90 protein-coding genes, 6 tRNA genes and 1 pseudogene are annotated in these 103244 nt (G+C 43.0%); 58 read left to right on the top strand and 39 right to left on the bottom strand.

Annotated features, from left to right (window positions below):
- Positions 1 to 392: 392 nt before the first annotated feature.
- From cpoB to sdhC, 19 genes are all read right to left on the bottom strand, one after another.
- The gene (gene cpoB, locus PR766_RS15525; protein WP_036960238.1) at positions 393 to 1175 is read right to left on the bottom strand and encodes a cell division protein CpoB; all 783 of its coding nucleotides are present in this window, start codon (positions 1173 to 1175) and stop codon (positions 393 to 395) included.
- A 22-nt stretch (positions 1176 to 1197) separates the two neighbouring features.
- Complete coding sequence (gene pal / locus PR766_RS15520; RefSeq protein WP_006660438.1) at positions 1198 to 1695, bottom strand: peptidoglycan-associated lipoprotein Pal; 498 nt, start codon at positions 1693 to 1695, stop codon at positions 1198 to 1200.
- Positions 1696 to 1738: 43 nt separating this feature from the next.
- Positions 1739 to 3031: a Tol-Pal system beta propeller repeat protein TolB gene (tolB, locus tag PR766_RS15515; RefSeq protein ID WP_006660439.1), complete on the bottom strand. Its 1293-nt coding sequence runs from the start codon at positions 3029 to 3031 to the stop codon at positions 1739 to 1741.
- Between the two features lie 144 nt (positions 3032 to 3175).
- Positions 3176 to 4318, bottom strand: coding sequence for a cell envelope integrity protein TolA (tolA, locus tag PR766_RS15510; RefSeq protein WP_006662302.1), 1143 nt, complete (start codon positions 4316 to 4318; stop codon positions 3176 to 3178).
- A 70-nt stretch (positions 4319 to 4388) separates the two neighbouring features.
- Positions 4389 to 4811, bottom strand: coding sequence for a colicin uptake protein TolR (gene tolR, locus PR766_RS15505; protein ID WP_006662303.1), 423 nt, complete (start codon positions 4809 to 4811; stop codon positions 4389 to 4391).
- 17 nt (positions 4812 to 4828) lie between these two features.
- Positions 4829 to 5512, bottom strand: a complete 684-nt coding sequence (gene tolQ / locus PR766_RS15500) for a Tol-Pal system protein TolQ (RefSeq protein WP_006660442.1) — start codon at positions 5510 to 5512, stop codon at positions 4829 to 4831.
- Positions 5509 to 5904, bottom strand: a complete 396-nt coding sequence (gene ybgC / locus PR766_RS15495; RefSeq protein ID WP_006660443.1) for a tol-pal system-associated acyl-CoA thioesterase — start codon at positions 5902 to 5904, stop codon at positions 5509 to 5511. Before ybgC ends, tolQ begins: the two co-directional genes overlap by 4 nt.
- A gap of 134 nt (positions 5905 to 6038) precedes the next feature.
- The gene (gene ybgE / locus PR766_RS15490; protein WP_006660444.1) at positions 6039 to 6326 is read right to left on the bottom strand and encodes a cyd operon protein YbgE; all 288 of its coding nucleotides are present in this window, start codon (positions 6324 to 6326) and stop codon (positions 6039 to 6041) included.
- Between the two features lie 5 nt (positions 6327 to 6331).
- Positions 6332 to 6454: a cytochrome bd-I oxidase subunit CydX gene (cydX, locus tag PR766_RS15485; RefSeq protein WP_006660445.1), complete on the bottom strand. Its 123-nt coding sequence runs from the start codon at positions 6452 to 6454 to the stop codon at positions 6332 to 6334.
- A gap of 12 nt (positions 6455 to 6466) precedes the next feature.
- Positions 6467 to 7606, bottom strand: coding sequence for a cytochrome d ubiquinol oxidase subunit II (gene cydB, locus PR766_RS15480; RefSeq protein WP_006660446.1), 1140 nt, complete (start codon positions 7604 to 7606; stop codon positions 6467 to 6469).
- Positions 7607 to 7620: 14 nt separating this feature from the next.
- Positions 7621 to 9189 (bottom strand): cytochrome ubiquinol oxidase subunit I, encoded by a 1569-nt coding sequence (cydA, locus tag PR766_RS15475; RefSeq protein WP_006660447.1) that lies wholly within the window; start codon positions 9187 to 9189, stop codon positions 7621 to 7623.
- Positions 9190 to 10014: 825 nt separating this feature from the next.
- Positions 10015 to 10887, bottom strand: coding sequence for a succinate--CoA ligase subunit alpha (gene sucD, locus PR766_RS15470; RefSeq protein ID WP_006660448.1), 873 nt, complete (start codon positions 10885 to 10887; stop codon positions 10015 to 10017).
- Complete coding sequence (gene sucC / locus PR766_RS15465) at positions 10887 to 12053, bottom strand: ADP-forming succinate--CoA ligase subunit beta (protein WP_006660449.1); 1167 nt, start codon at positions 12051 to 12053, stop codon at positions 10887 to 10889. Before sucC ends, sucD begins: the two co-directional genes overlap by 1 nt.
- A 132-nt stretch (positions 12054 to 12185) precedes the next feature.
- Complete coding sequence (gene odhB, locus PR766_RS15460; RefSeq protein ID WP_036960232.1) at positions 12186 to 13394, bottom strand: 2-oxoglutarate dehydrogenase complex dihydrolipoyllysine-residue succinyltransferase; 1209 nt, start codon at positions 13392 to 13394, stop codon at positions 12186 to 12188.
- Positions 13395 to 13408: 14 nt separating this feature from the next.
- Positions 13409 to 16216, bottom strand: a complete 2808-nt coding sequence (gene sucA / locus PR766_RS15455; RefSeq protein WP_006660451.1) for a 2-oxoglutarate dehydrogenase E1 component — start codon at positions 16214 to 16216, stop codon at positions 13409 to 13411.
- Positions 16217 to 16594: 378 nt separating this feature from the next.
- On the bottom strand, positions 16595 to 17311 hold the full coding sequence (locus PR766_RS15450; RefSeq protein WP_006660452.1) for a succinate dehydrogenase iron-sulfur subunit: 717 nt from the start codon (positions 17309 to 17311) through the stop codon (positions 16595 to 16597).
- 35 nt (positions 17312 to 17346) lie between these two features.
- On the bottom strand, positions 17347 to 19113 hold the full coding sequence (gene sdhA / locus PR766_RS15445) for a succinate dehydrogenase flavoprotein subunit (RefSeq protein WP_006660453.1): 1767 nt from the start codon (positions 19111 to 19113) through the stop codon (positions 17347 to 17349).
- A gap of 1 nt (position 19114) precedes the next feature.
- Positions 19115 to 19459 (bottom strand): succinate dehydrogenase membrane anchor subunit, encoded by a 345-nt coding sequence (gene sdhD, locus PR766_RS15440; protein ID WP_006660454.1) that lies wholly within the window; start codon positions 19457 to 19459, stop codon positions 19115 to 19117.
- A complete protein-coding gene (sdhC, locus tag PR766_RS15435) occupies positions 19453 to 19842 on the bottom strand; it encodes a succinate dehydrogenase cytochrome b556 subunit (RefSeq protein WP_004909059.1) in 390 nt (129 codons plus the stop codon). The genes sdhD and sdhC overlap by 7 nt, the downstream gene beginning before the upstream one ends.
- A gap of 640 nt (positions 19843 to 20482) precedes the next feature.
- Between sdhC and PR766_RS15430 the strand changes: the two genes are divergently transcribed.
- The gene (locus PR766_RS15430; RefSeq protein ID WP_006660455.1) at positions 20483 to 21769 is read left to right on the top strand and encodes a citrate synthase; all 1287 of its coding nucleotides are present in this window, start codon (positions 20483 to 20485) and stop codon (positions 21767 to 21769) included.
- A gap of 54 nt (positions 21770 to 21823) precedes the next feature.
- Here PR766_RS15430 and PR766_RS15425 read toward each other — a convergent pair whose 3' ends face one another.
- Positions 21824 to 22612: an AraC family transcriptional regulator gene (locus PR766_RS15425; RefSeq protein ID WP_036967948.1), complete on the bottom strand. Its 789-nt coding sequence runs from the start codon at positions 22610 to 22612 to the stop codon at positions 21824 to 21826.
- 110 nt (positions 22613 to 22722) lie between these two features.
- Here PR766_RS15425 and PR766_RS15420 point away from each other — a divergent pair, with 110 nt between their 5' ends.
- Together PR766_RS15420 and PR766_RS15415 are read left to right on the top strand one after the other, a co-directional pair.
- Positions 22723 to 23847, top strand: coding sequence for a multidrug effflux MFS transporter (locus PR766_RS15420; protein ID WP_154635951.1), 1125 nt, complete (start codon positions 22723 to 22725; stop codon positions 23845 to 23847).
- Positions 23848 to 23981: 134 nt separating this feature from the next.
- Positions 23982 to 24131, top strand: a complete 150-nt coding sequence (locus PR766_RS15415; protein ID WP_154635950.1) for a hypothetical protein — start codon at positions 23982 to 23984, stop codon at positions 24129 to 24131.
- A 36-nt stretch (positions 24132 to 24167) separates the two neighbouring features.
- Here PR766_RS15415 and PR766_RS15410 read toward each other — a convergent pair whose 3' ends face one another.
- From PR766_RS15410 to PR766_RS15400, 3 genes are all read right to left on the bottom strand, one after another.
- Positions 24168 to 24911, bottom strand: a complete 744-nt coding sequence (locus PR766_RS15410; RefSeq protein ID WP_154635949.1) for a type 2 GTP cyclohydrolase I — start codon at positions 24909 to 24911, stop codon at positions 24168 to 24170.
- A 196-nt stretch (positions 24912 to 25107) separates the two neighbouring features.
- Entirely contained in the window at positions 25108 to 26604 is a 1497-nt protein-coding gene (locus PR766_RS15405) for a C69 family dipeptidase (RefSeq protein WP_154635948.1), read from the bottom strand.
- 280 nt (positions 26605 to 26884) lie between these two features.
- Positions 26885 to 27091, bottom strand: coding sequence for a YbfA family protein (locus PR766_RS15400; RefSeq protein ID WP_006660462.1), 207 nt, complete (start codon positions 27089 to 27091; stop codon positions 26885 to 26887).
- A gap of 428 nt (positions 27092 to 27519) precedes the next feature.
- Between PR766_RS15400 and kdpF the strand changes: the two genes are divergently transcribed.
- The 9 genes from kdpF to PR766_RS15355 all read left to right on the top strand — a co-directional run bounded on the left by kdpF (position 27520) and on the right by PR766_RS15355 (position 40346).
- Entirely contained in the window at positions 27520 to 27609 is a 90-nt protein-coding gene (gene kdpF / locus PR766_RS15395) for a K(+)-transporting ATPase subunit F (protein WP_071524944.1), read from the top strand.
- A 1-nt stretch (position 27610) separates the two neighbouring features.
- Complete coding sequence (kdpA, locus tag PR766_RS15390) at positions 27611 to 29314, top strand: potassium-transporting ATPase subunit KdpA (protein WP_006660463.1); 1704 nt, start codon at positions 27611 to 27613, stop codon at positions 29312 to 29314.
- A gap of 13 nt (positions 29315 to 29327) precedes the next feature.
- On the top strand, positions 29328 to 31391 hold the full coding sequence (kdpB, locus tag PR766_RS15385; protein ID WP_006660464.1) for a potassium-transporting ATPase subunit KdpB: 2064 nt from the start codon (positions 29328 to 29330) through the stop codon (positions 31389 to 31391).
- A 10-nt stretch (positions 31392 to 31401) separates the two neighbouring features.
- On the top strand, positions 31402 to 31995 hold the full coding sequence (kdpC, locus tag PR766_RS15380; RefSeq protein WP_006662310.1) for a potassium-transporting ATPase subunit KdpC: 594 nt from the start codon (positions 31402 to 31404) through the stop codon (positions 31993 to 31995).
- A gap of 8 nt (positions 31996 to 32003) precedes the next feature.
- Positions 32004 to 34703, top strand: a complete 2700-nt coding sequence (gene kdpD, locus PR766_RS15375; protein ID WP_154635947.1) for a two-component system sensor histidine kinase KdpD — start codon at positions 32004 to 32006, stop codon at positions 34701 to 34703.
- A 16-nt stretch (positions 34704 to 34719) separates the two neighbouring features.
- The gene (gene kdpE, locus PR766_RS15370; RefSeq protein WP_006660467.1) at positions 34720 to 35403 is read left to right on the top strand and encodes a two-component system response regulator KdpE; all 684 of its coding nucleotides are present in this window, start codon (positions 34720 to 34722) and stop codon (positions 35401 to 35403) included.
- A 115-nt stretch (positions 35404 to 35518) separates the two neighbouring features.
- Complete coding sequence (locus PR766_RS15365) at positions 35519 to 35914, top strand: DUF5329 family protein (protein ID WP_230086750.1); 396 nt, start codon at positions 35519 to 35521, stop codon at positions 35912 to 35914.
- A 661-nt stretch (positions 35915 to 36575) separates the two neighbouring features.
- Positions 36576 to 38693, top strand: coding sequence for a TonB-dependent siderophore receptor (locus PR766_RS15360; protein WP_154635946.1), 2118 nt, complete (start codon positions 36576 to 36578; stop codon positions 38691 to 38693).
- Positions 38694 to 38783: 90 nt separating this feature from the next.
- Positions 38784 to 40346, top strand: a complete 1563-nt coding sequence (locus tag PR766_RS15355) for an esterase family protein (protein WP_154635945.1) — start codon at positions 38784 to 38786, stop codon at positions 40344 to 40346.
- Between the two features lie 212 nt (positions 40347 to 40558).
- Here PR766_RS15355 and glnS read toward each other — a convergent pair whose 3' ends face one another.
- The 5 genes from glnS to nagE form a co-directional block, all read right to left on the bottom strand.
- Positions 40559 to 42226, bottom strand: a complete 1668-nt coding sequence (gene glnS, locus PR766_RS15350; RefSeq protein ID WP_006662315.1) for a glutamine--tRNA ligase — start codon at positions 42224 to 42226, stop codon at positions 40559 to 40561.
- Between the two features lie 147 nt (positions 42227 to 42373).
- Positions 42374 to 43189 carry a sulfite exporter TauE/SafE family protein gene (locus PR766_RS15345; RefSeq protein ID WP_006662316.1) on the bottom strand — a complete coding sequence of 272 codons (816 nt, stop codon included), beginning with the start codon at positions 43187 to 43189 and terminating at the stop codon, positions 42374 to 42376.
- 157 nt (positions 43190 to 43346) lie between these two features.
- Positions 43347 to 43721 carry a hypothetical protein gene (locus PR766_RS15340; RefSeq protein ID WP_006660473.1) on the bottom strand — a complete coding sequence of 125 codons (375 nt, stop codon included), beginning with the start codon at positions 43719 to 43721 and terminating at the stop codon, positions 43347 to 43349.
- 8 nt (positions 43722 to 43729) lie between these two features.
- Positions 43730 to 44086 (bottom strand): hypothetical protein, encoded by a 357-nt coding sequence (locus PR766_RS15335; protein ID WP_154635944.1) that lies wholly within the window; start codon positions 44084 to 44086, stop codon positions 43730 to 43732.
- Between the two features lie 219 nt (positions 44087 to 44305).
- A complete protein-coding gene (gene nagE / locus PR766_RS15330) occupies positions 44306 to 46336 on the bottom strand; it encodes an N-acetylglucosamine-specific PTS transporter subunit IIBC (protein WP_230086749.1) in 2031 nt (676 codons plus the stop codon).
- Between the two features lie 353 nt (positions 46337 to 46689).
- Here nagE and nagB point away from each other — a divergent pair, with 353 nt between their 5' ends.
- From nagB to PR766_RS15280, 10 genes are all read left to right on the top strand, one after another.
- Positions 46690 to 47493 (top strand): glucosamine-6-phosphate deaminase, encoded by an 804-nt coding sequence (gene nagB, locus PR766_RS15325; protein ID WP_006660476.1) that lies wholly within the window; start codon positions 46690 to 46692, stop codon positions 47491 to 47493.
- A 121-nt stretch (positions 47494 to 47614) separates the two neighbouring features.
- Positions 47615 to 48781: an N-acetylglucosamine-6-phosphate deacetylase gene (nagA, locus tag PR766_RS15320; RefSeq protein WP_036978272.1), complete on the top strand. Its 1167-nt coding sequence runs from the start codon at positions 47615 to 47617 to the stop codon at positions 48779 to 48781.
- Between the two features lie 7 nt (positions 48782 to 48788).
- Positions 48789 to 50012 (top strand): DNA-binding transcriptional regulator NagC, encoded by a 1224-nt coding sequence (gene nagC, locus PR766_RS15315; protein ID WP_154635943.1) that lies wholly within the window; start codon positions 48789 to 48791, stop codon positions 50010 to 50012.
- Between the two features lie 254 nt (positions 50013 to 50266).
- Positions 50267 to 50343: transfer RNA gene (locus PR766_RS15310), tRNA-Met, on the top strand.
- Between the two features lie 7 nt (positions 50344 to 50350).
- Positions 50351 to 50435, top strand: a tRNA-Leu gene (locus tag PR766_RS15305).
- Positions 50436 to 50467: 32 nt separating this feature from the next.
- Positions 50468 to 50542, top strand: a tRNA-Gln gene (locus PR766_RS15300).
- Positions 50543 to 50594: 52 nt separating this feature from the next.
- A tRNA-Gln gene (locus PR766_RS15295) sits at positions 50595 to 50669 on the top strand.
- Between the two features lie 48 nt (positions 50670 to 50717).
- Positions 50718 to 50794 (top strand) — tRNA-Met (locus PR766_RS15290).
- A gap of 11 nt (positions 50795 to 50805) precedes the next feature.
- Positions 50806 to 50880: transfer RNA gene (locus PR766_RS15285), tRNA-Gln, on the top strand.
- 355 nt (positions 50881 to 51235) lie between these two features.
- On the top strand, positions 51236 to 52579 hold the full coding sequence (locus tag PR766_RS15280) for a dicarboxylate/amino acid:cation symporter (protein WP_006660967.1): 1344 nt from the start codon (positions 51236 to 51238) through the stop codon (positions 52577 to 52579).
- Between the two features lie 57 nt (positions 52580 to 52636).
- Here PR766_RS15280 and nfsB read toward each other — a convergent pair whose 3' ends face one another.
- Positions 52637 to 53290, bottom strand: coding sequence for an oxygen-insensitive NAD(P)H nitroreductase (nfsB, locus tag PR766_RS15275; RefSeq protein ID WP_154635942.1), 654 nt, complete (start codon positions 53288 to 53290; stop codon positions 52637 to 52639).
- 100 nt (positions 53291 to 53390) lie between these two features.
- Between nfsB and PR766_RS15270 the strand changes: the two genes are divergently transcribed.
- Complete coding sequence (locus PR766_RS15270; RefSeq protein WP_036960246.1) at positions 53391 to 53774, top strand: winged helix-turn-helix transcriptional regulator; 384 nt, start codon at positions 53391 to 53393, stop codon at positions 53772 to 53774.
- Between the two features lie 77 nt (positions 53775 to 53851).
- Here PR766_RS15270 and ubiF read toward each other — a convergent pair whose 3' ends face one another.
- Positions 53852 to 55039: a 3-demethoxyubiquinol 3-hydroxylase gene (gene ubiF / locus PR766_RS15265; protein WP_154635952.1), complete on the bottom strand. Its 1188-nt coding sequence runs from the start codon at positions 55037 to 55039 to the stop codon at positions 53852 to 53854.
- Positions 55040 to 55376: 337 nt separating this feature from the next.
- Here ubiF and miaB point away from each other — a divergent pair, with 337 nt between their 5' ends.
- From miaB to lnt, 5 genes are all read left to right on the top strand, one after another.
- On the top strand, positions 55377 to 56807 hold the full coding sequence (gene miaB / locus PR766_RS15260; protein WP_006660963.1) for a tRNA (N6-isopentenyl adenosine(37)-C2)-methylthiotransferase MiaB: 1431 nt from the start codon (positions 55377 to 55379) through the stop codon (positions 56805 to 56807).
- A gap of 32 nt (positions 56808 to 56839) precedes the next feature.
- On the top strand, positions 56840 to 57892 hold the full coding sequence (locus PR766_RS15255) for a PhoH family protein (RefSeq protein WP_006662324.1): 1053 nt from the start codon (positions 56840 to 56842) through the stop codon (positions 57890 to 57892).
- The gene (ybeY, locus tag PR766_RS15250) at positions 57893 to 58360 is read left to right on the top strand and encodes an rRNA maturation RNase YbeY (protein ID WP_006660961.1); all 468 of its coding nucleotides are present in this window, start codon (positions 57893 to 57895) and stop codon (positions 58358 to 58360) included. It abuts the gene before it with no gap.
- A gap of 171 nt (positions 58361 to 58531) precedes the next feature.
- Complete coding sequence (gene corC / locus PR766_RS15245) at positions 58532 to 59416, top strand: CNNM family magnesium/cobalt transport protein CorC (protein WP_006660960.1); 885 nt, start codon at positions 58532 to 58534, stop codon at positions 59414 to 59416.
- Positions 59416 to 60951, top strand: coding sequence for an apolipoprotein N-acyltransferase (gene lnt, locus PR766_RS15240; protein WP_006660959.1), 1536 nt, complete (start codon positions 59416 to 59418; stop codon positions 60949 to 60951). Before corC ends, lnt begins: the two co-directional genes overlap by 1 nt.
- A 64-nt stretch (positions 60952 to 61015) precedes the next feature.
- Here the strand turns inward: lnt and PR766_RS15235 are convergent, their stop codons facing one another.
- The gene (locus tag PR766_RS15235; RefSeq protein ID WP_006660958.1) at positions 61016 to 61939 is read right to left on the bottom strand and encodes a hypothetical protein; all 924 of its coding nucleotides are present in this window, start codon (positions 61937 to 61939) and stop codon (positions 61016 to 61018) included.
- Positions 61939 to 62958, bottom strand: coding sequence for an SPFH domain-containing protein (locus PR766_RS15230; protein WP_006660957.1), 1020 nt, complete (start codon positions 62956 to 62958; stop codon positions 61939 to 61941). Before PR766_RS15230 ends, PR766_RS15235 begins: the two co-directional genes overlap by 1 nt.
- Positions 62959 to 63128: 170 nt before the next feature.
- Between PR766_RS15230 and PR766_RS15225 the strand changes: the two genes are divergently transcribed.
- Entirely contained in the window at positions 63129 to 63842 is a 714-nt protein-coding gene (locus PR766_RS15225) for an NUDIX hydrolase (RefSeq protein WP_006660956.1), read from the top strand.
- Positions 63843 to 63908: 66 nt separating this feature from the next.
- Here the strand turns inward: PR766_RS15225 and PR766_RS15220 are convergent, their stop codons facing one another.
- Genes PR766_RS15220 through PR766_RS15205 form a run of 4 tightly spaced genes read right to left on the bottom strand, consistent with a single transcriptional unit; the run spans position 63909 to position 67684 of the window.
- Entirely contained in the window at positions 63909 to 64412 is a 504-nt protein-coding gene (locus tag PR766_RS15220; RefSeq protein WP_080675922.1) for a protein disulfide oxidoreductase, read from the bottom strand.
- Between the two features lie 4 nt (positions 64413 to 64416).
- Positions 64417 to 65145 carry a DsbA family protein gene (locus tag PR766_RS15215; RefSeq protein ID WP_006662328.1) on the bottom strand — a complete coding sequence of 243 codons (729 nt, stop codon included), beginning with the start codon at positions 65143 to 65145 and terminating at the stop codon, positions 64417 to 64419.
- Entirely contained in the window at positions 65142 to 67220 is a 2079-nt protein-coding gene (locus PR766_RS15210; RefSeq protein WP_036978281.1) for a protein-disulfide reductase DsbD family protein, read from the bottom strand. Before PR766_RS15210 ends, PR766_RS15215 begins: the two co-directional genes overlap by 4 nt.
- 47 nt (positions 67221 to 67267) lie before the next feature.
- Positions 67268 to 67684, bottom strand: coding sequence for a hypothetical protein (locus PR766_RS15205; RefSeq protein ID WP_036978283.1), 417 nt, complete (start codon positions 67682 to 67684; stop codon positions 67268 to 67270).
- 520 nt (positions 67685 to 68204) lie between these two features.
- Here PR766_RS15205 and PR766_RS15200 point away from each other — a divergent pair.
- The 17 genes and pseudogenes from PR766_RS15200 to lipA all read left to right on the top strand — a co-directional run bounded on the left by PR766_RS15200 (position 68205) and on the right by lipA (position 85596).
- The gene (locus PR766_RS15200; RefSeq protein ID WP_006660952.1) at positions 68205 to 69098 is read left to right on the top strand and encodes an amino acid ABC transporter substrate-binding protein; all 894 of its coding nucleotides are present in this window, start codon (positions 68205 to 68207) and stop codon (positions 69096 to 69098) included.
- 114 nt (positions 69099 to 69212) lie between these two features.
- Positions 69213 to 69982, top strand: a pseudogene (locus tag PR766_RS15195) (amino acid ABC transporter permease).
- A 1-nt stretch (position 69983) separates the two neighbouring features.
- Entirely contained in the window at positions 69984 to 70664 is a 681-nt protein-coding gene (gene gltK / locus PR766_RS15190; RefSeq protein WP_006660949.1) for a glutamate/aspartate ABC transporter permease GltK, read from the top strand.
- Positions 70661 to 71386 carry an amino acid ABC transporter ATP-binding protein gene (locus PR766_RS15185; protein WP_006660948.1) on the top strand — a complete coding sequence of 242 codons (726 nt, stop codon included), beginning with the start codon at positions 70661 to 70663 and terminating at the stop codon, positions 71384 to 71386. The genes gltK and PR766_RS15185 overlap by 4 nt, the downstream gene beginning before the upstream one ends.
- A gap of 514 nt (positions 71387 to 71900) precedes the next feature.
- The gene (gene leuS / locus PR766_RS15180) at positions 71901 to 74483 is read left to right on the top strand and encodes a leucine--tRNA ligase (RefSeq protein WP_036967912.1); all 2583 of its coding nucleotides are present in this window, start codon (positions 71901 to 71903) and stop codon (positions 74481 to 74483) included.
- Between the two features lie 12 nt (positions 74484 to 74495).
- On the top strand, positions 74496 to 75035 hold the full coding sequence (lptE, locus tag PR766_RS15175) for an LPS assembly lipoprotein LptE (RefSeq protein WP_036960188.1): 540 nt from the start codon (positions 74496 to 74498) through the stop codon (positions 75033 to 75035).
- Positions 75035 to 76069, top strand: coding sequence for a DNA polymerase III subunit delta (holA, locus tag PR766_RS15170; RefSeq protein ID WP_006660945.1), 1035 nt, complete (start codon positions 75035 to 75037; stop codon positions 76067 to 76069). Before lptE ends, holA begins: the two co-directional genes overlap by 1 nt.
- A gap of 46 nt (positions 76070 to 76115) precedes the next feature.
- Positions 76116 to 76772, top strand: coding sequence for a nicotinate-nucleotide adenylyltransferase (gene nadD, locus PR766_RS15165; protein ID WP_006662332.1), 657 nt, complete (start codon positions 76116 to 76118; stop codon positions 76770 to 76772).
- 335 nt (positions 76773 to 77107) lie between these two features.
- Complete coding sequence (rsfS, locus tag PR766_RS15160) at positions 77108 to 77434, top strand: ribosome silencing factor (protein ID WP_006660943.1); 327 nt, start codon at positions 77108 to 77110, stop codon at positions 77432 to 77434.
- A gap of 2 nt (positions 77435 to 77436) precedes the next feature.
- Positions 77437 to 77907, top strand: coding sequence for a 23S rRNA (pseudouridine(1915)-N(3))-methyltransferase RlmH (gene rlmH, locus PR766_RS15155; RefSeq protein WP_006660942.1), 471 nt, complete (start codon positions 77437 to 77439; stop codon positions 77905 to 77907).
- Between the two features lie 32 nt (positions 77908 to 77939).
- Positions 77940 to 79829 (top strand): peptidoglycan DD-transpeptidase MrdA, encoded by a 1890-nt coding sequence (mrdA, locus tag PR766_RS15150; RefSeq protein ID WP_006660941.1) that lies wholly within the window; start codon positions 77940 to 77942, stop codon positions 79827 to 79829.
- Positions 79830 to 79831: 2 nt separating this feature from the next.
- Complete coding sequence (gene mrdB / locus PR766_RS15145; RefSeq protein ID WP_006660940.1) at positions 79832 to 80944, top strand: peptidoglycan glycosyltransferase MrdB; 1113 nt, start codon at positions 79832 to 79834, stop codon at positions 80942 to 80944.
- A 13-nt stretch (positions 80945 to 80957) separates the two neighbouring features.
- Entirely contained in the window at positions 80958 to 81935 is a 978-nt protein-coding gene (rlpA, locus tag PR766_RS15140) for an endolytic peptidoglycan transglycosylase RlpA (RefSeq protein WP_006662334.1), read from the top strand.
- Positions 81936 to 82126: 191 nt separating this feature from the next.
- Positions 82127 to 83356: a D-alanyl-D-alanine carboxypeptidase DacA gene (gene dacA, locus PR766_RS15135; RefSeq protein WP_006660938.1), complete on the top strand. Its 1230-nt coding sequence runs from the start codon at positions 82127 to 82129 to the stop codon at positions 83354 to 83356.
- Between the two features lie 153 nt (positions 83357 to 83509).
- The gene (gene ybeD, locus PR766_RS15130) at positions 83510 to 83773 is read left to right on the top strand and encodes a DUF493 family protein YbeD (protein WP_006662335.1); all 264 of its coding nucleotides are present in this window, start codon (positions 83510 to 83512) and stop codon (positions 83771 to 83773) included.
- 157 nt (positions 83774 to 83930) lie between these two features.
- Positions 83931 to 84560 (top strand): lipoyl(octanoyl) transferase LipB, encoded by a 630-nt coding sequence (gene lipB, locus PR766_RS15125; protein ID WP_179897764.1) that lies wholly within the window; start codon positions 83931 to 83933, stop codon positions 84558 to 84560.
- 70 nt (positions 84561 to 84630) lie between these two features.
- Positions 84631 to 85596 (top strand): lipoyl synthase, encoded by a 966-nt coding sequence (gene lipA / locus PR766_RS15120; RefSeq protein ID WP_036960179.1) that lies wholly within the window; start codon positions 84631 to 84633, stop codon positions 85594 to 85596.
- A 186-nt stretch (positions 85597 to 85782) separates the two neighbouring features.
- Here the strand turns inward: lipA and cspE are convergent, their stop codons facing one another.
- On the bottom strand, positions 85783 to 85992 hold the full coding sequence (cspE, locus tag PR766_RS15115; protein ID WP_006662336.1) for a transcription antiterminator/RNA stability regulator CspE: 210 nt from the start codon (positions 85990 to 85992) through the stop codon (positions 85783 to 85785).
- Positions 85993 to 86209: 217 nt separating this feature from the next.
- Complete coding sequence (locus PR766_RS15110; protein WP_006660933.1) at positions 86210 to 86668, bottom strand: methylated-DNA--[protein]-cysteine S-methyltransferase; 459 nt, start codon at positions 86666 to 86668, stop codon at positions 86210 to 86212.
- Between the two features lie 297 nt (positions 86669 to 86965).
- On the opposite strand from PR766_RS15110, the gene nrdH reads away from it, so the two are divergent.
- The 8 genes from nrdH to emrB all read left to right on the top strand — a co-directional run bounded on the left by nrdH (position 86966) and on the right by emrB (position 96228).
- Entirely contained in the window at positions 86966 to 87193 is a 228-nt protein-coding gene (nrdH, locus tag PR766_RS15105; RefSeq protein WP_036978286.1) for a glutaredoxin-like protein NrdH, read from the top strand.
- 11 nt (positions 87194 to 87204) lie between these two features.
- Positions 87205 to 87639, top strand: a complete 435-nt coding sequence (gene nrdI, locus PR766_RS15100) for a class Ib ribonucleoside-diphosphate reductase assembly flavoprotein NrdI (protein WP_036960176.1) — start codon at positions 87205 to 87207, stop codon at positions 87637 to 87639.
- On the top strand, positions 87632 to 89764 hold the full coding sequence (nrdE, locus tag PR766_RS15095; protein WP_154635941.1) for a class 1b ribonucleoside-diphosphate reductase subunit alpha: 2133 nt from the start codon (positions 87632 to 87634) through the stop codon (positions 89762 to 89764). The genes nrdI and nrdE overlap by 8 nt, the downstream gene beginning before the upstream one ends.
- Positions 89765 to 89777: 13 nt before the next feature.
- Positions 89778 to 90749: a class 1b ribonucleoside-diphosphate reductase subunit beta gene (nrdF, locus tag PR766_RS15090; protein WP_006660929.1), complete on the top strand. Its 972-nt coding sequence runs from the start codon at positions 89778 to 89780 to the stop codon at positions 90747 to 90749.
- Between the two features lie 144 nt (positions 90750 to 90893).
- The gene (locus PR766_RS15085) at positions 90894 to 92093 is read left to right on the top strand and encodes an MFS transporter (RefSeq protein ID WP_036974530.1); all 1200 of its coding nucleotides are present in this window, start codon (positions 90894 to 90896) and stop codon (positions 92091 to 92093) included.
- A 658-nt stretch (positions 92094 to 92751) separates the two neighbouring features.
- Positions 92752 to 93267 carry a transcriptional repressor MprA gene (gene mprA / locus PR766_RS15080; RefSeq protein ID WP_006660925.1) on the top strand — a complete coding sequence of 172 codons (516 nt, stop codon included), beginning with the start codon at positions 92752 to 92754 and terminating at the stop codon, positions 93265 to 93267.
- A 223-nt stretch (positions 93268 to 93490) separates the two neighbouring features.
- On the top strand, positions 93491 to 94672 hold the full coding sequence (gene emrA, locus PR766_RS15075) for a multidrug efflux MFS transporter periplasmic adaptor subunit EmrA (RefSeq protein WP_006662342.1): 1182 nt from the start codon (positions 93491 to 93493) through the stop codon (positions 94670 to 94672).
- 14 nt (positions 94673 to 94686) lie between these two features.
- Positions 94687 to 96228, top strand: coding sequence for a multidrug efflux MFS transporter permease subunit EmrB (gene emrB / locus PR766_RS15070; RefSeq protein ID WP_036967908.1), 1542 nt, complete (start codon positions 94687 to 94689; stop codon positions 96226 to 96228).
- Between the two features lie 88 nt (positions 96229 to 96316).
- Here emrB and PR766_RS15065 read toward each other — a convergent pair whose 3' ends face one another.
- Positions 96317 to 97438, bottom strand: a complete 1122-nt coding sequence (locus PR766_RS15065) for a tRNA/rRNA methyltransferase (RefSeq protein WP_036960171.1) — start codon at positions 97436 to 97438, stop codon at positions 96317 to 96319.
- Between the two features lie 172 nt (positions 97439 to 97610).
- Here PR766_RS15065 and PR766_RS15060 point away from each other — a divergent pair, with 172 nt between their 5' ends.
- The 4 genes from PR766_RS15060 (at position 97611) to PR766_RS15045 (ending at position 103120) form a co-directional block, all read left to right on the top strand.
- Entirely contained in the window at positions 97611 to 98312 is a 702-nt protein-coding gene (locus tag PR766_RS15060; protein WP_006662345.1) for a tRNA-uridine aminocarboxypropyltransferase, read from the top strand.
- A gap of 216 nt (positions 98313 to 98528) precedes the next feature.
- Complete coding sequence (locus PR766_RS15055; RefSeq protein WP_006660920.1) at positions 98529 to 101174, top strand: bifunctional acetate--CoA ligase family protein/GNAT family N-acetyltransferase; 2646 nt, start codon at positions 98529 to 98531, stop codon at positions 101172 to 101174.
- 159 nt (positions 101175 to 101333) lie between these two features.
- A complete protein-coding gene (gene pssA, locus PR766_RS15050; RefSeq protein WP_036960169.1) occupies positions 101334 to 102689 on the top strand; it encodes a CDP-diacylglycerol--serine O-phosphatidyltransferase in 1356 nt (451 codons plus the stop codon).
- A gap of 86 nt (positions 102690 to 102775) precedes the next feature.
- A complete protein-coding gene (locus PR766_RS15045) occupies positions 102776 to 103120 on the top strand; it encodes a YfiM family lipoprotein (RefSeq protein WP_006660918.1) in 345 nt (114 codons plus the stop codon).
- The last annotated feature ends 124 nt before the right edge of the window (positions 103121 to 103244 follow it).

Raw genomic sequence — 103244 nt, 5'->3', positions numbered from 1 at the left:
TTAAAACATTATTTTTGGTTCTTTACCCTTCGGGTCGAACCTGCAACCATCTTATTAATAGTTAACGATTCTACCTACTGAGCTAACGACCCATCTTAAAACATCATTTTTGGTTCTTTGCCCTTCGGGTCGAACCTGCAACCATCTTATTAACAGTTAACGATTCTACCTACTGAGCTAACGATCCATCTAAATGTTTTTAGAATCAATGTGTAATTGATTCTTGCTGATATAACTAGGATTTTTCAATCCGCGCTTTCTCGTATCAACGGCGGCTTATATTACTGATTTCTGACGAGGGTGCAACGATTTTTTTTAAAAAAAAGATTAAGTGCACACTAAACATACGGATAACCCCGAAATATTCGGCTACATCGCTTCGGGGTTATCAATTACAGTGTACTGAGCTTCTTCTCTGCAAGTTTCGCACCAGCACTATTTGGGTATTGTTGTAATACCTGTTGGTAAACAGCTTTCGCTTTATCTTTCTGTCCCTTATCTTGCATGATCAGACCCACTTTAAATAGGGCTTCACTGCTTTTTTGAGACTTAGGATATTGCTTAACTACAGTCGCAAAGTAGAATGCGGCGTCATCCTTGCTACCTTTGTTGTAGTTTAACTGCCCCAACCAATAGTTGGCGTTAGATTGATATCCTGACTTCGGATATGTTTTGATAAACCCTTGCAATGCACCGATCGCTTCGTCAATCTGTGCTTTGGATTTACTTTCCATCGCCAGCTTAACCGCTGCGTTATAATCATCTTTTTCATTACCGCCAGAACTTGCTGCGGGTGTATCTGAAGAAGATGATTGCGCATTTGATGCACTGGTATCAGTTGCATCTGAAGAGTTTGAAGAATCACCACCACTCGCTTTGTCTAACTGCATATACAAATCTTTTTGGCGCTCAACAACTTGATTCAATTTGTATTCACTTTCTTGAATCTGCCCGCGTAACATATCGATATCACGCTGGTTATCGGCTAATTGCTGCTGGATTTGATAAATAATTTGACCTTGAGAGCTAACAGCGGTCTCAAGTTGAGTGAGGCGGTCTGCGGAAGAACCCGATCCGACATTGTTGATTGGCGCTTGGGCAATAGCGGTCCAAGGGACCGCTACGCCAACCAATAACGACAGACCAACTAGTAATTGTCTGAAGTTACTGTTCATAATAGATAATTTCGCTTATCTATTAGTATGCAATGACTGCACGACGGTTTTTCGCGTAGTCTGCTTCAGTGTGACCTAACACAGCTGGTTTTTCTTTACCGTAAGAAACCAGTGAAACTTGGTCACCTGAAACACCTTTGCTTTGCAGATACATTTTAACTGCATTAGCACGACGCTCGCCCAGTGCGATGTTGTATTCTGGAGTACCACGCTCATCCGCATGACCTTCAACAACAACACGTACAGATGGGTTGCTACGCAGGAATGCTGCGTGTGCATCTAACATTTCAGCGTACTCTGGGGATACATTGTATTTATCGAAACCAAAGTAAACTGTGTTGTTTTGTTGCAGTTGTTCCATTTGCTGACGTGCCAGCTCTTCCGCAGACAGACCAGTGTTAGTTTGATTCATAGAAGAATCGTCACCAGTTTGGTCGTTGTTTTTGTTAGAGCTACAAGCTGCGACTGCCATGATTGGTAATGCGATCATCAGCCCTTTAAGCACTTTGTTCAGTTGCATCGTTTTGATCCTTAATATTTTTGCCACACATTATTATTATGCATCACAGATACGGCGACCAGGCAGGGAATTTTACCTGTCCATCGGTTGCCGGAAGACGCGCTTTGAAACGCCCGTCGGTCGAAACTAGCTGCAATATAGTCCCCAAGCCTTGAGAGGAGCTATAAATTACCATAGTGCCGTTAGGTGCGATACTCGGCGTTTCATCTAGAAACGTTGACGTTAAATATTCAACGTTACCCGTTGCCAGATCCTGTTTGGCGATATGTTGCTGACCGCCCCCGGAGCTGACCATCGCTAAGAAAGTTCCATCCGGGCTTACATCAGCATCCTGATTTTGTGATCCTTCATAGGACACTCGAACAGGACTACCACCATTAATATTCATTTTATAAATTTGCGGACGTCCTGCCTGATCCGAGGTATAAACTAAAGTTTGGCTATCCGGCATCCAGCTTGGCTCAGTATTATTACTGCGACCATCTGTTACTTGACGAATCTGACCACTACCTAAGTCCATCACATATAAATTCAGGCTGCCTGTCTTCGACAGAGCAAATGCCAGTTTAGTCCCATCTGGTGAGAAAGCAGGTGCCCCATTATGACGTGGGAAAGATGCCACCTGACGAACCGCTCCACTAGATAAAGTCTGAATAACTAGCGCAGAACTACCACTTTCAAACGTTACGTACGCAATCTTTTGGCCATCTGGTGACCAAGCTGGCGACATCAAAGGTTCTGGCGAACGGTGAACCGTAAATTGGTTAAAACCGTCATAGTCAGAAACTCGTAATTCATATGGATATTGACCACCGTTGGTTTTCACAACGTAAGCTATACGCGTACGGAAAGCGCCGCGGATACCTGTCAATTTCTCAAAAACTTCATCACTTGCAGTATGTGCTGCATAGCGTAACCAATCTTTAGTTACTTTAAATTGGTTTTGAGCTAAAACCGCACCAGGGTTAGCGGCAACATCCACTAACTGATAGCTAACAACATAGCTACCATCTGCTGCTGGCTGAACTTGTCCAACAACCACTGCGTTAATACCTAGCGCAGTCCAAGCATCAGGAGTAACTTCTGAAGCCGTACCCGGTTGCTGAGGCATGCGGTTTGGATCAATAGGGTTAAATTTACCACTATTGCGTAAATCAGCACCAACAATTCCCCCCACTTCTTGTGGAGGAGCACCTGCGCCAGCCCATTTAAATGGGACAACACCAATTGGCTGAGCTGAGTTAACACCTTCAGTAATCTCAATACGGATCTCTGCCTGAGCAACAGTAGCCCATAGCATTAAGAACCCGAGAACTATTTTAAACGCCTGCTTCATCCTGATCTCCCTTACTGCGATATTCACCACCGCAATAATTCGCTGAATTTTAACAAAGGTATACTAACAAAACTAGATAGCACACAAACTATTTATTACATTGCCTAAAGATTTACAATACAGACTGCTCTGAGTTATTGAAAATCAAGGCTTAAATACCAATGTGCTACCCGATTTATTAAATGTATCATAGACCTCTCTGCTAGGTGGTTTCGGCATAGTTGCAAGCTTCGCTGCTCTTATTGCCGCTTCACATAGCGCGGGATCATTTGCTGAACCACTTTTCGGTGTAATGCTAACCAATAATCCATCTGGTGCCAGTTTCAATTGCAGCTCACAAGTGCGTCCACGATAACTTTCTGAATCATAGAACTTACTTTGGATTGCAGCTTTAATTTTCCCCGCATAGCTATCAACATCAGCATTTGATGCGCCTGACTTTTTACCGCCACCGCTACCCGCTGCTGTTTGTCCACCCTGCTTACTCGGACCCGAAGCAGTCAAATCACCCAGTAAATCATCAACGGATGATGCACTCTTCGCAGCCTCAGCTTTTGCTTTAGCCGCTTTTGCTTTTGCTTCTTTATCTGCTTTTTCTTTGGCTTCTTTATCAGCCTTAGCTTTAGCTTCTTTTTCAGCTTTAGCTTTAGCATCTGCATCCGCTTTGGCTTTCGCTTCTTTATCTGCTTTAGCTTTAGCGTCAGCTTCTGCTTTTTCTTTAGCTTCTTTTTCAGCTTTAGCTTTAGCAGCCTCAGCTTCTTTTTTAGCTTGAGCCTCTGCTTTCTCTTTCGCTACAGCTTGCTCTTTGATTAATTTCTCTTTCTCAGCTTTGGCTTGTGCCGCGGCTTCTTCCGCTATTTTTTGCTCTTCCTTCGCTTTTTTCGCGGCGTCTAAGGCTTGTTTCTGCTGTTCCTCAGCCTGTTTTTTCTGCTGTTCAGTTTCTCTCTGAGTCTGAATACGCTCTTCTTCAAGCTTTTGCAGGCGCTTTTGTTCCTGCTCTTGCTTTTCTCTTAGCTCAGCATCTTGTTTTTGTTGCTGTTCTTTACGCTCTTTAGCCACCTGCTGGGAACTTTTTTGCTGCTGTTGAGCTTGATTATATTGCTCCACGACTGCACCAGGATCGACCATTACTGCATCAATGACCGTTCCCTCTTCCCCGCCGCCGCCAAGTTGGACGACAGTCACTAAAGAACCTATAACAATTAAAGCGACCAATAAGATGTGCAATCCAATCGACATCATTAATGAGCGCTTTAAGTCATCTTGTTTCTCTTTTGTCTTTCCCACTCTGGTTTCCAAAAAAAGAATCGATTCTTTTCAACTATATCTGCGCCACTTTCAACATGGCGTCAGCACATTAAATTGGTTGAGTCATCAAACCAACAGATTTGATTCCTGCACTATGCAACATGTTCAGCGCCTTAATGACTTCATCATAAGGAACTTCTTTCGCACCACCAATTAGGAAAATGGTTTTAGGATTTTTCTCTAACTGTTCTTTTGCGACGGCTGAAATTTGTTCAGGAGGCAGTAACTCCATACGCTCACCATCGACCAATAAATTATACTGATCAACACCTGCCACTTCTAAAATGACGGGTGGATTATCATTGGATGAGACCGTTTGAGTATCTGTTGCATCCGGTAAGTCAACTTCCACACTTTGAGAAATAATGGGAGCCGTTGCCATAAAGATCAGCAAAAGCACCAACAGTACGTCCAGTAATGGAACAATATTGATTTCGGATTTTAGCTCACGTTTGCGACTATTGCGCGCCATTCGCTGTTCTCCCCGTCTTATTTCTTATCAGCAGAGAATGCTTGGCGATGCAAGATAGCTAGGAATTCTTCCATAAAGTTATCATAGCTTTGCTCAAGTTTATTCACACGCAAGTTTAAGCGGTTGTACGCCATAACAGCTGGAATTGCAGCAAATAGACCGATTGCCGTTGCAATCAGCGCCTCTGCGATACCCGGAGCAACCATCTGCAATGTTGCTTGTTTTACCGCACCTAACGCGATAAAGGCATGCATAATCCCCCAAACGGTACCAAATAAACCAATATAAGGGCTAATTGACCCTACTGTACCTAAAAATGGGATATGTGATTCAACCGATTCCAACTCACGGTTCATGGAAATACGCATAGCACGTGATGCGCCTGTAACCACGGCATCAGGTGCATGAATATTAGCTTGATGTAAGCGGACAAATTCTTTGAAGCCAGAGTAAAAAATTTGCTCTGCGCCACCTAATGCATCACGGCGAGCTTGGCTCTCTTTATATAAGCGGGACAGTTCGATACCTGACCAGAATTTATCTTCAAATGCTTCAGCTTCACGCGTTGCGGCATTTAAAATTTTGGTTCTCTGAATAATAATCGCCCAAGATGCAATAGAAAAACCGATCAAAACGAACATAATGATCTGAACCAATAGGCTCGCTTTTAGGAATAAATCCAAGATATTCATGTCAGTCACTGTTTAAACTCCGCGACAATAGACTTAGGAAGCGCTTTCGGCTTCATTTTAGATGTGTCCACACAAGCAATTAGGGCCGTTGCCCCACAAAGCAAGTTACCTTGCGAATCAACTAACCTTTGCTGAAAGAGTAAAGAAGCACGTTTTATTTCAACGATTTCTGTTTCAACTTCCAGCAGGTCGTCTAACCGAGCCCCTTTAACAAAATCGATTGTCATATTACGGACAACAAATCCAAGGTTCTCAGCGAGTAAACTTTGTTGGTTGATACCTTTATTCCGCAACATTTCCGTTCTTGCGCGCTCAAAAAAAGCCAGATAACGTGCATGATATACAACTCCGCCCGCATCAGTATCTTCATAATACACACGAACGGGCCAGCGAAATAACATAAAAAACCACTCCGTCTTAGGTTAAATTAATTAACGGTGCCACTATACGCAAGACAGTGCCGCTTTGGAATCACTTTGCAGGTAAAGATATCAAAAATAATTGCGGGTCGCATGACCCACAATCTGAATTTAGATTAACTAAAGACTTTTACAAGTCCCCAGATAAGAATGATGGCTGCAGGTAATGGGTGGAACAGGAGTCGCCACGTCAATTTATTTGGGAGGAAACCCACCCCAAAAATGATGGCGCTGCAAGTTGCCCATATCATGAGAAGACCTTGCCAGATTGGAAATGTACTGGTATTTGCTGCAAACAGGGAAGGATCCCACATCACTGCGCCAGCGGTTACTAAAGCTAATATAAGGATAAGGGCCCTTATCGGGCCCTTTCCTAATAGCTGATAGGATTTATCCATCAGCATGTTATTTACTCACCATCTTTAGCTGTTTTAGCTTCTTTTGCGCTCTCAGAGTGCTCAAGTGCTAATGCTGCAATCACTGCAAAACTACAAGCTAACAGAGTGCCGAGGATCCAGGCGAAATACCACATATGTTATGCTCCTTAATACAGTGAATGCTTGTTGCTTTCGATGAAATTTTTGTCCAAACGACCAAACATTTTGTAGTAACACCAGATGGTGTAAGCCAGAACGATTGGAACAAAAATGATAGCAACAACAGTCATAACTTGCAGAGTGAACAGGCTAGATGTTGCATCCCACATGGTCAAGCTTGCATTTGGCATAATGCTTGATGGCATGATGAATGGGAACATCGCAACCCCACATGTCAGAATGATACATGCGATAGTCAATGATGAGAACAAGAATGCCCAACCATTTTTATCCGCTTTTGTTGCAATCATCGTTAACAGTGGTAACCCAACACCCAGAGCAGGAAGAGCCCACAGGATTGGATACGTGTTAAAGTTAGTTAACCATGCACCTGAAACAACTTCGACAGTTTTGTTCAGTGGGTTAGACGGGCTTAATGTATCAATAGTTGAAGTCACTACATAACCATCAATACCCATCACTAACCATACACCAGCGCCAGCAAAAGCAGCTAGAGTGAGGAATGCACAGATATACGTTGCTTTACGAACACGTAAGTGCAGTTCACCCGTTGTACGCATTTGCAGATAAGTTGCACCTTGGGTAACAATCATCATCAAACCGACAACACCCGCTAACAAACCATATGGGTTCAGCAGACCAAACAGATTACCTGTGTAAGTCAGATACTGTTGGTTATCAATTTGCAGAGGGACACCCAGTAACAGGTTACCAAACGCAACACCGATTACTAATGGTGGAACGAAACCACCAATGAACAGACCCCAATCCCACATGCTACGCCATTTCGGGTTCTCCAGTTTAGAACGGTAGTCGAAACCAACCGGACGGAAGAACAATGCAGCTAATACCAAAATCATAGCAACATAGAAACCAGAGAATGCAGCAGCATAAACTTGTGGCCATGCAGCGAACATTGCACCACCCGCAGTGATTAACCAAACTTGGTTACCATCCCAGTGCGGTGCAACAGCATTAATCATAACTCGGCGTTCAGTATCCGTTTTACCTAAGATAGGTAATAAGAAGCCTACGCCCATGTCAAAGCCATCCGTGACGGCAAACCCGATCAGCAGTACGCCGATAAGGATCCACCACACAAATCGAAGAACTTCATAATCAAACATAAGTGGACTCCTGTTTACTGAACGTCGTGTGCTGAACTGTTTTTCTGTTCAAAATGATAACGACCGGTTTTCAGGCTGCTAGGCCCTTTACGAGCGAATTTGAACATTAAGAACATTTCGGCAATCAAGAACAGTGTGTACAGACCACAGATCAGAGCCATAGAGAAGATCAAGTCTTGTGGGGTTAAGTTAGAGTGTGCAACCGAAACCGGTAACACTTCACCAATTGCCCACGGTTGACGACCATACTCAGCCACAAACCAGCCTGATTCAATTGCAATCCACGGTAATGGAATACCAAACAGCGCCAGACGAAGCAGCAGTTTGTTTTTACCAATACGGTTACGAACGACTGACAGGAATGACCAACCGATGATTAACAGTAACGCAAAGCCAACTGCAACCATGATACGGAATGCCCAGAACAGAGGCGCAACATTAGGAATGCTGTCTTTAACCGCTTTCTGAATCTGTTCTTCTGTCGCATCAACAACATTTGGTGTGTATTGTTTTAGCAGAAGACCATAACCGAGGTCTTTTTTACTTGCTTCGAATGCAGCACGTAATTCTGGACTCTTATCACCAGCTAACAGCTGTTGTAATTGACCATATGAAACCATACCGTTACGGATACGGACTTCGTGTTGCTTCATCAGATCTTTCAGACCTAACACTGGAGTGTCGATCGAACGTGTTGCAATGATACCCATCGCCCATGGAATAGAGATTGAGAACGTGTTCTCTTGTTTCTCATTACTTGGGAATGCGATTAGGTTAAATGCAGCTGGAGGCGCATGGGTTTCCCACTCTGCTTCAACTGCGGCCAGCTTCGTTTTCTGTACGTCGCCCATTTCGTAGCCTGATTCATCACCAAGAACGATAACAGACAGAACAGAAGCCATACCAAAGCTTGCAGCAATTGCAAAAGAACGCTTAGCAAATGCCAAGTCACGACCTTTAAGCATATAGTAAGCGCTGATACCCAGAACGAACATAGCACCAGTACAATAGCCAGCAGCAACTGTATGAACGAATTTAACTTGCGCAACAGGGTTCAGGACTAGCTCAGAGAAGCTAACCATTTCCATACGCATTGTTTCGTAGTTGAAGTCAGCAGCGATAGGGTTTTGCATCCAACCGTTCGCAACCAGAATCCACAGTGCAGAGAAGTTTGAACCTAAAGCAACTAACCAAGTCACCGCAAGGTGCTGAGTTTTGCTTAAACGATCCCAACCGAAGAAGAATAAACCAACAAAGGTAGATTCTAAGAAGAATGCCATCAAACCTTCGATTGCCAGAGGCGCACCGAAGATATCTCCAACATAGTGGGCGTAGTATGACCAGTTAGTCCCGAATTGGAACTCCATAGTCAAACCAGTCGCAACACCTAGGGCGAAGTTAATACCAAATAACTTACCCCAGAACTTAGTCATATCTTTATAAATTTGTTTACCAGACAGCACATATACCGTCTCCATAATCGCAAGCAAAAACGCCATACCAAGCGTTAATGGAACGAATAGGAAGTGATACATCGCAGTTAAGGCAAACTGTAATCGTGACAGTTCGACAATATCAAACATCTTGACTCCTTGCTCCTAGCAGGAAGACACCGACTTGCGGCAACCCGGCTTCCAGTATTAAATGAAAAAGCCTCTTAACTACCAGCAAAAAATGCCTCAAAACAACAAATAATTAACAAAAGTAAAAGAAAAAACCTACCATAATAATAGTACGCCTATCTTCACATACAATAAACTTCTTTTACGTGATTCAGATTTGAATTCTGAAGTTATATCAATAATTATACCCTTTAATAGAAAAATGAGTATTTGATCGAGAACCAATTTAAGCAATTTGAACAAATAAAGCTAGTGGTAATAAATTGATTTATGTCAATTTTTTCCGGTTTGTTAATTGATTGAGTCCCTATTCCAATAATAGTTACCCAGTTGTTAATTACCTGTTATTTTCATTGATAAAGACTTTTTTACTTTTTTAATAAGATTAAAACAATATGGTAACTTTTGTTTTTTCAATCTAAAAAAGAATATACATTTATAATAGTAGACTATTTCTAAATTATTCCTTCATTTATTAATAAAGATAATTACCGTAGAAAATCCCTTATATTCCATTAATCAAAATAATTTAAAAATAAAAAAATTGATCTAATATCAAATTATCTAAATGTTCATTTTGTGCTATTTCTTTCACAATAAGACACTTATCTAAAACTTACTAATTATGCTAATTTATTCCTCTTTTACTTACCAAAAACCCTAGGTCATACGTTTTTTCCAGTATTAAATTAAGTGCAGGTATCAATAAGCATAAAAAAACCCGTGCTTCCTAGAAAGCACGGGCTTCGTCTCTTACGTTATGCGAGCTATAAACTCATATTGCGCTTACTTGTTTAGCAGGGACTTCACGGCATCGCCGATATCAGCCAAGCTACGAACCGTCTTCACGCCTGCCGCTTCTAAAGCAGCGAATTTCTCGTCAGCAGTCCCTTTACCGCCAGCGATAATGGCACCAGCATGACCCATACGCTTACCTTTAGGTGCAGTTACACCCGCGATATAGCCAACAACAGGCTTAGTAACGTGCTCTTTGATGTATGCAGCCGCTTCTTCTTCCGCGTTACCACCGATTTCACCGATCATCACGATCGCTTCAGTTTGTGGGTCTTCTTGGAATAATTTCAGGATATCGATAAAGTTTGAACCAGGGATTGGGTCCCCACCGATACCAACGCAAGTTGACTGACCTAAACCTGCATCCGTGGTTTGTTTTACCGCTTCATAAGTCAGTGTACCTGAACGTGAAACGATACCAACTTTACCTGGCATATGAATATGACCAGGTTGGATGCCGATTTTGCATTCACCCGGAGTGATAACACCCGGGCAGTTAGGACCAATCATACGAACGCCAGCTTCGTCTAATTTCACTTTAACAGTCAGCATATCCAGCGTTGGAATACCTTCTGTGATAGTGATGATCAGTTTGATACCTGCATCAATTGCTTCAAGGATTGAATCCTTACAAAATGGTGCTGGAACATAAATAACAGAGGCAGTCGCACCGGTTGCTTCAACCGCTTCACGCACAGTGTTAAATACTGGCAAACCAAGGTGGATTGTTCCCCCTTTACCTGGCGTTACACCGCCAACCATTTTTGTACCGTAAGCAATAGCTTGTTCGGAGTGGAAAGTACCTTGACCGCCAGTGAATCCTTGGCAAATTACTTTGGTGTTTTTATCGATTAAAATAGACATTATTTAGCCTCCGCCGCTGCTACTGCTTTCTTAGCTGCATCTGTCAGGCTGTTTGCAGCGATAATATTCAAGCCGCTGTCTGCCAGTTTTTTCGCACCTAACTCTGCATTGTTACCTTCTAAACGTACAACTACTGGTACATTCACACCAACTTCTTCTACTGCACCAATGATGCCGTCTGCAATCAGGTCACAGCGAACGATACCACCAAAAATGTTTACAAATACGGCTTTAACGCTCTTATCAGAAAGAATGATTTTAAACGCTTCAGTCACGCGCTCTTTGGTCGCACCACCACCAACATCGAGGAAGTTAGCTGGAGCACCGCCGTGCAGTTTAACGATATCCATGGTGCCCATTGCAAGACCCGCACCATTAACCATACAGCCGATGTTACCATCCAGAGCAACGTAGTTAAGTTCCCACTTAGCCGCTTGAGCTTCACGCGCATCTTCTTGAGATGGGTCGTGCATTTCACGCATTTCAGCTTGGCGATACAGAGCGTTGCTATCAACGCCTAATTTACCGTCTAAGCAAACTAAATCACCTTCAGTATTGATAACTAATGGGTTAACTTCGATCAGCGCTAAATCGCGCTCTAAGAACATGGTCGCTAATCCCATGAAGATTTTAGCGAATTGGCTAACTTGTTTGCCAGTTAAGCCTAATTTGAATGCCAATTCACGACCTTGATATGGCATTGGACCAGTCAGTGGATCGATAACAGCTTTGTGGATCAGTTCTGGTGTTTCTTCAGCAACTTTTTCAATTTCAACGCCGCCTTCAGTTGAAGCCATGAATACAACACGACGTGTACCACGGTCAACGACTGCACCTAAATACAGTTCTTTAGCGATGTCTGTCGCGCTTTCAACTAAAATTTGGTTAACCGGCTGACCATTTGCATCAGTTTGGTAAGTAACCAGATTCTTACCTAACCATTTTTCAGCAAATTCACGGATATCATTGATATCTTTTGTAACTTTTACGCCGCCAGCTTTACCACGTCCACCTGCGTGAACTTGGCATTTGATAACCCATGGACCATTACCGATTTTTTTCGCCGCAGCTACTGCTTCTTCTACTGATGAACAGGCATAACCAGTTGGTGCTGGTAAACCATAGCGTGTAAAAAGCTGTTTTGCCTGATACTCGTGTAAATTCATGATGTTCTATCCATAATTGAGTCTGGAGGAGCGTTTATCGCCCCTTGCAATTGTTACAGATTTAGCAGCCAGCGAACTGGCTGCATCGGTTACCTCAGACCGGACAGGTTGTCCCCCTGCCCTGTTATGTTTCTATACGTCTAGCAGTAAACGAGTTGGATCTTCCAACATATCTTTGATAGCCACTAAGAAGCCAACTGATTCACGACCATCGATTAAACGGTGGTCATAAGACAGCGCTAAATACATCATTGGAAGAATTTCTACCTTACCATTAACTGCCATTGGGCGGTCTTTGATGGCATGCATACCTAAGATTGCGCTTTGTGGTGGGTTAATGATTGGAGTAGACATCAGAGAACCGAATACACCACCGTTAGTGATAGTGAAGTTACCGCCACTTAAATCTTCAACAGTTAATTTACCGTCGCGACCTTTGACAGCCAGCTCTTTAATATTTTTCTCAATATCAGCCATGCTCATTGCATCCACATCACGCAGAACTGGCGTTACCAGACCACGCGGTGTTGATACCGCAATACTGATGTCAAAATAGTTATGGTAAACCACATCAGAACCATCGATAGAAGCGTTCACTTCTGGATAGCGTTTCAGTGCCTCAACCGCCGCCTTGATGTAGAAAGACATAAAGCCTAAACGTACACCATGACGTTTTTCGAATGCTTCACCGTACTGTGCACGCAGATCTTTGATAGGCTGCATGTTAATTTCGTTGAAGGTCGTTAACATCGCAGTGCTGTTTTTCGCTTCCAACAGACGCTCTGCGATACGTTTACGCAAACGAGTCATAGGAACACGTTTTTCACTACGGTGAGCTAATGGTGCTGGAGCTGCTGCAGGAGCTTGAGCTGCTGGCGCTGCTGCTGGTTTAGCTGCTAAGTGTTTTTCAACATCTTCACGAGTCAGACGACCACCAACACCTGTGCCTTTGATGTCTGCTGGATTCAAGTTGTGTTCAGCAACCAGACGACGAATCGCTGGGCTCAGCGCATCGTTGCTTTCATCTTCTAAACTTGCGGTTTGGCGTGCTGCTGGCGCTGGCTCTGCTTCTTTAACTTCAGCAGGGATGCCTGTGCTATCGCCTAAACGAATGCGACCCAGTAACTGTTTAGATAAAACAGTTGCGCCTTCTTCTTCAATAATGGCTTCCAGAACACCTGCTTCACTTGCAGGAACTTCAAGAACAACTTTGTCTGTTTCGATCTCAACCAGAACTTCGTCACGCTGAACACTGTCACCTGGTTTTTTATGCCATGTGGCAACCGCTGCGTCAGCGACGGATTCAGGAAGATCGGGAACAAGAATTTCTACGCTACTCATTTTCTATCCTTTAATTATGCAATGTTCAAAGCGTCATTAACCAGGGCCGCTTGTTGTTCCTGGTGAACGGAGGTATAACCAACTGCTGGAGAAGAAGAAGCTGCTCGACCCGCATAGCGTAAAGTTGCGCCTGCTGGGATGGCTTCATGGAAATTGTGCTGGCTGCAATACCAAGCACCTTGGTTCAGTGGCTCTTCTTGGCACCAAACAAAATCTTTCACATGAGCGTACTGAGCCAATACTTTTTGGATATCTTCGCGAGGGAACGGATACAACTGTTCAATACGTACGATAGCCACATCTTTTTGTTCTTTCTTACGACGTTGTTCTAATAAATCGTAATAAACTTTACCGGAACACATAACGACGCGTTTCACATCTTTCGGATTAATTTCGTCAATTTCACCGATAACTGGTTGGAATGAACCATTCGCCAGCTCATCCATGCTAGAAACTGCTAATGGATGACGTAACAGTGACTTAGGTGACATCACAATCAGAGGACGACGCATATCGCGCAGTGCTTGGCGGCGTAACATGTGATAAACCTGAGCGGGTGTTGATGGCACACACACTTGCATGTTTTGATCAGCACACAGTTGCAGGTAACGTTCTAAACGTGCAGATGAGTGTTCTGGACCCTGACCTTCATAACCATGAGGCAGTAACATCACCAAACCACACATACGACCCCATTTTTGCTCACCAGAGCTGATGAATTGGTCGATAACAACTTGCGCACAGTTAGCAAAGTCACCGAACTGCGCTTCCCAAATTGTTAATGCGCGAGGTTCTGTTGTTGCATAGCCATATTCAAATGCCAATACTGCGTTTTCAGTCAGAACAGAGTCCCAAACGTTGAACACGCCTTGACCGCTATGAACATTTTGTAATGGGACATAAACTGAACCATTCGTTTGGTTATGTACCACCGCGTGACGGTGGAAGAACGTACCACGACCCGCATCTTCACCAGATAAACGGATAGGGACACCTTCGTCAACTAACGTACCGTAAGCCAGAGTCTCTGCCGCACCCCAGTCGAGTAATTTTGTCCCTTTCGCCATTTCTGCGCGGTCAGCATAAATTTTCTCAACACGAGACTGTGCAACGATACCTTCAGGGATCGTGCTCAGCTTGGTTGCCAGCTCAGTTAAACGCTTAATATCGTAGCCAGATTTGTATTGCTCATTCCATTCATGGTTTAAGTACGGTTCCCATGTATAAGAATGCAGACCCATTTCACGATATTCTTCAACAACACAGTCACCACGGTCTAACGCGTCACGATACAAGTTAACCATTTCAGTAACTTCATTCGCAGAAACTACGCCAGCTTCGATTAAACGGTCTGCGTAGATTTTACGTGGCGTTGGATGCTGTTTAATTTTTTGGTACATGATTGGCTGAGTTGCACTTGGCTCATCAGCTTCGTTATGACCATGACGGCGGTAACACACTAAGTCGATCATAACATCGCGCTTAAAGGTGTTACGGAAATCTAAGGCTAAGCGAGTCACAAATGCGACAGCTTCAGGATCATCTGCGTTAACGTGGAAAATTGGTGCCTGAACCATTTTCACGATATCAGTACAGTATTCTGTTGAACGCGTGTCTTTCGGGTTGGAGGTTGTGAAACCAACTTGGTTGTTGATAACGATACGCATAGTACCGCCGACTTCATAACCACGAGCCTGAGACATGTTCAGGGTTTCTTGTACCACACCTTGACCAGTTACTGCTGAATCACCGTGAATGGTGATTGGCAGAACCATGTTGCTACGACCTTCGTCCAAACGGTCACGGCGAGCACGTACAGAACCAATAACTACTGGGCTTACAATTTCTAAGTGTGATGGGTTAAATGCCAGCGCTAAGTGAACACGAGAACCCGCAGTTTCAAAATCAGAAGAGAAACCTTGGTGATATTTAACGTCACCTGCACTTGAATGGTCTTTATGCTTGCCTGCAAACTCATCAAATAGTTCAGCAGGTTTTTTACCCAGAATGTTGATCAGAACGTTTAAGCGCCCACGGTGCGCCATACCAAGAACCACTTCACGGGTATCTTGTTTGCCTGCATGATGGATAAGATCCTTCAGCATTGGGATCAGTGCATCACCACCTTCCAAAGAGAAACGTTTTGCACCTGGGAATTTAGCACCAAGATAACGCTCAAGACCTTCCGCAGCCGTTAATTCGGCTAAGAAGCGACGTTTTTCTTCTTTAGAAAATTGTTCAGCAACATTGACTGATTCAAGACGTTGTTGAATCCAGCGTTTTTCTTCAGTGTTAGTGATATGCATATATTCTGCACCAATTGAACCGCAATAAATACGCTTCAGATGCTCATATAACTCACTGAGTTTCATGGTTTCTTTGCCGATTGCAAAAGAACCCACATTGAAAGTTTCGTCGAAATCTTCTTTCGTTAGATTATGGAATGTAGGGTCCAGATCTGGAACGGCTTCGCGTTTCCAAAGTCCTAACGGGTCGAGATTTGCATTTTGGTGTCCGCGGAAGCGGAAGGCATTGATGAGCTGCAAAACTTTGACTTGTTTTGCGTCGATCGTAGGATCGCTAACAGAGGTGTGGTAACGGGTGGACTCCTTTGCTAAGCGACGGAAGTAGTCTCGTGCTTGCGAATGTAATTGTTCACCGTTATTACCTGCTCCAGGTAGTTGCTGGAAGATTTCTCTCCACTCGGCATCTACGGAATTAGGGTCAGTCAGATAATCTTCATAGAGCTGTTCTATATAAGACTGGTTCGCGCCTGCCAGAAAGCTTGAATCCAGCCAGTCCTTCATTACGCCGTTCTGCATTGTGATCCCTTAAGCTTTATAAGCTTTAGTTTTCGCCGTGGTTAACTAATCGCCGCATTTAAGCGACCTCGATAAAGGTTCTCTTGGACGTGCTTTTTGCATGTTCTCACTTTGGGAGTCCCTCTTATCAATTAAGGGTTTCCCTTTTAAGGAACCTTTAAAAACTGTCTGCGGTTTTTAAAGGTTCCTTGCTTTCGCAAGTGTCTTCATCTTGTTTTGCAGTTGGCTTTTTACTTTCACTTTTTGACTTTTTACTTTACGTTTCAGTGATTCAATTTAAGACTTATACTTACTTTACGCTTATTTTTTACTTTAAGTACGTATTTTGTGCTATCCAAATTTAGCCTACGGCACCTAAGCACCGCAGGCTGTATCGATTTAGGCGCTATGTTTCAACAACATAGACTTAATGTGACCGATAGCTTTCGTTGGATTTAGTCCTTTAGGGCATACATTGACACAATTCATGATGCTATGACAGCGGAAAACACTAAAAGCGTCGTTCAGATCATCTAATCGTGAATCCGTTTCAGTATCGCGACTGTCAATTAAGAATCTGTACGCAGCTAACAGACCTGCTGGACCGATAAACTTGTCCGGATTCCACCAGAATGACGGACATGAAGTTGAACAGCACGCACACAGGATACACTCATAAAGACCATCGAGTTTTTCACGTTGTACTGGTGACTGTAAGTTTTCACGCGCAGGTGGATTCTTATTATCATTAATAAGATACGGACGAATTTTTTCATATTGGGTATAAAATTGTGTCATATCGATAATCAGGTCACGAATAACTGGTAGACCTGGTAATGGGCGGATCACAATTTTTTTACCACTACGGGTTAAAGCGGACAGTGGAGTAATACAAGCCAGCCCGTTTTTACCGTTCATGTTCAGACCATCAGAACCACACACCCCTTCACGGCAAGAACGACGGAATGAGAGTGTTGGATCTTGTTCTTTTAACTGAATTAATGCATCCAGCAACATCATGTCACGCCCTTCTTTTACTTCAAGGGTGTAATCTTGCATGCGTGGCGCATTGTCTACATCAGGATTGTAGCGATAAATCGAAAATTCTAGTTTCATAGTTTATTTCTCCGCAACTGGATTAACACCACGCATTAATAAGTACGAATCTTCGGTGGGAAGGCTTCACGCAACTTAGGCTGCATGTTCACTTCACGACGAGTCATCGTTTCAGATTGCGGTAGATATAATGAGTGACATAACCAATTTGCATCATCACGATCTGGGAAGTCGAAGCGGCTGTGAGCACCACGGCTCTCTGTACGGAAGTTTGCAGCTTGTGCTGTTGCATAAGCGGTTTCCATCAGGTTATCCAGCTCTAAACATTCAATACGTTGGGTGTTGAACTCAGTTGAAGTGTCATCCAGACGTGCATTTTTCAGACGCTCACGGATTTCCTTCAGCTCTTCTAAGCCCTTAGCCATCGCATCCCCTTCACGGAATACGGAGAAGTTATTCTGCATGCAAGATTGCAGTGCTTTGCGAATTTCAGTTGGATCTTCGCCTGTACGCGCATTTTCCCAACGATTGAAACGCGCCATTGCCGCATCGATGTCCGATTCAGACGCATCGCGCATTGGCCCCTGCTCCATGATGGATTCATTCAGGTGTAAACCAGCCGAACGACCAAATACCACAAGGTCAAGTAGGGAGTTACCGCCTAAGCGGTTAGCGCCATGTACAGACACACAAGCAATCTCACCCACAGCAAACAGACCCGGAATGACTTCGTCTTCGCCTTTTTCGTTATAGCGAATCGCTTGACCCGTCACTTTAGTTGGAATCCCCCCCATCATATAGTGACAAGTTGGGATAACTGGGATTGGCTCTTTAACTGGGTCAACGTGGGCAAAAGTACGAGATAATTCAAGGATACCCGGTAAGCGAGATTCCAGAACATCTTTTCCTAAGTGGTCCAGTTTCAGTTTCGCGTGTGGACCCCATGGGCCATCACAACCACGACCTTCACGGATCTCAATCATGATAGAGCGTGCAACAACGTCACGACCCGCAAGGTCTTTCGCGTTTGGTGCATAACGTTCCATGAAACGCTCGCCGTCTTTGTTCAGCAGATAACCACCTTCACCACGGCAACCTTCTGTAACCAGAACACCGGCACCCGCAATACCCGTTGGGTGGAATTGCCACATTTCCATATCTTGCAGTGGAACGCCAGCGCGTACCGCCATACCAACACCATCACCCGTATTGATGTGAGCGTTAGTTGTAGATTGGTAAATTCGACCTGCACCGCCAGTCGCTAAGATGGTCGCTTTCGCTTTAAAATAAACCAGCTCGCCTGTTTCCATGCAGATTGCGGTACAACCCACGATGTCTCCATCTTGGTTTTTTACTAAATCCAGCGCATACCATTCGGAAAAGATCGTCGTGTGATTTTTTAAGTTTTGCTGATACAGAGTATGTAACAGTGCGTGACCAGTACGGTCAGCTGCCGCAGCAGTACGTGCTGCTTGCTCGCCACCGAAGTTCTTAGACTGACCACCGAATGGACGTTGATAAATACTACCATCATCAAGACGTGAGAAAGGCAACCCCATATGTTCTAATTCTAGGATAGCTTCCGGTCCTGTTTTACACATGTATTCGATAGCGTCTTGGTCACCGATATAATCGGAGCCTTTAACGGTGTCATACATATGCCATTCCCAGTTATCAGGGTGTGTGTTACCCAGCGCAACAGTGATACCACCTTGCGCTGACACAGTATGAGAACGGGTTGGAAATACTTTAGATAACAAAGCACAAGATAGGCCTTGTTGAGAAATTTGTAGTGCTGCGCGCATACCTGCACCGCCCGCACCGATAACGATAGCGTCAAACTCTCTGATTGGCAGATTCATTTTATGCACCCCACACAACAATTGTTCCGTAAATTAAGTAAGCCAGTAAACCGACAATAATTGCCAGTTGTAGTACTAAGCGAATCGCTAACGGCTTAACATAGTCAGTCAGCACTTGCCACATACCAATCCAGGCATGCACAAGAATTGAGAACAATGTGAGGATAGTGAATACTTTGGTCACAGAGGAGGCAAAGAAGCCACGCCATACTTCATAGGTAATATCATTGATTGCGACAAAGCCAACAATGTAGAGTACGTAGAGGACGATAACGATCGCCGAGCCACGAATTAGCAGCCAGTCCTGGATACCAGTACGGCCTAAAGCTGAAGCATTACTTACCATACTAAGATCCCCGCCAGAATTGCCAGAATTACAGTAATTACAAATGTAATTTTTGCGGATGAGTTGCCCGCAGCAAGGGTTTCATCAACACAGCCGAAATCCATCAGCATATGACGAATACCACCACAAATGTGGTAAGCCAGTGCTGTTAAGATTCCCCAAAGAATGAACTTAGCAAAAAAGCCAGTCATTATTTCAGACGCGTATTGAAAACCTTCTGGAGAGGAGAGAGAAGTCCCTAGCAACCAAAGCAGAATACCAACTGCGATGAGAGTAATGACGCCAGAGACACGGTGCAAGATCGAAGATATTGCAGTAATCGGAAAGTGAATCGTCTGCAAATCAAGGTTGACAGGTCTTTGTTTTTTCACAATTTTGCCCACACAGCTCTTTATTATTTTCCATCCTCCGGACCTGGGGTGGAAATCAGACAGCGACAGGGGTACAAAATGCAACTTAACACAAACTTTAATCCATCATGTTTGAATAAAGTTGCATACTGATCACGCTGGGAACTCCTACTCAGGGTAATCCGGAGACCTGCCGCCAGTATAAAGTCTTCACATTGCTATTACAATTCCCACACAAAAGGTTTGGAGACATTTAGCCCGAACAGTGAGAAGGATCACGATTTAAACATTTTATATAAATGTGCTTATCTTATTTGACAATGATTCAACATTTATCTTACATATATGCCTGACAGATTTATCTGAATACGTTACGGATGACCCAGAGTCGTGTAGTAATGTGAATGAGTATGCAAGTATAAACAAAAGTTATGAAAGTTGTTTCCCTTACCACAAATAATGATATTGTAGAGAAAACAACAAAAAAAGAACATAACGCCCTATACACTCGTAAACAACCTAACCCCATTGTTATCGGTTGCCGGATTTCAAGGTTTTATGTGATATCCAGCTGATTTTCTCAACACACCGATAGAACAATGCTTAAAGACGCAGTATAACGCTGAGTTCTGGGTTGTTGAGTGTGGATTATCAAGCGCTAAGGAGACCGTAAATGGCTGATAACAAAGCTAAGATAATGACTGGAAGTAAAGGTGAATTCGAGCTAGACATCCTAAGCCCTACAATTGGTCAAGATGTTATCGATGTACGAGCTTTAGGTTCAAAAGGGTTTTATACATACGACCCAGGTTTTACTTCAACGGCATCATGTGAGTCTAAAATCACTTACATCGATGGCGATCAAGGCGTTCTACTCCACCGTGGTTACCCAATCGACCAACTCGCTACCCAAGCCTCCTATCTTGAAGTCTGCTACATCCTGCTATACGGCGAAGCACCTACTCAAGAGCAATATGACACCTTCAAACAAACAGTGACTCGTCACACCATGATCCATGAGCAAATCACTCGTATGCTTAATGGTTTCCGTCGTGACTCTCATCCAATGGCTGTACTGTGTGGTGTCACAGGGGCGTTAGCGGCATTCTATCACGATGCACTAGACGTCAATAATCCACGTCACCGTGAAATTACCGCTTACCGTTTGCTGTCTAAAATGCCAACTGTGGCAGCAATGTGTTACAAATATTCTATTGGTCAACCTTTTGTTTATCCTCGTAATAATCTATCTTACGCGGGTAACTTCTTGCACATGATGTTCTCTACACCATGTGAAGAATATGTGGTTAACCCAGTTCTTGAGCGCGCGATGGATAGAATCCTGATCCTGCACGCTGACCATGAGCAAAACGCATCAACCTCAACAGTTCGTACCGCAGGTTCTTCCGGTGCAAACCCATTTGCCTGTATCGCAGCAGGTATCGCGTCCCTGTGGGGACCGGCTCACGGTGGTGCTAACGAAGCTTGCTTACGCATGCTGGAAGAAATCCAAACTGTCGAACACATTCCTGCATTTATCGAGCGTGCGAAAGATAAAAATGACTCTTTCCGCCTGATGGGCTTTGGTCACCGCGTTTATAAAAACCATGATCCACGTGCTACCGTCATGCGTGAAACTTGCCATGAAGTACTGAACGAGCTGGGTCTAAATGACAGCCTGCTTGAAGTAGCTATGGAATTAGAGCGTATCGCCCTGAACGACCCGTACTTCATTGAGAAGAAACTGTATCCGAACGTGGACTTCTACTCAGGTATCATCCTGAAAGCGATGGGAATTCCATCATCAATGTTTACTGTTATCTTCGCTATTGCCCGTACTATTGGCTGGATTGCACATTGGAACGAAATGCATGATGAAGGTCTGAAAATTGCACGTCCGCGTCAGCTGTATACCGGCTATGACAAACGTGAATTCAGTTCAGATTTAAAGAAAAAATAATTTGACTGATTAAGACTTAAAGCCTCGAAAACTCGGGGCTTTTTGGCTTTTAACTCACTGTTTATTCGCTATTTCTTGGCTTAACCCATCACGATATTCCCGCGGCGTCATTCCACTCATTTTACGAAAAAAACTGATAAATGCACTGTCGCTGGTCAACCCTAACTCTTGGGTAATAAATCCGTACGATTTTCCTAGCGTTAACAGTTCTATCCCTTTGATAAACCGCCACTGTTGTCGCCAAACTTGGTAATTCATCCCTGTTTCTTTTAAAAATATCCGAGTAATGGTTTTTTCACTCGCACCGACGGTTCTAGCGAGTTGATTGAGCGGTGGAGGCAACAACTCAATATTCAAGTGCTTAAAGCGCCGGTCTTGAGGTAATGATAGTAACATTGGCTCTGCTGTTGCACTTTGTAATTCATCAATAAAAACAGGCAGTAACCTTGCTAGCCGTCCCCTTTTCCAGTCACTCTCAAAGGGAGCAATTGCAATGCGTTCTAATAACTCTCGGAGTAAAGGAGAAATACTTAAAATACAAACCTGTTCAGAAATTTGCTGAGCATATTCTTGACTTAAGTAAACCGAGCGATAACCCACTGAAGCTCGCATTTGAGCTCGATGCTTTGTAAATGGCGGGATCCACGCCACTCTTCCTGGTGGTAACAACGAAATTTTATTTTCCAAACTAATACGAATGCATCCTTGTTGAGTGAACAATAATTGTCCCATTTCATGGGAATGAGCGCCTGAATCGTGCTGCCCCATCTGTGCGGCAATCCCCAAAATAGGGGCATCATACCAGTGAGTTTGAAACTCATCCGACTGTAATAACCACGCCATAAACGTCTCTTTTTTGATATTTATTGTCTTTATTATTGTAATAAGACAACCAAAAAGCCACTAAACTTTGCGCCATTCCATCAAATTTGAAAATAAATAGGTAAATCAATATGGAGCGTGCACTTTCATTATCATTAGCAATTGCATTAATGATGTTTCCACAGATTGTCGAAACCATATATAGCCCAGCATTAACGGATATCGCTAGCGCATTCAATGTCGATGCAGAGCAAGCATCTCAAACGCTTTCTCTTTACTTTTTTGCATTCGCCTTAGGCGTTGTTTTTTGGGGAAGAATGTGTGATGTCATCGGGCGCCGTCCCACCATTTTATTGGGCTTAACCCTATATGGAATTGCATCGGTTAGTGCGCTTTTTGTATCTCAATTCTATTGGCTGTTGCTGCTACGAATGCTATCCGCTTTTGGTGCAGCAGTTGGCTCTATTGGTACACAAACCATGATGCGTGACAGTTTTCAAGGTCATACGTTAGCCAAAGTTTTCTCGGTGATGGGCATCGCCTTAGCAATAAGTCCCGCTCTTGGCATGATTTTCGGTGCCAGCTTAGTTTGGCTAGGTAGTTACCGAGCCGTTTTTATGGGTTTAGCGTTGTTAGCGACCATACTTTTGTTATGGTCATGTTATAAGCTTCCAGAGACCAAACCACAAAACGTGATCAAAACCCCATTTTTAACTACGTTTTTACACATGTTAGGGGATAAACGAATTTTCCAAAATGTGATGTTGATTGCATTTTTCAACATTAATTTATTCAGTTATTACCAACTTGGACCCTTTATTTTTGAACAATTAATGCTCAATCAGCAACAATTTGGGCTAACCGGTATTTTATTAGCGTTTGGTGTGGGAATGGGGTCACTGATTAACCACTATTTATTGGCGAAAAAACAGCCACCAGAAAAATTAGTTAAGTTAGCAAGTGGGCTATCTTTGGTCAGTGGCTGTTTAGTTTATCTACTACACGACAGTGTCTGGTTTGTGTTTCCTGTGATGGGGATTGTCATTGGCTATGGAATTACCATCCCAAATATTCTGGCGCATGCATTAAATCATTATCAAGATAGAAAAGGCACTGCAGGCGCAATTTTAGGGCTATTTTACTATATGGGATTAGCACTTGGATTAATGGTCGCCGGCGAGGTTCAAAACCTAGGATTAGTGCTCATCACTTCAAGCCTAATACTGCTTCTTACTGCACGAAAATACCGAACTTGACCTATTTCTTTCATCAAGCACAACGAGAATATTTTCTATCAAGAAATTATTTTCGATTACGTAGCTATTTTCTAAGGATTTCGAGCCACAACTAGGCGGCAAAAGAGTGAAGCCCTAGGAGCATACATAAGTATGTGACTAAGGTTCACGAATGCAGCCAACAACGTTGTGGTTTGAAAGACAAAGAAAATATGTATTTTCTAAATAGTTCAGGCTGTGGCAAGGCGGTGAGCAAAGACAGCTTGGGGGGCATACACAAGTATGTGACCCAAGTGGCTGCGTGAAACCAACACAGCCACAGCGTGAAATATGACGAAAATTTAGGCTGGGTTATCTATATCGATAAAAACTGCATCCATCCCATGCTGATCCACCAGCCACTTAGTCAACGCTTTAATCCCATAACGCTCTGTTGCGTGATGCCCTGCGCTGTAGAAATGAATACCCATTTCTCTTGCTATATGGATGGTTTGTTCTGAGACCTCCCCTGTCACAAAGGCATCAACACCAAATTCCGCGGCTTGCATGATGAAGCTTTGACCGCCACCTGTACACCATGCGATTTGGCGAATCTCGTCTTTGGCATTATCACCACAATGTAATACTTTGCGTCCTAAGCGAGTTTCTAAACGCTGAGTTAACTCTGCTGGCGAAATTGGTTGATCAAAGAAACCAAATGGCATTAGTGGCTCAATGTTGCCATTTACTTGCACGCCCATAATGTGCGCGAGTTGTGCATTGTTGCCTAGGTCTGGGTGAGCATCTAACGGAAGGTGGTAACCATAAAGGTTGATATCATTTGCCAGTAATGTTTTTAGGCGATTTCTTTTCATGCCTTTGATAATGGCAGGTTCGTTTTTCCAGAAATAACCATGATGTACAATCACTGCATCTGCATTTAATCTTACCGCTTCATCCAATAATGCTTGGCAAGCTGTCACACCTGTAACAATTTTTTTCACATGTGGACGACCTTCCACTTGTAATCCATTTGGTGCGAATTCTTGGATTTCACTGACTTTTAACTCATCGTTAATCAGCTCTTCTAACTTAAAATTATGCATAATCGTATCCTTTACCTACTGAATTCCTAACTTATTGGTATTTGATTAGCATAAACGTAAATCACATTTTTTTCTGCTGTATTTATTGGCAAACTCACACAAGCTAAGAATTAAGCTGAATTTGAAAAAGAAAGGGAATTAAACAAGAAGGCTCCCCACGGAGAGTCTTCTTGAGTTTACAGAATTACGGCTATTTTTAGTCTTTCTTCGATTTGTTCGCAAAGAAAATATCAGATTGAATATCTTCAGTTCGAATAGTGAAAAGTTGGTTAGTTAAATCTTCAGTTAACTTCTCGGCGCTTGCCATGACATCCAGATTAAACTTATTAAGCATTTTATTGGCAGCGGCTTTATCTGTTTTGGCCATTTTTAAGTAATTCACTTCCATAGCTTTTTGCTCTAACGCCGTTTTCGCTTCCCACTCTTGGTAGGCTTTTTTAACAATAGGCGCAAGTTTAGGGTAGTCAGTCATCACCAATGTTTGTAATTTACGGTATTTCCAATAAATAGAATCGCTATCCGCCTTGTCAGTTCCAACACCGTAATGTTTTGGATAAGCTTCTAGCCCACTATAGTAAGGAACAAATGCGGTCAAATCCGCCATCCCTAGACCAACATATGTCACTTCACCAATTTCTTGCGGTAACTCTGGACGTACTTGCATCACATGAGCTTCATAAGTTCTAAACACGCTAATTGGTCGCCATGGCTCTTTTCCGTTTAAGCCGTTGGTATACGGATCATGTTCCGTGCCTTCAAAGTGATTACGTAGCATAGCTTTCGCTTCTTCTACAGAGACTTTTTTCTCTGGTGTTAAGAATGGAGCAAAATTTCTACCATCTGCAATATCTTGTTTTAACGACGGATTAAACTGCTGCTGAATGATCCAAACTCGTGGATCGTTATAATCACGATCACGTTCATCATCACGCGTATAGGCTTTAGAAAAATTGAATGCGCCATCTTTTTCTGGGTTGTATAAACCTTTTTCTATTGCAAATTCAACGAGATTTTTAGAGCCAAGCATATCGGGATTATTCGCCTCAAACGCTTGTAAACGCCCCTGATTTCCCGTTGCAAAATATTTATCTTTTGCAATTTTTTGAGCCATCCATTGATGCCCCGTTCCAGTTTCTAAATACCACAGTTCATTTTTATCGACGACAGCAACACCAAAACCTTCACCAGCACCTTGGGTTTCAATAATATTACCTAAAAGCTCCACCGCTTCACGGGCTGTTTTTGCACGGGAAAGAAGTACATCTGGAATATCATCTTCTGTAATTCCAGTTTCTTCAACATAGGGATCAAACGCTAATGCTTTAGGAGAAGCAAATATAGATTCAGTACCACTGACTCCTACACCTAATTCATTAAATCCAGTTGCACCATGTAATTGTGTTTTCCAATTTGGCACAGTTGTATATCGTAATGAATTTTTTGGTAATGGGTAGGTGAAATTATTAGCACCATTACGTTCTTTTGTACTATATATTCCTGATTGATTTTTTTTGGCTGGATGTATTACAAAATGCTGAGCTTTTAATGCACTGCTATCAGCGCTTCTCGCGATAATTAACGAGCCATCATTCGTAGCTTCACTACCTGCAAGTAGTGTGGTACAAGCCAATCCAGATGATATTAATGCGATATTAATTGACAATGCGATAACACATTTTTTAAATAGAATCATGATATTCCTCATTGGCTATTTATAATTAAATATCTTTTGAATTTTAATAAAATATAATCTAATTTTATTGGGAATGAATATTAGCAATGAGATAAAGACAATTACCGTGATTCACTTCTCAGTGTCAAATAAGTTAATGAATTTAAATTTCAAATTAAATAACATGACTGTAATTTAAATAACATTGAAGTATAGGAATTAATTATTATGATTTTTATATAAAAAAATCCCCACAATTAAATTATTGCAGGGATATCTTTTTAGTGAATTGAATCACTGATTAACGATGGCTTTCCATCGTCACTTCTGAGCTAGCCAACCACACAGGTTTATCGCTCGTTTTCGCCCAGACTTTATGCAGGTAGCTATAAAATCGTGCTCTTTTTGGGTAAAAAACCATAACCGGAAACGCAATAATGCCAGCTGTTACAGCAGCAGTGCGGCGTAAAAGTACCTGATTACGGGAATATTCTTGATATGTGGACATCGATATCCTCCTTCAGTAGCCACTCAATTTTTGCCGATTCCAGTATTGCTCTTTACTCCCATCAACCTAAGTCACAAAAGAGGCACCAAAATCGAACACCAACGTTAATCTTCATTAACTGAACCTATAATAACGTAATTTGTGTAATTAAACTACTCATCTGACCACTTTAGATTAAAATAAATTCATTTTTTTTATCTAATTCTGTTGTTTTATTACGAAATGTAGCAAAAGGCAGTAATAAACCAACAAACAAATCACATTTCATTAACAGACTATACTTTGGTTAGTGCTTTCATCATGAATAATGAATGAGCAAATTTAATTGGGCATTTTTATACTATTTTTACACCCTACCTTCTTTTTTTATCAGCTTATTTACAAGTAAATGCCTAACCTAACGCAATGGAAATAATAAGGAGATAACAATGTCACTACTTTCCATTTCTGGGGCAGTTCTTGTTGTTGTACTGCTGGTTTATCTGATTTATGCCCTGCTCAACGCGGAGAATTTCTGATATGGCCACCAATGCGTTTTTACTCATTGCCAGTTTTTTACTGGTATTAATGCTGCTAGCCAAACCACTTGGTCACTTTATTGCCTATCTTATCGATGGTGATATGCCTCGTGCTATTTCAAAGAGTGAATCGGTATTCTGGCGGTTAAGCGGAATCAAACAAATAGGGCGAGATCTCCCTGAGATGAATTATAGGCAATATGCCATCGCCATCTTCATGTTTAATTTGCTGGGGTTTGGATTACTGTTTGTTATTTTGCTGTGCCAAGGCTCGTTACCTTTAAACCCACAACACTACCCAGGCATGAGCTGGGACTTAGCGTTTAATACTGCCATTAGCTTTGTGGCAAATACCAACTGGCAATCTTATAGCGGAGAAAACACCTTAAGCTATTTGAGCCAGATGGTCGGGTTAACGGTGCAAAATTTCCTCTCGGCTGCAACAGGGATAGCCGTTGTGTTTGCACTGATCCGTGCATTCTCACGACACGGCAGCAAAACCATTGGTAATGCTTGGGTCGATTTAGCACGTATCACGCTATATCTCCTTTTACCATTATCCATTGTGTTGGCTTTATTCTTTGTTAGCCAAGGGGTTATTCAGAATTTCTCCCCTTATATTCTAAGTAGTAACCTTGATAGCAGCTCACAATTATTGCCGATGGGACCCGTTGCTTCGCAAGAAGCCATTAAGTTGTTAGGAACCAATGGAGGGGGATTTTTTGGGGCTAACTCATCACACCCATTCGAAAACCCTACAGCCTTAAGCAATTTTGTCCAAATGTTGGCTATCTTCTTAATTCCAACTGCACTCTGCTTTGCTTTTGGTCGTACCGTCAGTGATAGCAAACAAGGTCATGCTCTGCTATGGGCAATGGCGATTATTTTTGTGATCGCCGCAGCAGTCGTGATCCACGAAGAATACGTTGGCAACCCGTTTTTAGGGGAATTGCATGCAACAAGCACCGCTAATCTTGAAGGAAAAGAAAATCGCTTCGGTACATTAGGCTCTGCCTTGTATGCCGTCGTGACTACCGCAGCATCTTGTGGTGCAGTGAACTCAATGCATGATTCCTACACGGCATTAGGCGGCATGGTGCCTATGTGGCTAATGCAAATCGGAGAAGTTGTCTTTGGCGGCGTGGGATCAGGTCTCTACGGTATGCTGTTATTTGTTTTACTCGCAGTTTTCTTAGCTGGGTTGATGATTGGGCGCACACCTGAATACCTTGGTAAAAAAATTGAAGTGCGTGAAATGAAAATGGTGGCATTGGCAATTTTAGTCACGCCAACCTTAGTACTACTCGGCACAACAATTTCACTCATGACTGAAGCGGGACGTGCTGGCATTCTTAACCCAGGCGCACATGGATTCAGTGAAGTGCTATACGCTTTCTCATCCGCAGCCAACAACAACGGCAGTGCATTTGCAGGATTAAGCTCGAATACGCCGTATTATAATGTGATGCTGGCGTTAGCCATGTTCTTTGGTCGTTTTGGTGTCATTTTCCCAGTATTAGCCATCGCGGGTTCTATGGCAGTGAAAAAACCTCAAGCGGCAAGCCTTGCTGCATTACCAACACACGGTCCGCTGTTTATCGGTTTATTAATCATGACAGTTCTTCTCATTGGTGCGCTGACCTTTGTACCTGCCCTTGCGTTAGGTCCGATCGCAGAACATCTGCAAATTTGGTTAGCGGCATAATGAGGGTGAAAAAATGAAAAATCAAAAAACACAATTATTTGATAGCAAACTGGTTCGCCAATCAACCCTTGATGCCATTAAAAAACTGACACCACAAGCACAATGGCGTAACCCAGTGATGTTTGTTGTCTACATCGGCAGCATCATGACGACATTATTATGGATAGCGATGATCGCTGGCTATAGCGAAGGCAACGCTTGGTTTAGTGGCATGGTGACATTATGGTTATGGTTTACCGTACTGTTTGCTAACTTTGCAGAAGCGTTAGCGGAAGGACGCAGTAAAGCCCAAGCACAAAGCTTAAAAGGGGTCAAACAACAAAGTCGTGCGACCAAACTGGCAACAGCCGCTCTCGATGCACCGCAAGAAATGGTCAGTTCAGACCAGCTACGCAAAGGTGATATCGTGCTGATCCGAGCTGGGGAAACTATCCCTTGTGATGGTGAAGTGATTGAAGGCGGTGCATCGGTAGATGAAAGTGCTATTACAGGGGAATCAGCACCCGTCATCCGCGAATCCGGTGGTGACTTCTCATCGGTCACAGGGGGAACTCGAGTCCTTTCCGACTGGCTGATCGTCGAATGTACGGTTAACCCGGGCGAAACCTTCTTAGACCGTATGATATCGATGGTGGAAGGCGCACAGCGCCGTAAAACGCCAAATGAAATCGCCTTAACTATTTTGTTAACCGCGCTAACAATTATCTTTGTGTTAGTCTGCGCAACCTTATACCCATTCACCCTGTTTGCCACTGAGTATGCAGGTGCAGGTGGTGCAGTTTCGATTATTGTTTTAATTGCCCTTCTGATCTGTTTGATTCCAACCACGATTGGTGGATTGCTTTCGTCCATCGGTGTTGCTGGTATGAGTCGTATGCTAGGCGCAAATGTGATTGCCACCAGCGGGCGTGCTGTTGAAGCCGCTGGGGATGTGGACGTACTGTTGTTGGATAAAACGGGCACCATCACCCTCGGTAATCGTCAAGCCTCTGACTTTTTACCGCTAAGCGGTGTCACAGAGCAGCAATTAGCCGATGCGGCTCAGCTCTCTTCACTCGCGGATGAAACCCCAGAAGGACGCAGTATTGTGGTGCTCGCAAAACAGAAATTCAATTTACGCGAACGTGATATCCACGCAATGAATGCGACTTTTGTTCCCTTCTCCGCGATGACAAGAATGAGCGGTGTTAACGTGGGTGAGCGCATGATCCGTAAAGGTTCTGCGGATGCTATCCGTCGCTATGTAGAAGCCAATCATGGAAAATTCCCTGTTGAAGCAGACAAGCTTGTCGAACAAGTTGCCCATGCAGGGGGAACACCATTAGTCGTTGTTGATAGCCAAACCGTTCTCGGCGTCGTTGCACTCAAAGACATCGTGAAAGGTGGGATGAAAGAGCGTTTTGCACAAATGCGCGCCATGGGGATCAAAACCGTTATGATTACGGGGGATAACCACCTGACGGCGGCGGCAATCGCTGCGGAAGCAGGCGTGGATGATTTCTTAGCGGAAGCCACTCCAGAAGCAAAACTCGCCTTAATACGCCAGTACCAATCCGAAGGTCGACTCGTTGCGATGACGGGGGACGGGACTAACGATGCCCCTGCACTGGCACAAGCTGACGTTGCTGTCGCGATGAACTCAGGTACTCAAGCCGCTAAAGAAGCGGGGAACATGGTGGATTTGGATTCGAACCCAACCAAGTTAATTGAAGTCGTTCATATTGGTAAACAAATGCTGATGACCCGAGGTTCATTAACCACATTCAGTATTGCCAACGATATCGCCAAATACTTCGCGATTATTCCGGCATGCTTTGCCGTCACATGGCCACAGCTCAATGCATTAAATATTATGCACTTACATTCACCGGCATCGGCGTTGCTGTCCGCGGTTATTTTTAATGCCCTGATTATTGTGTTCTTAATTCCACTGGCATTAAAAGGGGTAAATTATCGCCCAATGAGCTCTCAGTCACTTTTACAACGCAATTTAAGCTTGTACGGTTTAGGCGGATTGATTGTCCCATTCGTGGGGATCAAGCTTATCGATATGTTCATCAGCTTATTTGGTATTTAAGGAGCCTATTATGAACATGTTTCGTTCTTCATTTATGATCTTAGTTTTACTGACATTGGTCACGGGGATTGCTTACCCGCTACTCGTCACAGGGATCGCCAATGTAATTTTTCCAGCTCAATCGATGGGCTCGCTGATCCTGCAAGATAATCGCGTTATTGGTTCATCATTAATTGGGCAGTCTTACCAAAATGACCATTATTTCTACGGTCGCCCCTCAGTGACGGCAGATGTACCGTATAATGCACTGGCATCTGGTGGTAGCAATTTAGCGATCAGCAATCCTTTGTTAACAAAAGAATTAACTGAGCGCGCTGTGGCATTGAAACAGCATGAACCTGATGGCGGAGACTCTCTACCCGTGGATTTACTCACCGCATCATCAAGTGGGTTAGATCCACATATTTCAGTAGCTGCCGCCTTATATCAAGCGCCACGGATTGCCAAAAACAGACAGTTATCGATAGACACAGTAAAATCGATTATCGCTGATAACACTCAATCTCCGCTGTTTAGATTCTTAGGGGAGCCAGTTGTCAACGTGCTAGAATTGAACCTTGCCCTTGATGCCTATCAGCGGGAAGCTAACAGTCAAAATCACTGAGGTCAGTTATGAATAATCAGGAGCCTATCCGCCCAAACCCAGATGATCTGTTGGTCAAGGCAAATGAAACTGGACGCGGCAAACTTAAGATTTTCTTCGGTGCTTGTGCGGGTGTTGGGAAAACTTATGCCATGTTGCAAGAAGCGCAACGCCTTCGAGCACAAGGGTTAGATGTGCTGATTGGCGTGGTCGAAACTCATGAACGAGAAGAAACCGCCGCACTGCTGGATGGGCTCCCGCAACTACCTCCGTTAAAAATCAGCCATCGAGGGCGTCGCCTGCACGCCTTCGATATTGATGCAGCATTAGCAAGGCATCCTGCCATTATCTTGATGGATGAACTTGCCTTCAGTAATCCAAATGGCAGCCGTCATCCTAAACGCTGGCAAGATGTCGAAGAACTGCTGGATGCGGGGATCGATGTTCTTACGACAGTGAATGTGCAACATATTGAAAGTTTGAATGACATCGTGGGAAGCATCACGGGCATTCGCGTACGAGAAACCGTTCCCGACCATATTTTTGATGCCGCCAATGAAGTGGTATTAGTTGATTTGCCGCCAGATGACCTTCGCCAGCGCCTAAAAGAAGGCAAAGTGTATATACCGGGGCAAGCAGAACGCGCTATCGAGCATTTTTTCCGTAAAGGTAATCTCATTGCCTTACGTGAATTGGCGTTACGACGCACAGCCGACCGTGTTGATGATCAAATGCGAGAGTTTCGCGATGGCAAAGGAGAGGCCCCCGTTTGGCATACTCGGGATGGGTTATTGTTATGCATTGGGCATAATACTGGCAATGAAAAACTGGTACGCGCAGCAGCCCGACTCGCCGCTAAATTTGGCAGTGTTTGGCATGCGGTATATGTCGAAACCCCCACATTGCACCAACTTCCTGAAAATCAGCGCCGCGCTATTTTAAAAGCACTTCGGCTCGCACAAGACTTGGGTGCCGAAACCGCCACACTGTCTGATCCCAACGAGGAAAAAGCGATTTTACGTTACGCTCGTGAACATAACCTGGGTAAGATTTTAATTGGCCGGCGTGATAAACATCGCAAATGGTATAAATTAAAATTACACCAAGGCTTTGCCGATAGACTGGGTAAGCTAGGTCCTGATTTAGACTTAATCATCGTTGCTCTCGAAGAAAAAAGTGATTGGGATAAAGAGCCGGAAAGAAAGCCATTCACCGAAAAATGGCGTTCAGACATGAATGGTTATTTAATGGCGATAGCCATGTGTGCTGCCATCACTTTATTCTCACGTACATTTTTACTGGCACTGGACAAAGCTAACCTCGTGACACTCTATTTGCTTGGGGTGGTGTTAGTCGCGCTATTTTATGGTCGGCGCCCTTCCGTCTTTGCCGCGTTAATCAACGTAGTCAGCTTTGACCTATTCTTTGTGCAACCTCACTTTTCATTAGCCATTATGGATATGCAGTATTTAGTGACTTTTACTGTGATGCTAATTGTGGGGGTTGTCGTCGGGAACCTCACCGCTGGCATGCGCTATCAAGCGCGCATTGCTCGCTACCGTGAGCAACGTACACGCCATTTATATGAAATGACTAAAGAGCTGGGGCAAGCACTTAGCACTGAAGATATCGGAAAAACAGGCTATCATTTTTTGAATAATGCTTTCCAAGCAAAAACCTGTTTACTTCTGCCTGATGAGAATAACCAACTCACACCATTACAGTGTGAAGGTTATAGTCAATTACAGATAGACAAAGCCATTGCTAAATGGAGCTTTGATAAGCGCCAACCGGCTGGCGCAGGAACCGATACGCTGCCCAGCGTGCCATACCAATTACAACCTATCACGACCGCCGATGAAACCCTTGCTGTGCTCGCCATTGAGCCGCGTAATATTCGCCAATTATTGATCCCTGAGCAGCAACGTATGCTGCAAACCTTTACAGGGCTCATCGCGAGTAGCCTGTCACGCTTACAACTCACCAAACAGGCAGAAACAGCTAAATTGGATGTTGAACGGGAGCAATTACGAAATTCACTGCTGGCTGCCCTATCCCATGATCTCAAAACACCACTGACGGTCTTATTTGGGCAGAGTGAAATTTTAATGTTAGAGCTATCTGCGGAAAACTCCCCTCTCACGGAGCAAGTTAACCAGATGCGCCAGCAAGTTTTGAGCACATCACGACTGGTCAATAATTTACTGGATATGGCTCGCTTACAATCAGGTGGGATCCACCCAAATCTAGAGTGGGAATCTCTGCAAGAAATTACCAGTAGCGCAGTTAGGATCTTAGATTACACTTTAAATAGTCATCCTCTTGATATTGATATTCCAGCAGATTTACTATTGTATTGCGACGGAAACTTGATTGAACGCGTGTTAATTAACTTACTCGAAAATGCCATCAAATATAGCGATAATGACACCCCTATCGGCATTCGAGCCTCGATTGAGGCACAACAGGTCCATATTGAAATCTGGGATGCCAGTAATGCTATCCCTGACGGGCAAGAAAAAACCATTTTCGATAAATTTTCTCGCGCACAAAAAGAGTCAGCAATTCCAGGCGTTGGCTTAGGTTTAGCTATCTGTCGTGCTATTATCCATCTCCATGACGGTGAAATTTGGGCACAAAACAATGATAAAGGTGGCGCCAGCTTCCATTTTGTTTTGCCATTAAAGCCGTTACCCGAGATTGAAAACGAAAGCGAAAACGAAATTTAGGAGCATCTAGCGTACTGTGAGTTCCCATCAAATCCTGATCATTGAAGATGAAAAAGAGATCCGCCGCTTTGTTCGATTAGCGCTGGAGGGTGAAGGCTGGAAAATTTTTGAAGCCGAAAATTACCAACGAGGACTCATTGAAGCGGGAACTCGTCAGCCCGATTTGGTGATTTTGGATCTTGGATTACCGGATGGCGATGGATTAGATTTGATCCGTGATTTGCGCCAATGGAGCAGTATCCCGCTGATTGTGCTTTCCGCTCGAGAAGAAGAATCACAAAAAGTCGCCGCCCTGGATGCCGGTGCCGATGATTATCTCACAAAACCTTTTGGTATTAGCGAGTTGCTCGCCCGTGTTCGTGTAGCCTTACGACGTTTTGGTAAAGCAGGACAAGAAAGCCCTACGTTTCAATTTGGCGATGTCACCGTGGATTTTATCAACCGTATCGTGACTAAAGGTAGCGAAGAGCTACACCTAACCCCCATTGAGTTTCGGTTACTGAGCGAACTTGTCGCCAATAGTGGAAAAGTACTCACTCAGCGCCATTTGTTGCTGCAAGTTTGGGGACCGAGTTACGTCGAACATAATCACTATCTACGTATTTATATGGGCCATTTACGCCAGAAGTTGGAAAATGACCCTGCTCGCCCCGAACATCTTTTAACTGAAACCGGTATTGGCTACCGTTTTATGCCTTAATTTATGCCTTAAAACCTAAGTTTGTCTTAACGCATGATTCTCAGACTATTACTGATAGTTTATTCATCGCGGCTGCCTATAATCTCTCCAATCTTAATTTATCGGAGCGTTTCCTGTGCAATCGTTACTGACTCAAGCTTCTCGCCGTTTTGCTTCAATCTTAGTGATTTTTTTAACTATTTTCGTCACCACCAAAGCCCTTGCGCTAAGCCCAGAAGAGAAAACGCGGACTGAAGCGTTGTTAACGGAATTGGGCAAACAGCAGAATTTAACGTTCACGCGTAATGGTTCCGGTCATTCCGCACCAGAAGCTGAATCCCATTTGCGTTTAAAGCTGGGTAAAACCGAAAAGCGCTTACAGACAACAGAGCAGTTTATTGACAATGTGGCATCCAAATCCTCTATCACCGGAGAAGAGTATCAAGTCACCGATGCCCAAGTTAAAGTCACCAGCGCCAATCAATATCTGCATGATTTATTGAAAAATAACGTTGATAAACAAACCAAATAACCCGTTTTATCCCCTCCCGATTAATGAAGCGCCCCAATAGCTTGTGGGCACTTCATTATGTCGCTGTCTTTCGTGAACCGCCTTACTCCTCGCATAATGAAAAGACCTTTTTCATGATCGAGAAGCCCCATTTCCCTGACCCTATATATCCGCCAATCAGAATCACAATCCGAATATTATAACCCTATACAGACCGAAGCATTAGATGCGCTGATGAAATGCGTTGATAGTTGCCTTATTGTTCAAAAAGCAATTTGATTGAAATGCTGACTTTCTAAAACATAAAAAACTGATTAATTATCATAAGTTATTCTTAATGATTATTATTATCATGTAATATTTAAATGATTATTATTATCATATAGAATACTAAGTTAAAGTTTGAAAACAATAGAACGCTAATGTATTAGCTTGCACATCTATATGTTTTTCATCTAAAAACTTTACATTTTCACATTGAGAGCACATTGATTTAATTCAGATATATTTACGCCAGAGATGTCAAAGAATACATCGGTGTAAGTATGAACGGTAAAAGAAAAACTCACTTTTATCCCCTCCTGACCAAATCAAAAAATATCCATCGTGTGAAAACTTGCACTACTAGGTTTCCATACCGTCTTAAATTTCACGTTGAAAATAGGGATGAACAGGTATTGCTATGTTAAATAAAAATAAGCTATCAGTGCTATCACTGTTAGTAGTTTCTCCATTCGCTTCAGCAACTGATGTTTTGGTTGTGACTACACCAAGCTCAAATGATTCATATACCGCAACAACGACTTCTTCTGCAACGAAGAATGAGACTGAGATAATGAAAATACCACAGACGGTAAATGTGGTGACCAAAACCCAAATAGAAAACAGAGCAGCAGAAACTGTTGTGGATGCATTGAGATATACACCAGGTGTGGTTACAGAATACCGTGGTGATTCAAATCGCAATGATGAAGTATTCAGTCGCGGTTTTGATTATGCGAACAAAATTCTAGATGGCATTCCTTTTGGCGGAAATGCGTCCTCGTCAATGGGCACAACCGAACCTTGGTTTCTGGACAGAGTTGAGATGATTAAAGGACCGGCATCTGTGCAGTATGGGCAAATAAGTCCTGGTGGGGTTATTGCCATGACAAGCAAAAAACCAACCGCGCAGAGCATCAATAAAATTCAGTTACGACTAGGTAATCGAAATAAAACAGAAGGATTTTTTGACCTGGGTGGCAAGCTAACGGATGATGGAAATATCCTCTACCGTTTAAATGGCTTGGCAAAAAAGAAAGACACTCAGGTTCGAGACTATGAAGAAGAAAAATATGCCATCGCTCCCGCAATATCATTCCTAAATGAAGACACAACGTTCACTCTTTTGGCTTATCTACAGAACTCACCGAAAAATGGTTATCGAAATTTTCTTCCTAAAGTTGGCACCCTTGAATCAACCCCTGAAGGAAAAATTCCACAAGATTTCAACATAAGCAATCCTGACTATAATATTTCCAAACAAAAACAACATAGTATTGGATATGAATTTGAACATAATTTTAGTGATCAAATTTCATTGGTACAAAAGGCACGCTACGCAGAAATTGATGAAAAATATAATTATTTAGTATTTAACACCTTAGCAAGTGAAGCTAAAAACTATCCTTATGTACTCAAACGAATGGCTCAGCACGAAAAAACGAAACTCAATACATTTGGTGTTGATACCCATTTAAATTTCGACATTGATAATGGGGGGCTTTATCAAACACTATTAGTCGGCGTCGATTACAAATGGACTAAAGAGGATAAACAGTTTTGGCGTGACAGAAGCGGTAACTATGATATTGATTGGCGTAACCCCCAATACCAGAAAATTGATGAATCCAAGCAGACGCTACTCACCGACCAGTTACAAAAAAGCGATCAAATCGGTATTTATATTCAAGACCAAATTGAATGGAATAGCTGGAACTTATTAGCTAGCACCCGATATGACTGGATTGAAGTAAAAACGCTAGACAGAACGAACAGTGACAAATCACAACAAAATGATGGCAAACTAACCGGCTTAGTTGGGGTGTTATACTCATTTGATAATGGTATTTCTCCTTATATTAGCTACAGCACCTCTTTTGAGCCGAATCTTGCTACCAACAGAAAGCCAGAAAGTCAGCCGTTTGATCCTAAAACAGCAAAACAAACAGAAGTCGGTATTAAGTATCTCACCCCTGACCAAAAAACGCTGGCGACCTTATCTCTCTATCATATCGAGCAAAAAAACATTCCTAAATACGACTCTGAATTAGGTTATATGACGCTAATCGGCAAAGGTGAAAGCAAAGGTGTGGAAGCCCAGATAAACAGTAAGCTTACCGACAAATTTGCTGTTACAGGGGCATATTCATATACCAAAACCAAAGTGCTTGAAACGTCAAACAGTGCTGAAAAAGGAAAAGAATTTCCTCGAATCCCTAAAAATATGGCCTCCGTATGGGGACAATATGAAGAAAACTCAGGGATGCTAAATGGACTGAAAGCAGGAGCAGGAGTGCGCTATATCGGTTCCAGTCAGGCAGGGGCAGATAATAGCTTTTCTGTGCCTGGGGTAACACTTTACGATGCTATGGTTGGCTATGAACTTGCCAATATTTCGCCATCTTTGAAAGGCGCAACGATACAGTTAAACGTTAATAACTTAATGGATAAACATTATGTTTCATCCTGTGGCATGAGTGATGCCTGCTTTTATGGCATCGGTCGTACTGGTACTGTCACGTTTGATTACGCCTGGTAAAACAAAGAGTAAGAACAAAGGCTACGACAAATTAAGATGTAGCCTTTGTTATCTCATTAATAATAACGATTAATTTGAAAGTGAGGGCTCATGAAGTCTGTTTTGCTTTACGTAATGGTTGCTTTTAGTGCAGTACCCGCAATAGCCGCTCCTTGCAACGAACTGCCTCTCCAAGGGGTTCAGGAAGGTGTATTCGATACCGAGGGCAAGGTTTGCTTTAGGCTTCCAGCGCTTAATGAAAACTATGTTGTTGCCACACTAAAAGGGGCTACAGGGGCACAATTACTCGACCAGCAAAACCATCATTTACGCACGTTATTGGAAGCAGGACCTGCTGATGGAGAAAAATCGCTACTTTTTTCATCCCCGATAGGGCAAGTTTCATCATTAATGTTATATGGAAATAGCGGTAGTGAATGGAAATTTAACTGGCAAATGACAGAAACTCAGCCACTCAATCGCGTGCGAAAACTTGACCCGGTCAGTCCTACTTTACAGCAACTCGCAAAGGAGCTGGCAGCAGGAGGAACGACAGATACATTTTGGGAAAAGCAACAGCTCATCGGTACGCCTTTAGTTGAACCCGTAGATACATCCCATAAACGAGTCACTTTTTTGTGGCGCGCAGCGCGCGGTAACGTGTTTATTTTAGGGTCTCCGGCAGGCGATCATGATCCCATGTTTAAACTTGGTGACTCCGATGTTTGGTTTCGCAGCTACGTGGTCCCTGCAGATACGCGTATGCAATATCAATTGGCACCTGACGTTCCTATAGTAGATGGCAGTGCGCGTGAACAACGCCGTGCAATTTTAGTCACTGCACAAGCAGACCCTTTAAATCGCGCGACTATGAGTATAGAAAATGATGATAAGTGGAACACCTCATCTTTACTTGATTTAAAACCCTCACGGTATTTTACCCGCGATGCAATGAAACAGCCTATACGTTATGGCTCTTTGACTCGACATACATTAAAAAGTAATTTCCTTAGAAATAGTCGAGAAATCATTCTTTATCGTCCAAAAGCAACGACCCCCGTTAGTTGGACATTATTTTTGTTTGATGGCCAAATTTGGCAGGATAAATATCACACCGCCAATGTAATTGATGGTTTGATTGCTAATCATCAATTACCCCCAATTAATATTGCCTTTATAGATAGTCTGGATAGTAAACGTCGCTCCAAGGAACTCCCCCCAAACCAAGCCTTTGCTGACTTTATGGCGCTGGAACTGCTACCTTGGGTGAGCAAAAATGGTATTGAAATAAATAATGAAAAGACGATTGTGGCTGGTGCAAGTTATGGAGGATTGGCATCATCCTGGGTCGCATTGCGATATCCAAACCAATTTAGTCATGTGCTGAGCCTATCTGGCTCGTACTGGTGGGCACCTGAAGGTGAAAAGCCAGGATGGTTAACTCGTCAATATCAGCAATCACCGCATTATCCGATCAGTTTCTGGATACAAGCAGGGTTATTTGAAAACCAAGGTGCTGATGGCGGCATTTGGCTTAATAGCCAAGAACTTGAACATGTTTTGCGAGATAAAAACTACAAAACCAGCTTCCATTCATGGTCAAGTGGTCATGATTATGCTGCTTGGATAGAAGCATTGGTTTATGGGTTGAAAGACTTCACGAGCCAACGCTGAATCTTCTGTGGGTGACCAGCTGCGCCCACAACGGTATGTTGATATAAAAAGACCCCCAACTATTGGGGGTCTTTTTTTAGACCGTTCTCAACAATCCTCTAAATAATTCGTATTGTAGCAAGGCGGCAAGTGAGCCAATCCCTCGACACAAGTATGTGACTAGGGTTAGCAAGCGCAGCCAACGCCGCTACAGCGCGAAGTATGACGAGGATTTAGTTAGACTCAATCTTAGCCCACGTATCTCGCAATCCAACCGTACGGTTAAACACCAGTTTATCCGCGCTGCTCAGTTTATTATCTGCGCAGAAATACCCTTCACGCTCAAACTGATACGCTTTTTCTGCTGGCGCATCACGTAGGCTTGGTTCTACAAAACCTTGGCGGATAACCAGAGATTCTGGGTTTAAGGTTGATAAGAAATCATCTTCTGCCGCTGGGTTTGGTACCGTGAATAAGCGGTCATATAGACGAATTTCCGCTGGCAATGCATGTGCTGCACTTACCCAGTGGATAACGCCTTTCACTTTACGACCATCGGCTGGATCTTTGTTAAGCGTGTCCGCATCGTAAGTACAGAAGATAGTGGTGATGTTGCCTTCTGCATCTTTTTCTACGCGTTCTGCTTTGATGATATACGCATTACGCAGGCGTACTTCTTTACCTAATACCAAGCGCTTATATTGGCGGTTAGCTTCTTCACGGAAGTCTGCACGGTCAATATACAGTTCATTGCTAAATGGCACTTCACGCGTTCCCATGTCTGGGTTGTTCGGATGATTTGGCGCCTTCAGAATTTCTTCCCCTGCTGGCATGTTTTCAATCACTAAACGTACAGGGTCGATAACTGCCATTGCGCGTGGAGCGGAGTCATTTAGGTCATCACGGATGCAAGATTCTAATGCTGCCATTTCAACATTATTATCTTGTTTTGTAACACCGATGCGACGACAGAATTCACGGATTGAAGCCGCTGTGTAACCACGGCGACGTAAACCTGAAATTGTCAGCATGCGTGGATCATCCCAACCAGCAACATGTTTTTCAGTCACAAGTTGGTTTAACTTACGCTTAGACATCACTGTGTATTCAAGATTCAGACGAGAAAATTCGTACTGACGTGGATGACAATCAATAGTGATGTTGTCCAATACCCAGTCATACAGACGGCGGTTGTCTTGGAATTCTAATGTACACAGTGAGTGTGTAATACCTTCCAGCGCATCAGAAATACAGTGGGTGAAGTCATACATCGGGTAGATGCACCACTTGTTGCCAGACTGGTGATGTTCTGCAAATTTAATACGATACAAAACTGGATCGCGCATAACCATAAATGGTGATGCCATGTCGATTTTTGCACGTAAACATGCTTTACCTTCTTCGAATCCACCTGCGCGCATTTTTTCAAACAGCGCCAAGTTATCTTCGATCAAGCGTTCACGGTATGGGCTATTTTTACCTGGCTCTTTTAATGTGCCACGGTATTCACGAATTTCGTCAGCACTGAGCTCATCAACATAAGCCAGACCTTTTTTGATTAGCTCAATCGCGTATTGATATAAAATATCAAAATAATCCGATGAATAGCGAATGTTGCCGCTCCACTGGAAACCTAACCATTGGACGTCGTTTTGAATCGAGTTCACATACTCAACATCTTCTTTGACCGGGTTAGTATCATCAAAGCGTAAGTTACACTGACCTTGATAATCCTTCGCGATACCAAAGTTCAAGCAAATTGATTTCGCATGACCAATGTGTAAGTAGCCATTCGGTTCAGGCGGAAAACGCGTGTGTACTGACGTGTGTTTTCCCGTCGCCAGATCTTCATCTATGATCTGACGGATAAAGTTAGTTGGGCGAGCATCTGCCTCATTCATTGTCATCGTTCCTCAGTGCCAAAAGCGCGCTAGATTCGTATAGTAACCGAGTATATTCTACCATAATACGTCCAGAAACAACCGTTTGATTAAGCTTAGTCAGGAAAAGCGATGGCAAAGATGCGTTTTTGTCAAAAAATAGGCTATTTATACAAACAACATCACCCCAAGAACGATCATTAATAAGATTGGATAACTTTGGGCATGGCGTTTATCACTTAAATATGGCATTAAAAACGAAGCAAAACGGATACCAATCCAAGAAGTGGCGATTAAAATTAATGCTCCTTTAATGTAAATCATGCCTAAAAAGCCCGTTCCTAATTCAAAATGCTTTTCCATGGCAAAATAGAAATAAATAATCGAGCCTGTGATGGCCATTGGCAATGTAAGCGGGTTAGCAAATGCCGCTGCTTGCAACATGCTCGCCCCACGACGGCGCATAAGCGGTACCGTCATCACACTCCCCCCAACCCCTAAAAAAGCTGCTACGGTCCCAATCACCGTGCCGATAACAGTATCAGTAATACATTTTCCTCTGATTAGGGTGTTGCCTTCAGCTTGAGTTTGTAGAAATCCAGGACGAATAAAACAGTCAAGAATGGTGATAATTAAATAACCGATAAAAATCCACCGAATCCATTCACTGTCTACTGAGAGTGCGATTAATGCTCCTAAAATGCCACCAATTGAGATAGGGATCATAAAGGGCTGAATAATTTGCCAATTAAAGTTTCCTTTTAAGTAATGTGCTCGGCTAGATAGGCTTGATGAAAAAATCATCACAAATGTGGACGTCGCTACCGCAATTTGCATGGCGACCTCGCTAGTATCGTGCCGAGGTCCCCATACAAGGGTAATCAGGGCATACAGTAATGGCACGGTGATAAATCCACCACCAAAGCCAAATAGCGCGGTAGTGATCCCCGAAATAAAACCGAATAAACAGAGTAGTAAATCCACAGGACGATCCTCAGATGTGCGTGAGGTTTTATCTTATCTTTGTGCATTTCCCTATGCTTATGCCATTTTGCCAACTCACTTTGAGATTTCGCCAATTTAATTAACAGATATAACTTTTTCACTACACTTCTTAAGTGAGTTACTGGCTGGTATCTGCTTACCCATAGGTCTCGTCTATCCGCTTTCCTGCCGCCTCGCCTTTCGGGGCATTAGGCATTTGCTTAATCGCCTGAGCCACGCTGATCAATAATCGCATAAATTCATCGGCATTCTGTTCATTGCTTCCGTTTGATATCTGTGCCATTGTGCTATTGGATTTTGATCGCCATGGTTGCCTTAAGGAATTAAAAACCTCAAACAATTGCTGTTTAGTGCTATATAACAAACTGCCATCTTTAAAGACATCCTGAAAGCCGAATTCACCAACATAATAGTCCAGCAAATCTTCATTCACTGGATTGTTAATATAAATCCCATCCCCCTCCACTTTAATCAGGAAAAATAAAATGCTGACTAATGAATAGGTCATCATTTTCCCATCTAAAACTTTATTTTTTTCTCAAAATTTTGGAGTAGTTCAATGGTTGCTCTGCGGCTGTGGGGGTCATAACTACACACACAGCCTCCCGCGGGTTTATCGGGGATTCGTACTAAAATTCGATTACGGCTAATGAGCTTAAAACAGAAACTGAAGCTCTCTTTCGTTAAAACAATTTCGCTATAATCAAGCCAAGCTAAAGGATCTACCGTAGATAATGAATTGATATGACAATACTTTAAGTTTTCTTTGTTCATTCTTCGAATGCGAATTGCGTTACCTGAACATTGAAAAAAATGATTCATCTTTTGTAAAACAAATTCGCTAGCTTCATTCACTAACGTGGCTTTCGACATCATATTATTTTATTCCTTTAAAAAAACCCATCTCCTCGTCAATGGGGAAAATAAAATAGTCATAAGAGTCAAAAAGTTAAATTCGTTTATACCGAATGCATGATTGATTAATTTATCAATTAATATTTCGAATATTAATCATTGCTTAATTTGAATAAAAAAATGCCAGCTTGTTAGGCTGGCATTTTGTATACGAACGAATCGTTGCTATTTATGGTCGTACTATTTTAATACGTTGTAAATAACGGTTTCACCCGCAGTCACTTGACCTTTGGCTAAAATCTCAACACCCGCAAAATCATCGATATTGCTGATAATAACAGGGCTGATCATTGATTTAGCATTGGCTTCAAGGAAAGATAAGTCGAGTTTCAGAATCGGAGTACCTGCTTCAACTTCAGCACCTTCTTCCACTAAACGCTCACAACCTTCACCATTTAATGCAACGGTATCAATCCCCATATGCACAATCAGCTCAACACCATTTGCTGTTTCAAGGCAGAATGCATGGTTGGTTGGGAAAATTTTAACAATGGTACCTGCCGCTGGCGCAACCACTTCACTGCTGGTTGGTTTGATAGCAATACCATCACCCACAATACGGCTAGAGAATGCTTCGTCTGGCACTTGGTCCAGTGAATAAACTTCACCGCTAACAGGCGCGATTAACGATAATACCGCATTACCTTTTGCTTTTTCTGTCGTTGCCGCTTGCTGACTTTTTTCTGGTGCAGACACTGGAGCCGAAGCCGCAACAGGACCTTTAGCAATAACTTCTATCATTGCTTTAGCGATTAATTCAGCACGTGTACCAACAATCACTTGTACGTTTTGTTTATTCAGGCGAATAACACCAGATGCGCCAATACGTTTTGCAAGAGAATCGTTGACCACTGCGGAGTCTTTCACACCTAAACGTAAACGAGTAATACACGCGTCGATGTTAACAATGTTGTCACTGCCACCTACTGCCGCAATATACTGACGAGCTTCTTTTTGAATCTCGCTTTCATCACTGTGTGCATCACTGATGTTTTCGTCATAACCATCTACGGTTTCATCGCCTGCGCTCTCTTCACGACCTGGGGTTAACAGGTTGAATTTACGGATCATGAATCTGAAGATCACATAATAGATGCAGAAGAATACTAAACCTTGAACAATCAGCATGTACCAGTGTGTAGCGAGTGGGTTACGTGTCTGTAAGAACATGTCCACCAGACCCGCACTGAATCCGAAACCTGAAATCCACTCCATCGTTGCAGCAATATAGACAGAGATACCGGTCAGCAATGCGTGGATCACGTACAGGACAGGCGCAACAAACATGAATGAGAATTCAAGTGGTTCAGTGATACCCGTAAAGAATGCCGCAAATGCACCGGCAATCATGATACCAGCAACTTTCGCTTTATTTTCTGGGCGTGCACAGTGATAGATAGCCAAAGCTGCACCCGGCAGACCGAACATCATGATAGGGAAGAAGCCCGCTTGATAGCGTCCAGTTATCCCAACCGTTGCCAAACCAGCTTCGATGGACTTCGCACCACCTAAGAAGTTAGGAATATCGTTAATTCCTGCAACGTCGAACCAGAATACCGAGTTCAACGCATGGTGTAACCCAACAGGAATCAGTAAACGGTTAAAGAAGGCATAAATACCCGCACCTACAGAGCCTAAATCTTTGATACTTTCACCGAAAGCCACCAATCCGTTATACACCACAGGCCAAACATACATCAGAATGAATGCCAAGATGATCATGAGGAATGAGGTTAGAATCGGGACGAGGCGACGACCGCTGAAGAATGACAGCGCTTTTGGTAGCTCTACGCCACTGTAGCGGTTGTATAATTCAGCAGAGAGAACCCCAACAAGGATACCGACGAACTGGTTATTGATTTTATTGAATGCCGCAGGGACTGATTCCACTGGTACACTCATAATCATTGAGTACGATGCAGGTGAACACAGTGTTGTCACAACTAAGAATCCGACAAAACCGGTTAGTGCAGCCGCACCATCTTTATCTTTAGACATTCCGTAAGCAACACCAATCGCAAACAACACAGACATGTTGTCAATGATGGCAGCACCGGATTTGATCAGTAACGCAGCGATTGCACTATTGGCACCCCAACCATCTGGGTCTATCCAATAACCAATCCCCATTAGGATTGCGGCGGCTGGCAATACGGCGACAGGCACCATAAGCGCCCTACCAATCCGCTGTAAGTAGCTAAGAATATTCACAAACTCCCCCTTTGTATCGCTCTATTTTTGTCCCATTTCAGGATCTTATTTTCACGCATCAGGAATATAACTGATGTCGCTTAATTATAGCAATTCATAGTCTAGATGAATTTTTTCGCGATACAAAATAAATAGCTGGAAACTGTGATAAATGTCAACGAAAGGATCCTAATATTGACTAAATTAGTAGCTATTCTTGAAAACTTATTTTATGATTAAAAATAAGTTTTTTATATGATTTGCTGTATATACTCCAAGTACCTCAGTCATAAGAATATGTTGAAAATGATCAACATAATTGGAGATGGGGTCATACAAGTATAAATTGAAAGAAACACTCGAGGTAAAAGTACATGAGGCTTATCCCGTTAAATAATGCTCATGATGTTGGCGTATGGTCCGCACAGTACATCGCTGATAAAATCAACGCATTTAATCCGACAGCTGAACGCCCTTTCGTTCTAGGCTTACCAACTGGCGGTACACCGCTGGCAACCTACAAAGAATTAATCGCCTTATATAAAGCTGGTAAAGTCAGCTTTAAGCATGTAGTCACATTCAATATGGATGAATACATTGGTATTCCCAAAGATCATCCTCAAAGTTACTACACATTTATGCATCAAAACTTTTTTAATCACATTGATATCCAAGCTGACAACATCAATTTACTGAACGGTAATGCCCCTGATGTCGACGCCGAATGTCAACGTTATGAAGATAAAATCAAATCCTACGGTCAAATCAACCTATTTATGGGTGGTGTAGGTAATGATGGTCATATCGCCTTTAATGAACCGGGTTCTTCTTTAAATTCCAGAACTCGAATTAAAACATTGACGCCAGAAACTCGCCAAGCGAACTCTCGTTTCTTTGATAACGATATCAATCAAGTACCTAAATATGCACTGACTGTTGGTGTTGCTACACTATTAGATGCAAAAGAGCTAATGGTATTAGCAACAGGCGCAAACAAAGCAGATGCCGTCCATGCTGCAGTTGAAGGCTCCGTAAACCATTTATGGACTGTCAGTTGTGTACAACTTCATCCGAAAGCATTGATTGTCTGCGATGAGCCAGCAACATTAGAATTGAAAGTCAAAACGCTTAAATATTTCAAGCAATTAGAATGCGAAAATATTGAATCGTTTAATTAATTTATACGCAATCTTATTTAAGTGGCACTGCCATTTAAAATAGAGAGAGTATCGAACACCCGACCAGCTACCACTTATGCTGGTCGGTGACCCTTTTACTCGCGGTCAGGAGTTTTACGCTATGTATGCACTAACTAATTGCATTATTTTTACAGGTCACGAAAGACTGGATAACCACGCAGTCATTATTGATGGCGAAATCATCAAAGCGGTGTGCCCAGAATCCGAACTCGCTCACGATATCGAACGTAGAGATTTAAAAGGTGCCATTCTATCGGCTGGCTTTATTGATCTCCAAGTGAATGGCTGTGGCGGCGTGCAATTCAATGACAACGAAGAAAACGTCACATTGAAAAACCTCGAAATCATGCAAAAAGCCAATGAGCGTGCGGGGTGTACTAGCTTTCTACCAACACTTATTACCTGTTCAGATGAATTAATGAAGCATGGCGTTGATGTCATGACTGAATATCTGAAACGCAATAAAAACCAAGCGCTTGGTTTACATATTGAAGGCCCTTACATTAATTTGATTAAGAAAGGGACTCATAACCCAGAATTTATCCGTAAGCCATCGGTCGAAATGATGGATTACTTAGCAGCACATGCTGATGCGATTAGCATGATCACGCTTGCACCTGAAATTGTTGAGCAACGCTTTATCCACCAGCTAACCGAAGCGGGTATTGTGGTCTCAGCGGGTCACTCCAATGCAACCTATGAAGAAGCGCGTCAAGGCTTCCGCTCTGGTATTCGCGCATCAACCCACCTATTCAACGCAATGCCATATATTTCTGGTCGCGGTCCTGGTCTGGTTGGTGCGATTTACGATACTCCCGAAGTTTATGCTGGTATCATCGCTGACGGCTTACATGTCCAATGGGCAAATATCCGCAATAGTAAACAACTTAAAGGCGATAAACTGGTTTTAGTCACCGATGCGACAGCACCCGCCGGAATTGATCCCCAAACAGGTGAAATGGATCATTTTATCTTCGCAGGTAAAACCATATACTACCGAAATGGATTATGTGTCGATGAAAATGGCACACTGAGCGGCTCTTCCCTGACCATGATTAATGCGGTGAAAAACAGTGTTGAACATGTTGGCATTCCTCTTGATGAAACATTAAGAATGGCCACCCTTTACCCAGCAAGAGCCATTGGGGTAGAGGCAACATTAGGTTCCATCGAAGCCGGCAAAACGGCTAACTTGACTGCCTTTAACCAAGACTTCCAAGTCCTTTCAACTTATGTAAACGGAGAGGAAGTCTATAAAAATGAGTAACTAGCTGATGAATCAAAGCCACTCGCTAAAGCAAATTGGTAATATTGATCTCGTAAAACAACTCAACAGTGCTGTCGTTTACAGCCTGATTGATCAACAAGGACCGATATCTAGAATTCAGATAGCGGAACTCAGCCAACTTGCGCCAGCGAGTGTCACTAAGATCACTCGTCAGTTACTCGAACGCGGTTTAATTAAAGAAGTAGACCAGCAGGCCTCCACCGGAGGCCGTCGCGCTATCTCCATTGTTTCTGAGTATAAACATTTCCATACCATTGGTGTGCGCTTAGGGCGTTATGATGCCACCATCGCCCTGTATGACCTCAGCGGAAAAATGCTGGCAGATGGTCACTACCCTATCACTGAACCCACCCAGCAAGTTGTAGAACAAAAACTGATTGCCGCTCTTGAAGACTTTATTGCGCTACACCAACGTCGCATTAGAGAATTGATCGCTATCTCCGTGATTTTGCCCGGTCTGGTAAATCCGCATTCAGGTATCGTCCACTATATGCCGCATATTAAGGTTGATAACTGGCGATTGATTGATAACTTACAAGCACATTTTAATCTCACCTGTTATGTTGGGCACGATATTCGCAGCCTAGCGCTAGCTGAGAGCTATTTTGGTGCAACCCAAGATTGTAAGGACTCACTCCTTGTTCGCATTCACAGGGGGGCTGGAGCCGGTATAGTTGTCAATAAAGAGATACTACTAAATCATAGAGGCAATCTAGGTGAGATTGGTCATATTCAGGTTGACCCACTTGGTGAGCTTTGCCATTGCGGTAATTTTGGTTGCTTAGAAACTATTGCTTCCAACCAAGCGATTGAAGCGCGAGTCAAACAGCGTTTAGAGCAAGGCTATAGCAGCCAATTAACCCCTGAAACCTGTTCAATCTCTCATATTTGCCAAGCCGCTAATAAAGGCGATCCGTTAGCAACGGAAGTTATCCAGCACGTTGGGCGACAAATAGGTAAGGCAATCGCTATCACAATTAACTTGTTCAATCCTGAAAAAGTAGTCATTGCAGGAGACATTACTGAAGCTGAGCAAGTTTTATTACCTGCGATTCAAAGTTGCATCGACACACAAGCCTTAAAAGGTTTTCGTGAGAATTTACCCATCGTCACTTCACAATTGGTGCATAATTCAGCAATTGGCGCATTTGCACTCACAAAACGGGCGATGCTAAACGGAGAATTGCTCCAGACATTATTAGAAAGTTAACTTTGCTTTCTTTTTTACCCACTAACGTGGAAATAACGTCATAAATGACAGTGTGACTTTTAACCATCTTAATAATAACAAATCACATTTTTTCAAATTCGGGGTTGTTTTTTGCTGTCTTTATCGACAAAATGATTATTCATCAAACAAACAAACGCATTTTCTAAAAAATAGTGCAAAAAGCTGTTGACTGTCTTGCCTGTAATTAGCATAATGCGCCCCGCAACGCCGATGAAGGTTAAGCAAAAAAAGATGGCTATGTAGCTCAGCTGGTTAGAGCACAACACTCATAATGTTGGGGTCACAGGTTCGAATCCCGTCATAGCCACCATTTATTTGCGGGAGTGGCGAAATTGGTAGACGCACCAGATTTAGGTTCTGGCGCCGCAAGGTGTGCAAGTTCAAGTCTTGTCTCCCGCACCATTTTCCTTCTCGGTAAAAATTGAATTTAAGATTGGGGTATCGCCAAGCGGTAAGGCACCAGGTTTTGATCCTGGCATTCCCAGGTTCGAATCCTGGTACCCCAGCCATCTTAAAAACAATTAATTTTCTTAGTGAAAATAAATAATAGATATTCTCGGATGGGGTATCGCCAAGCGGTAAGGCACCAGGTTTTGATCCTGGCATCCCCAGGTTCGAATCCTGGTACCCCAGCCATCTATTATCCTCCCAAGCAGTACAATCACACAGTAAAGAAAATACAATGGCTATGTAGCTCAGTTGGTTAGAGCACAACACTCATAATGTTGGGGTCACAGGTTCGAATCCCGTCGTAGCTACCATTTCTTTTTGTTGGGGTATCGCCAAGCGGTAAGGCACCAGGTTTTGATCCTGGCATCCCCAGGTTCGAATCCTGGTACCCCAGCCATTCTCTTCTCAATTCCCTCTCTAAAACATGACGTAAATACATTTATTACGGTATTTATTTAATGCTTTTAAAAATTACTTTTTGCCTTTAAATTTCCTTTTAACTTTTTCAAAAACATTTAATACATCCCATTTACCTTTACGCAACTTTTATATCGGAATTGTGATATGAGTCATTTTCACGTAACCAAGTAAAGTGGTAATCTTGCGGCGAATTGCAGTTAGATTAGATTAGTAATACGTGAGCCCCCTTTCGTCTGAAATAATTAGTCCAACTTTCCAATCCATCTCAACTCAGTTGTAAAAAAACCAATAATTATAATTGCTATAACACAATATTTTTACAGAGAAAACTTATGCGAAACATAATAAAACAACCACTATATAAAATTTTATATGTGCAGGTCATTGTCGCCATCACTCTTGGTATTGCCCTTGGGCATTTTTTCCCAGACATCGGAGAGTCGTTAAAACCGTTGGGTGATGCGTTTATCAAAATCGTGAAAATGATCATTGCCCCAGTCATCTTCTTAACCGTTGTGACGGGTATTTCTGGCATGACAAACATGAGAGCGGTCGGAAGCGTGGCAGGTAAAGCTATGCTGTATTTCATCACGTTCTCAACCGTTGCTCTGATCATTGGTTTGATCGTCGCAAATATCATCCAGCCAGGCGCTGGACTGAATATCGACCCAGCAACATTGGATAATGCTAAGGTTGCAGGTTATGTAGAAAAAGCTCACGAATCTTCCATCGTTGGCTTCTTCATGAATATCATCCCTGACACAGTCATTAGTCCCCTCGTTAACGGGAATATTCTGCAAGTTCTATTTATTTCTGTAATTTTTGGTTTAGCGCTGGCAGCAACGGGTAAACACGGTGAGCCAATTGTTAAACTGCTACAGAATTTCTCTGAGCCAGTCTTCAAGATGGTTGCTATGTTGATGAAACTGGCACCTATCGGGGCATTTGGTGCGATGGCATTTACCATTGGTAAATACGGGATTTCATCTATCGGTAACTTAATGATGCTGATTATGACGTTCTACATCACCTCGCTGCTGTTTGTTCTAGTCGTACTGGGTGCAGTGGCTAAATATAACGGCTTCTCGATTATCGAGCTTATCAAATACATCAAAGATGAATTATGGTTAGTGCTGGGTACCTCTTCCTCTGAAGCGGCATTACCAAGCTTAATGAGAAAAATGGAGCACGCTGGTTGCGAAAAATCCGTCGTTGGATTAGTGATCCCTACCGGTTATTCATTTAACCTCGACGGCACCAACATCTATATGACGATGGCGGCGCTGTTTATTGCTCAAGCAACCAATATTGAACTGACGCTCTGGCAGCAAATTTCCCTGCTGTTAGTTGCAATGATCAGCTCTAAAGGCGCAGCGGGTGTAACGGGGGCTGGTTTCATTACCTTAGCAGCAACGCTGATGGTAGTACCAAGTATTCCAGTTGCGGGTATGGCACTGATTCTAGGTATTGACCGCTTTATGTCTGAATGTCGTGCTCTGACCAACTTAGTGGGCAACGCTTGTGCCTGTATCGTGGTTGCTCGTTGGGAAAAAGAGTTAGACACTGAAAAACTGGCTCATGCATTCGCAACCAAAAACGAATCATTAGATTCAATGATCACTGAAGATGAAGCGGCTCAAGCTACAACTTCTGTTGATATTGCTAATAATAAATAATTTACTTATACCCTACGAAAATAAGCCGCAAATGCGGCTTATTTTTTATGGCGTGAATTAAAGTTCAGTCACAATCTCATCCAATGGAAGCCTAGCCTTAGGTAATGACGAATTAAAATCGTCATCTGTTTTATACCCAAGAGCTACAACCGTCACCGCATTCAGTCCTTTCTCATCTAAACCAAACTCATCATTCAGTATTGAGAAGTCAATGCCTTCCATCGGTAATGCATCAACTCCCAATACCGCGGCACCCAATAATAAAGCCCCCATATTTAAATAGATTTGTTTTTCTATCCAATGAGGTAAATCCTGAAACTCATTCTTATGCAAATTCACGAAAAATGTTCGAGCCATATGGTTCTGCTCTTTAAATTCACTTTTCAGATACCGCCCCTCTTGCTCTTCAATATCTAAAAGATGAAGTAAGTAATCTTCAGGCAGCTCTCTTTTTCCACACATCACAATCACATGAGACGCATTGCGGATTTTTTCTTCATTAAAAGAATATCCCCCAGCCGTAGCATTAATAATTTTTTGTTTCGCTTCGGGGCTACTCGCTAACAAAAAATGCCAAGGTTGTACGTTAACACTAGAAGGGCTTAACTGGAGCAGCTCTTTTATTTGAACCAATATTTCATCGGGGATAATTTTATTAGGATCAAAGCTTTTTGTCGCATAACGAGAGTTCAAAATATTTGTTAAGTTCATGGTGTCCTCTAAGTAAAAACAAACTTTATTGAATTTTGGTCATCCTAATGTTAAAAGTACAAACTAACAAGTACGCACAATAATGGCACATACTATACAAATGGATACTGTCAAAAAAAGACGATACAGCGACTACACCTACGATGGATGCCCTGTTGAAGCCTCATTAGAGCTAATGGGAGGAAAAGGCAAAGGTGTGATTCTGTATCATTTACAGGGAAAAACGCTTCGATTTAATGAGTTAAAAAGAAAATTAATTTCTATCACACCGCGTATGCTGACAAAACAGTTACGGGAACTCGAAAGTGATGGGTTAATTATTCGACATGTCTACCCTGAAGTTCCCCCTAAAGTCGAGTATTCAATGACCCCAGAAGGGGAATCTTTGAGTGACGTGCTTCATGCCCTACAAGCGTGGGGGGCAAAATATGGGATCCCGCTATTAGATAAAAGAGAACAAGATCTAAGTACTAGAGAACAATAACGGGAAAGTTACCCAGAACAATAATCTGGGTAACTGATTGCAATAGGCGAGTTCAACACTGTGACTAGCAAGTGAAACTACAATCCCAACGCATATTTTAGCGCTAATTTTTTCGCCTCACCCGCACGTTGTGCAGCCATCAAACCAAAATTTCTAAGCATTTTTAAACCAGGCAAGTTTTCACTAAATGCCATATAGAAAACATCCATTCCCGCTTGCATCATGAGATTATCAGGTAAACGACGACGCTGGTAACGCTTAAGCACATCCAAAGACTCCCATGCTTCAACACACTCACGCGCTTGATAAATTACCTTCAATAACACGTCCACATCACGATAGCCAAGGTTTACCCCTTGTCCCGCTAATGGGTTAATCGTATGAGCTGCATCACCGATCAGAACCAAACCATCCAGAACATAACGGCTAGCATGATGGCGTGTCAGAGGGAATGCGCCTGACGCTATCGCTTTTACTTCACCAAGTCGCTCAGGGAACGCTTCAGTAATCGCACCGGTGAGTTGTTCCATAGACATACTTTGCAAACGGCGGATTTTCGCAGGGCTGTCATACCAAACAAGTGACGCCCAATTGTCATATAGAGGTAAAAAGGCTCTTGGACCCGAAGGGAAAAACTGCTGCCATGTCCGGTCTTGTTGTGGTTGATTCGTTTGAATCGTGATCAACATACAAGATTGGCGATATTGCCAGCCTCGGCTACCAATACCCGCCATTTTACGCACTTGAGAATTTGCCCCATCAGCGCCTACCACGAGTTTAGTTTCCAGAACGCGACCATCTTCAAGCTCAACCATCCAATGCTTTTGCCCATGCGGTTGGTATAAATTGACCAACGTGGCTGGGCACACCAATTCTAGATTGCTGTACTGTTCGCACTCTCGCCATAATGCCAGCTGTAACACGCGGTTTTCCACCATAAAGCCAAGCTCAGGTAAGCCTAAACTTTTGGCATCAAAAATCACATTACTTCCTGGCTCTTCCCACGTTTCTAACTCACGATAAGGCCTACTGCGCATTGCTTCCACGTGCTTCCATGCACCTAATTGTTTTAGCAATTCAATGGAAGCGCTGCTAATTGCAGAAATGCGGACATCCGGCGTACTGTTTGCGTCAAACTCCACAGGCTTGGCTTTCTCAAGTAAAGCCACTTTCATCCCTTCTTGGGCAAAGCCGAGCGCTGCCGCTGCGCCAGTCATTCCTGCGCCAACAACGACAACATCATAAAATTCAGTTAGTTTATTCATCATGATAGCTACTATTAACTGTTTGATTTCGTTAGTATACCGAAAAATTCTTACCCCCGCAGGCAATATCTGCGCTTGGGCTCTGGTCACTGATGCCTCAAATGAATACAATACTCGTTAATCTTTAAAACAATAGGCAAATAGCCTGCCCTTAAGCATTTGGTGATGATATTATTTTAGCATGTTATTACTGGGTAATTTTTGCATTTAATCCAATCAAGAACGCTGTTCTTAATCAAAATGCGGTGAATTCCCTCATCATCAAAGGGTAGGACTTTGGATTTACAACGCGTTTCGAAGTCCACATTTTAGGATTCGAAAACACCGGATATACGACATGTCGACAAATAAAAAGTTATATATGAAAACTTGGGGCTGCCAGATGAACGAATACGATTCATCTAAAATGGTCTCTTTATTAGAAAGCACCCACGGCTATCAACTGACTGACATTGCTGAAGAAGCAGATCTGTTGTTATTAAACACTTGTTCTATCCGTGAAAAAGCCCAAGAGAAGGTCTTCCACCAGCTTGGTCGTTGGAAATTCTTCAAAGATAAAAAACCTGACATCATTATTGGTGTGGGTGGCTGTGTAGCCTCTCAAGAAGGTGACTTTATTCGCCAACGTGCACCTTGTGTTGATATTGTTTTCGGACCGCAAACACTGCATCGTTTACCGGAAATGATTAACCAAATTCAGGGTAACCGTAGCCCGATTATTGATATCAGCTTCCCTGAAATTGAGAAATTTGACCGCCTACCAGAGCCGCGCGCTGAAGGTCCGACCGCGTTTGTCTCTATTATGGAAGGCTGTAACAAATACTGCACATTCTGTGTAGTCCCATACACTCGTGGGGAAGAAGTTAGCCGTCCATGTGACGATATTCTGTTTGAAATTGCTCAGTTAGCGGCTCAAGGTGTACGTGAAGTTAACTTATTAGGTCAGAACGTTAACGCATATCGCGGCGAAACCTTTGACGGCGAAATCTGTTCTTTCGCAGAATTATTACGCTTAGTCGCGTCTATCGATGGTATTGACCGTGTACGCTTCACCACCAGTCATCCAATTGAATTTACCGATGACATTATCGAGGTTTATCGCGATACACCAGAGCTAGTCAGCTTCTTACATTTGCCTGTGCAAAGTGGTTCCGACCGCATACTGACCATGATGAAACGCGCACATACTGCATTAGAATATAAAGCGATTATCCGTAAATTACGTGAAGCACGCCCAGGTATTCTGATCAGTTCCGACTTTATCGTTGGCTTCCCAGGGGAAACTACCGATGATTTCGAAAAAACCATGAAGCTGATCGCGGATGTGAATTTCGATATGAGCTATAGCTTTGTCTATTCAGCTCGCCCGGGTACACCAGCGGCAGATTTACCGGATGATGTCAGCGAAGATGAGAAAAAAGAGCGCCTGTACTTACTGCAACAGCGCATTAATCAGCAAGCAATGAGCTTCAGCCGTGCCATGCTGGGAACAGTGCAACGTATTTTAGTGGAAGGCACTTCACGCAAAAATGTGATGGAGCTTTCAGGTCGTACCGAAAATAACCGCGTAGTGAACTTTGAAGGCACACCGGACATGATCGGTAAATTTGTGGATGTCGAAATCGTCGATGTTTATACCAACTCTTTACGCGGCAAAGTGATTCGTACCGAAGATCAAATGGATCTGCGTGTTCACGAAACACCAGCATCCGTGATTGCACGTACTCGTAAAGAAGATGAACTTGGCGTTGGCAACTTCCAACCCTAAAGATAGGATACTCAGTGACCGATAACAAACCTTTGCAAATCGCAACACAAGAGATTTTTTTAGAGCCCGCAGATAATCAGCGTTTAATGAGCCTTTGCGGGCCATTTGACGACAATATTAAGCAATTAGAGCGTCGTCTTGGCATTGAAATCAATCGCCGAGACAACCGTTTTAAGCTTTCGGGTAAAGCGCTTAACATCCAAGCTGCCAGTAAAATTTTACGCCAGCTATACGTTGATACCGCGCCAATCCGTGGTGTGATCCCCGACATTGATCCTGAAAATATTCACCTTGCGATTATTGATAGCCGAGTGCTTGAGCAATCCGCAGAAAGCGTACCAGACTACGGCAAAGCGGTGAATATCAAGACCAAGCGCGGAGTGATCAAACCACGTACCCCAAATCAGGCACAGTACATTGCCAATATCTTAGACCATGATATTACGTTTGGGATCGGTCCTGCGGGAACCGGTAAAACTTATCTTGCTGTTGCCGCTGCTGTCGATGCATTAGAGCGCCAAGAAGTGCGCCGCATTTTACTCACCCGCCCTGCGGTTGAAGCGGGAGAAAAATTGGGGTTCTTACCGGGTGATTTAAGCCAAAAAGTTGACCCGTACTTACGCCCACTGTACGACGCACTATTTGAAATGCTAGGTTTTGAAAAGGTTGAAAAACTGATTGAGCGTAACGTCATTGAAGTCGCACCACTGGCTTACATGCGCGGTCGCACACTCAACGATGCGTTTATTATTTTAGATGAAAGCCAAAACACCACCATCGAACAGATGAAAATGTTTTTAACCCGTATTGGCTTTAACTCTAAGGCGGTCGTGACTGGAGATATCACTCAAGTCGACTTGCCAAGAGGGAGTAAATCCGGCTTGAGACATGCCATCGAAGTGTTATCGAATGTGGATGATTTAAGCTTTAACTTCTTCCATAGCGAAGACGTGGTACGTCACCCTGTCGTGGCTAAAGTCGTCATGGCATATGAAGCGTGGGAAGAGCAAGACAGTAAGCGTCGCCAGCAATTGAAAGCAGAAAAAGAGCAGCAACGTGAGCTTGAAAAGCAGGAAAATAACTAAATGAGCGATGTTATTCTCGATTTACAGATAGCAAGCGAAAATACCGCGGGCTTACCCACTGAAGCTATGTTCCAGCGCTGGGTTAATGCGGTATTACCTAAGTTCCAAGCAGAAAGTGAAGTCACTATTCGTGTCGTTGATGAAGCCGAAAGCCATGAATTGAATCTCACTTATCGCGGGAAAGATAAACCAACCAACGTGTTGTCATTCCCCTTTGAAGCACCGCCTGAAGTCGAGTTACCGCTGTTAGGTGATTTAATTATTTGCCGCCAAGTTGTGGAACAAGAAGCAGCTGAGCAGCAAAAAAGTGAAGAAGAACATTGGGCACACATGGTGGTTCACGGTTGCCTACATTTACTGGGTTATGATCATATCGAAGATGATGAAGCCGAGGAAATGGAAGGATTAGAAACTGAGATCCTCGCAGAAATGGGTTATGCCGATCCGTATCTTGCGGAAAAAGAGTGAGCTCTCTATAATTTTCATTCGAATGCAATTTTTCGATATTCGACACAAATTTGTACCGCTAACCCATAAATTGTCTAGCCAATAAAAATGTTTTAAGCTAAACAATTCATTACCCAATCATATGGGTTAGCCATTTTTATTAATTAACTGAGGAATAATAAATTTAACGCCATGAGCGACGATAACTCTTCGAGTAGTGATAACCCTGGACCTAAGAAAGGTTTTTTTGCGCTATTAAATCAACTTTTCCATGGTGAACCAAAGAACCGTGATGATTTGGTCGAATTAATTCGTGATTCTGAACAAAACGATTTAATTGACCCAGATACCCGTGAAATGCTGGAAGGCGTTATGGATATCGCCGATCAGCGGGTACGTGACATCATGATCCCTCGCTCTCAAATTGTTACCTTAAAACGTAACCAAAGCCTTGATGAGTGCCTCGATGTCATCATCGATTCTGCCCACTCTCGCTTCCCTGTTATCAGCGAAGATAAAGATCATATTGAAGGGCTGCTAATGGCAAAAGATTTACTGCCATTTATGCGAACTGATGCAGAACCTTTCAGTATCGATAAAGTGTTACGTCAGGCTGTTGTTGTTCCTGAAAGTAAACGAGTAGACCGCTTACTCAAAGAATTCCGTTCTCAGCGCTACCATATGGCCATCGTTATCGATGAATTTGGCGGTGTCTCTGGTCTCGTGACCATCGAAGATATTTTAGAGCTGATTGTCGGTGAAATTGAAGATGAGTATGACGACCAAGATGATGTGGATATCCGTCAACTGAGCCGCCATTCATACTCAGTTCGTGCTTTGACCCAAATTGAAGACTTTAATGATGCCTTTGGCACGCATTTTAGTGATGAAGAGGTAGATACCGTTGGAGGCTTAGTGATGCAAGCCTTTGGTCACTTACCATCCCGTGGTGAAACCATTACCATTGATAACTACCAGTTTAAGGTTTCTATGGCTGATAGCCGTCGAATTTTACTGCTTCAAGTTAAAATTCCTGACGACGCGCCAGTGCCTACTTTGGATGAAGAACAGAGTTAATGAACTTATCCTCTCGTTATCAAAGCCAGTGGCTGCGTCTGCTGCTGGCCTTACTATTCGGAGCCAGTGGTACACTGGCTTTTTCGCCTTTTGACTTCTGGCCAGCCGCACTTCTTTCTGTTTTATTTCTCCAATTATTAACTCTACAAAGAACCGCTAAGCAAGCTTTTGCAATTGCATTCGCTTGGGGATTTGGTTTATTTGGTAGCGGTGTCAATTGGGTATACGTCAGTATCGCGGATTTTGGCGGTATGCCGGAGGCCGTTAACGTCTTTATCGTTATCTTGCTGGCGGCATACTTATCACTCTACCCAGCCCTGTTCGGAGCACTACTCACCAAATTGACCCCTAATGCCAACGTATGGCGTTTGGTCTTTATGGCTCCCGCGTTATGGCAAGTGACCGAGTTCCTTCGAGGCTGGGTACTAACAGGCTTCCCATGGCTACAGTTTGGGTATACCCAAATTGACGGACCAATGAAATCATTAGCACCGATTTTTGGTGTTGAGATGATCACCCTACTGCTATTTAGCATTAGTGGCTTGATTGCCCTTGCAATCATTCGCCGTAACCTGATCCCTCTTGCGTGTGCTGCCGTTTTATTACTGGCACCGTTGCTCGCTAAAAATCTTCAGTGGTTTACGCCATTGAACGATAAAACAATGGAAGTCGCGCTAGTACAAGGAAATATTCCTCAATCCATGAAATGGGAAGCGGGCTTTTTACAGCAAACCAAAGATCGCTATATCAAACTTTCTAGCCCTTATATTGGCAAGGCCGACATGATTATTTGGCCCGAATCCGCCATTCCTGTCGTTGAGCTGGAAAACCAAGCTTGGTTAAAAGCACTAGATACTCTGCTGAATGAAACTAAAACACGGTTAATCACAGGGACCGTGGATGCCAAACCTGTCAATGGTGACTCTGTATTCTATAATTCCATTATTGTATTGGGAGACAGAAAGCCGTATCTCTATCCCACTCAAAACCGGTATAACAAACACCATTTAGTGCCGTTTGGTGAATTTGTGCCTTTAGAAGATTTACTGCGCCCACTAGCTCCATTCTTTAACTTACCAATGTCAGGCTTTAGTCGTGGAGATTATCAACAAGCCCAATTGGCTATTGGTAATATTCATCTGACGGCAACCATCTGCTATGAAATTATTCTAGGTTCCCAAGTCAGAGACAATTTCAAACCAGATAGCGATTATTTGTTAACGATTTCAAATGATGCATGGTTTGGCGAGTCTATTGGTCCATGGCAACATTTCCAAATGGCAAGAATGCGCTCACTTGAGCTGGGTCGCCCACTGTTACGTGCAACAAATAACGGTGTGACTGCGGTGATTAACGCGGATGGCTCTATTCAAGATATGCTGCCACAATTCCAAGCTGCAGTTCTGGCTACTGAAGTGACACCAACGACAGGATTAACCCCTTATGCTCGCTGGAGTAATTGGCCAATGTGGGGTCTGGTCGCTATATTTGGCATTGTCGGATTTACGCTTAACCGCCGTCAAAAACGTCACTAATTGACGCTTTAAACCAATTAAAAATCCCCGACATCTCGATTGATAATTCGGGGATTTTTTTAACCTAACCAATTAATAACCCCTGAGTTTCTGCTATCCCAATAGATGCAATGCAACCTGCATTAAAATTCAAATAATCCTCCTCGAGACCATCTGAAAAAATCACCCCGTTTTCAGGCATTAAAGATTCTAGCTGTAATGGCGTATTTGGCTCGATAGTGCCAAAAACTAACGTCGTTCCCGTCGTTTTACTACGAAAAGGTTCTCGTACACTAAACTGCAACCGCTTTTCTCCCCAACCAAATCCTTCAGATAAAGGATGTGACTGCGTTCCAGCGATGGCTTGTGCCCCAGCAAGAATAGACTGAAACCATCCAGTAGAGCCCAACCCTGTCGACACAATAATACCTGATGAGGATTGAAACTCTTGCTGTCCTTGCCACGCTAACCGATAGCGGGCAGAAGTATGACTTTTAGGTCCAATGAACAAATCATTGACGGCGAGTAACGTTTGCCCATCATTGGTTGTTGCCTGTGCAAACGTCACGGATTTTTGTTCCACTTTTCCACTGAGTGTACGAGTGACCACATCAGATAGCTGTCCGATTTCAAAGGGAAGTAACTGCCCATCCCAACGTGCTGGTTCAGGATTGATGGCTATCACAGGCTGTCCATTAAGATATTTGAGTGTATTCGCCACTAAGCCATCTTGCCCTATCACCACAACAATATCCCGCGCCGAAAACTGATAGCTAGGCAACAGCTTCCTTTCCAGTAATTGAAAGCGCCCTATCGCTTTTAAAATCGATTCTGCCTGAATCAACTGCCGCTGATAAATATCATGTTCGAGTAAATAATCACTTACTTCAACATCGTTATGCTCTAGATAAAACTTCGCTTGCGACCATGTATTAAAACGTTCAATTAATTCCTGCATACGTGTTTTACGCATCACTAACACGAAGCGAACATCATCAAAATGGCTCATTATTTCGCGCCTTTTTTCATCAATTGACCAAATAAATCAGGCGAGAAATTAATTTCACCAATTTTACCAGCATTTTGTGCCAATGATTCGAATGCCATCGCCATCAACTGCTCTGGGTTCATTTTTGCTAATGCCATCGCTTTCAAGTTTTCAACTGGCAGCTGGCTATACGCTTTCATTTTCGCTTCAATAGCATAAGCGTCAGCCTCCGATTGAGTGCGCTGATTTTCGACACTTAGTGCCACCAGCTCATTACGCTTAGCTTCTAGATTAACCTGTGCAATTAATTCTTCTTGCTCAATTTCAGCACGGTCTCGCAATAATGTCCGTTCATTTTCGAGTCTCGCTTCTTCAATTTGCTGCTGCTTGGCTTGTACCGATAAATCCGTTTCTAATTCGGCTTCTTTTATCGTTCTTTCCTGTTCAACGGAGAATTTACGTCTCGCATAAATCGCATCATCAGCTTCTTTCAAAATCGATTCCCGAGCTTGAGCTTCCAGCGCTTTGAGTGTTTCTGGAGAAGGCGTAATGGCTGAAATCGCCACATCCAAAATTTCGATCCCCAAGGATTCAAGAGCAGGATGCTCAGACAGTTGTTGAGAAACCAACATCACCAATGGTTGCCCCATGAGTAATGCATCTCGCAAATTGGTACTTTGCGTTTTTGCTTGGATGACAGTTTGCGCACTACGAACCACCCTATCACTCAGCTTTAAAGGGTCTTCTGACGCATAAGATTTACCATCTTGAGCAAGGTTAAAATTCAAGACATCCGCTGTTTTTTCTGGGTATTTCACCTGAAATGAAATTTGTCCTTGAATACGTAAGCTTTGGAAATCCGCCGTCTGTAAATTAAAAATAAATGGCGCTTCTTGGGCGTTCAAAGGTAATGCCGCAATGGACGTTTTATCTGCGTTATACCAAAAACTTAATCCTTTACCTTGCTTATGTACTGCCCCATTGATGGATTGAATAATGAATGTCGATGAATCTGATTTGAAGTATTTAAAATTTAACATGTCCTACCCCGCTTAGTGTCTTTGTGAAATCAATTAGTGTCTTTATGACCTTAATTAATTATTGTCCTATAGACACAAATAAGTCAACACATAAATGTCTTAATGACACTAAATATGTTTTCGCGTATGATTTCACGCAAGACTAAAACAGGGGAAAGGATCTTAATCACATGACAGAAAAAGAATTTTTATCTAATTATGATCGGCGAGATTATTTAACTCCTTTGCTCACGGTGGATACCGTATTATTCACTTATCATGAAAACACCTTAAAAGTGCTGCTCGTGGAACGCGCTAATTACCCGCAAAAAGGCCAATGGGGGTTACCGGGTGGATTCGTTGATGAAAATTGTGATACCACGTTAGACGATACGGTATATCGCAAACTAAAAGAGAAAACGGGGGTTGTTCCTCCTTATATCGAGCAGTTATGTACCGTAGGAAATTCAGAGCGAGATCCTCGCGGCTGGTCCGTAACAGTCTGCTATACCGCACTTATTGCTCACCAAGCCTGCGAAGCGCACATTGAAAGTGTTCATTCTGTTAAATGGGTCTCCATCGAAGAAATTGAAGGCATGGCACTGGCTTTCGATCACTACCAGCTTTATTTACAAGCCCGCGAACGTTTACGCCAGAAATCCCTTTATTCCATTGTGCCGGGATTTGCGCTACCAGAAGTATTCACCTTAGCCGAGCTGCAACATGTTCATGAGGTTTTAATCGGCAAAGCCATACAGAATAAATCCTTCCGCCGCCGTTTAGAGCAAGCTGATTTACTGATTGATACAGGGGAAAAACGCCAAGAACGCGGGCGCCCAGCCAATCTTTATCGCTTAAAATCACAATCGGCTGACTATCGGTTTATTCGTAATCTCGAATTTTGATGAGAGAGTTTGAGAAAAGAGTTTAATCAGCAAAATGCCCTTGATAATCATACCAAGGGCATTTATTTAGAACGATGCAAGCCATAGGCGGCTTTTTAAGCCTAAATAGCTCGTCCAACCAGACGTAAAGCTGACCATCTCGCCTTTATCGATGATCATAAAGGTTGGCGTTGCGGTCACACCAACTTGTGCAGCAAGCTGCCCATGGGTGTCATTGACGACAGGAAACGCCAATTCCTTTTTCTGCATCCCCGCTAACAGCCGAGAACTATCCCCAGAGCGGAGTGCCACGGTCACCACAGGAACCCCTGACTTCGCTAAATCCGAAACGGTTGGAGATGTGATACTACAAACACCACACCATGTTGCCCAAAAATAGACGAGAACAGGCTGCTTCTGGCTAAGTTCAGCAATAGAAACCTCATCTCCTGTTGCAAGGGTCAGAGGTTCTAATAACATAGGGGCAAGGCTTTGCGGTTTACGCCAAAAATCCATCACCGTAAAAGCAATGACAAGAATAATCGCTAAAACGAGAAGCTCTTTTGACCACTTCTTGAGTCTCCCCATCATGTCATTATTTCGCTTTGCTGAGCTGTTCTTTCACGATACGTTCAAATTCTTGTGCATCTACAGCGCCTGGGATCATTTCATCACCCACTAACGTTGCCGGTGTGCCGTTCACACCCAGCATATTAGCTAGCTCAAGGTTTTTACGGATAGCCGCACGGCTCTTATCACTCGCTTTTAACTTACCATTACCGGTTGCTTGTAGCGCTTCTTTGATATTCGAATCCGACAGCATGCCCTGTTTCGCCATCAGTTTTTGGTGCAATGCTAAGAACGCTTTTGGATTTTCTTGCCATAACGTCATCGCTAATTGCGAAGATTCCAACGAAGTTTCCCCTTTGAATGGCAGGTACTTGATGACTACTGCAACATCAGGGTTTTTCTTCACCATCTCTTCTAACAGTGGGTCAAAACGTTTGCAGTATGGGCAGTTAAAGTCAGTAAAGTTTACCAAGACTAATTTGGCGTCTTTCGAACCAATACGTGGGCTAGTCGGGTCATTAAACAGGGCATCATGCTGATCTTTTAATACCTGCTTCATTTGTGCTTGTTGCTTCTCACCTTGTTTGGCTTGTAAAGCGACAATTGCTTCCTCAAGAATTTCAGGGTTTTCAACTAAGGTGTCACGTACCAATTTGCGCACCTGAGCTTCTTGATCCGCAGTCAGTGGTGCCGCATGTGCTGTTGCCCCTAATACTAACGAAGAAAATAAAACCGCTAACATTGTCTTTTTCATTTTTTGGCTCCTTTGGCCTCAGTCATAATTGATACTACAGATTCACGATCAAGTATTGTTGACAGTATTTTCCCCTCTGTCAGATTAGGGCCATAAATCTGGTTGAATGGTACAGCAACTTGCCCTCGGCGCTGTAAAAATGCCGAAATCTCTGGAGAAGGTTTGGTCCAATCCCCTCGCAATGCCACCACATCCGGTTCACTCAATAAATTCTGAATTTCTTCGTTGAGTAACACATTGTATTTATTTGCTTTGCAGGTCACACACCAATCTGCCGTCACATCAATAAACACGCGCTTATTCTCCGCTAGTGCCCTTGTGATAGCGTCTTCCGATAATGTTTCCCACTGCACTTTATCCGCAGCTAACGTTTGATGCCCTTGATGTTGATCTAACGCCATCCAAATAAACCCAGCACCGAGTGCCGAGAATAATAGGAATGGGAAGATAGCCGCGCGTACACCGCGATTTTTCAGAATAAACAACACAAGAATCAGTAAAAACAGTACCGCGATGATGATTGCCGTCATTGCACCAAAATGGGGTATCAGTAAGCTGATTAACCATAAGCAAGAGACCAACATCATTAAGCCTAGTACAGCACGCAATTTCAGCATCCATGTCCCCGGCTTCGGTAGTGCTTTTGCAATCACAGGGAAAGCCGCAATCAGAAGCCAAGGAAGACTCATTCCAACACCAAGTGCGGTAAAAATCAGCCACAGTTGTGACATCGGTGCCGCCAACGCAAATGCCACTGCCGTGCCCAAAAATGGTGCAGAGCATGGTGTTGCAAGTAATGTTGCGAAAACACCTTGCCAGAAATGTCCACTATTGCCCTGCCCACCTGCAGTCGCCAAGCGCGTGTTGGCCTTGCTGCCTAAATGAATCTCAAACAGCCCAAATAAATTCGCTGTAAATAATGCCGTGATAAGTACCATCAAGCCGATAAACCATGGGCTTTGGAACTGAATTCCCCACCCAACAACTTGCTGTCCCCATCGTAAGAGAGTCATTAGCAATGCCAATAACCAAAATGAGACTAAAATCCCTGATGAAGAGAGTAAAAATTGCCGGCGAATGGTATTTTGTTCCCCTTGAGGAACCAATAAGACAGAACCGAGTTTCATTGCCAATACAGGTAATACGCATGGCATTAAGTTAAGGATCAGACCGCCAAGCAGGGCAAATAAAACGACCTGCCATAAGCCAATCGACTGTCCACTATCATCACTCGATATGACACTCACATAGGGTTCAACCGTGCCATGAATTTGCTGGGATAACTCACCATCAACAACAACAAATGAAACCGTTTTACCGACAAGGTTAGGTGCTTCCCCACCCCAATCATCGCTGACATCAATAGTTGCCGTTAATTTATCACCTGAGTATTTTAAGGTAGGAACCCCCAAACTCGCACCATCAACCACATCAGTGTACAGATGTGGATCAATCCACGTATTGTCAGCGGCTTTTTGTAATTCTACCGTCAGCTTATTTCCAGCAAATCCATACTTAGCCTGCTCGACAAGACCACTCACTGCTGGAACATGACCTTTTGCTTGGTTAAATGCCCAACTGAAATCCGCAGGCGCGGGCTCAGTCAGATCTAACTCAAAAGGATAGTCCGTTAAAATACACACATTGCTACAAGTCGATAGCGTCAATGTGCCTGATAACTTATCGAGCTTTTCGCTCGTACTCACCGTGATAGGGAAAATCACATCACCCATGTAACCTTGAGTGGAAACCCCTGCAACATCAAAACGACCCGGTGTTGGCCACAGCCATTCCACCGTTTTTACCGGTGATGACCACGTTATCTCCGGCGCAACTCCTCCTTCACCCGGTGAGCGCCAATACGTTTTCCAGCCATCATCAAGTTTTACATCCAATAAAATATCGACTTTGCCCTCTTTTTGGGCAGAGCTAAGCAAGCGAACCTGAACATGGCTCGGAGTATTTGCGGTCATGAACCCCGTATTCGCAGGTTGTAACCAGCCTGTATCCGCAGCGTATAAGCTGCTAGAAAATACAGTAAATAACACAATTAACGCATTAATAAAAAAACGCATGATCCCTCCAGAATAAATAACAGCGACGAATGACAACCCGCTGCTTTCTAATCCCGAAGATTACAGAATTGTAGATGACGCCTAACGCTAGGTGGGGAATGGCTCTCTTCACGGTTTGCTCTATATATAATAAATAGCCTAGTGCAAAAGATAGCGAATGACGCTAAAGAAAGAAATACAAAAAAGAGAGGCTCAATCACGACAGGGACAAGAGTGAGGAGTGATTTTGAACTTAATTCGCAGGTTGAAAGCTTTACAGGCTCACTACCTTCTTTATTTGCATCAGAAAAATAAGTATCTGAATGAAGCTGAAGGTGTTCAGCAGAAAGAGGAGAAAACATGGACGTCGAGGTAAACATGGAGGCGAATACGCGCTCTCCGACAGCTCTTTGGTTCATACAAAGCAGCACCATCAGACAGGCAAGCAATACTAATCCTTTACCTAACTTCATCGACCTATTCATGTCTGTCTCAGTTTATCTTCCTGAATTCTCAATAATTAGATAATTAAGTTAATAGAAGGTTACATATTACACAGCCAAATAAGCAACACAAGCAGCATCATTTAACTTTACAAATAACGCCCCTTAAAAAACTCACTATTTTTTGCATTTTTTCTTAAAAGCGGCACGGAACTTGCAATCTATTTAGTGAATAGAAAAAAGAAATTATTTTGCACACTTTCGGTGCACGATAATCAAGTTTAGGTAGTTTGTCGTTTTATTAGTGCCGCAGCTCACAACTGCCTAAATAATATGCGAGACAGCTCCCGAATTTAAAACAATTCATTTTCAAAACTCATATTTTTTAATTACTTTTTAACAATAATAAAACATACAGCCGATGATCGTGCCATGATTAAAACCTCACGAAACATCTGCAAACACAACACCACAAAACCAAAATAATTCGAGCAATATGTTGTTAGAACACAGAACTCGAAATATGGCGGATTGACACCGATGTTCTAAAGGAGCTGTAATTATGCGTATTAGCAAGCTTGTTTTAACAATGATGCTTTTGGGTGCGACCTGCGCAGTTCAAGCAGAAGAATTAAACGGTACTCTGAAGAAAATCAAAGATAATGGCGTGATTGTGGTGGGTCACCGCGAGTCATCTGTGCCATTCTCTTACTATGATAATAATCAGAAAGTTGTTGGCTACTCACAAGATTATTCCAATCTCATTGTTGATGCAGTGAAAAAGAAACTCAATATGCCTGATTTACAGGTGAAGTTGATTCCTATCACGTCACAAAACCGTATCCCATTACTGCAAAACGGCACATTTGACTTCGAATGTGGCTCGACAACAAATAACCTAGAGAGACAAAAGCAAGCCGCATTCTCCAATACTATTTTCGTTGTTGGTACTCGACTGCTGGCGAAAAAAGACTCTGGCATCAAAGACTTTGCTGATTTAGCTGGCAAAAACGTCGTTGTGACCTCAGGTACAACGTCGGAAGTGATTCTGAATAAGCTAAATGACGAGAAAAATATGAAGATGCGCATTATCAGTGCTAAAGACCACGGTGACTCATTCCGTACTTTAGAATCTGGTCGTGCTGTTGCCTTTATGATGGACGATGCCCTATTAGCCGGTGAACGCGCAAAAGCGAAACAACCGGATATCTGGGAAATTGTAGCAAAACCGCAAACTGAAGAAGCTTACGGCTGTATGCTGCGTAAAGATGACCCACAATTCAAAGCATTAGTCGATGATACTATCTCAACTGCACAAAAATCTGGTGCAGCAGAGAAATCATTCGACCGCTGGTTCAATCAACCAATCCCACCGAAGAACCTGAATCTGAAGTTTACGTTATCTGATGAAATGAAAGCGCTGTTCAAATCACCAAACGATAAAGCATTAAACTAATAAAAAAGACAAACAGGGTGTTACTGAAGTAGGAGTCGCAAGGCGGTCGTTCCCGCCTTGCTTTCTCTTATTGCGGTATTCGGGACAATCAAATTGCCCACAGGAAGTCATATTATGTCAATTAATTGGAATTGGGGGATATTCCTTGAGAATGCCCCATTTGGGAATACCACCTATTTAGGGTGGCTAATATCTGGCTTACCTATTTAGGGTGGCTAATATCTGGCTTAGAAGTCACCGTCACGCTATCCATCTGCGCATGGATCATTGCATTTCTCGTTGGCTCGTTCTTTGGTATTTTACGTACCGTCCCCAACCGGTTCTTAGCTTTCTTAGGAACGGCTTACGTTGAATTATTCCGTAACGTGCCGCTTATCGTTCAGTTCTTCACTTGGTATTTAGTGATCCCTGAACTGCTGCCTCAATCCATCGGCGACTGGTTTAAAATGGAGTTAGATCCTAACTACCAGTTTTTCCTCTCCTCTATGCTATGCCTTGGTTTATTCACCGCTGCGCGAATGACTGAGCAAGTTCGTGCTGCTATTCAGTCCTTACCTAGAGGACAACGCAATGCAGCACTCGCGATGGGGCTGACACTACCGCAAACATACCGTTATGTACTGTTACCGAATGCTTATCGCGTTATTTTACCGCCGATGACTTCGGAAATGCTGAACTTGGTGAAAAACTCCGCTATCGCCTCCACTATCGGGTTAGTGGATATGGCGGCACAAGCAGGAAAATTACTCGATTACTCCGCCCATGCTTGGGAATCTTTCACAGCAATCACGCTCGCATATGTCGGTATCAACTTGATTATTATGCTGCTAATGAGCTTGCTTGAACGCAAAGTGCGCTTACCCGGCACACTAGGAGGACGCTAAGATGGCTTATCAATTTGATTGGAGTTCCATTGAGCCAAGCATCCCATTCTTAGTGGATGGCTTTATTATCACAGCCAAAATTACGGCAGCTGCCATTGTGGTTGGTATTTTATGGGGAACCGTACTGGCAGTCATGCGATTATCCAGTATTAAACCTCTGCGTTGGCTGGCGGCGTTTTACGTCAACACCTTCCGGTCAGTACCATTAGTTATGGTACTGTTTTGGTTCTATTTAGTTGTGCCTAACATATTACAAAATGTTCTAGGCTTATCACCAAAAAATGATATTCGTTTAATATCCGCAGTGGTAGCCTTCTGTCTTTTTGAAGCGGCTTACTACTCTGAAATTATCCGTGCAGGTATTCAAAGTATCTCGAAAGGTCAGGCAAGCGCCTCCCTCGCTTTAGGTATGACCCAAATGCAAACCATGCGTTTAGTCGTCTTACCGCAAGCGTTCAGAGCGATGGTGCCATTATTGCTGACCCAAGGTATTGTATTATTCCAAGATACCTCATTAGTGTATGTTCTTGGGTTGACCGACTTTTTCAGAACCGCGACCAATATTGGTGAGCGTGACGGTACACAAGTCGAGATGATACTCTTTGCAGGTCTCATCTATTTTATTTTCAGTTTCGGCGCTTCAATGCTGGTGAATTATCTTAAGAAAAGGACTGTTTCATGATTACCCTGAAAAATGTATCTAAATGGTATGGCCAATTTCAGGTGCTCACAGATTGCACAACTGAGGTCAAAAAAGGCGAAGTTGTCGTTGTATGCGGGCCGTCTGGTTCTGGTAAATCCACATTAATAAAAACAGTAAATGGGTTGGAGCCAATTCAACAGGGTGAAATTTTCGTTAACGATATCCAAGTTAATAATAAAAAAACTGACCTTGCGAAGCTGCGCTCAAAAGTGGGGATGGTATTCCAGCACTTTGAGCTATTCCCACACCTTTCCATTATTGAAAACCTAACCTTAGCGCAAGTTAAAGTGCTAAACCGTGACAAAAAAGCGGCAGAAGCTAAAGGATTAAAACTACTGGAGCGTGTTGGTTTAGCAAGCCATGCCAACAAATTTCCAGCGCAATTATCCGGTGGTCAGCAGCAACGTGTCGCCATCGCCCGTGCATTGTGTATGGACCCCATTGCTATGCTGTTTGATGAACCAACATCCGCCCTAGACCCAGAAATGATTAACGAAGTGCTGGATGTTATGGTTGAGCTGGCTAACGAAGGCATGACCATGATGGTCGTCACCCATGAAATGGGCTTTGCAAAGAAAGTTGCCAATCGCGTTATTTTTATGGATGAAGGGAAAATCATCGAAGACAGTAAAAAAGAAGATTTCTTCGCGAATCCTAAATCTGATCGTGCGAAAGATTTCTTAGCAAAAATATTACATTAATCGCCCTTTGAGTTGCAGAAAGTCCGACAGGGCTTTTTGCAACTTTTCTCTCAGCTTTCCTTACCGACACAAAATTCACCTCGTTTTCTTAATTGGCACTTTTCCGCGCTTGAAATCTCTTAAAAAATTCTCTAACGTGTTCTAAGTTCAAATAAAATTGCGAACAAAGCAAATTCACCCTGAAATAGTTCAAGTTTTAGGTAGAAAATTGAATTATGATAGGCGATAAGCTTGTTATTTTGTGCGCGCTCTTAGTTTCAACAACGTATGGCAATATCAACGTATCGCCAACCACTATGTAGCACAAAATATAACAAACAGCTGAAACAGCAAGACCAAGTCCCTGTAAATTCATCTAATCGACGATTCATCGTTTTTTACAGACACAATGGCTTTCGGCATTGTTGTTTTCATGTGTGATCCGCTATGCTATGCGGATCCATTTTATAGACAAGACATTCACCAGCTACAGGCTAACCCTGTAGCGATTATTCACCATAGGATTATCGGTGCCATGCAAGAACAATATCGTCCAGAAGATATAGAGCCTAAAGTACAGCGTCACTGGGATGAACACCAAACGTTCAAAGTGACAGAAGACAACAGCAAAGAGAAATACTACTGCCTGTCCATGCTACCTTACCCTTCTGGTCGACTACACATGGGCCACGTTCGTAACTACACCATTGGTGACGTGATCTCCCGCTACCAGCGCATGCTGGGTAAAAACGTTCTGCAACCAATTGGTTGGGATGCGTTTGGTCTGCCAGCTGAAGGTGCTGCTGTTAAAAATAACACCGCACCTGCACCATGGACTTACGCCAATATCGATTACATGAAAGGTCAGCTGAAAATGCTGGGCTTCGGTTACGATTGGAACCGCGAAGTGACCACCTGTACACCAGAATACTACCGTTGGGAACAGTGGTTCTTCACTAAGCTGTATGAAAAAGGCTTAGTGTATAAGAAAACCTCTGCAGTGAACTGGTGTCCACACGACTTAACCGTTCTCGCAAACGAACAAGTTATCGACGGCTGCTGCTGGCGCTGCGATAGCCAAGTTGAGCGTAAAGAGATCCCTCAGTGGTTTATCAAAATCACCGACTACGCTGAAGAGCTGCTCAATGACTTGGACAAACTGGAAGATTGGCCAGAACAAGTTAAAACCATGCAGCGCAACTGGATTGGTCGCTCAGAAGGTGTGGAAATCACTTTTGATGTTGCCGACCGTGCAGAGAAATTAACTGTCTACACCACCCGCCCAGATACCTTTATGGGAGCGACCTATGTAGCGGTTGCAGCAGGTCACCCATTAGCGCAAGAAGCTGCCAAAGCGAATAGCGAATTAGCCGACTTTATCGATGAGTGCCGTAATACCAAAACTGCGGAAGCGGATATGGCAACCATGGAGAAAAAAGGTCTGGCAACAGGTCTGTATGTCGTTCATCCATTAACCCAAGAAAAATTACCAATTTGGGTCGCGAACTTTGTTCTGATGGAATACGGTACAGGCGCAGTGATGGCCGTTCCAGCTCATGACCAACGTGACTGGGAATTTGCTCATAAATACAATCTGCCAATCAAAGCAGTGATTGCAGATGCTGAAGGCAACACGCCTGACTTATCTCAAGAAGCGATGACTGAGAAAAATGCCCTTATCAACTCAGGTGAGTTTACTGGTTTAAGCAACGAAGCTGGCTTCAATGCTATTGCAGATAAACTAGTTTCGCTTGGTGCGGGTCAACGCAAAGTCAATTATCGTTTACGTGACTGGGGTGTTTCCCGTCAACGTTACTGGGGCGCGCCAATTCCAATGGCGACCTTAGAAGACGGTACCGTTGTTCCTGTTCCTGAAGATCAATTACCGGTTATTTTACCGGAAGATGTCACCATGAACGGCATCACTAGCCCGATTAAAGCGGATCCTGAGTGGGCAAAAACGACGATTAATGGTCAACCAGCGCTGCGTGAAACCGATACGTTCGATACCTTTATGGAATCATCTTGGTACTACGCTCGTTACACTTGCCCACAATACGATGATGGCATGTTGAACCCAGAAGCAGCAAACTACTGGCTGCCAGTGGATCAATACATCGGCGGTATTGAACACGCCATCATGCACTTAATGTATTTCCGCTTCTTCCACAAATTAATGCGTGATGCAGGTCTGGTGAACTCTGATGAGCCAGCAAAACGTTTACTGTGCCAAGGTATGGTGCTGGCTGATGCCTTCTACTACACCGGTAGCGATGGTCAGCGCGTGTGGGTTTCTCCTGCGGATGCAATTGTTGAACGTGATGACAAAAACCGTATTACTAAAGCGGTAGACCGCGAAGGCCATGAACTGGTTTATACTGGTATGAGCAAGATGTCTAAATCTAAGAACAACGGTATCGACCCGCAATTAATGGTCGAAAAATACGGTGCTGATACCGTCCGTCTGTTCATGATGTTTGCAGCGCCACCAGAATTAACCCTTGAATGGCAAGAATCTAGCGTTGAAGGAGCTAACCGTTTCGTTCGTCGTGTATGGCGTTTAGTCCACGAGCACGCACAAAAAGGTGCTACTCAGCCATTAGACATCAGTGCATTAACGGCAGAACAAAAAGATTTACGTCGTGATCTCCATAAGACTATCGCGAAAGTGACTGACGATGTGGGTCGCCGTTATGCTTTCAACACGGCTATCGCGGCTATTATGGAGTTTATGAACAAATTAGTTCGTGCTCCACAAGATACAGAGCAAGATCGCGCTTTAGTTCAAGAGTCTTTAGATGCGATTACCCTGATGTTATCACCAATCATTCCACACGCTTGTTTCGAAATGTGGAAAGCATTAGGTCACAACGAAGATATCGACTTTGCAAACTGGCCTGTAGCAGATGAAAAAGCCATGATTGACGATACAAAACTGGTCGTTGTTCAAGTTAACGGTAAAGTGCGTGGTCGTATTACGGTTCCTGCGGATGCTAACCAAGAATTCGTTCAGGAAATGGCATCACAAGAAGCAAGCGTCACTAAATACCTTGAAGGCGTGAGCATCCGTAAAGTCATTTATGTACCAGGTAAATTACTGAACTTAGTTGTTGGCTGATAAGGAGCCCAAGTGCGCTATCTGATAACTCTATTTCTCAGCCTGTCGGTGCTTGTCACCGCAGGTTGCGGTTTTCGTCTTCAAGGGACAACTCAACTTCCTGAAGAATTGAAAACGTTACAATTAAGTTCTGGCGACCCATACAGTTACCAAACGCGTGTGGTCAGAGAACAGCTTCGACTCAATAACGTAACCTTGTTAGATTCCGGTCGTGCTGATGTGCCTATTTTAAAACTGGTAGGCTCAACAGAAAGCACGGATACCGTTTCGATTTACCAAGATGGTAAAGCGGCGGAAAAACAACTGACATTGGTCATGAAGGCACAAGTATTAATGCCTGATGGCGCTATTTATCCGCTGGAAACCAAAGTTGTGCGGACTTTCTTTGATAACCCGTTAGAAGCGCTCGCTAAAGATGCTGAGAACGAGATTGTGAAGCAAGAGATGCAACAACAAGCAGCACGTAACATTGTGCGCAAATTGCTTCTGGTTCACAGCGCTGAGTTAGAAAAAGCGAAAGCAAAAGCGGCTGAGAAACCTGTTGCCGAATAATGATACGCATTTATCCTGAACAGCTGGCCTCTTCGTTACAAGAGTCTCTAAGAGGCCGCTATCTCATTTGGGGCTCCGAGCCCCTTCTTATTCAAGAAAGCCAAGATGCTATTCGCCTAGCTGCTCGCCAGCAAGGATTTGAAGAGCATTTTACTTTCGCGTTAGAGCAAAATACCGATTGGGACGAGATTTTTAGTCTCTGTCAGGCGCTAAGCCTTTTCGCTAGCCGGCAAATGCTCACCTTATTTTTACCTGAAAATGGTCCCAATGCCGCAATGGCGGATAAACTCGCTCAGCTGGCAAGTTTGCTTCACCCAGATCTACTGTTAGTCCTGCGAGGACATAAACTGACTAAAGCACAAGAAAACAGTGCTTGGTTCAAAGCGATTAGCCAAGATAGTGTCTATGTCAGTTGCTTAACACCTGAGTACCAACGCTTACCTCAGTGGGTATCTAAGCGTGCTAGTCAGATGAGACTCGCATTAGAAACAGAGGCAAATCAGCTACTGTGTTACTGTTATGAAGGGAACTTACTGGGGCTTGCTCAAGCGTTAGAACGCTTATCACTGCTCTACCCTGACGGTAAACTGACCTACCCTCGCGTCGAAAGCGCAGTTAATGATTCTGCGCATTTTACGCCCTATCATTGGGTTGATGCGATTTTAGCGGGAAAACCTCGCCGTTCATGGCATATCCTTGAGCAGCTCAAGCAAGAAGATGTTGAACCCGTGATTTTGCTGCGCGCTATTCAACGTGAACTCATGTTATTGATTACGTTAAAACGTCAGTCTACGAGCACGCCATTGAAAACCTTATTCGACCAGCATAAAGTCTGGCAAAACCGCCGAGGTTTGTTAGGTGAAGCACTCCAACGTTTGAGCCTACATCAATTACAATCTGCCTTGATGTTACTCACTCAAGCGGAAATTCATACTAAGCAAGATTTCTCTCACTCTTCATGGCCAGACTTACAGTCTCTCTCCATGGTGTTGTGTGGTAAAACGGATGCGGAACATTTTATTCAGCATCCATAATGCACGATGTATAGATAAGTCACCTGATATCAATAGGTAACGAACAATGAACGCGAAACCACAAGGTCTACAAGCACTCTTTGGCGGAACATTTGACCCGATTCATTATGGACACCTGCGCCCTGTTGAAGCACTCGCAAAACAAGTCGGATTGCAAAAAGTAATTTTGCTTCCCAATCACGTTCCTCCGCATCGACCTCAACCTGAAGCAAGCCCTGCCCAGCGTTTAGAAATGGTAAAACTCGCAATTCAAGATAACCCATTGTTCTCTGTTGATACCCGTGAACTACGACGTGATACGCCTTCTTTTACGCTTGAAACACTGAGTGAATTACGCCAAGAGTTAGGAGAGCAGCAACCTCTTGCGTTCATTATTGGGCAAGATTCTCTTCTATCCATCAACACGTGGCATGGTTGGACTCAGCTATTAGATAAATGCCATTTACTCGTTTGTGCAAGACCCGGTTATGCAACGCATTTCGATGACCCCGATATGCAGCAATGGCTGCAACAGCATCAAGTCACAGAACCGCAAATATTGAGCGAGACACCGAGTGGTTCAATTTTCATTGGTGACACTCCACTGGTGAATATTTCTGCCACTGAAATCCGGGAACAACTGGGTTTAGGACAGGCTTGTGATGATTTATTGCCGCGCGCTGTTTACCACTATATTCAGCAGCAGAATTTGTATCAAAAATAAGCAGCTTTATTTCGACTATTCGAATGGAAATATCAATAAATAATTGATTCTCTTTTATTCGCTTATTTTCAATTTAATTAATTGCACAACCCCACGCATATTCTAGAATATGGGTACGCGAGAGGTAGCGATATTTTGTTTGTAAAGTTACGATAATTATCTTGCCGAATGGATAAGATATCCCTATAAATTGCCCTCTTACATCAATAAAAAATAATTTAGCCGATTTTTCCGAAAATCTGGGGTAAAATAGCGGCGCTTTATTGGGGGATATCTCCCCTGAAAGTACAGCGATAAATCGTGTTTAACAAGAGATTCTCTCAATTTGAATAAAGGTGAACCTTTTGCAAGGAACTGAACTCCAAAAATTTATTATCGATCAACTTGAAGATGCGAAAGCAGAAGATATTACATCGATCGATGTCCATGGGAAATCAAGTGTTACCGACCAAATGATTATCTGCACAGGGACTTCAAGCCGTCATCTCATGTCCGTTGCTGATCGTTTAATCGATGCATGCCGTAAACAGGGTTTGATGCCTTTAGGTGTAGAAGGCCAAGGTATTTCAGACTGGATTGTTGTCGACCTTGGTGATGCCATTGTGCATATCATGCAAGATGAAAGTCGCCGCATGTACGAACTAGAAAAACTCTGGAGCTGAGTTTGAAATTACAGCTCATCGCCGTCGGTACAAAAATGCCGGACTGGGTACAGACCGGCTTTATGGATTATCTTCACCGTTTTCCTAAAGATATGCCTTTCGAGTTAACCGAAATTCCCGCAGGAAAACGAGGAAAAAATGCAGACATCAAGCGTATTCTCGAAAAAGAAGGCGAATTGATGCTTGCTGCTGTTGGTAAAGGCAATCGCATCGTGACATTGGATATTCCAGGGGATCGTTGGGACACACCTAAACTTGCCGTTCAGCTGGATAAATGGAAACAAGATGGTCGTAATGTCAGTTTATTAATCGGTGGACCGGAAGGACTTGCACCTGCGTGTAAAGATGCTGCAGAGCAAAGCTGGTCGCTATCACCGTTAACACTACCCCATCCGCTCGTTCGCGTCCTTGTTGCCGAAAGTCTTTATCGGGCATGGAGTATTACGACTAATCATCCGTATCATCGGGAATAGTTAGGAATTAATTTGTACACAATGGCAATGGGATGAAACAACAACGCACCCCTTTTCGCGACCATACCGCAGAATCAGTTTTGTTTATTCGCCGAGCATTAATTGCTTTCGGCGTCATTGTCATACTTACCTCAATCCTCGTGACCAATTTGTATCATTTACAAATTGTCCGTCATGAAGATTACCAAACTCGCTCCAATGATAACCGCATTAAATTGGTGCCAATTGCCCCTAGCCGCGGCATTATTTATGATCGTAAAGGTACTCAGTTAGCCCTTAACAGCACTTTTTATCAGTTAGAAATCGTGCCTGAGAAAGTGGAAAACTTGCAGGAAACCCTCGACAAATTACGCGATGTGGTCGACCTCACAGACGAAGACATCACAAACTTCGAAAAAGAGCGTAAACGCTCCCGCCGCTTTACCTCAATTGCACTGAAAACTCAGCTGAACGAAGTTCAGGTAGCGCGTTTTGCGGTCAATCAGTACCGCTTTCCGGGATTAGAAGTCAAAAGCTATCAACGCCGTTCATATCCATACGGTTCAGCATTAACCCATGTCATTGGCTATGTTGCAAAAATTAACGATAAAGACGTTGAGCGCCTCGATAAAGATGGCTTGCTACCAAACTATGCCGCCAGTCATGATATCGGAAAATTAGGTATTGAGCGTTATTACGAAGACGTGTTGCACGGCAAAACAGGCTACGAAGAAGTTGAGGTGAATAGCCGAGGTAGAGTTATTCGTCAACTTCACGAACAACCACCTCAAGCAGGTCGCGATGTCTATTTAACTATCGACCTTGAATTACAGACCTACATCGAAAAAATTCTGACCACCAGCCGTGCTGCGGTCGTGGTTACCGACCCTCGTAATGGCGAAATCCTCGCTTTGGTATCAACACCTAGTTACGATTCAAACTTGTTTGTGAACGGAATTTCCAGCAAAGATTATCAAGAGCTACTAAATAACCCTAATAGACCGCTGATCAACCGAGCAACTCAGGGCTTATATCCACCCGCATCCACGGTGAAACCATTCATTTCAGTGGCAGCCTTGAGTGAAAAAGTGATTACACCGAATACCACTATCTATGATCCAGGTTGGTGGCAGCTCCCCGGCTCTGAAAAACGTTATCGTGACTGGAAGCGTTGGGGACACGGCAAACTGAATGTGGTCAAATCCATCATTGAATCTGCCGATACCTTCTTCTATCAAGTGGCTTATGACATGGGGATTGATCGCCTGTCTGATTGGATGACTCGTTTTGGTTATGGCGAATACACTGGTATCGACCTTTCCGAAGAGCGTCAAGGTATTATGCCAACTCGTGAGTGGAAGCAAAAACGCTATAAAAAACCTTGGTATCAAGGGGATACTATCCCTGTTGGGATCGGTCAAGGCTATTGGACATCAACGCCAATTCAAATGTCTAAGGCGCTGATGACATTAATCAATGATGGTAAAGTGAAAACGCCACATTTGCTGTATGGAACTAAACTCGGCAATGCCATGGTACCTTATGAAGATAAAGAAACCCGCCAGATTGGTGATATCCACTCAGGTTATTGGGAGCTAGCTAAGACGGGTATGTATGGTGTCGCCAATGCGCCGAATGGTACGGGTAAACGCAGCTTTGTTGGCACACCATATAAAGTGGCAGCGAAATCAGGAACAGCCCAAGTATTTAGCTACGAAACCTATAACGCAAGCAAATTAGCGGAACACCTGCGCGACCATAAACTCATGATTGCGTATGCCCCTTACGATAACCCCACAATTGCCGTTGCGATTATTTTAGAGAACGGTGGTGCAGGTCCTGCGGTCGGTGATATTGTTCGCCAAATCTTTGACCATGTCCTGTTAGGTGATAACAAGACCCAAGTTGAAACCTCGGGTGCCAGCGCAGAGGAAGATCGTTAATCATGACAGACGATAAACGAAAACTATCACTATCAACACGTCTGCACATTGATGTGCCAATGTTATTGATTATCATAGCATTGCTCGCGTATAGCGCATTTATTATGTGGAGTGCTAGCGGGCTAGACCCAGATATGATGGAAAGAAAATTAGGGCAAATTTTTTCTGGCTTCGTAGTCATGATCGTGATGGCGCAAATCCCCCCACGAATGTATGAAAGCCTTGCGCCACATCTGTTTATTTTCTGTGTCATATTATTGGTTTTTGTCGATGTATTTGGGCAAATCAGTAAAGGGGCTCAACGTTGGCTCGACCTAGGTTTTGTGCGTTTCCAACCATCGGAAATTGCTAAAATTGCCGTCCCCTTAATGGTGGCTCGCTTTATGAACCGAGATACATGCCCGCCTTCATTTAAAAACACCTGTATTGCACTTGTCTTTATCTTCGTTCCAACGTTGCTCGTCGCAGCACAACCGGATCTCGGTACTTCAATTCTCGTTGCCGCATCAGGTCTATTTGTTCTATTCCTAGCAGGAATGAGCTGGCGATTGATTGCCGTTGCTGCCGTTGCGCTCGCCGCCTTTATCCCAATGCTTTGGTTCTTCTTAATGCATGATTACCAACGTGCACGAGTCATGATGTTACTTGACCCAGAAAGCGACCCACTCGGTAAGGGATACCATATTATCCAGTCCAAAATTGCCATTGGCTCCGGTGGGTTAATGGGAAAAGGCTGGCTGGAAGGCACTCAATCCCAGCTAGAATTCTTACCTGAACGACACACTGATTTTATCTTCGCTGTATTAGCCGAAGAACTCGGACTCATTGGTGTATTAGTCTTACTGGCGCTCTACATTTTGCTCATCATTCGTGGGCTCTATATCGCCGCGAGTGCGCAAAACACCTTCGGGCGAGTCATGGTCGGTGGATTAATCCTAATCCTATTTGTGTATGTGTTTGTTAATATTGGCATGGTCAGCGGCATCTTGCCTGTCGTTGGTGTTCCCCTTCCCTTAGTCAGTTATGGTGGCTCCGCCTTAATTGTTTTAATGGCTGGATTCGGTATTATCATGTCTATCCATACCCACAGAAAATTTCTATCTAAGAGTTTATAACATGAGGCTTAGTATGCGTTTACAATGGATTATGCTCGCCATGGCAACCACATTGCTCAGTGGTTGTATTAACGAAGACGTTAAGCAGCAGCCAACAGTACCAACCAATATCCCAACACAAGATGTCTTGGGTGCTGAGCCACATTATGAACCTTATCACCCAACGGCGAATAATGATTACCAACGTAATGGTAAACAGTATCAAATCGTGCGTGATCCGGCGCAGTACTCTCAAGTTGGTTACGCATCAATTTATGGACAAGAAGCCTCTGGTCAACTGACAGCCATTGGTGAACGAGCGAACCCAGTAGAGTTAACAGCTGCTCACCCAACCCTGCCAATTCCAAGTTATGCACGTATTACCAATATGATGAATGGTCGCATGATGGTGGTGCGTATTAATGACCGGGGTCCATATACACCGGGTAAAAGCATTGCCGTATCTCGTGCGGTTGCAGATCGCTTAAATCTGATGACAACGACAAAGATTAAAATTGATGCTATTCAAGTTGCACCCGATGGCAGCTTATCGGGTCCCGGTACAGTAGGTTCAAACTTTGTTAAGCAAAGTTATGCGCTCCCCGACCGCCCACAGTTAGGGTCTGGTCCATTAGGCACGCCAGTGATGCAAGAATCCCCAGCACCAACAAATTCACTGCCCGTCCAACAACCTGTTGAACCTATGCAACCGACAATGCCTGATATGAACATCAAGCCGCAGGAACCGCAAGCTGCGCCACAAGCAACCGCAACAGAATCGGTCCCTGAGCGTGGATTTTTAGTCCAAGCTGGTGCTATCAGTAGTAAAGCGAATGCACAAAGCATGTTAGACAATTTAAAAAACCAGTTTAAGGTTCCAGGACGCCTGCAACCCTACAATGGCATCTACCGTGTTCAATTAGGACCTTTTGCAACCAGACAACAAGCCGTAGAGATTCAATCTCGCTTACAGTCCGAGCGTAATCAACAATCTATGGTTGTCGCGCCTTAGTCTCCCAATAGCCGAATAATTTACGTTGTAAGGGGAAATAAATCCTTATTTCCCCTGCAACTTGAAGTAGAACGGGTATAAACTAGCGTAAATTTACCTGCACAGCGCAAGAGCTTCTTTTATCTGCCTTTGAACTTTTGCTAAACTGCGCTTTCTTGTGTTAACCGAATGCCGGATATAATGATACAACCATGAAAAATGTCTTCCCATCACGCTATGTCTTTCTGTCACGCATTGCGCGCCAGACTGCCTTGGCTTCTGCACTGATCGTTTCTACTGCTAATTTTGCAAATGCAGATGAAGCATTTCCAAATACATCAATTCCCGCAGTGCCAGACATTGATGCGGCTGCCTATATCTTAATTGATTACAATTCAGGTAAAGTCCTTGCCGAAAGCAATGCAGACCAACGCCGCGATCCTGCCAGTTTGACCAAAATGATGACCAGCTACGTTATCGGTCAAGCCATTAAATCAGGCAAAATCGGTGCGAATGATATGGTTACGGTTGGCGATGATGCATGGGCGACAGGTAATCCAATCTTCAAAGGCTCATCATTAATGTTCTTAAAACCAGGGGATCGCGTGAGTGTTTCTCAGCTGACCCGTGGTATTAACTTACAGTCAGGTAACGATGCTTGTGTAGCAATGGCGGATTATGTTGCTGGTGATCAAGCTAACTTCGTTAACTTGATGAACACCTACGTAACTAAACTGGGTCTGCAAAATACCCACTTCCAAACGGTTCATGGTTTGGATGCCGCGGGTCAATACAGTTCTGCTCGCGATATGGCGTTGATTGGTCAAGCACTGATCCGTGATGTACCGGAAGAGTACGAAATTTACAAAGAAAAAGAGTTTACGTTTAATAATATCCGCCAAACTAACCGTAATGGTCTACTATGGGATAAAAGCCTCGCCGTTGATGGGATTAAAACCGGTCATACTGATGCAGCGGGTTATAACTTAGTGGCATCAGCGAAAGATGGCGATATGCGCCTGATCTCTGTTGTTATGGGTGGAAAAAGCAGTAAAGGTCGTGATGCAGAAAGCAAAAAACTGCTCACTTATGGCTTCCGCTTCTATGAAACAGTTAAGCCACTGCAAGCCGATGTTGAGTTCGCAACTGCTCCCGTTTGGTTTGGTGATGACAGCGAAGTTAAATTAGGCGTCGTTGAAGACCTTTACCTCACCATTCCTCGTGGTCGTTTAAAAGACTTGAAAGCAAGCTACGAATTAACCACAACTGAAATTGAAGCACCGCTGAAAAAAGGTCAGCAAGTCGGAACGATTAGCTTCCAATTAGACGGCAAAACAATTGAACAACGTCCTTTAACGGTATTAAAAGATGTTGAAGAAGGTGGCTTCTTCAGCCGCTTGATCGACTACATCAAACTATTATTCCATCGTTGGTTTAGTTAATACTTGAAATCGAAATAAGTTAACCCCATATAGTTTGTATCTGAAAGCCTGTAGTGAAATACAAACCCTAGTGGGGTCATGAATTGGCTGGCGAAATCTATTTTCTTCCAGCCAATTTTTATACAGGCGCTAATTAATCTTTTAGGAGTGCCCATGAAAACGAAATTAGGTGAACTGCTTGAGTTCCCATGTCCATTGACCTACAAAGTGATGGGCCTAGCGCAGCCAGAATTAGTTGACCAAGTCATTGAAGTTGTTCAACGCCATGCTCCGGGTGACTATGCACCGGATGTGAAACCGAGCAGCAAAGGTAACTACCACTCAGTTTCTATTACGATTAACGCGACTCACATTGAGCAAGTTGAAACGCTCTACACTGAGTTAGGCGCATTAGAATTAGTCAAAGTTGTCCTGTAATGAACAACGCAAAAAGCCGAGCCATGTGCTCGGTTTTTTATTGCTCGTAATGTTGAAATATACTGCAAAATAACACGTTTATAACAAGCTAAACTGGTGGTAAAGCTTTCACAGCGTTATACTGCCATTCATCTTTACAGCCTGTGGACACCGAATTTTGTCGAAGAATAGCATCATCATCCGCGACTTAGGTCTGGCTCCCTACGAGAGCACATCTGAGGCAATGCATCAATTTACTGAATCCCGTACTTCTGATACCTGCGACGAAATTTGGCTGGTACAGCACCCTTCTGTATTTACTCAAGGGCAAGCAGGTAAAGCTGAGCATGTTCTCGCGCCAGGAAACATTCCTGTCATCCAAAGCGATCGAGGTGGACAAGTGACGTATCATGGTCCCGGTCAGCAAGTGATGTATGTTATGGTGGATTTAAAGCGTAGCCATATTGGTGTCCGTGAACTGGTTAGTGCTCTAGAAACCTGCGTGGTGAATACCCTCGCTCATTTTAATATCAGTGCGTACCCACGCCCTGATGCCCCCGGAGTGTATGTCAATGGAGACAAAATCTGCTCCCTTGGTTTACGCATCCGCAAAGGCTGTTCGTTCCATGGATTGGCACTGAATGTTGATATGGATTTAGAGCCTTTTAATCGCATTAACCCCTGTGGTTATAGTGAGTTGAAAATGACACAAGTGCGAGCACTGTCGCCAAATATTACATTAAGCGATGTTCAACCAGTGCTTATTAGTCAGTTCTGTGACACACTTGGATTTCATATTGTTCAATAATAATGCTATAATTTTTTAACATTATTCAAAAAAATTTTAATGGCAAACAGATAACTGGAACCGGCACATTATGAGTAAACCAATTCAGATCGAGCGTGGAATTAAATATCGTGACGCCGATAAAATGGCACTGATCCCTGTTAAAAACGTGGTGACGGAACGTGAAGAAATTCTACGTAAACCTGACTGGATGAAAATCAGATTGCCAGCTGACTCTACGCGAATTCAAGGCATCAAAGCCGCAATGCGTAAAAATGGCCTGCACTCCGTCTGCGAAGAAGCGTCATGCCCTAACCTCTCTGAATGTTTTAACCACGGAACTGCCACCTTTATGATTTTAGGTGCAATCTGTACTCGCCGTTGCCCATTCTGTGATGTTGCCCACGGCCGCCCAAATGCCCCTGATGCCAATGAGCCTGAAAAATTAGCCCAAACTATCAAAGATATGGCTCTACGCTATGTGGTTATTACTTCCGTAGACCGTGATGATTTACGTGATGGCGGCGCACAGCATTTCGCTGACTGCATCAGTGCAATCAGAGAAAAAAACCCATCGATTAAAATTGAAACGCTTGTACCTGATTTCCGCGGCCGTATGGATCGCGCATTAGAAATCCTTACCGCTACGCCACCGGATGTGTTTAACCATAACCTTGAAAACGTTCCACGCATTTACCGCCAAGTTCGCCCTGGCGCTAACTATGAATGGTCCTTGAAATTGCTGGAAAAATTCAAAGAAGCACATCCAGAAATCCCAACAAAATCAGGTTTAATGGTTGGCTTAGGCGAAACCAATGAAGAAATTATCGAAGTTATGCGTGACTTACGTCGTCATGGCGTGACGATGTTAACATTGGGACAATACTTGCAGCCAAGCCGCCACCATTTACCCGTTAAGCGTTACGTCAGCCCTGCTGAGTTCGATGAAATGAAAGAAGCGGCTATGGATATGGGCTTCACACATGCAGCATGTGGTCCATTTGTGCGCTCTTCTTACCATGCTGACCTACAAGCAAAAGGCGAAGAAGTTAAATAATATTTACCATTTCACCCAACGATGCTTGCAGAGAAACCCTGATGATGCATATTGCACATTGGGGTTTTTTATTAATTATCTAATTTATCACCAATACAAATTATTATTCGATGAGTTTGACCCATAAAAAAACTCGCGCTAGCAATGCTAGTGCGAGTTTAGTGCTGTTCGTTTCTAAGTATTTAATTACAAAGAGACAACGTTAGCAGCTGATGGACCTTTCGCGCCTTCAGTGATTTCGAATTCGACTTTTTGGCCTTCTGCTAAGGTTTTGAAACCGTCGCCAGAAATCGCAGAGAAGTGAACAAAAACATCTTTGCTACCATCTTCTGGAGTGATGAAACCAAAACCTTTAGATTCATTGAACCACTTAACGTTACCTTTAACTTTAGACATCAAATTATTACCTTTAAAATAAAATAGACACACCATCTGTATCAAGCTCAGTACATCAGATATGTAACTTACTTGTCTACAACCTAGATCACGAAAATTGATTTAAATGATAAAAAAATATTATTTATCCACACTTTTCCCCAAAAAAACGGGAATAATTCTTATCAATAGTAATTAACGCAAAGATAAGTATTACTAATAGTTAATTTTTCAGCGTTTACTTCTCGTGAATAAGTAGCCAATCTTTAATATCCAAGCCCCCTGTGTAACCCACCAATTTTCCATCATGCCCCAACACACGATGACAAGGTACAATCAATGAAATAGGATTACGGGAATTTGCCATTCCTACAGCTCGGCAGTAGTTAACAGAACCTAATTTTAAGGCGAGATCTTTATAACTCCAGCGCTCACCATAAGGAATTTCGCACAAATGCTTCCAGACTTTTTTCTGAAACTCAGTACCTTGCGGATTCAGTGCGACAGAAAACACTTTCCGCTTATGATTGAAATATTCTTTTAACTCTTTAGCACACTGCTTTGAGAATTCGTTCTTCGACTCTTTCTCCGTTTTTTCATCAACAAAATAGATACTCGTCACACCTTCATCATCAGCCGTAATATGGATCCACGGTTTCGGAAAGTTTTCTGGGGCTACTAAATATTGATGGTACATAACATCTCCTCAAAAGGATTCACTTACCTGATTGTATATACAGTTATAAGGTAAATTATTTCTACTTTGCAATGATATTTTTTCTCAGTGTAGCTAACTGAATCATCTCCCCCTGAATTTTTTTATTTCCAATGTTAATAACAGCATAGCCAATAATTTGAATGATTATCATTCAAAATAAGAAATCACTATATATTGTGTGGTTGAAATATTTTTTATCAATATATAGGATCAAGCCATCTTAGATACACCACTATCACGTAACTACCACGTTCTGAAAATATTAAGGTGAAAAAAATGACTGAGATTACCATTTATAGTAAGCCTAACTGCGTCCAGTGTAATGCCACCTACCAAGCTTTTGAACGCAAGCAACTTCAATATAAAGTCATCGACCTATCTGAAGATAATCAAGCCATTGAATTTATAAAAGAACTAGGTTACCAACAACTTCCCGTTGTTATCGTGGGAGAGCAACATTGGTCAGGATTTCGCCCTGACAAAATCAATGCTTTGATTGAGTAAGTGAGGCTGATATGACCACACAGCCACTGATTTATTTTTCAAGCCATTCGGGCAGCTGCCACCGGTTTGTCGAAAAATTACAATTGCCAGCAACCCGCATCCCCATCGGTCATTTACCTGAGAATGCCATTTTAGCAACTCAGCCTTATGTACTGCTGCTACCGACCTATGGTGGAGGCTCTTCCCACGGTGCAGTACCTAAAGAAGTTGTGCATTTTCTCAATATCCCAACTAATCGTGCGTTGATTCGCGGTGTTATTGCGGCAGGTAATACTAATTTTGGGGAAGCTTACGCGCTCGCCGGTAGCATTATTGCTCAAAAATGTGCCATTCCCTTCCTCTATCGCTTCGAATTATTAGGTACTGAGCGAGATGTACAGTCCGTAAAACAAGGATTGAAAACATTCTGGGAAAGCGCTCATACAAAGGAACCAATCAATGGATAACCCACAAAACAGCCGCAATGCGGATTATCATGCGCTAAATGCGATGTTGAACCTCTATGATAGTGAAGGTCGTTTACAGTTAGATAAAGACAAGCAAGCAGCATATCTCTACTTTCGCCAGCATGTGAATCAAAACACCGTCTTTTTTCATGATTTAAAAGAGAAACTTGATTTTTTAGTGAATGAAAAATACTACGAAGAAGAGGTCCTCGCACAGTACGATTTTCCGTTCATTAAACAACTTTTCAAGCAAGCCTATGCTCATAAGTTTCGTTTTCAAACGTTCTTAGGCGCTTTTAAGTATTACACCAGCTACACACTTAAAACCTTCGATGGAAAACGCTATCTTGAACGTTACGAAGACCGCGTTTGCATGGTGGCACTCACCCTTGCACAGGGTTCTAAATCTCTCGCCTCCCTCTTCGTAGATGAAATCATCACTGGGCGCTTCCAACCTGCAACGCCAACGTTTCTCAATTGTGGGAAGAAACAGCGCGGGGAGCTAATATCCTGCTTTTTACTGCGAATTGAAGACAACATGGAGTCTATCGGGCGCTCAGTGAATTCAGCACTACAACTGTCTAAGCGCGGGGGTGGTGTTGCTTTCTTGATGAGTAATTTACGCGAACAAGGCGCCCCGATAAAACAGATCAAGAACCAATCCTCTGGCGTCGTACCTGTCATGAAAATGCTGGAAGATGCATTTTCCTATGCAAATCAATTAGGGGCGAGACAAGGTGCAGGTGCCGTTTATCTTCATGCTCACCATCCTGATATTCTGCGCTTTTTAGATACTAAACGAGAAAATGCGGATGAAAAAATTCGCATTAAAACACTCTCTCTTGGAGTCGTGATCCCTGACATTACATTCCAGCTCGCGAAAAATAATGAAGACATGTACCTATTTTCCCCTTATGACATTCAAAAAATCTACGGGGTACCCATGTCAGAAATCAGTGTTACAGAAAAATACCACGAAATGGTGAACAACAAAGCCATCAAAAAATTCAAAATTAATGCGCGGGAATTTTTCCAAACTATCGCTGAAATCCAATTTGAATCAGGCTATCCGTATATTTTATTTGAAGATACCGCGAATCGTGCCAACCCCATTGCTGGGCGTATCAACATGAGTAATTTATGCTCTGAAATTCTACAAGTAAACCAAGCCAGCCAATATGAAGATGATTTAAGTTACCAAGAAATTGGTAAAGATATTAGTTGCAACTTAGGCTCTATGAATATCGCAAATACCATGGATTCACCAGACTTTGCATTGTCGATAGAAACCGCTATTCGCGCTCTAACTGCGGTTTCAGATATGAGCAATATTGGCTCAGTTCCTTCTATTGCTAAAGGTAACCGACAATCCCATGCTATTGGTCTTGGTCAAATGAACTTGCATGGTTTTTTAGCCCGAGAACATATCCACTATGGATCTGAAGAAGGATTAGATTTTACTAATATTTATTTCTATACCGTGGCTTACCATGCCTTAAAAACATCAAACCAATTAGCCATTGAACGCCAACAAACCTTTGATGGCTTTGAATCATCCTCCTACGCTAGCGGCGAGTATTTTGATAAATATATCAACAACACATGGTTACCAAAGACTCAAACCGTTCAGGAATTATTCCGACGCTCGGGCATCGAAATACCCACACAAGCAAACTGGCCAGCCTTAAAGCAGTCAGTGATGACCAATGGAATATATAACCAAAACTTGCAAGCGATCCCACCAACAGGATCTATTTCCTATATCAACAATTCGACTTCCAGCATTCACCCTGTAGTTGCTCCTATCGAAATTCGTAAAGAAGGCAAAATTGGGCGTGTTTACTATCCCGCACCATTTATGACCAATGAAAATCTTCAGTTCTACCAAGATGCCTATCAAATTGGTCCAGAAAAAATCATCGATACCTATGCAGAAGCGACCCAGCACGTTGACCAAGGTTTGTCGCTAACACTGTTTTTTGATGGTAATGCAACCACCCGCGATATCAATAAAGCGCAAATCTATGCCTGGCGAAAAGGAATAAAAACCTTGTATTACATTCGATTACGCCAAACTGCTCTCGAAGGTACCGAAGTAGAAGGCTGTGTTTCCTGCTCACTGTAAAAGGATAAATAATATGACCACCAGCACGCCTAATCGCCCAATTCAAGCAATAAACTGGAACCGTATTCAGGATGATAAAGACCTCGAAGTATGGAATCGGCTAACCAGTAACTTTTGGTTGCCAGAAAAAATTCCACTATCAAACGATACTGTTTCATGGAATACACTAAAAACAGACGAGCAACAGCTCACCATTCGTGTATTTACGGGATTAACACTTCTGGACACCATCCAAAATACTGTTGGAGCGCCTTGCTTAATGGAAGATGCACAAACGCCCCATGAAGAAGCCGTTCTCTCCAATATCAGCTTTATGGAAGCGGTACATGCACGTTCCTATAGCTCGATTTTTTCTACATTATGCTCCACCGTAGATGTTGATGAAGCCTATCGCTGGAGTGAAGAAAACACTGCATTACAAAATAAAGCTAAAATTATTCTTTCTTACTATTGCGATTCCCATCCACTCAAGAAGAAAGTCGCCAGCGTTTTTTTGGAGTCCTTTCTATTTTACTCTGGCTTTTATTTGCCAATGTACTGGTCAAGCCGTGGGAAACTGACCAATACCGCAGATTTAATTCGGCTGATCATTCGCGATGAAGCCATTCATGGCTACTACATCGGTTATAAATTCCAAAAAGCGCTAGCTCATTACTCAGAACAAGAACGTAATGAAATTAAAGATTTCACTTTCTCATTGCTACTTGATTTATATGAAAATGAAATCAAATATACACAAGAGTTGTATGATGGTGTTGGCTGGAGCGAAGACGTCAAAAGTTTCCTACACTATAACGCCAATAAAGCGTTGATGAACTTGGGCTATGAAGCACTATTCCCAGACTCAATTACACAAGTGAGCCCTGAAATTTTGTCCGCACTTTCACCTGACGCCAATGAAAACCATGACTTTTTCTCTGGCTCTGGCTCATCCTATGTCATTGGCAAAGCGGTGAGTACTGAAGATGATGATTGGCTTTTTTGAATAACATCAACAAAAATATCACGCATCAATATTCTGAAAAAAATAATAAAATAACCTCATGCATTAACTCATTGAACAATAATGGTGGGTTAGGCTTAAAGCCTGCCCACTGAATAATAAATTAACACTTATATTCGAAGCATAATGAGCATAAAAACACCACAAGCGGAACTGACTACGGGCTTAACGCTCTTAATGGCAATTGCCACCGGACTCGTCGTTGCCAGTAACTATTACGCGCAACCTCTACTCGATACCATCGCACTCCAATTTAACCTCACCACTAACATGGCTGGGTTTATTGTGACGGCAGCTCAATTAGGTTATGCCGTTGGGTTACTATTTTTAGTTCCTCTCGGTGATCTTTTCGAACGAAAAAAGTTGATCATCGTCATGACGACATTGTCAGCGAGTGGTTTATTAATCACGGCGCTTTCTGACAATATTTGGCAAATTTTGCTCGGTACGGCGTTAACCGGATTATTCTCCGTTGTCGCGCAAGTCCTTGTTCCTATGGCTGCCTCTATTGCGAAACCGCATCAAAGAGGGAAAGCCGTCGGAACGATTATGAGTGGGCTACTTTTAGGTATTTTACTTGCCAGAACTATCTCTGGCGGGGTTGCCATGATCGGGGGATGGAGAGCCATTTACTGGGTCGCCTTTGGATTGATGATGATCCTCGTCCTTGTTTTAGCGCTCAAACTACCCCGCTATCACCAAAAAACTGATCTTAACTATTTTCAGCTCATCTGCTCCATTGGACGCCTGTTTTTTACAACCCCCGTGTTAGGAACTCGAGCTTTACTTGGAGCCTTAACTTTTGCAAATTTTGCACTGTTATGGACTGCCATGGCATTCTTGCTTGCTAGCCCCCCATTCAATTATTCGGAAGGGACTATCGGACTATTTGGTCTTGTTGGTGCGGCAGGAGCATTAATGGCAACTCAAGCGGGTCGCTTAGTTGATAAAGGCAAAGGTAAATTAATCACGACCCTTGGCTTAGTGTTACTACTGTTATCTTGGATCCCCATTGGCATGGCGAAGTATTCGTTAATTGCCTTTATTATCGGCGTATTAGTCCTTGATTTGGCGGTTCAAGCCGTGCATGTCACAAACCAAAGTACCCTTTATCGTATTATGCCTGAAGCACGTAACCGCTTAACCGCAGGTTATATGACCAGTTATTTTATTGGTGGTGCATTAGGTTCATTACTTTCAGGATATGCATATGAACATGCGGGCTGGCTAGGCGTTGCAATTTCAGGGGCGGTCTTGACCGGAATAAGCTTAATCATTTGGGCTATTGGTGCTCGATTTGATCCAAAAATTACTTCAGAGCAATAAATACATTTAATTCTCTCAATGCATAGCCGCTAAATAGATTGCGGTTATGCATATCCAGCTCACTTAATATCAATCACATTCTTTCCTGGTCCATTATTTAACCTATTATTATGTGGCTATGATAATAATCATCTTATCAAATAGCTAACAATGATAAATAATTAGTGCAAGGTATAATTTACTTAGAAAAAGTTAATTAGTGACACAGTTAAGCAAAAAGTATACCTTCATCAAATGGTATACTTCTTGCCCATAAAATATTAACCCAGTATCACTCAGTACCCTAGGCTCCTTCTCTTGGTATTTACCCCCAAAAAGAGAGATCCTTCTATCTTGTAATTATTGAGTAATAAAAAAAATGGTATTGAGTTAATGCGATGTGATTATATATTGTTTTATATGATTTTATTTGTCGTATAAAACGCAATTATACTTTGATCTATTTATCTGCACGATAGTAAGAAAGCAGTGATTGTTAATTGAACTATACTAAATGCGTTAAAACACATTCATAAAATTTATGAATGATGTATCATTGTCAAAATAAAATGGATGAAATTAATTAAGTATAATTGCTAATTCTATCTTTTAATATACCATTCACATGGTTGATTGCAGTTGAAACATTACCAACTGAAACTAATAAGGTATCCAAATAATGGAAAGTTCATTTACACCGACAGAAGAATTACTTAACGCCCGTGTCGCGCAACAAGTTTCACTGGAAAATACCATTCCTTACCAAGAAATTTTATTAACGCGCCTGTGCATGCACGTGCATGGAAAACTGTTGGAATCACGTAACAATATGCTAAGAGCTCAAGGAGTCAACGAAACGCTGTTCATGGCGTTAATGATCCTTGATACCAAAGATTCTCATAGCATTCAGCCATCTGAACTTAGTGCAGCATTGGGATCTTCACGCACTAACGCTACGCGTATCGCAGATGAATTAGAAAAGAATGGCTGGATTGAACGTAAAGAAAGTCATAATGACCGTCGTTGCTTACACCTGCATTTAACTGAAAAAGGCTCTGAGTTTTTAAGCGGATTATTGCCACCACAACATAAAGCCTTAATCGATATTTGGTCGGCATTAGACACTGATGAAAAGCAGCAGCTTGATAAATTAATGCGTAAGTTACTCATCAAGCTTGATAGTATCAAAGAGTGATTATATTAACCACAATAAATTAATGGTTAATGTTTTTGAGGCATTCTGTGGTTTAAACTGAAAAAAAACCTTTTCACTCACTTATATTTCATTATCCTTTCAGTGATATATTGCTACATCCCATCGAGCAACGAAATCATTTGTCGTCTTAGTTTCCAGTAGTTAATACTAACTGCTGGAAACAGCCGTTATTTTTATCCATTGAATATGGGGAACCATCAGTATGAGCGCCCGCGAGGATCTACCGGAAACGCAAACACCGCCATTAAACAAAAAAAGACAGCGCAGAAATGCTCTCATGTTCTTAACCTTTATTTTTGTCGCTATTGGCATCGGGTGGACGGCATACTGGTATATTGTCCTACGCCATTACGAGTCCACAGATAATGCTTATGTAGCCGGAAATCAGGTTCAAATCCAAGCTCAAATATCAGGCAGCGTCATGACGGTCAATGTCGACAATACCGATTTTGTTAAAAGCGGAACGGTATTGGTGGAACTCGACCCTCGAGATGCTGAATTAGCTCTCGAAAAAGCAAAAACTGAACTTGCTAACAGTGTTAGACAATCCCAGCAGCACATAATCAATAGTCGACAATTTCAAGCTAATATTGATGTTAAACGCTCTGAACTATCCCGTTTGCAAAATGATTTAAAACGTCGTGAAGTTCTAGGAAATAGTAATCTGATTGGAAAAGAAGAACTACAACACGCGAGAGAAGCGGTCGTCAGCGCTAAAAGTGCTTTGGATGTGGCAATTGAGCAATATAATGCCAACCAAGCCATCGTGCTCAATACTGCCCTAGAAAAACAACCTCTCGTTGAACAAGCGGCAACACAAGTGAGAAATGCGTGGCTTGCACTACAACGAACCAAAATTGTCAGCCCTGTGGATGGTTACGTGTCGCGCCGCAGCGTACAAGTCGGCTCGCAAATCACGCCAAATACCCCATTAATGGCAATCGTGCCATCTAGCGGTATGTGGATTGATGCCAACTTTAAAGAAACACAACTTTCCAGCATGCGGATTGGTCAGCCCGCAAAAGTCACGACCGATTTCTATGGTAAAAATGTGGTATTCAACGGTACGGTCGTTGGATTAGATATGGGTACAGGTAGCGCATTTTCATTATTACCTGCGCAAAATGCCAGCGGTAACTGGATTAAAGTAGTACAACGCCTCCCGGTACGTATTGCTCTTGACGAGGCTCAGTTAGATGAATACCCATTACGTATTGGGCTTTCTACGGAAGTTGAAGTGGATACCGCCAACAAAGACGGGAAAGTGTTATCAAAAGGTCTACGTGATGCACCGGCTTACCACACGACGGCTTTAGCTGTAGATATGTCTCCTGCTGACAAGATTGTTGCTGAGATTATTCAGAATAATGCCGGCAATAAGTAAACGGAGACACTGACGTGACAAATGCACCGTTAACTGGCTCAAAATTGGCTTGGATGACGATTGCCTTATCTTTGGCAACTTTCATGCAGGTATTGGATTCGACCATTGCTAACGTCGCTATCCCCACTATTGCGGGTAATCTGGGTGCATCTAACTCACAAGGCACATGGGTGATTACGTCGTTTGGCGTAGCGAATGCTATCTCTATCCCTGTCACTGGTTGGCTAGCTCGCCGTATTGGTGAAGTTCGACTCTTTTTATGGTCTACAGGGCTTTTCGCACTCACCTCATGGTTATGTGGAATCTCTAACAGCTTAGAAATGCTCATCTTATTCCGCGTATTACAAGGTTTAGTTGCAGGTCCTCTGATTCCGCTTTCCCAAAGTTTATTGCTAAACAACTATCCTCCAGCCAAACGCAGTATGGCGCTTGCATTATGGTCAATGACCATTGTTGTCGCCCCTATCTGTGGACCTATTCTTGGCGGATATATCAGTGATAACTATCACTGGGGATGGATTTTCTTTATTAACGTGCCATTTAGTATCGCCATTATTTTTGCCATCATGCGAACCTTAAAAGGACGTGAAACAAAAATATCCATCAAACCAATTGATACTGTTGGACTTGTCTTACTGGTCGTCGGTATTGGCGCACTCCAAATTATGCTCGACCAAGGGAAAGAGCTTGATTGGTTTAATTCAACAGAGATTATTGTTCTGACAGTGATTGCAGTTGTCGCAATTGCCTTCTTGATTGTTTGGGAGTTAACAGATGAACATCCTGTAATCGACCTTTCACTCTTCAAAGAACGCAATTTTACCATTGGCTGCTTAGCGCTCAGTTTGGCATATATGCTCTATTTCGGCACTATCGTTCTATTGCCTCAATTACTCCAAGAGGTATACGGCTATACGGCAACTTGGGCAGGCTTAGCATCGGCACCGGTCGGTCTATTGCCTCTTTTAATCACACCTATTATTGGTCGCTTCGGTAACCGTATCGATATGCGTTACTTAGTTACCTTCAGCTTTATTATGTATGCAGTGTGTTATTACTGGCGAGCTTATACCTTCGAACCAGGAATGGGATTCGCGGCGGCTGCATGGCCTCAGTTTGTTCAAGGCTTAGCGATTGCCTGCTTCTTTATGCCACTAACAACCATTACGTTATCAGGCTTACCACCTGAAAGAATGGCGTCAGCATCTAGCTTATCTAACTTTACGCGAACATTAGCAGGGGCAATTGGTACCTCGATCACAACCACTCTGTGGACACAACGTGAAGCGATGCACCATGAAAACTTAACGGAATTTGTTAATCCATATAATCCTAATGCTCAACATATGTACAGTGAGCTCGCGCAAATAGGCATGAATGAGCAGCAAAGCGCCGCTTATATTGCACGCTCAATCACAGAGCAAGGGCTAATTATTTCGGCGAATGAGATTTTTTGGATGTCCGCGGGGGTCTTTATTCTACTAATGATCATAGTTTGGTTTGCGAAACCACCATTCGGCGCAGGATCGAAAGAGGGTGGAGGCGGCGCTCACTAACCCCTATTCTCGCTATCATGTTGAAACGAAAAAAAACCATACACAATTTTGTGTATGGTTTTTTCTTTAAGCTCATGCTAATGCACGATTACTTAACTTTGTTTTGTGACCACCACTGAGATAGCATAATACCGGTTGCCACAGAAACGTTCAGGCTTTCAACTTTACCTGTTCCGCCAATGTACAAACTCATATCGCCCTGATCCCAAGTGCTATCACTTAATCCATCACTCTCTTGACCTAACACCAGCACCATTTTCTTCGGTAATTGAACTTTAGCAATATCCTGACTACCTTTATGGCTTGATGTGGTGACAATGGTATAGCCCGCTTGACGGAACTTATCCAATGTTGTCGTGAAGCCATCCGCGTCAATCGCTTTAATATGCTCAGCACCACCTTCAGCAGTACGAATTGCCGCACCAGACTCTAACATTCCGGCATCTTGTAAAATTACGCCTTTCACGCCAAAGTGAGCACAACTACGCATGATCCCGCCAAGGTTATGTGGATTACCCACATCTTCCAATGCTAAAACACAATCGGTATCTACCGCATTTTCTAAGTAAACCTCAGCCGCCATACCACCACGTTTTTTAATGATGAAGCACACACCACCATGGTGTTCAGTACCAGATGCTTTCGCAAGCTCTTCTTCATCAACAACATGGTATGCTTTACGGTTTGCCGCCATCCATTTTAATGCATCACGAAAACGGGGAGTCACTGACTGTAAGAACCACGCACGAACAATGCCGTCTGGACGGTTTTTAAACATCGCTTGGCAAGCATTTTCACCATAAATGCGCGTCTCTTCTTGACGCTGTTTACGCAGTTGTTCAGGGTCAATTTGGCTTTTCCCTGAAATACCACCATGGTCATTTTCTAATTCATCACTACCTGGTTTTGATACAGTACGCCATGGTGACTGCTCGCGAGGTGCGCTATCACGTGGGCTGGAACGTCTATCGCTGTCGGAACGTCTTTCTGAACGACCACCTTCTGGGCGGTTTGAACGACCTGAACGATCGTTGCGATCATTACGATCGTTACGCCCACCAGAACGTTTGTCACCGCGTCTATCATCGCGCTTATCATCACGACCGCCGCGGCGCTTATCATTACCTTTATTATTGTCCTGCTCTTCGCTACGGACATACATCACTTTTACTTTGCCGTTTTTACCACTAAAATCATTCGTGTCGTTCATCGCTATCCCCTACTAAGCTATGGCGCGAAGATTACATGAAGTTGCAAAGCTACGCTACCGATCCTCACTATTATCTCACCGAAAAGTTGTTGAATATACTTCTATCGTATGCAAATCGTTTTGCGTACAATATGCCCCTTATTTTGTTGCAATGAAAAGTACCCTATCAACCATGAGTCAGAACGCTGTCTATCTCCTGCGCCAACAACGCTTAGCTCTTTCAACAAAACCTTTTAAAGCAAGAGGTTGTCGAGTAAAACGTTGCCATTTTTGCCTACTACCTGTTCCACAATGTTTATGTGAAGAGACTGTTTCTGCGCAAGCAAAAAGCCAATTTTGTCTCATTATGTTTGATGGTGAGGTTTTTAAACCTAGCAATACAGGAAAACTGATTGCGGATGTACTTCCTGATACGCAAGCTTACCAATGGTCCAGAACAGATCCTGATAGCCAGTTATTAGCGATACTGCAAGATCAGACTAGACAACCTTATCTGATTTTCCCAGAAAGCTACGCACAAAATGATCGTATTGTTGTTAACCAACCGACGCTTTCCCACAAACCTGCATTGTTCATCTTATTAGACGGAACTTGGCCGGAAGCCCGTAAAATGTTTCGAAAAAGTCCTTACTTGGACCAAATTCCCATGCTATCCATTAACACCAAAGCGAGAACAGATTACCTCCTACGTATCCCATCAAGGGAAGAGCAACACTGTACGGCTGAAGTCGCCGCCACTGTATTGGAACAAGCTGGGGACATCGATGCATCTCAAAAGTTATTTGCTCATTTTAATCTGTTTCGCCACAAATACTTGGAAGGAAAACCCCACCACCCGACCGCTCAAATGCTCCTATCTCAGCCCTTAAAATAACGCTTATTAGGTATTCTTTACGTTATTTATACATTGCGCTTTCCAGCAATTTATATTTTGAAAATCACCTTCACAACAAAACGTGAGGGTGCTTGTATTATTCAATAAAATTCCCTCTATAAACTGGCGCTTCTCCCAATATACGGCATAGTATTGCTTACGAACTCAAGATCAATTGGGCGGTATTTACGCTCACCACATAAAAGGTTTGCCAGCATGGGGTTAGTGAGTCAACTAGAGTCATTATTTAGGCCAAAATCCATCGTTGTCGTAGGCGCTTCAGAAGATCCTAGCCGAGCAGGTTCCGTCATGATGAAGAACTTACTGAGCAGTGGCTTTAAAGGTCCTATTCTGCCCGTTAATCCGAATAGAAACTCTATTCTTGGCGTCCTCGCTTACCCGTCAATTGATAAACTGCCATTAAAACCTGATCTTGCCGTCATCTGTACCCACTATTCTCGTAACACCGAATGCTTACGGCAACTTGGAGAAGCTGGCTGTAATGTTGTGATCATACTGTCATCCCCTTCTATTCAGTTTAACGAACTGAAAAAAGTGGCGCAGCAATACCAAATTCGCTTGCTAGGTCCCAATAGTTTAGGCTTCTTTGCCCCATGGCAAGGACTCAATGCCAGCTTTTCCCCTATTCCTATTTTAAAAGGCAAATTAGCGTTTATTTCACAATCTGCCGCAGTTTCAAATACCGTATTGGATTGGGCGCGTCACCGAGATATCGGTTTTTCGTATTTTATTGCTCTAGGAGATAGCATCGATATTGATATCGATGATCTGCTGGACTACCTAGCCCGAGATAGCAAAACCAGCGCAATTTTGCTGTATTTAGAAAATATCAGTGATGCAAGGCGCTTTTTATCTTCATCTCGTAGTGCATCACGTAATAAACCAATTTTGGTTATCAAAAGCGGTCGCACTCGAAAAGCACAAGAATTACTTGGTGAAAAACCAAGTTTAGATGCCGCCTATGATGCGGCTATCCAACGCGCGGGTTTACTGCGAGTACAAGATACCCATGAAATGTTTTCGGCAGTCGAAACTCTAAGCTATATGACCCCACTGCGAGGGGAACGTTTATCAATAATGAGTAATGGCTCCGCACCTGCTGCGATGGCACTTGATGAGCTACTACTGAGAAATGGAAAACTCGCGAAACTTGGCGTAGAAACAGAAAACGAATTAAGCTCCTTGCTCCCTCTCGATTTATCAACGCAAAATCCAATTGATCTCGGCGATGATTCCACGGTAGATAGATACCTTAACGTATTGAACAAAATGCTCGATAGCCACGATCATGATGCATTGCTTTTGATCCACACACCCAGTGCCATAACCCAAAGCAAATCTATGGCAGAAAAAGTGATTAAAGCAATTAAACAGCATCCACGAGGAAAATGGCTAACGATATTAACAAATTGGTGTGGGGAATATACATCCCAAGAGGCAAGAAGGCTCTTTAGCGAAGCAGGTATTCCAACTTATCGAACACCTGAAGGTGCTATTACTGCCTATATGCATATGGTGGAATATCGTCGTAACCAAAAACAATTAAAAGAAACCCCTGCCCTTCCTATCGGGATTACTGCGAATACTCAGCAAGCCCATACATGCATTATGCAGGCAATTGAAAATAACAAATTACATTTGGATACCCATGAAGTTCAGCCTATTTTAAAAGCTTATGGATTAAATAGCCTACCAACATGGATAGCGCATTCTAGTGAACAAGCTGTTGAAATTGCTGAAAAGATTGGTTATCCCGTTGCATTGAAATTACGGTCCCCTGATATTGTGCACAAATCAGAAGTTCAAGGGGTTATGCTCTATTTAAGGAATGCCAAAGAAGTTGCAGAGGCGGCTGATGCGATCATAGAACGCGTTTCTACCAACTTCCCTCAAGCACGGATTGAAGGCTTATTAGTACAAAGTATGGCGAATAGAGCCGGTGCTCAAGAGCTCCGTATTGCGGTAGAATTGGATCCCGTATTTGGTCTACTAATCATGCTTGGTGAAGGTGGTATTGAATGGCAGCAAGAGAGCCAAGCTGCCGTCGCACTTCCTCCACTGAATTTAGCTCTGGCGCGTTATTTGGTCATCAATGCCATTAAAGGACATAAAATTAAAGCCCGTAGTGCTTTAGAACCATTAGATATTCCAGGGCTAGCTAGCTTACTGGTTCGGGTCTCTAATTTAATTATTGATTGCCCTAATATCAGCCGATTGGATATACACCCGCTGCTAGCCGCAGGCGATGAATTCACATTGCTTGATGTTTCAATGACATTAAGCTCTACAACTGATAGCCCAAATACTCGACTTGCCATTCGCCCATATCCAAATGAATTAGAAGAGACAATCCACCTAAAAGATGATCTGACTTGCTTGCTAAGACCGATTCTTCCGGAAGATGAGCCTTTACTGAAATCCTTTATTGAACAAGTCACCAAAGAAGATCTGTATTACCGCTATTTTAGTGAAATCAGTGAGTTTACTCATGATGATCTCGCCAATATGACTCAAATAGACTATGACCGAGAAATGGCATTTGTCGCCGTTAAAAATAGCAAGACACAACCTGAAATTATTGGCGTTACCCGTGCGATGGCGGATCCAGACAATCAAGAAGCAGAATTTGCAGTGTTAGTTCGTTCAGATATGAAAGGGCAAACTCTAGGCTATCAATTGATGCAAAAGCTTCTGAATTACACCCGCGCACATGGTATTAAAAAATTGACCGCAATCACCATGCCAGAAAATCGCAATATGATCAGCTTGGCAAAAAAACTAGGGTTTCAAATTGATGTTCAATTTGAGGATGGTGTCGTGAATCTGACCCTGCATCTATAATAAAATTTAGGAATACACTGTAATCTGCATGGTAAGCAAACCAATTACCAATTTATTCCTAATGAACGATGTAAATATGATATCATCAACAGATCATTCGCTTAAATATTTGTATAAAGCGATTTGCTATTAGACTAACAAGAGAAAATTCACACTGTGATGTTGTCAAAATTAAAACAAGCAAAACATCAACAACACTTGGCAAATATGCCTAAATTGTCTCAGTCAGTTGATGATGTTAAAACGCTCTATAAGACGGAAGATTTTCGTGGTGCTCTGCTTGAACAAATCTCGCAAGCTAAAAATACAGTCTACATTACGGCGCTGTATTTAGAAAAAGATGATGCGGGTAAAGACATCCTTCATGCTTTATATGCTGCTAAGCAAGCAAATCCTAATCTAGATATTAAAATTTTAGTTGATTGGCACCGAGCTCAACGAGGGCGTATTGGTGCAGCAGCTAATCTCACTAATGCCGATTGGTATTATGAAGTCTCCCAACAATACCCTCATATTGAGATTCCTGTTTTTGGGATTCCTGTTAATACACGGGAGGCATTGGGCGTACTACATTTAAAAGGCTTCTTATTTGATGATACATTGCTATATAGCGGTGCAAGTATCAACGATGTGTATTTACATCGTCATGAAAAATATCGCTATGATAGATATCACCTGATCAAAAATAGCCATCTCACCGCGACGATGAAGAAATTCATTGATGACTCTCTTCTATCATCAGATGCTATTCATCTACTCAATACTCCTAATCGACCAAAAACTGCGGAATTCAAAGGGTTAATCAAACAATTTCGTTTATCATTACGTGGGATAAACTACCAATTCGTAGGAAATGCTAGTAATGATGAGCTCGCTGTTATCCCCTTTGTTGGTCTAGGTAAAAAGAATGAGTTAAACCGTACGATCACACATTTAATGAGCTCAACCTCTGAAAAGCTGACCATCTGTACACCATACTTTAATTTACCTGCCGTTTTGGTCAGGATTATCAGTAAATTACTGCGTGATGGAAAAAAAGTTGAAATTATTATTGGTGATAAAACGGCTAACGATTTTTATATCCCGCCAGAAGAACCATTTAAGATTATTGGTGCATTACCTTATCTCTATGAAATAAACTTGCGCCGTTTTGTCAGCCGCTTACAACGCTTCATTGACAGTGGGCAACTGACTGTTCGTTTATGGAAAGATGGTGATAATACCTACCATCTCAAAGGAATGTGGGTTGATAATCAGTGGCAATTGATTACAGGTAATAACTTGAATCCACGAGCTTGGGGATTAGATCTGGAAAATGCTGTTTTGATCCACGATCCGAAACAGCAACTCCAAGAACAACGCCAACATGAGTTAGATTGTATTCGCACTCATACTAAAGTTGTTCATCACTACCGTGAATTGGACAGCATTCAAACTTACCCGGTTAAAGTGAAAAAGCTGATCCGCCGATTACGACGGATCCGCGTCGACCGCCTAATTAGTCGAATACTTTAATTATTATATCTTTAAAGCGCCACTCATGTGGCGCTTTTTATTATCTATTGAACTCTAACTCACGAGTTGTTGTAGAGGCTCAAGATATGTCATCTATCACATATAAACCATTAGCTTTAATTTTTTCATTAATAATCATCACTGGCTGCTCAGGGTTTCATTGGTCAAATGATAACTGGAAAGGTAAGGATAAAGCACAACATTTCGCCTTTTCAGCTGCGATGGCAGCTGCAGGAAACGCTTATGCCGATAGACAAAACATGCAACATAGACAAGCAGCTCAATTCGGCATGGTATTCTCTATTTCTCTAGGGGCAGCAAAAGAATTCTATGATAGCCGCCCATCGGGTACTGGCTGGAGTTTGCATGATTTTGCTTATGATATCGCTGGGGCTGTTGCAGGTTATACGCTCTACCAAAACTTTAAATAGTATTCATAAGATTTAAAATCTGACGCAGCAGGTAAGAAATAGGTACAGGTACAGGAAGTGATCTTTGAAATAGCATGTTACTGAAAAACAAAAACCCCGTGATTTTCATCACGGGGCTTGCTAT

The organism is Providencia sp. PROV208 (genome assembly GCF_028479465.1).
Taxonomy (GTDB): domain Bacteria; phylum Pseudomonadota; class Gammaproteobacteria; order Enterobacterales; family Enterobacteriaceae; genus Providencia; species Providencia alcalifaciens.
Note: the sequence above shows the minus strand (reverse complement) of the source record. Positions and strands in the feature narration are given on the sequence as shown.

What these genes read in the sequence shown, in the direction of transcription:
- cpoB (WP_036960238.1), bottom strand. Translation starts at nt 1,175, where the DNA reads ATGAACAGTAACTTCAGACAATTACTAGTTGGTCTGTCGTTATTGGTT.
- pal (WP_006660438.1), bottom strand. Translation starts at nt 1,695, where the DNA reads ATGCAACTGAACAAAGTGCTTAAAGGGCTGATGATCGCATTACCAATC.
- tolB (WP_006660439.1), bottom strand. Translation starts at nt 3,031, where the DNA reads ATGAAGCAGGCGTTTAAAATAGTTCTCGGGTTCTTAATGCTATGGGCT.
- tolR (WP_006662303.1), bottom strand. Translation starts at nt 4,811, where the DNA reads ATGGCGCGCAATAGTCGCAAACGTGAGCTAAAATCCGAAATCAATATT.
- ybgC (WP_006660443.1), bottom strand. Translation starts at nt 5,904, where the DNA reads ATGTTATTTCGCTGGCCCGTTCGTGTGTATTATGAAGATACTGATGCG.
- ybgE (WP_006660444.1), bottom strand. Translation starts at nt 6,326, where the DNA reads ATGCTGATGGATAAATCCTATCAGCTATTAGGAAAGGGCCCGATAAGG.
- cydX (WP_006660445.1), bottom strand. Translation starts at nt 6,454, where the DNA reads ATGTGGTATTTCGCCTGGATCCTCGGCACTCTGTTAGCTTGTAGTTTT.
- cydB (WP_006660446.1), bottom strand. Translation starts at nt 7,606, where the DNA reads ATGTTTGATTATGAAGTTCTTCGATTTGTGTGGTGGATCCTTATCGGC.
- cydA (WP_006660447.1), bottom strand. Translation starts at nt 9,189, where the DNA reads ATGTTTGATATTGTCGAACTGTCACGATTACAGTTTGCCTTAACTGCG.
- sucD (WP_006660448.1), bottom strand. Translation starts at nt 10,887, where the DNA reads ATGTCTATTTTAATCGATAAAAACACCAAAGTAATTTGCCAAGGATTC.
- sucC (WP_006660449.1), bottom strand. Translation starts at nt 12,053, where the DNA reads ATGAATTTACACGAGTATCAGGCAAAACAGCTTTTTACACGCTATGGT.
- odhB (WP_036960232.1), bottom strand. Translation starts at nt 13,394, where the DNA reads ATGAGTAGCGTAGAAATTCTTGTTCCCGATCTTCCTGAATCCGTCGCT.
- sucA (WP_006660451.1), bottom strand. Translation starts at nt 16,216, where the DNA reads ATGCAGAACGGCGTAATGAAGGACTGGCTGGATTCAAGCTTTCTGGCA.
- PR766_RS15450 (WP_006660452.1), bottom strand. Translation starts at nt 17,311, where the DNA reads ATGAAACTAGAATTTTCGATTTATCGCTACAATCCTGATGTAGACAAT.
- sdhA (WP_006660453.1), bottom strand. Translation starts at nt 19,113, where the DNA reads ATGAATCTGCCAATCAGAGAGTTTGACGCTATCGTTATCGGTGCGGGC.
- sdhD (WP_006660454.1), bottom strand. Translation starts at nt 19,459, where the DNA reads ATGGTAAGTAATGCTTCAGCTTTAGGCCGTACTGGTATCCAGGACTGG.
- PR766_RS15430 (WP_006660455.1), top strand. Translation starts at nt 20,483, where the DNA reads ATGGCTGATAACAAAGCTAAGATAATGACTGGAAGTAAAGGTGAATTC.
- PR766_RS15425 (WP_036967948.1), bottom strand. Translation starts at nt 22,612, where the DNA reads ATGGCGTGGTTATTACAGTCGGATGAGTTTCAAACTCACTGGTATGAT.
- PR766_RS15420 (WP_154635951.1), top strand. Translation starts at nt 22,723, where the DNA reads ATGGAGCGTGCACTTTCATTATCATTAGCAATTGCATTAATGATGTTT.
- PR766_RS15410 (WP_154635949.1), bottom strand. Translation starts at nt 24,911, where the DNA reads ATGCATAATTTTAAGTTAGAAGAGCTGATTAACGATGAGTTAAAAGTC.
- PR766_RS15405 (WP_154635948.1), bottom strand. Translation starts at nt 26,604, where the DNA reads ATGATTCTATTTAAAAAATGTGTTATCGCATTGTCAATTAATATCGCA.
- PR766_RS15400 (WP_006660462.1), bottom strand. Translation starts at nt 27,091, where the DNA reads ATGTCCACATATCAAGAATATTCCCGTAATCAGGTACTTTTACGCCGC.
- kdpF (WP_071524944.1), top strand. Translation starts at nt 27,520, where the DNA reads ATGTCACTACTTTCCATTTCTGGGGCAGTTCTTGTTGTTGTACTGCTG.
- kdpA (WP_006660463.1), top strand. Translation starts at nt 27,611, where the DNA reads ATGGCCACCAATGCGTTTTTACTCATTGCCAGTTTTTTACTGGTATTA.
- kdpB (WP_006660464.1), top strand. Translation starts at nt 29,328, where the DNA reads ATGAAAAATCAAAAAACACAATTATTTGATAGCAAACTGGTTCGCCAA.
- kdpC (WP_006662310.1), top strand. Translation starts at nt 31,402, where the DNA reads ATGAACATGTTTCGTTCTTCATTTATGATCTTAGTTTTACTGACATTG.
- kdpD (WP_154635947.1), top strand. Translation starts at nt 32,004, where the DNA reads ATGAATAATCAGGAGCCTATCCGCCCAAACCCAGATGATCTGTTGGTC.
- PR766_RS15360 (WP_154635946.1), top strand. Translation starts at nt 36,576, where the DNA reads ATGTTAAATAAAAATAAGCTATCAGTGCTATCACTGTTAGTAGTTTCT.
- PR766_RS15355 (WP_154635945.1), top strand. Translation starts at nt 38,784, where the DNA reads ATGAAGTCTGTTTTGCTTTACGTAATGGTTGCTTTTAGTGCAGTACCC.
- glnS (WP_006662315.1), bottom strand. Translation starts at nt 42,226, where the DNA reads ATGAATGAGGCAGATGCTCGCCCAACTAACTTTATCCGTCAGATCATA.
- PR766_RS15340 (WP_006660473.1), bottom strand. Translation starts at nt 43,721, where the DNA reads ATGATGACCTATTCATTAGTCAGCATTTTATTTTTCCTGATTAAAGTG.
- PR766_RS15335 (WP_154635944.1), bottom strand. Translation starts at nt 44,086, where the DNA reads ATGATGTCGAAAGCCACGTTAGTGAATGAAGCTAGCGAATTTGTTTTA.
- nagB (WP_006660476.1), top strand. Translation starts at nt 46,690, where the DNA reads ATGAGGCTTATCCCGTTAAATAATGCTCATGATGTTGGCGTATGGTCC.
- nagA (WP_036978272.1), top strand. Translation starts at nt 47,615, where the DNA reads ATGTATGCACTAACTAATTGCATTATTTTTACAGGTCACGAAAGACTG.
- nagC (WP_154635943.1), top strand. Translation starts at nt 48,789, where the DNA reads ATGAATCAAAGCCACTCGCTAAAGCAAATTGGTAATATTGATCTCGTA.
- PR766_RS15280 (WP_006660967.1), top strand. Translation starts at nt 51,236, where the DNA reads ATGCGAAACATAATAAAACAACCACTATATAAAATTTTATATGTGCAG.
- nfsB (WP_154635942.1), bottom strand. Translation starts at nt 53,290, where the DNA reads ATGAACTTAACAAATATTTTGAACTCTCGTTATGCGACAAAAAGCTTT.
- PR766_RS15270 (WP_036960246.1), top strand. Translation starts at nt 53,391, where the DNA reads ATGGATACTGTCAAAAAAAGACGATACAGCGACTACACCTACGATGGA.
- ubiF (WP_154635952.1), bottom strand. Translation starts at nt 55,039, where the DNA reads ATGAATAAACTAACTGAATTTTATGATGTTGTCGTTGTTGGCGCAGGA.
- miaB (WP_006660963.1), top strand. Translation starts at nt 55,377, where the DNA reads ATGTCGACAAATAAAAAGTTATATATGAAAACTTGGGGCTGCCAGATG.
- ybeY (WP_006660961.1), top strand. Translation starts at nt 57,893, where the DNA reads ATGAGCGATGTTATTCTCGATTTACAGATAGCAAGCGAAAATACCGCG.
- corC (WP_006660960.1), top strand. Translation starts at nt 58,532, where the DNA reads ATGAGCGACGATAACTCTTCGAGTAGTGATAACCCTGGACCTAAGAAA.
- lnt (WP_006660959.1), top strand. Translation starts at nt 59,416, where the DNA reads ATGAACTTATCCTCTCGTTATCAAAGCCAGTGGCTGCGTCTGCTGCTG.
- PR766_RS15235 (WP_006660958.1), bottom strand. Translation starts at nt 61,939, where the DNA reads ATGAGCCATTTTGATGATGTTCGCTTCGTGTTAGTGATGCGTAAAACA.
- PR766_RS15230 (WP_006660957.1), bottom strand. Translation starts at nt 62,958, where the DNA reads ATGTTAAATTTTAAATACTTCAAATCAGATTCATCGACATTCATTATT.
- PR766_RS15225 (WP_006660956.1), top strand. Translation starts at nt 63,129, where the DNA reads ATGACAGAAAAAGAATTTTTATCTAATTATGATCGGCGAGATTATTTA.
- PR766_RS15220 (WP_080675922.1), bottom strand. Translation starts at nt 64,412, where the DNA reads ATGATGGGGAGACTCAAGAAGTGGTCAAAAGAGCTTCTCGTTTTAGCG.
- PR766_RS15215 (WP_006662328.1), bottom strand. Translation starts at nt 65,145, where the DNA reads ATGAAAAAGACAATGTTAGCGGTTTTATTTTCTTCGTTAGTATTAGGG.
- PR766_RS15210 (WP_036978281.1), bottom strand. Translation starts at nt 67,220, where the DNA reads ATGCGTTTTTTTATTAATGCGTTAATTGTGTTATTTACTGTATTTTCT.
- PR766_RS15205 (WP_036978283.1), bottom strand. Translation starts at nt 67,684, where the DNA reads ATGAATAGGTCGATGAAGTTAGGTAAAGGATTAGTATTGCTTGCCTGT.
- PR766_RS15200 (WP_006660952.1), top strand. Translation starts at nt 68,205, where the DNA reads ATGCGTATTAGCAAGCTTGTTTTAACAATGATGCTTTTGGGTGCGACC.
- gltK (WP_006660949.1), top strand. Translation starts at nt 69,984, where the DNA reads ATGGCTTATCAATTTGATTGGAGTTCCATTGAGCCAAGCATCCCATTC.
- PR766_RS15185 (WP_006660948.1), top strand. Translation starts at nt 70,661, where the DNA reads ATGATTACCCTGAAAAATGTATCTAAATGGTATGGCCAATTTCAGGTG.
- leuS (WP_036967912.1), top strand. Translation starts at nt 71,901, where the DNA reads ATGCAAGAACAATATCGTCCAGAAGATATAGAGCCTAAAGTACAGCGT.
- holA (WP_006660945.1), top strand. Translation starts at nt 75,035, where the DNA reads ATGATACGCATTTATCCTGAACAGCTGGCCTCTTCGTTACAAGAGTCT.
- nadD (WP_006662332.1), top strand. Translation starts at nt 76,116, where the DNA reads ATGAACGCGAAACCACAAGGTCTACAAGCACTCTTTGGCGGAACATTT.
- mrdA (WP_006660941.1), top strand. Translation starts at nt 77,940, where the DNA reads ATGAAACAACAACGCACCCCTTTTCGCGACCATACCGCAGAATCAGTT.
- mrdB (WP_006660940.1), top strand. Translation starts at nt 79,832, where the DNA reads ATGACAGACGATAAACGAAAACTATCACTATCAACACGTCTGCACATT.
- rlpA (WP_006662334.1), top strand. Translation starts at nt 80,958, where the DNA reads ATGCGTTTACAATGGATTATGCTCGCCATGGCAACCACATTGCTCAGT.
- dacA (WP_006660938.1), top strand. Translation starts at nt 82,127, where the DNA reads ATGAAAAATGTCTTCCCATCACGCTATGTCTTTCTGTCACGCATTGCG.
- ybeD (WP_006662335.1), top strand. Translation starts at nt 83,510, where the DNA reads ATGAAAACGAAATTAGGTGAACTGCTTGAGTTCCCATGTCCATTGACC.
- lipA (WP_036960179.1), top strand. Translation starts at nt 84,631, where the DNA reads ATGAGTAAACCAATTCAGATCGAGCGTGGAATTAAATATCGTGACGCC.
- cspE (WP_006662336.1), bottom strand. Translation starts at nt 85,992, where the DNA reads ATGTCTAAAGTTAAAGGTAACGTTAAGTGGTTCAATGAATCTAAAGGT.
- PR766_RS15110 (WP_006660933.1), bottom strand. Translation starts at nt 86,668, where the DNA reads ATGTACCATCAATATTTAGTAGCCCCAGAAAACTTTCCGAAACCGTGG.
- nrdH (WP_036978286.1), top strand. Translation starts at nt 86,966, where the DNA reads ATGACTGAGATTACCATTTATAGTAAGCCTAACTGCGTCCAGTGTAAT.
- nrdI (WP_036960176.1), top strand. Translation starts at nt 87,205, where the DNA reads ATGACCACACAGCCACTGATTTATTTTTCAAGCCATTCGGGCAGCTGC.
- nrdE (WP_154635941.1), top strand. Translation starts at nt 87,632, where the DNA reads ATGGATAACCCACAAAACAGCCGCAATGCGGATTATCATGCGCTAAAT.
- nrdF (WP_006660929.1), top strand. Translation starts at nt 89,778, where the DNA reads ATGACCACCAGCACGCCTAATCGCCCAATTCAAGCAATAAACTGGAAC.
- PR766_RS15085 (WP_036974530.1), top strand. Translation starts at nt 90,894, where the DNA reads ATGAGCATAAAAACACCACAAGCGGAACTGACTACGGGCTTAACGCTC.
- mprA (WP_006660925.1), top strand. Translation starts at nt 92,752, where the DNA reads ATGGAAAGTTCATTTACACCGACAGAAGAATTACTTAACGCCCGTGTC.
- emrA (WP_006662342.1), top strand. Translation starts at nt 93,491, where the DNA reads ATGAGCGCCCGCGAGGATCTACCGGAAACGCAAACACCGCCATTAAAC.
- PR766_RS15065 (WP_036960171.1), bottom strand. Translation starts at nt 97,438, where the DNA reads ATGAACGACACGAATGATTTTAGTGGTAAAAACGGCAAAGTAAAAGTG.
- PR766_RS15060 (WP_006662345.1), top strand. Translation starts at nt 97,611, where the DNA reads ATGAGTCAGAACGCTGTCTATCTCCTGCGCCAACAACGCTTAGCTCTT.
- PR766_RS15055 (WP_006660920.1), top strand. Translation starts at nt 98,529, where the DNA reads ATGGGGTTAGTGAGTCAACTAGAGTCATTATTTAGGCCAAAATCCATC.
- pssA (WP_036960169.1), top strand. Translation starts at nt 101,334, where the DNA reads ATGTTGTCAAAATTAAAACAAGCAAAACATCAACAACACTTGGCAAAT.
- PR766_RS15045 (WP_006660918.1), top strand. Translation starts at nt 102,776, where the DNA reads ATGTCATCTATCACATATAAACCATTAGCTTTAATTTTTTCATTAATA.